The sequence below is a fragment of the Psychrobacter sp. NG254 genome (genome assembly GCF_015277735.1).
Taxonomy (GTDB): Bacteria; Pseudomonadota; Gammaproteobacteria; order Pseudomonadales; family Moraxellaceae; genus Psychrobacter.
This window is the reverse complement of sequence record NZ_JADHDA010000005.1, coordinates 1-115,343: the sequence shown is the minus strand read 5'-3', so window position 1 is coordinate 115,343 and position 115,343 is coordinate 1. Positions and strand designations below refer to the sequence as shown.

General features: G+C 44.2%; 89 protein-coding genes, 1 tRNA gene, 1 pseudogene and 1 riboswitch (1 of these 92 running past the window's edge). Of the genes and pseudogenes, 32 read left to right on the top strand and 59 right to left on the bottom strand.

Translation table 11 applies throughout. The annotated features are described in order from the left end of the window. The 6 genes and pseudogenes from IP510_RS09860 to pilG form a co-directional block, all read right to left on the bottom strand. Positions 1–452 carry the 5' portion of an Hpt domain-containing protein gene (locus tag IP510_RS09860; RefSeq protein WP_194364616.1) on the bottom strand. The gene continues 6,379 nt to the left of window position 1, outside the view, so only the first 452 of its 6,831 coding nucleotides appear in the window; the start codon lies at positions 450–452; its stop codon lies off the left edge, out of view. A gap of 30 nt (positions 453–482) precedes the next feature. After that, entirely contained in the window at positions 483–1,352 is an 870-nt protein-coding gene (locus tag IP510_RS09855) for a CheR family methyltransferase (protein ID WP_194364615.1), read from the bottom strand. A 153-nt stretch (positions 1,353–1,505) separates the two neighbouring features. After that, positions 1,506–2,579 (bottom strand): annotated as a pseudogene (locus IP510_RS09850) (methyl-accepting chemotaxis protein); the annotation flags it as partial. Between the two features lie 516 nt (positions 2,580–3,095). Then, the gene (locus IP510_RS09845; RefSeq protein WP_194364613.1) at positions 3,096–3,626 is read right to left on the bottom strand and encodes a chemotaxis protein CheW; all 531 of its coding nucleotides are present in this window, start codon (positions 3,624–3,626) and stop codon (positions 3,096–3,098) included. A gap of 3 nt (positions 3,627–3,629) precedes the next feature. Beyond that, positions 3,630–3,992 carry a response regulator gene (locus IP510_RS09840; RefSeq protein WP_194364612.1) on the bottom strand — a complete coding sequence of 121 codons (363 nt, stop codon included), beginning with the start codon at positions 3,990–3,992 and terminating at the stop codon, positions 3,630–3,632. Positions 3,993–4,165: 173 nt separating this feature from the next. After that, entirely contained in the window at positions 4,166–4,543 is a 378-nt protein-coding gene (gene pilG, locus IP510_RS09835; RefSeq protein ID WP_194364611.1) for a twitching motility response regulator PilG, read from the bottom strand. 637 nt (positions 4,544–5,180) lie between these two features. Between pilG and IP510_RS09830 the strand changes: the two genes are divergently transcribed. From IP510_RS09830 to IP510_RS09800, 7 genes are all read left to right on the top strand, one after another. Next, entirely contained in the window at positions 5,181–6,461 is a 1,281-nt protein-coding gene (locus IP510_RS09830; protein WP_194364610.1) for an HlyD family efflux transporter periplasmic adaptor subunit, read from the top strand. 313 nt (positions 6,462–6,774) lie between these two features. Further along, entirely contained in the window at positions 6,775–7,497 is a 723-nt protein-coding gene (locus IP510_RS09825) for a response regulator transcription factor (protein WP_194364609.1), read from the top strand. Between the two features lie 96 nt (positions 7,498–7,593). Continuing rightward, entirely contained in the window at positions 7,594–9,717 is a 2,124-nt protein-coding gene (locus IP510_RS09820) for a sensor histidine kinase (protein WP_194364608.1), read from the top strand. 564 nt (positions 9,718–10,281) lie between these two features. Continuing rightward, a complete protein-coding gene (locus IP510_RS09815; RefSeq protein ID WP_194364607.1) occupies positions 10,282–11,052 on the top strand; it encodes a methionine ABC transporter ATP-binding protein in 771 nt (256 codons plus the stop codon). Positions 11,053–11,070: 18 nt separating this feature from the next. Next, positions 11,071–11,757 carry a methionine ABC transporter permease gene (locus IP510_RS09810; protein WP_194364606.1) on the top strand — a complete coding sequence of 229 codons (687 nt, stop codon included), beginning with the start codon at positions 11,071–11,073 and terminating at the stop codon, positions 11,755–11,757. Positions 11,758–11,977: 220 nt separating this feature from the next. Then, positions 11,978–12,943, top strand: coding sequence for a MetQ/NlpA family ABC transporter substrate-binding protein (locus IP510_RS09805; RefSeq protein WP_194364605.1), 966 nt, complete (start codon positions 11,978–11,980; stop codon positions 12,941–12,943). 344 nt (positions 12,944–13,287) lie between these two features. Then, positions 13,288–14,136, top strand: coding sequence for an aldo/keto reductase (locus IP510_RS09800; protein WP_194364604.1), 849 nt, complete (start codon positions 13,288–13,290; stop codon positions 14,134–14,136). Positions 14,137–14,337: 201 nt separating this feature from the next. Here the strand turns inward: IP510_RS09800 and ccmE are convergent, their stop codons facing one another. From ccmE to ccmA, 5 genes are all read right to left on the bottom strand, one after another. Continuing rightward, positions 14,338–14,838, bottom strand: coding sequence for a cytochrome c maturation protein CcmE (ccmE, locus tag IP510_RS09795; RefSeq protein WP_194364603.1), 501 nt, complete (start codon positions 14,836–14,838; stop codon positions 14,338–14,340). Positions 14,839–15,127: 289 nt separating this feature from the next. Further along, complete coding sequence (gene ccmD, locus IP510_RS09790; RefSeq protein ID WP_194364602.1) at positions 15,128–15,349, bottom strand: heme exporter protein CcmD; 222 nt, start codon at positions 15,347–15,349, stop codon at positions 15,128–15,130. Positions 15,350–15,365: 16 nt separating this feature from the next. Continuing rightward, entirely contained in the window at positions 15,366–16,154 is a 789-nt protein-coding gene (gene ccmC, locus IP510_RS09785) for a heme ABC transporter permease CcmC (protein ID WP_194364601.1), read from the bottom strand. A 192-nt stretch (positions 16,155–16,346) separates the two neighbouring features. Next, entirely contained in the window at positions 16,347–17,024 is a 678-nt protein-coding gene (locus IP510_RS09780) for a heme exporter protein CcmB (RefSeq protein ID WP_194364928.1), read from the bottom strand. A 114-nt stretch (positions 17,025–17,138) separates the two neighbouring features. Then, positions 17,139–17,768: a heme ABC exporter ATP-binding protein CcmA gene (gene ccmA / locus IP510_RS09775; protein ID WP_194364927.1), complete on the bottom strand. Its 630-nt coding sequence runs from the start codon at positions 17,766–17,768 to the stop codon at positions 17,139–17,141. Between the two features lie 161 nt (positions 17,769–17,929). Between ccmA and IP510_RS09770 the strand changes: the two genes are divergently transcribed. The 3 genes from IP510_RS09770 (at position 17,930) to IP510_RS09760 (ending at position 20,935) form a co-directional block, all read left to right on the top strand. Continuing rightward, the gene (locus IP510_RS09770) at positions 17,930–19,009 is read left to right on the top strand and encodes a hypothetical protein (RefSeq protein WP_227669641.1); all 1,080 of its coding nucleotides are present in this window, start codon (positions 17,930–17,932) and stop codon (positions 19,007–19,009) included. Between the two features lie 30 nt (positions 19,010–19,039). Then, the gene (locus IP510_RS09765) at positions 19,040–19,882 is read left to right on the top strand and encodes a YbjN domain-containing protein (protein ID WP_194364600.1); all 843 of its coding nucleotides are present in this window, start codon (positions 19,040–19,042) and stop codon (positions 19,880–19,882) included. A 138-nt stretch (positions 19,883–20,020) separates the two neighbouring features. Beyond that, on the top strand, positions 20,021–20,935 hold the full coding sequence (locus tag IP510_RS09760; RefSeq protein ID WP_194364599.1) for a histone deacetylase: 915 nt from the start codon (positions 20,021–20,023) through the stop codon (positions 20,933–20,935). 14 nt (positions 20,936–20,949) lie between these two features. Here the strand turns inward: IP510_RS09760 and IP510_RS09755 are convergent, their stop codons facing one another. Both IP510_RS09755 and coaBC read right to left on the bottom strand, forming a co-directional pair. Then, complete coding sequence (locus IP510_RS09755; protein WP_194364598.1) at positions 20,950–21,732, bottom strand: sulfite exporter TauE/SafE family protein; 783 nt, start codon at positions 21,730–21,732, stop codon at positions 20,950–20,952. Positions 21,733–21,812: 80 nt separating this feature from the next. Beyond that, positions 21,813–23,198 (bottom strand): bifunctional phosphopantothenoylcysteine decarboxylase/phosphopantothenate--cysteine ligase CoaBC, encoded by a 1,386-nt coding sequence (coaBC, locus tag IP510_RS09750; RefSeq protein ID WP_194364597.1) that lies wholly within the window; start codon positions 23,196–23,198, stop codon positions 21,813–21,815. 127 nt (positions 23,199–23,325) lie between these two features. Here coaBC and radC point away from each other — a divergent pair, with 127 nt between their 5' ends. The 3 genes from radC (at position 23,326) to IP510_RS09735 (ending at position 29,176) form a co-directional block, all read left to right on the top strand. Next, positions 23,326–24,009: a RadC family protein gene (gene radC / locus IP510_RS09745; RefSeq protein ID WP_194364596.1), complete on the top strand. Its 684-nt coding sequence runs from the start codon at positions 23,326–23,328 to the stop codon at positions 24,007–24,009. A 376-nt stretch (positions 24,010–24,385) separates the two neighbouring features. Further along, positions 24,386–27,400: an acyl-CoA dehydrogenase gene (locus IP510_RS09740; RefSeq protein WP_194364595.1), complete on the top strand. Its 3,015-nt coding sequence runs from the start codon at positions 24,386–24,388 to the stop codon at positions 27,398–27,400. 399 nt (positions 27,401–27,799) lie between these two features. Continuing rightward, positions 27,800–29,176 (top strand): dicarboxylate/amino acid:cation symporter, encoded by a 1,377-nt coding sequence (locus IP510_RS09735; RefSeq protein WP_194364594.1) that lies wholly within the window; start codon positions 27,800–27,802, stop codon positions 29,174–29,176. Positions 29,177–29,271: 95 nt separating this feature from the next. On the opposite strand, the gene IP510_RS09730 is transcribed toward IP510_RS09735, so the two are convergent. Next, a complete protein-coding gene (locus tag IP510_RS09730) occupies positions 29,272–30,027 on the bottom strand; it encodes a TSUP family transporter (protein ID WP_194364593.1) in 756 nt (251 codons plus the stop codon). A gap of 590 nt (positions 30,028–30,617) precedes the next feature. Between IP510_RS09730 and nhaA the strand changes: the two genes are divergently transcribed. The 3 genes from nhaA to IP510_RS09715 all read left to right on the top strand — a co-directional run bounded on the left by nhaA (position 30,618) and on the right by IP510_RS09715 (position 34,007). After that, positions 30,618–31,820 (top strand): Na+/H+ antiporter NhaA, encoded by a 1,203-nt coding sequence (gene nhaA / locus IP510_RS09725; protein ID WP_194364592.1) that lies wholly within the window; start codon positions 30,618–30,620, stop codon positions 31,818–31,820. A 167-nt stretch (positions 31,821–31,987) separates the two neighbouring features. Beyond that, complete coding sequence (locus IP510_RS09720; protein ID WP_194364591.1) at positions 31,988–32,581, top strand: DUF2799 domain-containing protein; 594 nt, start codon at positions 31,988–31,990, stop codon at positions 32,579–32,581. An 82-nt stretch (positions 32,582–32,663) separates the two neighbouring features. Next, the gene (locus tag IP510_RS09715; RefSeq protein WP_194364590.1) at positions 32,664–34,007 is read left to right on the top strand and encodes an oxygenase MpaB family protein; all 1,344 of its coding nucleotides are present in this window, start codon (positions 32,664–32,666) and stop codon (positions 34,005–34,007) included. Positions 34,008–34,034: 27 nt separating this feature from the next. Here the strand turns inward: IP510_RS09715 and IP510_RS09710 are convergent, their stop codons facing one another. Then, positions 34,035–34,634: an NUDIX hydrolase gene (locus IP510_RS09710; protein ID WP_413786481.1), complete on the bottom strand. Its 600-nt coding sequence runs from the start codon at positions 34,632–34,634 to the stop codon at positions 34,035–34,037. A 1,089-nt stretch (positions 34,635–35,723) separates the two neighbouring features. Here IP510_RS09710 and IP510_RS09705 point away from each other — a divergent pair. Further along, positions 35,724–36,287 carry an NUDIX hydrolase gene (locus IP510_RS09705; protein WP_194364588.1) on the top strand — a complete coding sequence of 188 codons (564 nt, stop codon included), beginning with the start codon at positions 35,724–35,726 and terminating at the stop codon, positions 36,285–36,287. Between the two features lie 82 nt (positions 36,288–36,369). On the opposite strand, the gene IP510_RS09700 is transcribed toward IP510_RS09705, so the two are convergent. Next, entirely contained in the window at positions 36,370–39,450 is a 3,081-nt protein-coding gene (locus IP510_RS09700) for an insulinase family protein (RefSeq protein WP_194364587.1), read from the bottom strand. Between the two features lie 390 nt (positions 39,451–39,840). On the opposite strand from IP510_RS09700, the gene IP510_RS09695 reads away from it, so the two are divergent. Together IP510_RS09695 and IP510_RS09690 are read left to right on the top strand one after the other, a co-directional pair. Continuing rightward, a complete protein-coding gene (locus tag IP510_RS09695; protein ID WP_194364586.1) occupies positions 39,841–40,302 on the top strand; it encodes a universal stress protein in 462 nt (153 codons plus the stop codon). 99 nt (positions 40,303–40,401) lie between these two features. Beyond that, a complete protein-coding gene (locus tag IP510_RS09690; protein WP_057761630.1) occupies positions 40,402–40,863 on the top strand; it encodes a universal stress protein in 462 nt (153 codons plus the stop codon). A 110-nt stretch (positions 40,864–40,973) separates the two neighbouring features. Here the strand turns inward: IP510_RS09690 and IP510_RS09685 are convergent, their stop codons facing one another. Next, positions 40,974–41,909, bottom strand: coding sequence for a LysR substrate-binding domain-containing protein (locus IP510_RS09685; RefSeq protein ID WP_194364585.1), 936 nt, complete (start codon positions 41,907–41,909; stop codon positions 40,974–40,976). 221 nt (positions 41,910–42,130) lie between these two features. Between IP510_RS09685 and IP510_RS09680 the strand changes: the two genes are divergently transcribed. After that, positions 42,131–43,255: a YeiH family protein gene (locus tag IP510_RS09680; protein ID WP_194364584.1), complete on the top strand. Its 1,125-nt coding sequence runs from the start codon at positions 42,131–42,133 to the stop codon at positions 43,253–43,255. A 246-nt stretch (positions 43,256–43,501) separates the two neighbouring features. Here IP510_RS09680 and IP510_RS09675 read toward each other — a convergent pair whose 3' ends face one another. Both IP510_RS09675 and IP510_RS09670 read right to left on the bottom strand, forming a co-directional pair. Continuing rightward, on the bottom strand, positions 43,502–43,711 hold the full coding sequence (locus IP510_RS09675; RefSeq protein WP_010201661.1) for a cold-shock protein: 210 nt from the start codon (positions 43,709–43,711) through the stop codon (positions 43,502–43,504). A gap of 244 nt (positions 43,712–43,955) precedes the next feature. Then, positions 43,956–44,378, bottom strand: a complete 423-nt coding sequence (locus IP510_RS09670; RefSeq protein WP_194364583.1) for a YbaN family protein — start codon at positions 44,376–44,378, stop codon at positions 43,956–43,958. Between the two features lie 257 nt (positions 44,379–44,635). Further along, a riboswitch (TPP riboswitch) is annotated at positions 44,636–44,752 on the top strand. Between the two features lie 171 nt (positions 44,753–44,923). Between IP510_RS09670 and IP510_RS09665 the strand changes: the two genes are divergently transcribed. After that, positions 44,924–45,820: an ABC transporter substrate-binding protein gene (locus IP510_RS09665; RefSeq protein WP_194364582.1), complete on the top strand. Its 897-nt coding sequence runs from the start codon at positions 44,924–44,926 to the stop codon at positions 45,818–45,820. A gap of 108 nt (positions 45,821–45,928) precedes the next feature. Here IP510_RS09665 and IP510_RS09660 read toward each other — a convergent pair whose 3' ends face one another. The 4 genes from IP510_RS09660 to IP510_RS09645 all read right to left on the bottom strand — a co-directional run bounded on the left by IP510_RS09660 (position 45,929) and on the right by IP510_RS09645 (position 52,715). Continuing rightward, a complete protein-coding gene (locus IP510_RS09660) occupies positions 45,929–47,227 on the bottom strand; it encodes a VWA domain-containing protein (RefSeq protein WP_194364581.1) in 1,299 nt (432 codons plus the stop codon). A 56-nt stretch (positions 47,228–47,283) separates the two neighbouring features. Then, the gene (locus IP510_RS09655) at positions 47,284–49,179 is read right to left on the bottom strand and encodes a protein kinase domain-containing protein (protein ID WP_194364580.1); all 1,896 of its coding nucleotides are present in this window, start codon (positions 49,177–49,179) and stop codon (positions 47,284–47,286) included. An 86-nt stretch (positions 49,180–49,265) separates the two neighbouring features. Then, positions 49,266–49,544, bottom strand: a complete 279-nt coding sequence (locus tag IP510_RS09650; protein WP_058369221.1) for a hypothetical protein — start codon at positions 49,542–49,544, stop codon at positions 49,266–49,268. A gap of 237 nt (positions 49,545–49,781) precedes the next feature. Further along, on the bottom strand, positions 49,782–52,715 hold the full coding sequence (locus IP510_RS09645) for a valine--tRNA ligase (RefSeq protein WP_194364579.1): 2,934 nt from the start codon (positions 52,713–52,715) through the stop codon (positions 49,782–49,784). A 300-nt stretch (positions 52,716–53,015) separates the two neighbouring features. On the opposite strand from IP510_RS09645, the gene IP510_RS09640 reads away from it, so the two are divergent. Further along, complete coding sequence (locus tag IP510_RS09640) at positions 53,016–54,140, top strand: formate/nitrite transporter family protein (protein WP_320154194.1); 1,125 nt, start codon at positions 53,016–53,018, stop codon at positions 54,138–54,140. Positions 54,141–54,277: 137 nt separating this feature from the next. Here the strand turns inward: IP510_RS09640 and IP510_RS09635 are convergent, their stop codons facing one another. The 6 genes from IP510_RS09635 to IP510_RS09610 form a co-directional block, all read right to left on the bottom strand. Further along, positions 54,278–55,201, bottom strand: a complete 924-nt coding sequence (locus IP510_RS09635) for a bile acid:sodium symporter family protein (RefSeq protein WP_194364578.1) — start codon at positions 55,199–55,201, stop codon at positions 54,278–54,280. Between the two features lie 306 nt (positions 55,202–55,507). After that, complete coding sequence (locus IP510_RS09630; protein ID WP_194364577.1) at positions 55,508–56,014, bottom strand: YbjQ family protein; 507 nt, start codon at positions 56,012–56,014, stop codon at positions 55,508–55,510. A 63-nt stretch (positions 56,015–56,077) separates the two neighbouring features. Next, a complete protein-coding gene (locus tag IP510_RS09625; RefSeq protein WP_194364576.1) occupies positions 56,078–56,518 on the bottom strand; it encodes a YbjQ family protein in 441 nt (146 codons plus the stop codon). Positions 56,519–56,681: 163 nt separating this feature from the next. Beyond that, the gene (locus IP510_RS09620; protein ID WP_194364575.1) at positions 56,682–57,239 is read right to left on the bottom strand and encodes a UPF0149 family protein; all 558 of its coding nucleotides are present in this window, start codon (positions 57,237–57,239) and stop codon (positions 56,682–56,684) included. A gap of 268 nt (positions 57,240–57,507) precedes the next feature. Then, entirely contained in the window at positions 57,508–57,744 is a 237-nt protein-coding gene (locus tag IP510_RS09615; protein WP_057761656.1) for a PA3496 family putative envelope integrity protein, read from the bottom strand. A gap of 213 nt (positions 57,745–57,957) precedes the next feature. Continuing rightward, a complete protein-coding gene (locus IP510_RS09610; protein ID WP_194364574.1) occupies positions 57,958–59,388 on the bottom strand; it encodes a hypothetical protein in 1,431 nt (476 codons plus the stop codon). A gap of 370 nt (positions 59,389–59,758) precedes the next feature. Between IP510_RS09610 and serB the strand changes: the two genes are divergently transcribed. The 6 genes from serB to hemJ all read left to right on the top strand — a co-directional run bounded on the left by serB (position 59,759) and on the right by hemJ (position 65,576). Next, positions 59,759–60,997 carry a phosphoserine phosphatase SerB gene (gene serB / locus IP510_RS09605; protein ID WP_194364573.1) on the top strand — a complete coding sequence of 413 codons (1,239 nt, stop codon included), beginning with the start codon at positions 59,759–59,761 and terminating at the stop codon, positions 60,995–60,997. A gap of 191 nt (positions 60,998–61,188) precedes the next feature. Next, a complete protein-coding gene (locus IP510_RS09600; RefSeq protein ID WP_194364572.1) occupies positions 61,189–62,193 on the top strand; it encodes a DUF368 domain-containing protein in 1,005 nt (334 codons plus the stop codon). Between the two features lie 255 nt (positions 62,194–62,448). Next, entirely contained in the window at positions 62,449–62,850 is a 402-nt protein-coding gene (gene aciT / locus IP510_RS09595) for an AciT family ciprofloxacin tolerance protein (protein ID WP_227669640.1), read from the top strand. A 264-nt stretch (positions 62,851–63,114) separates the two neighbouring features. After that, on the top strand, positions 63,115–63,621 hold the full coding sequence (locus IP510_RS09590) for an SCP2 sterol-binding domain-containing protein (protein WP_194364571.1): 507 nt from the start codon (positions 63,115–63,117) through the stop codon (positions 63,619–63,621). 238 nt (positions 63,622–63,859) lie between these two features. Beyond that, positions 63,860–65,008, top strand: a complete 1,149-nt coding sequence (gene bioB, locus IP510_RS09585) for a biotin synthase BioB (protein WP_194364570.1) — start codon at positions 63,860–63,862, stop codon at positions 65,006–65,008. 133 nt (positions 65,009–65,141) lie between these two features. Continuing rightward, positions 65,142–65,576, top strand: coding sequence for a protoporphyrinogen oxidase HemJ (hemJ, locus tag IP510_RS09580; protein ID WP_194364569.1), 435 nt, complete (start codon positions 65,142–65,144; stop codon positions 65,574–65,576). Between the two features lie 109 nt (positions 65,577–65,685). Here the strand turns inward: hemJ and IP510_RS09575 are convergent, their stop codons facing one another. The 5 genes from IP510_RS09575 to IP510_RS09555 form a co-directional block, all read right to left on the bottom strand. Next, entirely contained in the window at positions 65,686–66,342 is a 657-nt protein-coding gene (locus IP510_RS09575; RefSeq protein WP_194364568.1) for a hypothetical protein, read from the bottom strand. A 279-nt stretch (positions 66,343–66,621) separates the two neighbouring features. Continuing rightward, positions 66,622–67,116, bottom strand: a complete 495-nt coding sequence (locus IP510_RS09570) for a hypothetical protein (RefSeq protein ID WP_194364567.1) — start codon at positions 67,114–67,116, stop codon at positions 66,622–66,624. A 115-nt stretch (positions 67,117–67,231) separates the two neighbouring features. Next, positions 67,232–67,948 (bottom strand): ribonuclease PH, encoded by a 717-nt coding sequence (rph, locus tag IP510_RS09565; protein WP_194364566.1) that lies wholly within the window; start codon positions 67,946–67,948, stop codon positions 67,232–67,234. A 180-nt stretch (positions 67,949–68,128) separates the two neighbouring features. Next, a complete protein-coding gene (locus IP510_RS09560) occupies positions 68,129–69,928 on the bottom strand; it encodes an AMP-binding protein (RefSeq protein WP_194364565.1) in 1,800 nt (599 codons plus the stop codon). A gap of 524 nt (positions 69,929–70,452) precedes the next feature. Then, on the bottom strand, positions 70,453–72,180 hold the full coding sequence (locus tag IP510_RS09555; protein WP_194364564.1) for an AMP-binding protein: 1,728 nt from the start codon (positions 72,178–72,180) through the stop codon (positions 70,453–70,455). 601 nt (positions 72,181–72,781) lie between these two features. Between IP510_RS09555 and parC the strand changes: the two genes are divergently transcribed. Beyond that, positions 72,782–75,088 carry a DNA topoisomerase IV subunit A gene (gene parC / locus IP510_RS09550; protein WP_194364563.1) on the top strand — a complete coding sequence of 769 codons (2,307 nt, stop codon included), beginning with the start codon at positions 72,782–72,784 and terminating at the stop codon, positions 75,086–75,088. 178 nt (positions 75,089–75,266) lie between these two features. On the opposite strand, the gene IP510_RS09545 is transcribed toward parC, so the two are convergent. The 3 genes from IP510_RS09545 to IP510_RS09535 all read right to left on the bottom strand — a co-directional run bounded on the left by IP510_RS09545 (position 75,267) and on the right by IP510_RS09535 (position 77,591). Continuing rightward, the gene (locus IP510_RS09545; RefSeq protein ID WP_194364562.1) at positions 75,267–75,746 is read right to left on the bottom strand and encodes a hypothetical protein; all 480 of its coding nucleotides are present in this window, start codon (positions 75,744–75,746) and stop codon (positions 75,267–75,269) included. Positions 75,747–76,163: 417 nt separating this feature from the next. Then, positions 76,164–76,643 carry a BLUF domain-containing protein gene (locus IP510_RS09540; protein WP_194364561.1) on the bottom strand — a complete coding sequence of 160 codons (480 nt, stop codon included), beginning with the start codon at positions 76,641–76,643 and terminating at the stop codon, positions 76,164–76,166. 441 nt (positions 76,644–77,084) lie between these two features. Continuing rightward, positions 77,085–77,591: a hypothetical protein gene (locus IP510_RS09535; RefSeq protein WP_194364560.1), complete on the bottom strand. Its 507-nt coding sequence runs from the start codon at positions 77,589–77,591 to the stop codon at positions 77,085–77,087. A gap of 263 nt (positions 77,592–77,854) precedes the next feature. Between IP510_RS09535 and IP510_RS09530 the strand changes: the two genes are divergently transcribed. After that, the gene (locus IP510_RS09530; protein ID WP_194364559.1) at positions 77,855–78,694 is read left to right on the top strand and encodes a Cof-type HAD-IIB family hydrolase; all 840 of its coding nucleotides are present in this window, start codon (positions 77,855–77,857) and stop codon (positions 78,692–78,694) included. 31 nt (positions 78,695–78,725) lie between these two features. Here IP510_RS09530 and IP510_RS09525 read toward each other — a convergent pair whose 3' ends face one another. After that, on the bottom strand, positions 78,726–79,523 hold the full coding sequence (locus tag IP510_RS09525; protein WP_194364558.1) for a 3-oxoacyl-ACP reductase: 798 nt from the start codon (positions 79,521–79,523) through the stop codon (positions 78,726–78,728). Positions 79,524–79,877: 354 nt separating this feature from the next. Between IP510_RS09525 and IP510_RS09520 the strand changes: the two genes are divergently transcribed. Continuing rightward, on the top strand, positions 79,878–81,011 hold the full coding sequence (locus tag IP510_RS09520; protein WP_194364557.1) for an ABC transporter substrate-binding protein: 1,134 nt from the start codon (positions 79,878–79,880) through the stop codon (positions 81,009–81,011). A gap of 83 nt (positions 81,012–81,094) precedes the next feature. Here IP510_RS09520 and IP510_RS09515 read toward each other — a convergent pair whose 3' ends face one another. From IP510_RS09515 to pilM, 11 genes are all read right to left on the bottom strand, one after another. Beyond that, positions 81,095–82,318 carry an FUSC family protein gene (locus tag IP510_RS09515; RefSeq protein WP_194364556.1) on the bottom strand — a complete coding sequence of 408 codons (1,224 nt, stop codon included), beginning with the start codon at positions 82,316–82,318 and terminating at the stop codon, positions 81,095–81,097. Positions 82,319–82,504: 186 nt separating this feature from the next. Next, positions 82,505–83,926 carry an FAD-dependent oxidoreductase gene (locus IP510_RS09510; RefSeq protein WP_194364555.1) on the bottom strand — a complete coding sequence of 474 codons (1,422 nt, stop codon included), beginning with the start codon at positions 83,924–83,926 and terminating at the stop codon, positions 82,505–82,507. A 244-nt stretch (positions 83,927–84,170) separates the two neighbouring features. Further along, a complete protein-coding gene (gene gltB, locus IP510_RS09505) occupies positions 84,171–88,634 on the bottom strand; it encodes a glutamate synthase large subunit (protein ID WP_194364554.1) in 4,464 nt (1,487 codons plus the stop codon). A 929-nt stretch (positions 88,635–89,563) separates the two neighbouring features. After that, positions 89,564–90,652, bottom strand: a complete 1,089-nt coding sequence (locus IP510_RS09500; RefSeq protein WP_194364553.1) for a hypothetical protein — start codon at positions 90,650–90,652, stop codon at positions 89,564–89,566. Positions 90,653–90,752: 100 nt separating this feature from the next. Further along, positions 90,753–91,862 carry a 3-dehydroquinate synthase gene (gene aroB / locus IP510_RS09495; RefSeq protein ID WP_194364552.1) on the bottom strand — a complete coding sequence of 370 codons (1,110 nt, stop codon included), beginning with the start codon at positions 91,860–91,862 and terminating at the stop codon, positions 90,753–90,755. Between the two features lie 69 nt (positions 91,863–91,931). Next, positions 91,932–92,501 (bottom strand): shikimate kinase AroK, encoded by a 570-nt coding sequence (gene aroK / locus IP510_RS09490; protein ID WP_194364551.1) that lies wholly within the window; start codon positions 92,499–92,501, stop codon positions 91,932–91,934. A 142-nt stretch (positions 92,502–92,643) separates the two neighbouring features. Beyond that, positions 92,644–94,998, bottom strand: a complete 2,355-nt coding sequence (gene pilQ / locus IP510_RS09485) for a type IV pilus secretin PilQ (RefSeq protein WP_194364550.1) — start codon at positions 94,996–94,998, stop codon at positions 92,644–92,646. 27 nt (positions 94,999–95,025) lie between these two features. Continuing rightward, positions 95,026–95,559, bottom strand: coding sequence for a pilus assembly protein PilP (locus IP510_RS09480; RefSeq protein ID WP_194364549.1), 534 nt, complete (start codon positions 95,557–95,559; stop codon positions 95,026–95,028). Continuing rightward, positions 95,559–96,287 carry a type 4a pilus biogenesis protein PilO gene (locus IP510_RS09475; RefSeq protein ID WP_194364548.1) on the bottom strand — a complete coding sequence of 243 codons (729 nt, stop codon included), beginning with the start codon at positions 96,285–96,287 and terminating at the stop codon, positions 95,559–95,561. Before IP510_RS09475 ends, IP510_RS09480 begins: the two co-directional genes overlap by 1 nt. Then, on the bottom strand, positions 96,284–96,931 hold the full coding sequence (locus IP510_RS09470; RefSeq protein ID WP_194364547.1) for a PilN domain-containing protein: 648 nt from the start codon (positions 96,929–96,931) through the stop codon (positions 96,284–96,286). Before IP510_RS09470 ends, IP510_RS09475 begins: the two co-directional genes overlap by 4 nt. Next, positions 96,931–97,986, bottom strand: coding sequence for a type IV pilus assembly protein PilM (gene pilM / locus IP510_RS09465; protein WP_194364546.1), 1,056 nt, complete (start codon positions 97,984–97,986; stop codon positions 96,931–96,933). Before pilM ends, IP510_RS09470 begins: the two co-directional genes overlap by 1 nt. A gap of 192 nt (positions 97,987–98,178) precedes the next feature. On the opposite strand from pilM, the gene IP510_RS09460 reads away from it, so the two are divergent. Next, on the top strand, positions 98,179–100,833 hold the full coding sequence (locus tag IP510_RS09460; protein ID WP_194364545.1) for a penicillin-binding protein 1A: 2,655 nt from the start codon (positions 98,179–98,181) through the stop codon (positions 100,831–100,833). Positions 100,834–101,105: 272 nt separating this feature from the next. On the opposite strand, the gene IP510_RS09455 is transcribed toward IP510_RS09460, so the two are convergent. The 10 genes from IP510_RS09455 to IP510_RS09410 form a co-directional block, all read right to left on the bottom strand. Continuing rightward, the gene (locus IP510_RS09455) at positions 101,106–101,630 is read right to left on the bottom strand and encodes a DUF6586 family protein (RefSeq protein ID WP_194364544.1); all 525 of its coding nucleotides are present in this window, start codon (positions 101,628–101,630) and stop codon (positions 101,106–101,108) included. A 167-nt stretch (positions 101,631–101,797) separates the two neighbouring features. Further along, positions 101,798–106,015, bottom strand: a complete 4,218-nt coding sequence (gene rpoC, locus IP510_RS09450) for a DNA-directed RNA polymerase subunit beta' (RefSeq protein WP_194364543.1) — start codon at positions 106,013–106,015, stop codon at positions 101,798–101,800. A gap of 187 nt (positions 106,016–106,202) precedes the next feature. Continuing rightward, positions 106,203–110,321 (bottom strand): DNA-directed RNA polymerase subunit beta, encoded by a 4,119-nt coding sequence (gene rpoB, locus IP510_RS09445; protein WP_194364542.1) that lies wholly within the window; start codon positions 110,319–110,321, stop codon positions 106,203–106,205. Between the two features lie 748 nt (positions 110,322–111,069). Then, a complete protein-coding gene (gene rplL, locus IP510_RS09440; protein WP_011514491.1) occupies positions 111,070–111,441 on the bottom strand; it encodes a 50S ribosomal protein L7/L12 in 372 nt (123 codons plus the stop codon). 132 nt (positions 111,442–111,573) lie between these two features. Then, positions 111,574–112,101, bottom strand: coding sequence for a 50S ribosomal protein L10 (rplJ, locus tag IP510_RS09435; RefSeq protein WP_194364541.1), 528 nt, complete (start codon positions 112,099–112,101; stop codon positions 111,574–111,576). A gap of 432 nt (positions 112,102–112,533) precedes the next feature. Continuing rightward, positions 112,534–113,235: a 50S ribosomal protein L1 gene (rplA, locus tag IP510_RS09430; RefSeq protein WP_194364540.1), complete on the bottom strand. Its 702-nt coding sequence runs from the start codon at positions 113,233–113,235 to the stop codon at positions 112,534–112,536. After that, on the bottom strand, positions 113,236–113,667 hold the full coding sequence (gene rplK, locus IP510_RS09425) for a 50S ribosomal protein L11 (RefSeq protein ID WP_194364539.1): 432 nt from the start codon (positions 113,665–113,667) through the stop codon (positions 113,236–113,238). It lies immediately after the preceding gene. A 90-nt stretch (positions 113,668–113,757) separates the two neighbouring features. Next, the gene (nusG, locus tag IP510_RS09420; protein WP_194364538.1) at positions 113,758–114,288 is read right to left on the bottom strand and encodes a transcription termination/antitermination protein NusG; all 531 of its coding nucleotides are present in this window, start codon (positions 114,286–114,288) and stop codon (positions 113,758–113,760) included. A 72-nt stretch (positions 114,289–114,360) separates the two neighbouring features. After that, on the bottom strand, positions 114,361–114,846 hold the full coding sequence (gene secE, locus IP510_RS09415) for a preprotein translocase subunit SecE (RefSeq protein WP_194364537.1): 486 nt from the start codon (positions 114,844–114,846) through the stop codon (positions 114,361–114,363). Between the two features lie 51 nt (positions 114,847–114,897). Then, a tRNA-Trp gene (locus IP510_RS09410) sits at positions 114,898–114,973 on the bottom strand. Between the last annotated feature and the right edge of the window lie 370 nt (positions 114,974–115,343).

Genomic DNA, 115,343 nt, shown 5'->3' with positions numbered 1-115,343 from the left:
TCATGACTGGTGTCAGTATATATATGTTCTTGTTGGGCATTACGTGTGCTAATAGACGACGCTACTGAAAGACCTCGTTTGGACAATGCTTGAACCAACTCATCCTCAGCGCTATCTACTGTTGCGATATAATGGCTACCAATGCGTGCATGTTGGTTGAGCTCATGCTGCAATACTCTATGAGAATGTTGCCCCATGCGGCGGTCTTTGACAGATAAATCGGTATCAGACGCCAATCCTGCTAACAAACTCAACTTGTTAGCAAGGCTCGCTAAAGAAGACAGTTTTATCATGGTCAGTGCACCACTGACTTGATGATAGTTCGCTGCCATCTGCTCATAATTGGCATTGACAGCATCTACTTGCCAGCCATTAGATACCTGTGATAATTGCTGATTGAACAATGGTAGTAGCCACTCAAGCGTCACTATGTCATTGGGCTGGTTTTTCATAGGGTCATCCTAACTCGTCTAAGCACTTATTTAGGCACTAATTTTTTGCCACACATTAACCTGTGGGTGCGCAATACGGCGCATATTTGAAGGACGCCAAAACAGCGCCTCACCTGGAGCCAATACAATATACCCCTCTAGCGCACACTGCTCTGATAGACGCGCCAAAATATCACGCTGATCAAATTTTCTAAAATACAACAACATATTTTGGCAGATAATCACGTTTTGCAGATACGCTGTGGGTGGTCGGTGTTCGATAATGTTATGCAAAGTAAAACTAACATGTGATTGTAAAGTAGAGGCAATTTGCCAATGCGGCTGCATATTATCCATCATTGACACAGTAGAGGAGTGATTGGTATTTGAACGCTCTATAGCACTCTCAACGGCTAACGGCTGGATAAATTGCTGACAATCTGCTGGAATTAAAAACTGCTGCCTTTTATCATACTGACCCAAGCGGGCGTTTCTAATGGCCTCTTCGCTGACATCCGTTCCTAATATTTCATAGTTTGGCAGCTGGACTGCTGCCAAACTCATGGCCACAGACCAAACCTCTTGACCACTTGCACAACCCACACTCCAAATACGAAATACGTCGTCAGTATCCTTGGCACTCGCTTGATGTTGCAAGGCGCATTTTTCGACAAAATCAATAGAAGGCTTGTGACGAAAAAAACGGCTTTCATGAATCAAAACTTTGTCTAGCAAATGTTGGCGCAGTTCATGGTTTTCTGGCAATTGGCACCACAGCTGCGCGGTCGTTAATGCATGCGATACTGCGGTATGCTCAATCGCATTTTTGAACCACTGCTGCTGTATATTTGGCAGGATAAAGCCGATCTCTCGCTCTATATAGCGTTGCCACTGTTTTACATTAAAACTGTCGTTTTCCATTACAGTATCATCCAAGGAAAGATCGACTGTCTTAATCAAGTGCCTATCTAATACCAAATATGACACTCATCATGACTTCAAGAACAAAAAACAGTACGATTCATCAAGATAGTTTCAAAATCAAAAATACTTGTTGGAGATTTTCTGTCTGTATTAAACACTTGCTGACATTGCACTCTCAGCTGCTAGCATATCATGCGCCAACATATCATCATCATTAGTTACTTTAAAACCAGTCACTGACTCTTGTAGTGCTGCAGCCATCTCACTCAGCTCACCGATAGAACGAGCGGTTGCCATCGTACCAGAGGATGTCTGTGAAGTAATATCTTGGATAATATTCATCGTATGAGAGATATGACCCGCAGACTCAGCCTGCTGCATTGCTGCGTTTGAGATGTTTTGAATCAAGTCTGCCAAAGTGTTAGAAACACTCTGTACTTCCTCTAGTGCTTCCCCTGCATCTTTTGCTAGACGGGCACCGCGTACTACCTCAGAAGTCGTTGACTCCATTGACATGACGGCTTCGTTGGTATCTGCTTGAATGGTTTTTACCAGTGTTTCAATCTGTTTGGTGGCGTTTGCTGAACGCTCAGCCAGACGCTGAACTTCATCAGCAACAACCGCAAAGCCTCGCCCTGCTTCACCTGCCATAGAGGCCTGAATCGCAGCGTTCAATGCCAAAACGTTGGTCTGATCAGCAATATCGTTAATCAAGCCGACGATGTCACCAATTTCTTGCGAAGACTCACCCAAGCGTTTAATACGTTTTGAGGTTTCTTGAATCTGGTCACGAATCACGTTCATACCTTCGATAGAACGCTGTACAACCTCAGCACCATTATGAGAGATCGCAACTGAACGCTGTGCGACCGTTGCAGACTCTGACGCATTGTTTGAAACTTGGTCAATTGATATCGTCATCTCATTGATCGCCGCTGACACACCAGCAATTTCTTGTGCTTGATGCTCAGAGGCTTCAGCCAACTCAACCGCATTCATCTGAGTCTGATCTGAGGACTGCGATACTTGGTTGGCCGTGCTGTTAATAACCAGTACCAATTGGCGCAATTGGTCAATGGCAAAGTTTACCGAGTCAGCGATCGCCCCTGTAAAGTCCTCTGATACGGTCGCATTAACCGTCAAATCACCTTCTGCCAAATCACCCAACTCATCAAGCAGACGTAAGATTGCAATCTGGTTACGTTCGTTTTCTTCTTGAATCTGACGAGCACGCTCAGACTCTGCTTCGGCTTCTTGACGGCGGCGTAAGGTTTCTTTTTCAATCAGTAAGCGCTCTGAGCCACCACGTTGTCTGAGCAACTGGTATGAGGCAAACAAAATACCCAACGCACTGACGGTAAAAATAGCAACTGGCAAAATAACCGATTGGCTAAAGTTGCCAAAATACTGACTCACTGATGATAACGAGTTAATCAGCCAAATCAGACAAGCCACACTCAATATGGCAAAAAGACCCAATAATAGCTTCCACGTATTATCAGAATTTTTGTTATCTGCCGCTGTGCTGGCCATGCCATTTACAGGTTTTCTTATAACATCACTCATCTTGCATATTCCTTTCAAACCATCATCAAAGTCTTATCGTGTCTGACTTTGACAATCTTATTGTTATCGAAACAATGATTAGCAAAGCCTGTATAAATGCTGACATGCCACTGCTTTATATCAGTCGCTATTATTCTGTCACTGCTCAGCAGACAAATATTCTATTGTCTATGATTATATTGCTGCATCTGCATACTGTAGATCTTGTGCGAGCAAGCTTGGCATAAAGACATACCACTCTTGTTCTGCTTTAAGAAATTTACCATGATTGTAAGGCGCAAACGGCGAATCGTAATCGATGGCCTCTGCACGGTATTGTTCACGAGTGAACTGTTCAATACCCAGCACTTGATCAACCAATAATCCTGACAAAACATTGTTATATTCAACAACAATCACTTTGCGTTGGCTCATTTGTGGCACTAGGCTCGGGACCTGCAAAAAATCGGCCAAATCCGTGAGTGGTAATAGACGACCTCGGATATTGGCAATACCGAGCATCCAGGACTTGACTAGAGGTAAGCTTGTATATTCTGGCATGCTCAAGACTTCTGATACTTGACCCATAGGCGCAACCAGTCGTTGTCCACCGATCTCAAACACCACGCCTTGCCAATCAAATGCTTGTCCACCGCGACGGCCGCCTTTGCGCGCGCGCGCCAAATCTGCTGAACGCAGAAGCTCAATAAACCCTCTAGAAGCCACGAATTACTCCATCACTGTACGAATCATATTGACCAATCTATTTTCATCAACTGGTTTGTTCATGTATTCTTTGGCACCTTGACGCTTGCCCCATACTCTATCTGTCTCTTGATTTTTAGTACTAATCATAATGACTGGAATATGAGCGGTAGTTTTGCCTCGGGTGATTTTTCGCGTTGCCTGAAAACCATTCATTTCAGGCATAACCACATCCATTAAGATAACATCTGGCAGGTGATCAACCGCCATCTGGCAGCCTTGCTCACCATTAGTGGCTTCCAATACTTTAAAATGATTCTTGGCAAGCATATCGCGAAATTTCGCCATTTCTGATGGCGAATCGTCAATGACTAAAACAGTAGTCATAGAAATTTCCTTTGTTTTCAGATATCCGTAAGGATATATTCATATATTATTGGGACAGTACAATTGAAAGTAGTATCTCAAAACTGACTGATACGATAAATCCCCTAACATTCGTTAGTTAGGACTCGTCATCAATTGTATGAATTAATCGACAGATTGCTATATATACTCGACTAACGGTACTGATTGATGGCATCAAAAAGCTCATCTTTACTAAATGGCTTGGTCAAGTACTCATCAGACCCGACAATCCGACCACGGGCTTTATCAAATAAACCGTCTTTTGACGACAACATGATCACTGGTTTGCCAGCATAATCAGGGTTATTCTTTATCAATGCACACGTCTGATAACCATCTAAACGTGGCATCATAATATCGACGAAAATAATATCTGGGTTATTATCGACAATTTTTGCTAACGCATCAAAACCATCTATGGCAGTGACTACCTCACAACCCGCTTTTTGTAATAAGGTTTCTGCAGTACGGCGAATGGTTTTTGAGTCATCGATAATCATTACTTTCAAACCAGCAAAATTATTTTCCATTATCATTGTCCTATTAACGACTATTTATTCGTAACACTATCTGTCAATACAAAGTTTTAACAGTCATCTTAGTTTGTGACATCACTTATTATTGGATCGATACGAACGGTTGAGTTTGTATTATAAAGTGTTATGACAGCGAATATCTTGTTTATCAGTAATTGCTGTCAAACGAATCACAAATATCAGCTATACCCCTACTTTGCCATCATTTAGCTCAATAAGAGAGCGTTCTATAGCTATTCATGCTCATTATTGGCGCTTACTATCTGCCATATTCGAACAAAGACTATTGCTTTCAGAGCATTAAACGTGATCAAGGCATACTGTTTTTATTGTTTTTACATTATATAGAGTCAATATATACCTTGCTGTATAATTTTCTTTTGTAATAAAAATGTAGTGGTATATTTCATTATGTTGTTTTAGCACAGTTATTGACTATTTTCCAGCTATTAGTAAATTAATGTTCAAACTCGTAAGTATCATAAATAACTGTCTTTATTGGAAAAACCACTATCTGTTTCAATTATTTGATATCAGCTTTTAGCTCTCTTGACTGTAGCAGTAGTGCATAAACATTTCGTCATACCTCAATTCACTATATAATAAAATGATGACTATAATGGTGACTGCGATGACAGCTTCTACACATATAAGAACTTATATAAATAAAAGAAAAAGCCTCTGCGTATTCATCGCTTTGCTGCTGGCAGCGTGTCAGCCGTCACCACCTAAAGACGTGCCCTCAACCATCGAAAACGAAGCCATCGTAGAGACGCCACTTGTGATTACGAGTGAGAGCGTCACGATGACATCAGAACAGATATTGAGTATCAAGCCTACCCGCTATCAGCCAAGTCTTGGATTGCAAGGCCATATCGAACCTATCAGGCAAACCAGCTTTGTTGCTGCACATCCGCTTAAAGTAGAAAAAGTGCTGGTCAAAAAAGAACAATGGGTAGAAAAAGGAACGCCCCTATTTATTGTCAAACGACTGAGTGCAGTGGACGAAACCACCAATGACAATTCGACCGTAAAAACGTCGACTCAGAACGATTTAGCGACTAATGATAGTAGTGACAGTAATGATATGACACCTAACAACTCGCAAAAGATTAGTGTCAGTCAAAACGCTGCTCCTGATAGCGAAATCACGGCGCACGCAAACGCAACTGCTGGCAGTAAAATCACATCAAAACCAAAGACAGCTGATGCTGATGGTAATAGCATCGATGTTGATGTTGACGATAGAGCTGCGAGCAGTATCGACGATACCAAAAAATCTTCCCCCTCATTTGACCTAATCACCGTTCGTGCCAGCTTCTCAGGCCGTATCGAAAATCTATATGTTAAAAAAGATGACCAGCTAGATCCTCGTACGACACTGCTGCAACTGAGTGACGAAACCAAATTGCATTTTATGGCGACGCTTCCTATTCAAGCAAAGCCGCAACTGTCGGTTGGTCAGACGGTCAATTTTACTACCGAAGGCTTGTCAGGTCAGTTCACTGGGCAAGTGAGCAAGCTGACAGCCACCCGTCAGCCAAAAAAGCTCTTAGTCTACGTCAATGTCATCGATAATGAGATGAGCCGTGATAAATTACAGCCCAATATGAAAGTGACAGGGCGAATCAATTATGGTCAGATAGAGGTGGGTACTATCGTGCCTAAGCACGCGTTGCATGATGTCGATTTGACAGAATTACAATCACCACCCTATATGCCCCTAAGTCCGCTTACCGCAAATGTATGGGTTATTGGACAAGATCAACTGTTGACACGCCAACCCATCGAAGTAGTCGAGTACGATCCTACAACGAAACAGTATTTGATCGCTGGTGTGAGCAATGATAGCTTAATTTGCTTGGCTGACTTACCCCTTGATTCTAAAGGTAAAAAAGTCATCGTCTCATAGCGATTGATGATGACAGTTACATTGCGTAGAAACATTAACAAAGCCTATCTTGTTTTGTAACAGCATAATTAGGCAATATGGCGGTATTATATATAACAATAACCGAGTATTTTAAACGGTTTATGTTTTTTCGAGCGGTTCCTATTGATGAGCCACTCGTGTTTGAGAGTTTCATATTTTATAGGTTTGAAAACATAGAGGCTTAAGGATTTAATGGCTAAAAGCATCCAATTCTTCGGTATATTTACCGATAATTAGATCTTATGGCACGTTCTATCTTTAGCAAACCATAACAACAACTAGAGGGTATCCCATGAGTAAGCAAATTTTATTGATTGAAGATGATCCGGATTTGGCAGAGTTGATCAGTGATTACCTCACGATGAACTACTATGATGTGCATCATGCAGGACTGGGTCAAGAAGGTCTTGAACTACTAGATACCAAAGAGCGTGGTATTGATTTGGTCGTGCTTGATCTGATGCTGCCTGACATGGATGGTATGCAAGTGTGCCAAAAAATTCGTGGCAACAAGAACAACATGACCAATAAAGTACCGATTATCATGCTGACAGCAAAAGGTGATACCACTGATCGCGTGCTCGGTCTAGAGATGGGTGCAGATGATTATATTTCTAAACCTTTTGAGCCACGTGAGCTATTGGCGCGTATTCGCGCTGTAATCCGTCGTCATGAGCAGCCAAATCAAGCGGATAGTCAGTCGGATAGCCTAACTTTTGGGCGTTTGAGCGTCTTCCCTGATAGCCATGAGGTCACCATCGATGATGAGGCTGTACGCCTGACGACGCATCAATTTCAGCTATTACATTATTTTGCGACCCATTCTGGCAAAGTGCTCAATCGCGAACAATTATGGCAAGCAATGCCAAATGACGACAGCTCAGACAATATTGACCGCGCTATCGATGTCCATATTTCACGTCTGCGCGCTTTGATTGAAGACAACCCACGTCAGCCAAAACGCATCATCACAGTACGCGGTGTGGGTTATCAGTTTGCCACTGACCAAGTCTAACCGTATTAAATGATGGAATAATGCGTAAAAACTACGTAAACTCCAATTGTATGCGTCGATATCAGCATTCAATAATAGGGTCATAGAGATTATTTAATGCAGCAATTGGGTTTTCGTTCCGTTTTTGCCAAGCTATTTGCCAGTGTCATGCTGGCACTTATCTTGTTTGCAGTTGCCATGGTGCTCCTGACTCAACTTGTCCATGACAAGGATGCGGGCATACGATCAGAGATACTTGCCACACAAATCTTGGGACAAATTGACCCATTTCTGCATGAGCTCAATATCTCTATTGGCAAAGACAACCGGTTACAGTCACGGTTTATGCTTGCTGTTGTCAAAAAGAGCTTTGACATCTTTGATGAGTCCCTACAGGCAAAAATGGGCTTGTACGACAGCGAAGGTCGGTTGCTCATGCAAACGGACAACAGTGATTTACCATTAGCCCTACCGCCTACCCCTTCTTTATTCTCACGCGTTTTCCCTTCTTTTGCAGAGACCTCACCGACCAAACAAGCTCAAGTGTCTAGCAGCACCGGTTATACCTTGCTGTACGAATCTCGTCTGACGCCCAAAAAACCGGTACTCTCTGCCGCGCTCAATCTGTTTACGGGTACGCTGCTATTACTCGTTATCATGGCAGGCGTCTTATGGCTGATCGCTCGCACGATGACCTGGCGTATCGATCAGATGAGTCAACAGATGGCACAGTTGGGTGATGGCGATTTTACGGTGCGAGTCAATGCTCGTGGTAATGACGAAATTGCCTCGCTCGCGCGTGGGTTTAACCAAGCGGCCCAAAAGATTGAGCACCTTGTTGATGCCAATAATTTACTGCTAGCTCACGCCTCTCATGAGCTACGTACGCCCATCACTCGTATTCGCTTGCAGATTGAAATGATGGATATGTTGGCTGCTGCGTTACCCTCTGATACTAAGGCAAAGTTCGACAAACGCGCGCACGCCATCACTCGAGACTTGTCAGGACTCAATGATTTGGTAGAGAGCATATTGTTGGTCAGCCGTATGGATGCAGGTCACGCGCTACAGCAAGTTGAAACCTTGGATATATATGACCTCGTCAATCAAGAGCGCCAACATTATCCTGAGGCCACCTTAATTGGGGAACACATCGTTATAGATGGACAGTCCTCGATGTTGACCCACCTCATTCGCAACTTGCTCACCAATGCGATGCTGCATGGTAAACCGCCTGTGACGGTCTTGCTATATGGGATTCAAACCCTTGATGAAGCAGAGGCTGTTCCTGACTATTTGTTGCAAACCGTGCTATCTAGCAGCTTTGCGGATTATAACAGCCTAGATTTTGATTCCTATGATGAGCAAACTGACATCAATATTAATAAAAATCCAGCCTCTCGCTCTGAACTACATACGTCTCAAGCACTGGCTGATCAAAACAAAGCGGAATCAATAGCGGCTGATCAAGAGCTATTAGCGCCATCGATTTACAAGAATGGCGAAAATATCCTTTTTAATACGGATATGGATGTTGAGACTGGCTTAGATAATGTTGGTAATTCTGAGTCAAATGAGGGTTTATTAGCAGTACCTCTGTCTGGTCATGATGCCAGCAATAATAACTCAGGTAATATCAAACACTCGACAGGCAACCACAGCCTATTGGACAGTACGCTCACAGATAAAGCAAAAGATGCTTCATTGTTTGCCAACTATCAAAACTATACCAGTGAGCTCGCTGACAAAATTAAAAAAGTCATGTGGCGTGTTGTTCCAGATGGTACAGCGACAGAATCATCAGACATTGCCGTTAATCAGGACATGCCTATCCCTACAGTCGATATGGCACAAAAATCGCCGAAACCAACGACTGACAATACTACTAGTAAAAACAATGGCACAGAAAGTGACAGCTCAGGTACATCACGCAAAGAAGGCTTATTTGCTAAGCACATGAAAAAAGCCAAAAACGATGCCACGCCACCGTTACCAAAATATGTCGTACTAGCAGTGATTGACGAAGGTACAGGTATTCCTGAGGGCAAGCGCGAAGAAGTATTTAGTCCATTTGTGCGCTTGCAACAGAAGAATAAAGGCTCAGGTTTGGGCTTGTCTTTGGTTTCTCAAATTGTCACTGCCCATCAAGGACGTATTATCACTGATACGCTCAATGGTCATACACGATTTTTGGTTACCATACCTGTCAAACACGACCCTCATTACAACTATCATGAATAGGGCATAACGATACTTTCAATGATGCTTGCAGCAACACTTATGATAAAACCTAGGTAAGATTTTTGGTGCTTTTTCCCGCTAGATGATAGTAAATAGTTTATGAGTCCTTAGACTAGGGCATGTCCTCAATTCAAACGATAGTTATCTAACTGGGCTAAAAATAGCTAAATTTTGCCAAACATCGTCAAATAGCTGACCAATATCTTGATATTATCTACACTATTTTTCTCGTTTGACGGCAATTTATCTTGTTTTTATCTCCATTTTTGAAATGAGGACACACCCTAACAGCACTGCATTTTTTACATTAAACCCGTCATACTCTACGATTGTTAATCCATCCGCGCAAGCCTCCCTCACTTAATCACGATTCATCATAAGCCCTTCACGTATGTGCATATCCAAAGTGCTGGATAATATGCTATATTACCGCCCCTTATAATAGGGTTATCGACGGTTGTGTTTAATAGGCCACTGACTATTGGTCGCAGTTTAACCACTAGTAGTAAGCGCTTAACAGCACGTTTATGACCATAAAAAAAATTATTGAATCTTGAGCCCTCCATGAATGACATGATTGTCTTAAACGATGTGACCAAAAGTTTTTTAAGCGACCGATCAATCAAAGACAAAAACGGCAAACCGCATTGGTTTACAGCTGTTGAACCCACGTCGCTCGCGATTAAGCAAGGCGAAATCTTTGGTCTGATGGGTTATTCAGGTGCGGGTAAATCTACCTTACTGCGCCTCATCAATATGCTTGAGCGCCCAGATTCGGGACAAGTAGTCATAGACGGTACGGATTTGACCACTTTATCAGCCAGTGAGCTACGTATTGCCCGTCATAATATCGGTATGATTTTTCAGCAATTCAATCTGATGTCCAATCAGACCGTTTTTGACAACGTGGCATTCAATCTCAAGGTCTCAGGGTATCCAAGTCGTGATATTCATAAACGGGTCATGGAGTGTCTAGAGATTGTCGATTTAACGGATCGCGTTGGTCACTATCCTGCCCAATTATCAGGGGGACAAAAACAGCGCGTCGGTATTGCCCGCGCAATTGCACCCAGTCCAAAAGTACTGTTGGCCGATGAGCCAACCAGTGCGCTTGATCCTGCAACCACGCGCAGCTTACTCACCTGTTTACGTGACATCAATGAAAAATTGGGCGTGACTATCGTTATCGTCACCCACGAAATGAGCGTTATTCGTAGACTCTGTGATCGCGCCGCATTGCTACATCAAGGACAACTATTAGAAGTTGCAGATGTCAAAGACGGTCTGATTCAGGCAACCACCCCTATTGGCCAAGGCTTAGTGCACGAAGACTAATGAGGCAGGAGAAAAAACATGTTAACTGGTAGTGAATTATCCGCCTCGATAGATAAATTGTTGGTACTGCGCAAAGAAATTATAAGTGCCTTTATTGATACGTTTATCATGCTCGGCATCTCAACGACAGTAGCCATCATCATCGGCGGGCTGTTTGGCGTGTTCTTATTTTTATCTAGTGATCGACAGTTTTTACAGAACAAGACCTTATACGGTGTACTTGGTGGCATTACCAACTTTATGCGCGCCTTCCCGTTTGTCATTTTGATGATTGCCATGAGCCCGTTTACCAAGGCCATCGTTGGTACAGGTATTGGCCCTATTGCCGCATCATTAGTACTCGCTATCGCGGGTTCGTTTTACTTTGCCCGTCTGGTCGAGCAAAACTTACGTGAAGTACCACGCGGTATCATTGAAGCGACTGAGTCGATGGGTGCACGGCCTTTTACGATTATCAAAGTCCTGCTGAACGAAGCACGCTCAGGGCTGGTGCTGTCTGTGACCATTCTCTGTATCAGCTTGCTTTCTTACTCGGCAGCCGCTGGTATGATTGGCGGCGGTGGTCTAGGTGACTTGGCCATTCGTTATGGCTATTACCGTTATCAAACTGAGGTCATGATTTTTATCGTGATTGTACTATCGATCATGGTCATCTCGATTCAAGCCTCTGGTAATTGGTTCGCCAACCGTTTGGACAAACGCTAAAAGTATCATGGTATGTCAAGCAGTCCGCTACTAATAGGATATGAATAATAGGTAGATCTTAGCGCCAATTCATCATAAGTAAAGTGCTTGACTTTGTTACTGAGACCCTTTAATTTTGACACCAAATAACCAACCGTTAACTTAGCAGCATTACTATCCCTAATGTTGCTTTTTTAATGGTCAAACATTTTCGTTCCATTACCCTTAATAAGGAAGTTCTATGAAATTAACAGATATCAGCCGTCAGTTAGCCACTGCATTTGCCGCAGTTGGAGTATCAGGCCTAGTTTTGGTAGGTTGCAGTAACTCATCAGCTCCAGAAGCGACCAAAGAGCCAGTTACCGAAGGCGCAACTGCAGAAACTGCCGCTAGCGATATCGATCCTGACCATACCAAAATCATTATCGGTACAACCGAAGGCGATTTCGCTGATATGGTTCGTAACCAAGTAAAGACTACACTTGAAGCCCAAGGCTATGAAGTTGAGCTGATTGCCTTTACCGATTATGTCCGTCCTAACCTTGCATTGGCTGAAGGCGACTTAGACATCAACATCTTCCAGCACAAGCCTTATCTTGATAATTTCAAAAAAGAAAACAATCTTGATCTAGTAGAAGCATTCCAAGTACCAACAGCTCCACTTGGTATCTACTCAGGTAAAAAGACCAGTCTTGATGCCGCTTTCAAAGGCATGAGTGTCTCTGCACCAAACGATCCAAGTAACTTTGCACGTGCTTTGGTTATGATGAATGATCTTGGTTGGATTACCCTAAAAGACAATATCGACCCATTGACAGCATCAAAAGCTGATATCGCTGATAACAGCAAATACGATATCGAAATCGTTGAGTTAGAAGCCGCTCAGTTACCACGCGCCCGTGATGAAGTTGACTTTGCTGTTATCAACGGTAACTACGCCACTGACGCTGGTATCGAATTGACTGATGCCTTGTTCCAAGAGCCTAGCTTTTCGTATGTGAACTGGTCAGCCATCAAATCTGCCGATGTTGGTAAAAAATGGGTTGAAGATGTGACCAATGCTTATAACTCAGAAGCGTTCAAAAAGTATGCTCACGAGACATTCCCTGGCTACAAATATCCAAAAATCTGGGGCGGTGATCACGGCGCGCATACAGATACCGCTGCTAAAGCTGAAACTGCAGAGCCTGTAGCAGCTGCTCAGTAAGACTTTATGTAAGTCATGAATATTTGATTATAAAGGTATTTTGATTATAGAGACGCCCATTACACTAGGTAATGGGCGTTTTTTATGGTCTCAGTTTTAGGGTAATTGATGCAATTTGAATATCGACTACCAACCTCTCTCATCTTCAAAATCACGTTACAGCCTGTTTGCCCTTTGTAGGAAACCGTCACTCCCCCTTCCTCTTAGCCTTCTTTTTTCTTATAGTAGACAAGCTCGATAGCGACTTATTAGTGAATTGATAGTGACTTACTAGCTAAATCTCGCTATTGATGACATTTAAAATGAATTAACAACTATAAGATACAAATAACAAGGATAATAATATGAGCGCTAAAAAATACAATATTCGTACTGCTGGACAAGCAAGTATCCCTATCTTAGGCTTGGGTACGTGGCAATCTACCGGACAAGACTGTGTAGATGTGGTCAAAAAAGCGTTGGAGATGGGTTATGAGCATATCGACACGGCTCAAGCTTATGGCAATGAAAAAGAAGTCGGTGAAGGTATCAGACAATCAGGTGTGGCTCGTGATAAATTCTTTTTGACTACCAAGATATTTCCTGATGATATGAAGTTTGAGCCAGAAAAACTGGTGGCAGCAGCCAAACGTTCTTTAGAAGATTTGGGTACAGATTATGTCGACCTGTTACTACTCCATTGGCCTGATGATCGTGTGCCATTGTCCGAGACTATCCCTGCGCTTTGTGAGCTACAGAAACAGGGCTTGACGCGTCATATCGGTGTGTCTAATTTTAATATCGCCAATATTATCGAAGCCGAAAAATACGCAGATGTGCCAATCGTGGTCAACCAAGTCGAGTTCCATCCGTTTATCAAGCAAAATACATTACAGACTTTTTTGAATAATCATCATATCTTGTTAGAAGCCTATTCGCCACTCGCGCGTGGTGATGTGTTTGATAATGACATTATTAAAGGCATTGCAGAAGCACATAACGTCACGCCAGCGCAGATTTCATTGGCATGGATTCTATCGGACAAGCATCGTGTCGCGATTCCAAAAACATCTAACCCTGATCACTTGCAAGGCAACTTAGATGCGATTGATGTAAAACTAAGTACGGATGAGCTAGAACAAATTGGTAAGCTAGCACGCTCAGATGGTCGCAAGATTGCACATCCTGACTATAGCCCTGTTTGGGATGACTAATATAGCCGGCGAACTATTAAACCGCTACGGTGTTACCCTCCCTAGAAGTACTATATGTACAATCTGCGGTCGGCTGCCTTGTAGCTGTTTTAGATTTCTTTGACTATAGCACTAACGATTAGTTGATTAGCTAAACGTAGCCCAATAAAAAAGCCACCGATAATCGGTGGCTTTTTTATATGGTATGAAAATTCATAGTTTTTACTGTTGTAAGGTTTCGGTCTCATGAACCTTTTGGGCAGGATTGTATTGCTCAGAAGAAGGAGTGGCACTATTACGATTGTTTTCTTTCATCGATTTGGCGACCTCTGGTGGCATGTAGTTTTCATCATGCTTTGCCAATACTTCACCAGCCACAAAAGTATCTCCCTGCATCTTACCTGTGGCGACGACACCAGAATTTTCGGCAAACAAATCTGGCAAGATACCTTGATAAGTCACTGGTACTGTCGATTGGAAGTCTGTAATCGCAAACTCTACATTTAAAGGATTGTCTGCAGCACGCTGCACACTGCCAGCGACGACCATACCACCGGCACGGATACGCTTATCTTGCGGCGCTTCACCTTTAGCGATGGCGGTTGCATCAAAGTAGTAATCAGTCTGCTGCCCAATTGCATAAAGAACCAACACCACGGCTATCGCAGCCCCTGCAAGCGTAAACATAACCCACATCAGCTTTTTGCGACGAACTGCATTCATACCACTACCTCATTGATGAGTCACTATTTTATAGACTCTAACCGCTCTTATATACATTATCGTAAACAGGCCATCACGCGCTATAAAATAGAAAATATTAAAGAAACTACCATTAGAAAAACGTTTTAAAAACATCGTTCTAATCGTACTCTTCTAATGTCTATATGATAGCATTTTTCGGATAAATCAATCTGTAAGCGCTTAGTGATAAAGACATGAAATGAAAACACTCATTTACCCTTAAATAAGTGTTATCTGATAAATCAAAATTTTGATGGTGGCATGGTCTTTAATCGAGGCGCTTGGTTGCGGGTGTCGTGGTTTTGGTCGTGCGCTGTGCCTGACGTGCTTGCTGAATAGTCAGCTGCTTGATCAAAGCTTGCCTTTGTCTACGACTATACACAACAAAAGCCAGCATCACGCCGACCGTAATCGCCCAACACGACCACACAAACACCCCATGCTTACCCATGGCGATGAACTCAGATACGCTATAAAAATAAGGCTGCATAATAGGTTCCTAGTCGTTATTTTTGTTGACCACGAATGTATTCTTTGACCCATGCTTTGCCTTGATCACGATACAGAATTAAGGTATTGGTACGATAAATTGCCAATGTTGCAACCAATAAATAACTGCCAATAATCATCAGTAACAATGGCAGCCACATGTCTGCTGACATCTTTGGTGCGGCTGTCAGACTAAAGGTCGAGCCTTGGTGCAAGGTATTCCACCATTGTACGGAGTACTTGATAATAGGTAAGTTCACCGCACCCACGATAGATAGAATAGCGGCCGCTTTGCCGCGATTGGCTGTGTGCTCAAATGCGGCAAACAATGCCATCACACCAGCGTACAAAAACGCCAAGATAAGCATGGAGGTGAGACGCGCATCCCACACCCAGTAAGTACCCCACGTCGGCTTTGCCCAAATAGACCCTGTCAACAAACTGATCACACACAGCAAAAACCCCATCGGAGCAAGTGCCTGTGCAACGAGGCTGGCTGTCTTGATTTTCCAGACCAAGTAAATCACCCCCAATACAGCAAGGGAGAAGTAAATAGAGATGGCTAGACTGGCTGCTGGCACATGGATGAAAATAATACGGTAGCTATTGCCCTGAAGATAGTCAGGCGGCGCAAAAGCAAGACCCCACACGCTACCGATGAGCAAGAAGATACTGGCCAATATCGCAAGCCACTTGACCCAAGGGCTAAAAATTCGAAAAAACTGCTTGGTACCCACAGTGGTCAAGAAGCCCTGCCAAATGCGCTGCCACAAGCTAGGAGATGATACGTTGTTCAGATTGGGCATGGGAATGAACCTATTACACAGCTTACTGGTGATAACCGACAGAGCATACAGCCGCTCTTAGATCAGCGTACCGACTGGCGTTAAACACTGGATAAAATTTACAATGCGCGGTTTACGTATTTGAGGGGCTATTATAGCAAAATTGCCAGTTTTCACCATGATGTTAATGCAATGGGTTTGGACGACCGCGTTTTAGTTCAACCATGACATTTTTAGGGTCAAGGCAATCACCCATGGCATCACTAAAACGGAGAGTATGCTCCCTGCTAGTAATAACGCCAAAATAGGCAAACCATTAAGTCCCGTCGCAAACAAATCAACTGCCCCAGTCGCAAATATCAATACAGGCAGCTGCATCGGCAAAGCAATCAATGGCACGAGCACAGCGCCGTTTTTTAGCGACAATGTCAAGCTACTAGCCACTGCCGATAGCATCAGTAACATTGGACTGCCTGTCACAATAGATGCCATCAATATCCATGCCTCAAACCAGCTAAGCTGAAATAAGGGCACAGCAAGTAAGCTAAGTGCTGCCACAATCCCACTACTGAATATCCAGTGAATGACTAGCCTAATCAGTACCCACAGTGGTAATGATGCCTTTGCAACGACCAGCTGTGCGAGCGTACCATTGTCAAGCGCAGGCTTAAACAAGCCATCGACACCCATCACCAGTGACAGCAATGCGGCAATCCACACCGCTGATACACCAAGACGCTGCAACAGTGCAGGCTCGCTACCCACAGCGAGTGGAAATAGCGTAATAATGACTAAGAACAATACCAATGGATAAAGCCATTGCACTGCCCCTTGCTGTTTCACTTGCCATTCGCGGCGCCACAGCTGCATAAACCCAATCGCCCGCGGCATCGTTGTGATAACGCGTGGTTTATTATCCGCAGCAGCTATTGGGCGGGTTTGCATCGGACTGTCTGTCATTATTGGTCCTTTCACCTATACCGATTGTATGAGCACCTATTAAACTTATATCATGTAATCTGACAAATCGAGTACTTGATTGGCCACGCCCACTGCCTGATGACTGGTCGTTAATATTGCACCGCCTGCATGAGCAAAGTCGTGTAAACGCCTTTCCATTCGTGCCACCATATCGACATCTAGCGCCGTAAAAGGCTCATCAAGTAGCCACAGCGGTGTCACATCAGGAGTAAGTAAGTACAATCGTGCCAGCGTGATACGCCGCGTCTGTCCAGCGGACAGATGACTTGAGCTGATTGTCTCAAATCCTTGTAGCCCTACCCAAGTGAGCGCATCATCGATATCGCTAGCGCTTGGGTTAATACCGTATAAATTTAATAAAAATATCAGGTTTTGTGCTACCGTTAGATCTGGATGAATACCTAACTGGTGTGAGACATACAAAGGCTGAATGGGCAAACCTGCCTGCCCTTGATATGAGACCGTGCCTGTCATGACAGGCAATAACCCTGCCAGCTGCATCAATAGCGTGGTCTTCCCCGTACCATTGGCACCAATCAGATGACAAATGCTACCGGCAGGTAGCTGCAAGCTGACCGCTTCGCACAGCGGTATCTCGCCGCGTTGAACCGTCAAGTCGGCAAGTTCAAGTATAGACGTCTCTAGAACCGTCATCACAACCTCTGGTTATTTATAAAGCGGCAGTCAATATTCATCACAAATACAGACAATGTTCGTGGCATAATACCTTATCTATGACACAACCGCACAGTATAACAAATTGTCGATTACTGTAATCTGAAAACTATAACTTCAAATATATGACCTCAAAATCTATGCAGACTTTAACAGATAGCCAAAACAACATGACCAATGACACAATTGATGCCAGCTTGTTAAAAGAGCCATCAACCCGTCGTTTCACGATAGATAGCTTGATCGATGCGCAAGTTGGTTTTATGCAGCGTTGGCTGCACGAGCAAGCTGAGCCACTAGCGATGGAAGCTTGGCAATGGTTTGGCGTACAGCCATTCAGCAAATACATCAGCCGTGAGCATTTACAGCATTTGATGAAAGACTGGCTGTTAAATCAGTCAATGACTGAGGTGATGCGCACCGATATCCGCGATATTTTGCATACCCTTATTTATCATCCCGTCAATGATAATGTACCGCTGTCTGAGCTGGTCGATGATACCCAAGTCAAGACGCTTGCCAATTATATCGGTAGTCATGAGCAGCAGCGCAATATCCTGATTCACACCCTCGTCGGCAACGAAACTTTTGCGGATTTATTGACCCAAACGCTCCATCACGCTATCAACGACTTTATGGAAAGTACGCTAGACAAGGCGGGTGGCGTTGGTAAATTGATGAAGCTGGGGCGTAGCTCTTTTGAAAAAGCCACCAACAGAAATCTTGATGAAAAACTGCAAACCTATTTGCACCGCAATATCAAAGATTTGACGCGCAAAGCCGAAGCCAATGCCCAAGCACATCTGTCTAATGAGGAAGTAGCGCGTCTGATGGTCATGGGCTGGGATCGCATCAAAGACCAGCCTATCAGCGAACTGCAGACGTATCTGAGCGATGAGCCAGGTAATAGCAGTATCGACCATATCGAAGCCAGTATTCAGCAAAGCTATAACCGTCTGCGCGTGTCACCTTATCTACACAGCTTGGTAGAAGCGAGCATTGACACTTGGTATGCCAATCATCAGTCTGACACGATGGCGACCATTGCCGCAAGCTTGCATATTGACGAAGCGGCCATGAAACAATGTAGTACTGCTCTACTGCCTATCGTGTACGATGTTATTGAGACGCCGTGGTTGACCGTTCATATTCGTGAGATGCTAGAGGCGTTTTATGCACAGCCGAGTATTCAAGAAGGTTTGGCGCTCAATCACGATTAACTTATAACCCTTACTTGTCAGCATAATATTATGAGTCAACGCAACAAACTCAGCTTATGGCAAAAAATAAAACGATTTCTGACTGCGTCAGCACCGCAGTCAGTGGTTGATCATAATGGGGTCAGTACACCAGTGCCCTCCTCATCTGTTGATGCCACTAATAGTGAATTTGATAGCTCTACAAATACTTCGACTCAGCTGCCTGACAGTCATCTCATTCATAATACACCTACCGATTCTGAGCGAAGTAGCAGTCATGATAGCAAGCAAGCGCAAACAGATTTGCTTGACCTAAATACGGACGTGCCAAACACAGAACCACAGAATCCTAGTGATACACCCATCGTTGATTGTTTAAAACAGTATTTTAATAATAAACAATGGCACTATACGCATTATCGGCCCAAAGCCAAAGATAGCACCAATGGCCAGCCGCAATCTCATCATTTGTCCTTAAGAATGCGGCATAAGCAAATAAACTGCGGATATCTGTTTAGAGTTCAAGAACAAAACAAATTACTGGCCATTTATGGCATTTTGCCATTTTTGATACCCGAGAGTCATCAGAGCGCCGCGATGCTACTCATCACCCAAATCAACTACGACATGCTGATTGGCAATCTAGAAATGGATGTCAATGATGGTGAGATACGCTACAAAAATGCGATCGATGTCGAAGCGGTCGGTATCGATAATGATATTATTAAGCATTTATTACAAAGCGTGGTATCAATGACCACGGTCGCCAACGAGCTGTTTGGTAATTTGATTAATAATCAAGATCCCGATGAAGATATGCAGTCGTTACTGGCAGACCTACGTCAACAATCGGATGCGCGCACGTTCTTTTTACCGACTCAGTTTGTTCAATAGCCAATTTTTATTCATTCGGCTTTTCGATAAGTCAGTTTATCCAGAAAGCGACGACTAGCGTTCGCTCTCACCGCGACCTTAGCTTGCTCTTCCACCACACCATCAATATGATGCTAAAAATACTAAGCTAGAATTCTTATGCTAAAAATTGCCTACTCTGACGTCTTTCGCTATTCCGTACCCGAAAAGCACCGCTTTCCTATGCAAAAATATATTTTGATTCCTGAGCGCTTACTAGCAGAAGGAACGATCAGCCAAGATAACTTCTTTGTGCCTAAATGCTTAAGCGAAGATGAGATTTTGACCACGCATACCGCAGAGTACTGGTATCAACTAAAAACCCAAACACTACCGCGCAAGGCGGCGCGCGCCATCGGGTTTGAGATGACGCCGCAGTTGGTTGAGCGTGGTCGTTATATTGCCCATGCAACGTATGAGTGCGCGCTGTATGCGCAGCAATATGGCGTGGCCATGAATGTTGCAGGTGGCACTCATCACTCGTTTGCCGATCACGGAGAAGGGTTTTGCGTGTTCAATGATGTCTGCATCGCTAGCAATCTATTGTTAAATCGCGGACAGGCAAACAAGGTTTTAATCATTGATTTAGACGTTCATCAAGGCAATGGTAATGCCAGTATCATGGCGGATGAGCCGCGCGTCTTTGTCTTTAGCATGCATGGTGCCAAGAATTATCCATTTCGTAAGCAAGTGTCTGACTTAGATATCGAGCTGGACAATGATACGGGTGATGCAGAATATCTACAGATATTAGAAGAGACGCTGCCACGTTTGATTGCAGATTTTGCACCAGATATGATTTTTTATCAGTCGGCGGTCGATGTGCTAGCGACGGATAAATTGGGTAAGCTTGGATTGACGCAAGCAGGTTGCAAGGCGCGAGATGAGTACGTGCTGCATCAAGCAAAAGCTGCCAATATACCGGTTGCCATTGTGATGGGGGGCGGCTATTCAGAAGACATCGACGATGTGGTCGAAGCACACTGCAATACCTTTCGCGTGGCACAGCAGATTTATTTCGGTGAAATAGCGTAAAGGGCGTCGCACGTTTACAATAACGCAGCAATGCCTTGCCAGCCAACGCGTATGCCAAGCACAGTTAATATCACTAAAATAAGCTGACGAAAACGTGATTGCGGTAAATAACGACGCAGACGAATCCCAATCAACAGCGTAACAACAGATATCACACTTAACCACGCAATCAGCTGCCACTCACTGCTACTGAGTGCCATAATCGGCTCACGTAGTACGACGATTTGGGCAATTTTACCCAAAAAATAGCACATGTTACCCACTTTGGCGATGGTGTTTTTATCGTCGCTAGCAGACAACAAATACATCATCAATACAGTCGACATGGCATTGGTCGAACCGCCAATAACCCCCGCGCCAAATCCAACTGCAATTAATACAGGCTTGGTATCTGGCAGACGAATCTGCTTGCCCAGTAAGCTACTGACAACATAAAAACCAATCACTGCCGCTAACAATAGCAAGATATAAGCGCTATCGACCCACAGTAGTAGCTTGGCACCCAAAATACTACCGAGCAGACTGGTCAGTGCCAGTAGCCAATAGCGTCTGCCGTAATAGATAAAATTTTGCCAAATGGTGCGCTCCCCACCTGCTAACCATGTCATAGCATTAACGACTAGCGAGGGGAAAATCACCAACACAATGGCATGTGGCAATGGATACATACTAGCAAGCGCGGTGGTCGTCACTAGCGTTGCGCCAAGCCCGCTAATACCATGCAGCAGTGATGCCAATGCAAAAACAGCCATCAGCACTAGCATCTGCGTGCTATCGTTATCCACTATATTCGTCATCGTTTACACACTTTTTTGTACACCATGCCCGATACCTAGTAACTAGCATATGCGCTGTTTTAACGTTAGCAATTTTGATATTAGAAACTTTGACGTTGACCAATGGTTTCGCCAATAATAGATGCAAGCTGTTCAGCAATTTTATCTTTGCTTGTTTTTTCGAGCGTGATCGCTTCACGCTGATGACGCTCAGAGAAAAACACTTGCATGGCATTGTCATCACTTGCAAACCCAATATCTGCACGTGAGACATCATTACAAGCGATGAGGTCTAGATCCTTAGCGACCAATTTTCCACGTGCATAGTGCTCAACGTCTTGCGTTTCAGCCGCGAAACCAACCACAAACAATTCTGGGTGAGCCAAAGAAATCGTTGCCAGAATATCAGGGTTTTTGACCAAACTGAGCGCCATGGCATCTTGGGTTTTTTTGATTTTTTGCGGAGCAGCTTCTTCCGTACGATAGTCCGCGACCGCTGCCGTAGCAATAAAGATATCAGCAACTCTCACGCTATTATCGGTGCTAGTCGTCACAACATCATGCTCGTCTCCACAATCGCAATCACTGTGGTCATGTGAGTGGTCATGGTCATGATGATGCTCGTGATCGTGGTCGTGGTGATGTTCATGCTCATCTTCCAAGACCCACTGAAGCGCGCTATGCGTACCCTCTACACATTGCTGCGCCGCAACGAGCATGTCTTTGGCTGAGAGGACATCAATCCGCGTGACATTGAGCGGTGTCGGCAGTGCTATTTTGCCACCAGCAATCAAAATCACCTCTGCACCAGCTGCCACACAAGCTCGTGCTAATGCAAAGCCCATCTTACCGGTAGAGTGATTGGACAGATATCGTACCGGATCAATTGCTTCTACGGTTGGACCTGCCGTAATGACCACTCTTTTGCCTGATAGCAGCTGCGGCGTTACATGCATCGCTTGAAACAATAGCACTTCATCTAGCAACTGCTCAGGCTCAGGCAATCGGCCTGCTCCTACATCACCGCACGCCTGCTCACCGCTGGCTGGTTGAATAATCTGATAGTTCATATCACGCAGTGTTTGCACGTTTAGGTTGACTGCTGGGTGCGCCCACATCTGCTGATTCATCGCTGGTGCAATGATGACGGGTGCCGTGGTGGCAAGACAGACGGTGGTCAGCAAATCATCGGCCATACCCATGGCAAGGCGCGCAAGCGTATTGGCAGAGGCTGGCGCGATAACAACTAAGTCTGCCCATTTCGCCAGTTCAATATGCCCCATCCCTGCTTCAGCACGCTCATCGAGTAATGAGATATGTACCTCATTACCCGTCAGCGCTTGCAGCGTCAGTGGCGTGATAAATGCTTGTGCGCCTGTCGTCATGATCACGCGCACATCAAAACCTGCTTTAATCAATAAGCGGGCAAATATAGCAGATTTATAAGCGGCGATACCGCCAGTAATAGCAAGCACAATATTGGACATAAGCGTATCATCAACAAAAAATTAAAAGATAAAATTGCGCTTATAGTAACAACTATGAGATAAATTGGGTAAGGTTTTCCGCATTTACCTCACACAACAGCTACCGATCCATTTTCAAGGAGTGATGATGGCGATCAAAGACTGGCACGAAGATGACCGACCACGAGAAAAACTATTGAAATTTGGCGCGTCTCATTTGTCTGATGCTGAGATATTGGCCATATTTTTGCGTACAGGCACCAAATCGCAGTCCGCTATTGAGTTGGCTCGCCATCTAATCGATGAATTTGGCAGCTTAGCAGAGTTACTCTCAGCCCCTCAACAGACCGTGCTTGCCTGTCATGGTATCGGCCCTGCCAAGTACGCACAGATATTGGCATCGCTTGAGATGGGTACTCGTTATCTGGACAGCAAACTTAAAATGGGTCAAGCCCTTGGGCGCTCACAGGTGGTCAAAGACTATATCAGTACCCAATTGCGTGGTGAACATCGAGAAGTATTTGCCGTACTGTGTTTAGACAATGCGCTGAATCTGTTGAACTTTGAGATACTATTTACTGGTGGACTCTCGTCCTGCTCCGTCTGTATCAAACACGTCCTCAGACATGCATTGAGCCATGCTGCTAGCCAGCTCATTATCACACACAATCACCCTCATACCGATGCGACACCATCAGGCGCAGACAATCTACTGACTCATGAGCTAAAAAAAGCGTGTGATTTGTTGGATATCTCGCTTGTTGATCATATCATCGTCGGACGTAACGATACCTTATCTTATGCCGAAAGTGGTCTTAGCCCTTTTGGCTAAGGTTATGTACATTAGTCAAATATATAAATTATCATAGGCTTAATAGCTAGTAATTACTCTATAACACCATTATTCATGCTATTTGATACATATTGTCGACACAGCGTAGCATTTTGGCTATTGATAGTTATCGACAATCGTTTCATATTAGTGGATGGCTTTGTCATTCATTTTGCAAGCCCATTGTGTCGCACATGCAGTCACTATTGATGCATTGATAGGGTATAACCGATCCCATCAAAGCCCTTAGAATGTACTGCTTGGTTGGTCATTAGATGTTTCACACACCTCCAAACAATATAATAATTATCGTTTTTAAACCGTTTTACTCACATATTTTTCATGCTTTTTATTGAGCGTCATAAAGGAGATAGTCATGGCAATTGGCTTGTTTATTCTGGCAGTCATCATTCAATTAGCCATGGTCTTGGCCATTTTTTTGCTGTCGCTGTCACGAGTCACTGGCAGTATCACTGTCCTCGTCACTGTGGTCATCACCGCAGTTATTAGCCCATGGTCATTGATCTTGGGCTTGCCAATGGCGTTGCTCTGCTTAGTATTACTCATCTCCTCTGTTCGCCAGTCATTAATTACCAAGCCTGTCTACAAAGCGCTAGGCGGTGCGATGCCAAGTATGAGTGATACTGAGCGCGAAGCATTAGATGCGGGCACTAGCTGGTGGGAAAAAGAGCTGTTTATGGGTGCGCCTAACTGGGACACTTTTGCCAATTATCCCTATCCACAGCTATCAGAAGAAGAACAGAGCTTTATCGACAATGAAGTAGAAGTGCTGTGCGGCATGCTCGATGAATGGAAAATACAGCATGAAGATAAAGACTTATCCCCTGAGGCGTGGCAATTTATTAAAGCCAATGGCTTTTTAGGTCTGATTATTCCAAAAGAGTTTGGTGGATTGGATTTTAGCTCATATGCCCAAAGCCGTATCATGAGCAAAATCGCCTCGCGCTCACCCACTGCTGCGGTGACCTGTATGGTGCCAAACTCACTCGGACCTGGTGAGCTACTGATGCACTATGGCACAGACGCGCAAAAACAGCGCTGGCTACCTGGTCTGGCCAAAGGCGATGAGGTGCCTTGCTTTGGTCTGACTGGACCAGAAGCAGGCTCTGATGCAGGCGCGATTCCTGATACAGGTGTGGTCTGCTACGGCATGCACGAAGGCGCGCAAGTACTTGGTCTGCGTATGAATTTCTCAAAGCGTTGGATTACCTTGGCACCTGTTGCTACTGTTGTTGGTTTGGCATTCAAGATGCATGACCCAGAAGGCTTATTAGGCGATCCTAAAAAAACCGATTATGGCATCACCTGTGCATTGGTTCCTGCCAATCATGAGGGTGTCGTGACAGGCCCACGCCACAATCCAATCGGCTCGCCATTCATGAATGGTACGGTCGATGGCAAAGATGTCTTTATTCCTTTAGATTACATCATCGGCGGGGTCGAAAACGCAGGCCGCGGTTGGCGCATGCTGATGGAATGCTTGGGTGTCGGTCGCGGTATCTCGCTACCAGCACTGTCCACGTCCGCCAGTGAGATGACGTATCTGTCTGTCGGAGCATTTGCCAAGGTTCGTGAACAGTTCAAAATCTCTGTTGGTAAGTTTGAAGGGGTACAAGACGCGACAAGTCGCATGGCCAGTAACACTTATATGCTAGAAGCATTTCGTCATCTCGTCACGTGTGGACTGAACCAAGGCGGCACGCCATCAGTAATGACCGCGATGGCAAAATACTATGCCACTGAGACCATGCGTAGTGTGATTAATGATGGTATGGATGTGGTTGGTGGTCGAGCGGTACAAATGGGGCCACGCAACTTTTTGGCAACGCCGTATCAAGCGATTCCTGTGTCTATCACGGTCGAGGGTGCAAACATACTGACCCGCTCGCTGATGATTTTTGGTCAAGGCGCGATGCGTTGCCATCCTTATCTATTTGATGAGCTACAGCTATTACAAAGCGAAGACAAGGAAGCAGCCACCAAAGAGTTTGATGTTCTGTTCTTTAAGCATCTAGGCTATACCTTTAATCGCGGTGCCAAAGCATTTATTGCAGGCTATGTCGGTGGCAGTAATAATGCACCAAGCTTTGCAGACAGCTTTACCCGTCCCTACTACAAACACATTAACCGCTTAAGTGCGGGCTTTGCCTTGACCGCCGATATGGCGCTAGGACTACTGGCAGGTGACTTAAAACGTAAAGAGATGCTTTCTGGTCGCTTATCAGATATTCATAGTCACTTGTTTATTGCGACGGCTATTTTGCAGTTTTATGAACATGGCAGTAAATCAGCGTCTGAGCGTTTACATGCCGAAGTCGCCCTACAGAACAGCTTGTACACCATTCAAGAAGCCTTTGTTTCCTTCTTTGCCAACTTCCCTAACCGTCTAGCAGCCAACGTCGTGAGCTTTGTGACTTTCCCAAGTGGTCGTATCTTTACGCCGCCAAGTGATGAGCTCAAACGCCAGTTGGGTGATACTTTTATGGATGATTTTGCAGCAAACCCATTCCGCGACTACCTTAAAACCATGGTCTACTACAATACCGATGCAGACGATGTGACTGGGCGTATGGAGCATGCGTATCAGACCTTGACCAGCATCGAACCGTTATGGCAGAAGTTTAAAAAGGCTGAGCATCAAGACAGTTTTGAAGGACTTACCTTTGAAGATCATGTCGTGCATGCCAGTCAAAATGAAGACATCACTGAAGAAGAAGCTGAAGTGCTTATTCAATATAATGCCATACGCTTTGACTCGTTATTGACTGATGTCTTCGATGAACATCTATCACAGGTTCAAGAACGCGCCAATCCACATAGCCTCGACAATGCTGTACAGCAGCTGACTGACTATGCTGAACTAAAAAGTGCGGCACAAGCTCGAAATGGTATTGCGACTGATAGCGATGCGCTAGATGATGACTTAAACACTTTTACTGATGCCGATGTTTCTACTAGTACCGATAAACCAACAGGTGATGCCAACCCTGATCATGGTTATGAGGTTGACGGTGATGTCGAAATGGTTGCTGAGCAGGATACTGTTGAAGAAGTACAGGCGCAGACTGACTTTGAAGACTCTGATCCTGAGACAGAAGCACTTGATCCTCGTTACCGTGATGCAGAATCGCATTTAAGCGAACGCATGAGTAATAACCATCGACTCAATAAATACAATGCTGAAAATTCTGATAGCGTGGATAGCGCTGACAAACCTGACCATTTTGACGTTGTGAATGACAGCGTACAAAAATCCAATAATCTGGATAGCATTGAAAACCCACAGGTAGAAGATAACGTAGAGAAACCATCTTCATCCGATAGCAAGTGGCGAGATGGTCTGCGTCGCGATGAAAGTGATAATGTGTAAATGCGGCAATATATAAATATAACCGTATTCAAGAGGTAAAATTCTCAAATTCTACATAACTATTGTTTAATTTAAAAAGACTGTCCAATTTGGGCAGTCTTTTTTTGGTTACAAACAAAAACTTTTGCTTATCATTAGTGGAAAAAAGCAGTATTATCTGCTCTCTTCAAATCGTGGGTAGCCTTATAAGCAGCTTTATTATTGGGTTTATCTCGGCTGAATCATAAAAAAATGTTGCAGTTACCTTAACAATTATTTTATATTGTTTGAGAACCTGACATAAAATGACCAATCAAAATTTATAGACGTAGCAAGATCGGGTGTAGAAACAACAATCATTTATGCATTGATTTATTGCCATACCTGCTATTGGACGTTGTACACAAAAGGATAGAGGTTATGTGGAAAAATATGGGACTGACGGGCAAGATCATGGTTGCCATGGCGCTCGGTATCATACTGGGTTTGTTTTTAAACTATTCCGGACTAAATGCTGAAGGCGGCTTTGTTAATACGTATATTACAAACGGCTTCCTCGCTATTATTGGCAAGCTGTTTGTTAACTCACTCAAAATGCTGGTCGTACCACTAGTACTTATCTCATTGATTTGCGGTGTTTGCGGTATTGGTGATATTCGTCTACTTGGTCGTATTGGTACCAAAACCTTTATGATCTATATGTTCACCACGGCATTGGCAATTGCTACAGCGATTGGACTTGGTGTTCTGTTTGGTATCGGTAAAGGTATGGACATCGGTACTGATGCTACCTTTGAAGCCGCGTCTGCGCCACCACTTCTTGACGTGTTTTCTAACATTATCCCATCGAACCCCATCAGTGCGATGGCCAATGGCGATATGTTATCCATCATTTTCTTTGCGATTTTGATTGGCGTTAGTATATTGATGGTTGGCAAGCCTGCTAAAGGCTTGGTTAAAAGTTTAGAGCTTATCAATGAAGTCATCTTAAAAATGGTGACAATCATTATGAACCTAGCTCCTTACGGTGTCTTTGCACTATTGACTAAAGCCATGGCAGAGCTTGGCTTAGATTTGATTTGGTCATTGCTGGGTTATGTGGCTGTATTGATCGGCTCATTGGCATTCCATTTCTTTGTCACCATGATGATTGTCCTAAAACTTGGTTCAGGCTTATCAATCAAAACCTTTTTGGCAAAAATGCGTGAAGTACAGATTTTTGCATTCAGCACTTCAAGCTCAAACGCGACGATTCCTATTACCTTACGTACCGTTACCAAGCGTATGGGTGTCAATAACTCTGTTGCCTCGTTCACCGTTCCTTTTGGTGCCACCATCAACATGGATGGTACGGCAATCATGCAAGGTACTGCGACCATCTTCATTGCCAATATTTATGGCATTGATTTGGGTATAACAGAATACCTAACCGTTATCTTGATGTCAGTATTGGCCTCTGTCGGTACCGCTGGTGTACCGGGTGTTGGCTTGATTATGCTATCGATGGTATTTGCACAAGTTGGTTTGCCAATCGAAGGTATTGGTCTGATCCTAGGTGTTGACCGTATCCTAGACATGCTACGCACTGCTGTGAACGTAGGTGGTGATGCTGCTGTAACAGCCATCGTGGCAAAATCAGAAGGTAAAATGGATTTGGCTATTTATAACGATCCTAATGCTGGTGCAAAGGATGTGTTCGATGGTCATATCGATGAAGACAACGAGCGTGAATTCTCTGAAGTCTTTAGTGATGGCATCATGGGTAGCGAGTATGATGATGTCGATCGTCGCAGCTAACCACGCTTGCTAAAGAGACGTCCATAAAATAAAAACCTCAGTCAAAATTGGCTGAGGTTTTTTTATAATCAATAACCAGTAAAACCAACAACTAATTAGCCAAATACGTATTTAGTAATCATCGCCAAACACACCACCACGATCATCGGACGAATCAGCTTACTACCGCCCTTGACTACCATATGGGAACCAAAGTATGCCCCTATCGTTTGTCCAACCATCATGGCCAGTCCTACTTTCCACAGTACATTGCCACCCAAAATAAAGAATATCAATGAACCAATATTGGTCGATAGATTCAATACTTTTGCAGCGCCTGTCGCTTCTATAATCTGTCGACCGCGCAATGCCACATTACCGAGCGCAAAAAACATGCCCGTGCCTGGCCCAATATAACCATCGTAAAAACCAATGATTGGTGCAACGACTTTTTGCCATTTACTTTCGGATATACGCGGTGCTGCTTCTACTTCACCAAGTCTAGGGGCAAACAACGTATAGATACCAATAGCGGCAATCAAAAACGGAATCAGCTTTTCGAGCAAATCTGGTGGCGACATCTGAACGGCAATCGTACCAATAACGGAACCAATAAAAGCAGCAATAATACCTACTCTTATACGTTGCGGCTTTACGACACCTTTTCGAATCATCGTAATGGATGCTGCTAATGCACCTGATGCCGCTTGTAGCTTATTGGTACCTAGCGTGAGTACTGGTGGGATATTGGCCAGTAGCATGGCTGGTATGGTCAGTAAACCGCCGCCGCCAGCGATCGCATCAATAAACCCTGCCAATGCCGCCACCGCAGTGAGCATTAAAATAACCTCTAACGAGAATGATAAATCCATGACCCTGACCTGCAAGATGTTGTGATAAAAAAAAGAATAAGAAAAAAGCTACGATGGTATTTTTGATTGGACTATAGGATGCTGCTCAGACCAGATTATAATTGTTGTAAACTCAAAAAATAGCACCCAGTACGTCCACTATAGTCAGCGAACTGCTAAACCGCTACGGCGTTACCCTCCTTAGATGTACTACTTGTACAATCTGCAGTCGGCTGCCTTGTACCAATTTTAGACTTCTTTGACTATGTAAGGGCATCAAGCCTCGGTCATTATAAAGACAAAAGCGCCAAAAACATCATAAAGTTTGCCAGATTTGTCGAGTAGGATACCAACACTTGTGCACAAAAAATATTTTTTTAAAAAGATTTAACGACTTACAACTGTATTGACCTTCATATCCCCTTTATAATATTGCTGTTATTGATATAAAAAAGCGAGCGGATGGTCTTCGCTCAACGTATTTTGTTGTTTATATTAATAAGAGTATGAGAAACTGTTAGGGTCTATCTGCTATCGTGAGACAAACAGCGAGACAGACATTTGAAGTTATTGAATGATTTAGTGAATTATATTTAGCAAACGGGGATGATATGGCAATACGAAGGATTAAGGCGTTTTTTGAGTTTGAAGCAGCGGGCGGTATCGTTTTAGCCTTGGCTGCCATTGCTGCAATGATCATTGCCAACTCCCCTCTCAACGTATGGTACGAAGGTTTTATTCACGCGCCTGTCTCCATTCAAATTGGTGAGTTCGCGATTGCCAAAGATGCTCACCACTGGATCAATGACGGTCTGATGGCCGTTTTCTTTTTCTTGGTCGGGCTAGAGCTCAAGCGCGAAGTGCTGATTGGCGAGCTGTCTAACGTCAAACAAATCATCTTGCCAGCCGGTGCAGCACTCGGCGGTATGATCATGCCAGCAGTTGTTTATCTACTGTTTAACTACAATGAGCCTGAGTTTTGGAAAGGGTGGGCCATCCCTGCCGCAACGGACATTGCTTTTGCCCTCGGCATCTTAAGCTTACTCGGTAATCGTGTACCCAATTCTCTAAAAGTATTTTTGGTCTCTATTGCGATTTTTGATGATATCGGCGCCATTTTGATCATCGCTTTGTTTTATACCAGTGAGCTGTCATTAGAGTCACTAGCTGTGGCTGGCCTATGTTTGCCGTTCTTATATGTTCTTAATCGCCGTAACGTCACCAATATCACACCTTATCTCTTGATTGGTCTGATTATGTGGATTGCCGTGCTCAAGTCAGGCATACATGCGACCTTAGCCGGTGTGGTGCTAGCGCTGTTTATACCGATGTTTGACCGTACCGATCCTGAGCACTCTCCGCTTGAGGAGCTAGAGCACGATTTACATAACTCGGTGGCGTTTGGTATTTTGCCTCTATTTGCCTTTGCCAACTCGGGTATATCGCTTGAAGGAGCAGGCATGGCTGAGCTATTCCACTCAGTACCGCTAGGTATCGCGGCAGGTCTGTTCATCGGTAAGCAGTTGGGTGTGATGTTCATGTGCTGGTTAATCTTTAAGCTTGGTATCTCAACCATGCCAAAAGGCATGGACTACAAGCAAATATATGGCGCAGCGCTATTGTGCGGGGTTGGTTTTACCATGAGCTTGTTCATTGGTGGCTTAGCGTTCGCTGGCGAGGCGACCATGTTTGATGAGCGCTTAGGCATCATCATGGGTTCAATTGTTTCAGGTATCGCAGGTTACATCATGCTCAAGGTGAGCTTGAAAGATAATGCCAGTGGCACATCCGTTGATTTGACCCGCTCTCATTAATATCAAAACGAGCGACTTATGAGCACGACGCTTGTAAGTCGCTTTTTATTATCTACAAAAATACTGCTGAGTTGCTTGGTAGGCAATATGGACTTAGCTTAATCAGAACAGACCATCAGCGTAAATTGATTGATATTCATTGATAATATTGGCTATAGGGAATCACTATGTACCGCTCTGTACATCATGTCATACGTCAGCTTGCCTTAGGACTGTCTATCATTAGCAGTGTCTACCTACTCTCAGGCTGTGCCACGCTCTCTAAACAAGAATGTGTGGTCGGTGACTGGCAAACCATTGGCTACAACGATGGTGTCGCAGGTTACCACTCAGACCGTCTGGCCTCTCATACCAAAGCTTGTGCCAAAGCCGGCGTAGCCCCTGATTATCAGTCATGGGAGCGTGGTCGTCAGAGTGGGCTTAAGCAGTACTGTACTGTCAATAATGCTTATAACGTTGGCAGGCGCGGCCGTCAGTTAAACACTGTCTGTCCTGTCACTAACGCCCGTGTGCTGCAACAAGCCAATCAGCAAGGTCTCGATTACTATAAGCTGGACAGTCAATTGGATGAAGACAAACGCCTGTTATACACTTATCAAGCAGAATTTGATAAGCTCGAAGGTGGTGCAATGTTAGACTTCGCTAATGAAAAAGAAGCCCGTGCAAGATTGCTCTCCCTCTCTGAGGAGATTCGTCAGACGAAGCGGCGCATCCAATCTACTCAAAAGCAATTGGATTCATCTATTCGCTCGTATCAGTAATTAGTATAAATCCCAGCCACAGTACAGATACTATCCTAGCGTTTAAGCATAAGGGTGTTTAATTAAAAAGGTACTTGATAACATGGATAAGAAAACCACCAATACAGCAAGTACCTCCACGGGCAATAACCATCCTCCATTACTGGCTTCTTATCAGCATCACGGACGCACTACGGCTATAGATGACCACAGTGATCTACAGGTTTTGAAGCGGATTAAAAGTTATCTGCTGCCAAAAGACTTTGCTATCTCACCTGCGCTGCTAGAAGAGATGGTGGCAGGCTACGATATCGGTGACCCGCTCGCAGATGCATTGGCCGCTGAAAATATCCGTTTTGCAAAGCCCTTACAGCAGAGCATTATTGCAGGCGACTCAGATAACGACCTTGCTAGCAACCCATCCTTTAGCGCACTAACCGAGCAATTTGGCAGTCATCCCGATTGGTTTGACCCCAGACTTGCTCAGATTGGTGCAGTCGCTTATCGGCGCTATCCACTCATGCTGATTTGGCTACTGCGTAATGTCGCGCTGATGGCCGGTTATAGCATCCCTGCCCTATCACTGCCACTCATTCAGACGGGTGCACTGATGCACGATGCACTACCACGGCTCATGCGTACTTATGCTTATATACTGGCGGTGTCTGAGCATCCACACTCGAATATGGGCACGCGTAGTCAGCGCAAATCTATCGATCAAGTATTGGCCATTGGCTCTGAAGGCTGGCGACAATCCATTAAAGTACGTCAGATACATACTCTAGTACGGCAGAATTTACTCAAAGGTAAAGGTAATGCAGCGACAGGCGTGATACCAAGCGCTGATCAGCATCATAATCCTGATGGCAGCTGGAATACTGACTATTGGGGCATCCCTATCAATCAAACCGATATGATTGCCACCCACTTACAGTTCTCCTTATTGATTATGCGCGGCTTACGACTTCTAGGCGCACGTATTAGCACAGAAGAAGCCGAAGGTATCTTGCATCTCTGGAATCTGGCCAGCTATTGGATGGGCGTTGATTTAAATCGTCTGCCAAAAGATGAAGCGGCATGCTGGGAGTGGCTATATACGTACCTATCCATTCAGCAGCTAGATTTTAAGATGGGACAGCCACTGGCAAAAGCCTTGCATGACTTACCACGCCAGTTAATGGGTGAAGATAATCGACGTGGACGTTTCGTCGAGATGGTCAACGCCAGTGTCACTCGCACCTTGGTCGGTGATGACATTGGTGATGGGTTGGATTTGCCAAAATCGAAGATACGATTTAGCGTGCTGTCTTCTGTGCCTATTTTATTTGCACTAGATACCGCACGGCAGCACAATAAAACTATTGCTGATAAGCTAGAAGCCTTTCGTGCTCAGCGCCAAGACAATATGAACTGGTGGCTAAAAAAGAACGATGACTATTATAAGTAGATGACTATTATAAGTAGACGACATCTATCAGCGTTTGTTTTCTACGCGGTAGTACCACTCTAGCTGTCGGTCAAACCCTGTTTCTAATAGGTTAGCAATCACACGTCCTGTTAGTCCCCACACTGTCTCACCATCGACTTGCCAGCTCGGTGTAAAGATAGTGGCTGCCTGCTCTTGCATTGTGTATTCAATTTCATACTCAACCGTTGGCTGCGTCACCAATGACTCAAAATCTGCCCAAAATATACGCGATATCTCTCCTGCCTCTGGAACTAATACCAGATCTGGGGCAATGAGTGCGACGATTGGTCGTACGCTCATGCCACTCTTAGAGGTTTGGATCGGCAGCTGCCCAAGAAGCTGAACTTTATTGGGTGGTAGTGCCGTCTCTTCACAGGCTTCACGTAACGCAGTGACGACGTTATTACCATCACCAACCTCATGTTTACCACCTGCACAAGATACTTCACTCGCATGGCTGTTCATGTGTGCCGCACGCCGCGTCAATAGAAGCTTAGGCTTTCGTTCATTGGTAATCGCGACCAGTATTGAGGCATCAGCAATCGGCGTCTGATACAGACTATCCAAGATACGCGTGCTGTACGAGGTGTCATTAGTCTCGTACATCGCAGGACTCGTCAGTGCATTTAAGGTTTCATGTTGCACTCGCTCAGCCAATTTTCTAAGCGTAGGATGGCGAATAAAAGTGGGTACAGCGACTGATAGGTTATCGAAGCTTACAGCCTCTGGAAGGAGTAACATTGTAATTGCCCTATATTTTTGTCATTATCAAGCGTTATCAAAAGTATTGTTTGCGGATCTAATTTTAGATGACAGCTTTTCCTTCATCCAATGTATGCACACTAAGCAAGATGGTTGGCCACCCTTTTCTCTTATTTGGGCTATTTTTTATGAGTATATAGTCAAGGAAGTCTAAAACTGTCAAAAGGCAGCCGACTGCAGATTATACAAGTAGTACATCTAGAGAGGCCAACACCATAGCCGTTTAGTCGCTCTCTAACCATATGGTATTGAGTGCTGCCACTGTCTCACTAGACTAGCGTAATCTCATGCCAGCTGCATGTTATTTATGTGACTGACTCACTACTTGGCCATGCTGGATAGTGTTATTTATAACAGACCACATTTAGTTTCCTAGTGCACTAGGGCATGTCCTCAATTCAATCGATAGTCATCTAAATGGGTTAAAAATGGCTAAATCTTGCCAAACGGCGTCAAATAGCTGACTAATATCTCGATATTATCTGCGCTACTTTCCTTATTTGACTGCAGTTTATCTCATTTTTATTACCATTTCTAAAATGAGGACACGCCCTAGTAAAATGATACGTTACTGTTATCCTGATTCTGTATGCCAATAATATGTGCTATCTTAAGACCACAGCTGTTTCTTAGAATAATCTCTTATAGATAGTTGAGTTCAAGTAATTGCGATACAAAGAAACTGAGTGCAAGCGATACATTAGTATGGCTTGCAAGGGTGGCGATGTAGCGGATTTATATGAATTTGATTATAGTCGGTTCAATATCATTTCGATACAAGGAAACCGAGTGCAAGTTATACATTAGTATGCTTAGCGAGGATGACGATGTAGCGGATTTATATGGATTTGACTATAGCAGCATCTCAAAGTATGGGCTTTATAGCCTACAAAAATTACCATGCATAATAACTTTTCTAATAAGGTAGTCGATATGAGCTATTGTCTCCAATGCGGTCATGAAGCAGAACGAAAAATCCCACCTACAGACAATATGCCGCGCTTGGTGTGCCCAAATTGCCACTATATCCACTACGAAAACCCGAAAGTTATCTGTGGTTCGTTAGTTGTACACGATGATAGAGTGTTACTGTGCCGACGAGCGATTGAGCCTCAATACGGTCTATGGACCATACCTGCAGGCTTTATGGAAAACGGCGAGACCATGGCTGAAGGTGCCGCACGCGAGAGCTACGAAGAAGCCGATGCTACCGTGATAAACCCTCACCTGTACTGCATTTATGACTTACCAGATATTGGGCAGATCTACTCTATTTATCTCGCCGATCTAAAAGATGGCGCCTATGGTACCGGCTCAGAAAGCCTCGAATGTGCCCTGTTTAGCGAAGAAGATATCCCATGGGATAAGCTGGCCTTTGAAGCCATTCGCCGTACTTTGAAAAGCTATTTTGCTGATCGTAAGCAGTTTGATGAATTGTCTGATTTCCCGATTCATCAGGATAAAATTGGTAAAGATTTGAGTATCAAGCGATATTAGCCAATTACTTAACCGCAAAAAGCCAAGCATAATGCTTGGCTTTTTTGTGCTCAACTTTTAATCTAGAACAAATCTAATGGTCTTAGCTCTTGATTCTACATACCTCAAAGCCAAGACCTTTTACTGCCTCTTCTTTATCGTAAGGCGCTAGTACCGCACGTACGTGATCCTGCCCTTGTAGATATTGCTTGGCAACACGCTGCAAGTCATCGATCGTCACGGCCAATATTGACGCACGCATTTTACGCTGCCAGTCGACACCGCGATGATGCAAGTTAGCAAAGCACGCTTTGATCGCCTCACCTGCAGGAGAGCCTGGCTTATCCATACCTGAGATGATACCTAGGATAGCTTCTTCTAATTGCTCATCGGTTTGTGGTTCGTTCAATATCCACTCGATACTGGCATCAAAGTGCGCAAAGGTCTCAGCACACTGGGGATCACGATAGCTAAAGAACTTAAAGGCACACGCATTGGCATCATAACCTGCGCCGCCACCATAGGCACCGCCGCGCTCACGAATAGCACTGTGCAAATAGCCGTTACGTAAGTAAGGCGCTAATACCATGAGTGCAGCGGTATCAGGATGGTCAGCAGCAGGGACAGTATAAGCACTGGCATTGTGATAGACGTTGGTCGGCACCAACCATGCTAAATCTGCAACCTCGAGCACGTCGTTTTTAACATCGTCGCCACTCTCTAACGCCTTAACTGCATCAGTCGCACCGTTTAACGCCGTATCTAATTGCAGATTGGCAAATTCACTTGGGACATTTGCTTCCGCGTTCGTTAAGTTACTAGCAGACTTTACTACTTGGCTGTCTTTCCAGCTATCAACGATTAAGCTGCTTAAGCGTTCGCTTTGCTCAGCTTCACAGATAATAACCGCATGCTTAGGCAAGCTGATTAAGCGTTGATGTAAATCCATCAAGCTCGTAGCCAATTGATCCCACTGCGCATCATCTGTACTGGCATGCGTTAAGAAGTCTTTTAGCGCATTCAATGCTGGCAGACCGCTGCGCACATATTCTAGCTGTGCTTGACGACTCATACCACGACTGGCAGTTTGCATGGCGTAAGAGTGACCAGACCCTGCAAGGTTTGACTGCCAACCTGCTTGACGCTGTTGCAAAATTTCTTTGATACGGTCATGCTCAGAGAAAATACTGTGTTCCATGACTTCTTTGAGCAAATCAATTGCTTCAGGCTTGCGGTTAAGTGCACGCGTTGCCACAACGAAATAACTGCTAATCGCTTGGCTATCATCGATATTGGTACGCTGGCTGATACGAGCAGTCACACCAGAAGAATGCGCCGCTTGCTTGGCTTGCATTTCATGGGCGCTGAGCGTGTCCGTCCCTAACTCTGACAACAGACTTAAATAGATAGGCAACAATGGATGGTTGATCACATCATTGACTGGTAGCGCATCTGCGTTCGCATTACCAATCGCATCGGTCAACGGGATGATGACTTGATAGTAATAGATGCCATTGGTGCCCGCTTCATACTCAAATAGCGTGCTGTCTTGCCCGCTCAAACGCACCTGCTTTTGCGTGCCTTCTTTAAAGCTAATATCGGTTGGGACGTCTTCTAGACCTACTTTTGGTAATAAGCTTAAATCATCTGGCGCAGCTTGGCGTGCTGCTAAATCTAAGGCTTGTTGCTTCAAAATAGCTTTATCATCAGCAGTCAAATCCATCGCGATAGTATCTAAACGAGTTTGCTCAGCTGCTGCCAAACAGGCTGTTTTTTCGCTATCAGGGGTCATCGTTACGCGTACGCGATGCTGATTGTCCAACAGATGCGTTTTAATCAAGTTCGGTAGCCACTGCGGATCGACGACTTGTTCACGTAGCCACTGTAGATGCTCATCAACTTCCCATACATCGATAGGGTTGCCATCATGAATGGCGGTACTAAAGCCCTCTAGCATGAGGTTTAGACCATAAGGAATGCTGTCGCCGCCAATGTGACGCTGATCTATCTCAATCTGATGCAGTATGGTCTCGATTGTCTCATCATCAACTGGTGAATTTGCCACGTCAGTCAGCAAGTCGATAATGCCTTGCTCGACCGCTTCGGCATGTTCAGGGTTGGAGCCGCGCAGTCCCGTATAAAAGACCATTTCATAATGACTGTCATCGAGTCCCAATAGCGGACTTGGCGCTTTACCTAGTGGATGGCTATCAAGATAAGCACGCAATGGCGAGCCTGCATGCTCGATCAATACGCCTTCTAGCAAACGCAATGCTAAGCGCTGCTTAGGATCGGTAATCGATGGCAATAACCAAGCAAGCACATGATGCGTCTGATCTGGGCCCGCTTCGTCAGCAGTATAAGTATCAACCGCGTTGACAGGCGCTGACAAACGCTGTTCTGGACGCGATACATGCTTCTTGCCTGCTTCAAACTGAATCAAGGCATCTTCATGAATTTTGACTTGCGTCTCAGCAACAGGAATATTACCGAAACTCATGATGACACTGTTTGACGGATGGTAATGGCTTTGATGGAACTCAGTCAGCTCAGTGTGCGTCAAGTCAGGGATATCGGCAGGATCACCACCTGAATTATAATGATAGGTCGTCGTTGGGAACAGATGATGAGCAACCGTATGATATAGCTGGTCAATCTCACCACTCATGGCGCCTTTCATTTCATTAAAAACAATACCCTTAAACTGCGGCTTATCATTTTCGTCAAGCTCAACACGAATGCCTTCTTGGGCAAAATCGAGCGGATGAATATTTGGGAAAAATGACGCATCTAGATACACAGCGAGCAAGTTAAAATAATCGTTTTTGTTTTGCGTCGCATACGGATAGGCAGTCCAATCGGCTGCAGTCATCGCATTCATAAACGTGTTTAATGACCGTTTAATCATCGAAAAGAACGGATCACGTACTGGAAACTTGTTCGAGCCACATAACGCCACGTGCTCTAAGACATGCGCCTCGCCTTTTGAATCCATTGGCTGGGTGCGGAAGCCGACTAAAAACGCATTTTCATCACTTGGGTGTGCCAGATGATAATGCATCGCTCCTGTTTTTACATGCTGACTGATCAGCACATCCATCGATAGCGCCTCAATATGGCGATGCTCAATCAGCTCAAATGCTGGATGCAGCGTTAAATCAGCAGTAAATGGCGTGTCCGTCATAGTTATCCTTATCGCTTATCATGCGTATAGTGCCCTGACTAGTAGGGAAAATAGAGTAATAAATTGGCTAAAAAAGAGTTGGCTTAGCGCTATTAGTGGGGCTGCGACATCGATAAGTCAAGTCAGCAACCATGTAATAATCCACCACACAGTAATCTACGCGGGTAGCCATTAAAGCCTTAAAGTTACAAATCCATAAATATCCACAATTTTATTATGGATTTATAACTTAACAAAGACGGCCTGCACTGCTATAGTTAATTCAGTTTAAAAGAATTACAAGGCAACCGAGTGCAGATGTATATGTGATACCTCAAGCGAGGTTAACGCCGTAACTCTTTTATAAAGGATTGACTATACTATAAAGTTAACTATTAATAGGAGTACCTTATGAGCTACCAACACGTTTTACTGGTCACTGACTTACTATCCGATGCGGACACAGTGGCGCTAAAAACCAAGCGTATCCTCGCAGGCTCCCCTGAAGCCAGACTGTCCGTCTTGCATATCGTTGAAGATGATATGGTACGCTTTGGTTATGAGCTCGTGCCTGCCTCTAGTCTCTCGGGGGATGTCGATAGTGAAAAGTGGCAAGAAGCACGGGCTAAGCTGGCGCAATTCCTCGCACGTAACGAGCTAGAAGCGATGAACTCTGAGGTAACCGCTGCCATCTCTAATAGCAAAGGTATCATTGACTACTGCCGTGAAAAAGACGTCGACTTACTTATCATTGGACGCCATGAGCGCCATGGCATTGCCGCGTGGTTGGTAGGAGCGACTGCCGATAGTATATTGCCAAATGCTCCTTGCGACAGCTTAGTGGTTAAGCTTGATCGGCCTGTATCAGAATAATTGGCATCGCTCTCATCCGCTGCTAAAGATGACAAGCTTTACTTAACAGCGCCCTAGAGTAGTGCTATAGTAAATACTATCTGACATGAGGAAGACGCTATGAGTTACGAACATATTTTACTGGTCACCGACTTACTCTCTGATGCAGATATAGTCGCGCAAAAGGCCAAGCGCATCGTCGAAAACCGTCCAGGCTCTAAGCTATCCGTTTTGCATATTGTCAAAGACACCATGGTTGGCTTTGGCTATGAGCTGGTACCAGCCTCTAGCCTTTATGATGAGATTGATGATGAGCGCTGCCAAGAAGCGCGCGCAAAGCTGGCGCAATTTCTTGAACGCAATCAGCTAAATGCAGCAACGTCAGAAGTCACAACTGCCATCTCCAGCAGTGAAGGTATCGTCAGCTACTGTCATAAACACGATGTCGATCTATTGGTCATCGGTCGTCATAAGCGTACTGGTATCGCTGCATGGATCAGTGGCGCAACTGCGGATAATATCCTGCCCAATGTACCTTGCGATAGCTTTGTAGTGAGACTGGACAAACCTGTTTCAGCATAAAAATATGCTTTGATTGTCTTATATTATCTAGAGCATGTCTTAAACAAAAAAGCGCAGCGTAAATTTCAACGCTGCGCTTTTTTGTGGCTAATAATTTTTAGACTTATCGTTTAACCTTGTTGAATAATATCTATAAAGATTTGCCAAATTGGGCTTTGGTGACGGGCTTTATGCCAGACCAGCCACCATGTACGCGATAGATCAATTCCCGCCACGTTCACTTGTACCAGCTCACCTGTCGTCAGTTCTGTCTCAATCACATGCTGTGATAGACAACCAAGACCAATATCTGCACTCACCATATGCTTAATGGCTTCGGACTGATGTATCGCCTTTACCACTTCTGCATTGGGTAGATACTTAAGCAATTGCTCATCGATAATCTGCCGTGTGCCTGACCCTGCCTCGCGCACTAGCAACGGCAACTGGGCTAGCTGATGAATGGTCAGCTGATAGCAGTCCTTATCTTGGCTATAGGTAGCCACATTCTTTAGCCACTTGCTATCACGCTTGGCAAATATCATCAGCGTATCAGTACGCCATTCACGCTGCTCAATGGCTTTCATATCTATCGGACGCGGCATCCCTTCTACCAGCGCGATATCGATATTGAGTTGCTCAACCTCGCTTACCACTTCTTGAGTATTGGCAATATACATATCGACATTGGCATCGGGTAGCGCCTCATATAGCTTGCCAAGTAATGATGGCAGCACGTAGTTGCCGATAGTGGTACTGGCACCGATATGAATCTGTCCTGCTTGATACTGATGATAATGCTCAAGCGTGAGCGACTGACCCAAGATAGCCTGTGCCTGTATATAAATCGGATGAGCATTGGGATGCTGATTGAGCCGACGACCGACGCGCTCAAATAACGGCATCTGTAGTCTGGACTCTAACTCTGTCAATGCGCTACTGACTGCTGATTGTGATAAATGCAACTCTTTACTGGCACGGCTGGTGCTACCCGTCTGGTAAATACTCACAAATACCGCCAATTGCTTTAGCGTAATCTTTGGCACTGTCTGCACAGATTTTTTCATGTTATTGATGATGCCTTATGTCAGTTTTCAGCCTGTCTTATTCGCTCTACCTGTCTTTTTTCGCTGCTTATGCGCAGTATGTTGACTTATATCATAAATATTAACCTAAAAAATCGATAGTTTATATCTTATTAATCTGTTTTTATTATAAATGCAGCGGGCATATACTGTCTATTCATAAGCTTATGCTTATCTTAATATAAGTAATAGGATGCCGTATCATGCACACACTCGTCCAATCAGTCAGCAACTCCGTGCATAACTATACCCCTAATCACCGTCACCTAGCGGGATTAGCGATAGTTCTGATCGGTAGTTTGTTTTGCTTATGGTTGGATAGCAGTTTAGATGTATGGTCAAACGGACGTATCGTCGGCTTATCCTCTTTAACGCTAGCGATTTTGCTGGGCATGATCTTGGGTAATACCATTTATCCCAAATTCGCTGAACGTTTAAACGGCGGTGTTTGCTTTGCAAAGGGTCAAATCTTGCGACTTGCGATTATGTTTTATGGGTTTAAGATGACCATGACGCAAGTTGCTAGCGTCGGTATGCCAGCGATTATGACTGACGCACTGGTACTGACTTCGACCTTTCTGCTAACCTATTGGTTGGGTACTAGATGGTTAAAAGTCGATAAAGAAACGGTTATATTGATTGGCTCAGGCGCAAGTATTTGCGGTGCTGCTGCCGTCATCGCCGCAGAGCCAGTCGTCAATGCCGACGCTCACAAAGTCACTATTGCAGTGGCAACTGTGGTGGTTTTTGGCACTATCGCGATGCTGCTATATCCTTTTCTCTATCATCTCGGTTGGTTACAGCCTTGGCTCAGCGCCCAGCAGTACGGCATGTATACTGGCTCAACCGTTCATGAAGTGGCGCAAGTCGTGGTCGCAGGTAATGCAATCAATACTGAGATTGGCGATACCGCTGTCGTGACCAAGATGATACGCGTCATGATGCTCGCGCCTTTCCTGCTCGTGTTATCTTTTGCGCTAACCAAAGATCGCACCGTAAATAATGCCGCTATAGAAGACGAGAGCAATAAGAGCGATGTAGCCTCATTTATGACCCGCGTCAAACAAGTCAAAGTGCCATGGTTCGCGTTTATATTCATCGGCATTGTGTTGATACATACTTGGGTGCCGATGTCTGAGAGTATCGTACGCAGTATGGTGATGCTGGATGATGTGTTACTGACGATGGCCATGTTTGCGCTAGGTCTGACCACTCATCTAAGCGCGATCAAACAAGCTGGTGTTAGACCGCTTATCTTGGGTGCTATTATGTTTGGTTGGTTGATACTGGGCGGCGGTCTGATCAATATTGGCATTAGCTTTATATAATAAACCGACTGTCCCTTTTTAGCTGCTTACATCACTACTTAATAAAAAAAACACCTCCGGCTATACAAATAGTCGGAGGTGTTTTTTTATCTGTCATTTTGACTAGTATGATTGGCTTAAGCCTTTTATATAAGGCTGTCACTAATTCTAATACCAATGTCTTAAATACTAAATCGCAGACGAAAAAAAACGAACCCGAAGGTTCGCTTTTTTACATCTATTCATCTATCTGTCTATAAAGACAAATTAGATAGCAACGATGTTATGTGCTTGTGGGCCTTTTTGGCCTTGAGTTACAGTGAACTCAACTTCTTGGCCTTCAGCCAAAGTTTTGAAACCTGAACCAGTGATTTCGCTGTAATGAGCAAAAACGTCTGCGCCAGTTTCTGGAGCGATAAAACCAAAGCCTTTAGCTTCGTTGAACCACTTAACTGTACCTTTTTGAGTATCTGACATATTGATAATCCTACTTTTAAATTTATTAATGGCCTAGTGACCGGTAACGCTTGCAAATAGCTACTGAACGATAAATATTAAAACGAAGGATTATAACTAATACTACGAGGTAATGATTTGGTGCAGAACTGCTCTTAAGCTTGGGCGTATTATAAGGGGTACATCCTAGTATCGCAAGTCTTATCTGACTTTTCGTGTAACAGAAGCCATTTATTGACCGATTTTGGCGCAAATTGCAACGATTTTAGGCATTCGGTAAACGGAACAAATACACCGCTACCCCACTACAGACAGCGGCTACCAGCCATGCCACCCACATCGTATCGGCAGGCAAACGATAAAACAACATAATTGTCGATGCGGCCATCATTATGGTTGCCAAACACTTGGCATATAGCGGAACGGCATGATTGTTTTCCCAATCACGGACGAATTTGCCGAAGTATTTATGATTGATCAGCCAAAAATGAAAGCGCCGAGAGCTACGCGCCCAGCAACCTGCTGCCAATAGGATGAAAGGCGCCGTAGGCATCACGGGTAATAATATACCGATAATTCCTAAGATAAAAAATATCCAGCCAAGCGTCAAAAACGTCCAACGCAGCATTGGGCTTTTGGATTGATTGGTCTTGGGTCTGTGATAAAACGCTTTTTTATTATGAGTCATATAAGTGATGTCGTTGGACGATACAGTGGTTGAGGTAAGTAGCATTAAACGCTGTATACAACAGCTACCTGTTTAAGTAGCTAAGCATGCAATATCATTAAAAATTGTACAAGACTATTTATATGAGGTTTTTGCTATTGATAGGTATGTTTGGTTAGTCATTGGGTAAATGTTGGCGCTTACTATCAACAGACTTGCGTCATGACTTATATGTCATCTATGATGGCGAGTATCAATCAAAAATAATGCAGTACCTATCAATCTTGTCGGGGTGCTTTGATTTAATGCTGTAAATACAGCCCACATCATCGCTGAGACACACCCGTGAACCTGAAGCAGTTAGCACTGACGTAGGAAACAAGCGTGACACGCCTTAAGAGGTCTATAAATAAGAGCAGTCTATAGAGGATGTACTGGTGATAACCATATCAAACGCCAAGCATCTGAAAGTTAGTATCGAGACCTCGCCTTTCTTATTTGGCCTTTCTTGTTTTACCTTAATAGTATCAGTCTGATTGTTTTCTATAATCAAAAAGGAGACAACAATGCAGCCGACTACCAAACTTACTCTGACCCTCGAATGGTTTTTGAACCCTGATCACCTGCCCTTTATCGCTGGTGTGAACACGGGCGCATATGAGCAGGCAGGGCTTGATATCACTATTATCGAGCCGGACGACCACTATGATGGCTTTGCCGAATTACAGAACCAGAGCATCGATCTGCATGTCAATGAGCCTATCCATTTGTTCGAACATTACGCGCCTAATCTACGTGCGCTAGGCTGCTTTTTTGAGACCGATGGCGGCATATTGATGCAGCAGTCCAGCATAGATAAGCTAAAAAACAATCAGCCTATCCGCATCTGTACCCCTGCTGCTGAAGAAAAAACCAATCGTATTGGCTTTGAGATATTGGCTCGCTATGCCAAAAAAAATGGCTTTAGTATCAGCCGTGATAATGTGAGCTTTGTGCAAAAGGACTTTTATCATATAAAAAATCTGCAAGAAGACCCAAGCCTCGATGGCGCATGGCTATGCTTTTATAACTTTGAAGGCGTTGAGGCAACTCATGAAGGGTTGGACTTTACGTTTATCGATCAGCATCTGTCACCTTATCCGAACTTTTCAGCGTTAGAGATTCTGACAACAGATGAGATCTATAGCGCGAAAAAGGATGCGATAGATACCTTTATTCAAGTGACCAACCAAATGACGGAACTGTGCAAAAACGAGCCAGCCACCGCTCACCGTATGTATTATGACTATAGTAAAACCGAAGCCGATACGCTGATGAATGCCATTATTGATAATACGCTGGGCAGATTGATCACGCCGATCACGCCTGATGCAAATAAATGGCAAGAGCTGCGTGAGATGCTAGCCGATATCGATATTGTGACCTTGACTGATGAGCAATATCAATCGCTGTGGGCGTTGTAGATATTTTAGAAAAAAATTATTTTGAATAATAAAAAACCGCCATCGTATTTGCTGTGGCGGTTTTTTATTTAGCTGCAATCGAATAGTGAGGTTAGCGCAGTAATACTTTTATAGTGAATTGACTATGCCTAGTTGCTTGGCTTCTTTTAGCCACATTGGGAACTCTTCTAGCATATTTTCATACAAGGCTTCTTCGCTGATGTCATCCAAATCATCGAGTTCAAAAAAGTCGCAATTATCAATCACGCGGCCTGTCATGTCGTCTAGTTTTTTTAGGATGCCATAACCACGTCCACCCAAGCCCACGAACTGCCAAAATATCGGCAGTTTCGCGGCTTCCGTCATGACTCTCGTGATACCGCGATTGTCATTCACCCCGCCATCACTGATAAATAGCACGTAGATAGGCACATCCAAGCCGTCTTTTTGATAAAACTCCGTCACGGCTTTCATGACTTCTGCTTCATTGTTGATGCGCGGGCCAAGTGCCCATTTGCGCCAGCCGCCATGAGCGTTGTCAATGAAACCGTCATAGTTGCTCAGCCCAATCTCGCCCAAATACTGTGGATCTCGGGCAAATGCCCAGCAGTCTAGCGCTTGGTCATCATCGAAGCTCACTGCCAATGGCAATATACGGTTGACCACCTCTTGCACGCGGCCTTTTTTATACTGTCTGTTCATTGAGCCTGAGGCGTCTAACACCAATGCTACCTTTGCGGTTAATTGCTGCAACTGGCGTTTCTCAAGCGATATCGTGGCTTTTTTGGCCAGATTGACCAGTTTTGGCGCTTTGTCTAGCATGACCTTCTCTAATGAAGGTTTTGCTTGAACTGGCGTGGCGGTCGCCTCGAGTACTTGCGGGCTGCCCTCTTCTACATCGCCACCGAAATGCTGCACGATGGCGGCAAGTCCACCATTAAAGCCTTGCGCGACGTTAGATACCCGCCACACGCCACTCTTACGATAAAGCTGCATCAGCATACTGGCTTGCTGCTGGGCAAAGTCAGCTACTTGATACTCTGCCTGCGCTTTTTGTGATTGCTGCCAAATGCCAATCTCTAACGATTGAATTTGATTCAGCGGCGTGTCGGCTGATAACACAAAAAACAAGCTGTCTATATTCGCATCCAGTTTGGATAAACTAACTTCAAACTCGGCTTGGATGCCTTTACTCGCTGTTGGCTGCGACTCGTAATGGGTGAGCTTGATTTGCCCGCACGGTGAGGTTGGCTGATTATAAAACACCATGTAATCATCATTGACCAGTTTGCCCGCTGCGTCTAACGCAAAGCAGCTGATGTCCATCTCTATCGGGCTTTGGCGAGTGAACTTAAGCGTGATCGGTACAGTATCGTCAATAGCAAGATTGCTTAAAGGCGCGCGTTGTCCGACGGTGAGATGGTTCATGGTGTTCCTCTTATTCATACAAAAGCTCTTCAGAAGCCTAAATTTTATCGTTATTTTTAATAGTCAGCTTGCTCAGCTCCTAAAGCTTTCAAACCCTGACTAATATACTCTTTGGTAGCAGAAGGCATTTTATCTTTGATAATTCTTCTCAACTCTTCATCTGATTCGTTTTTCACATGTTTTAGATAGAAAGTCCATATATCTCGGTTGGTTCTCTTTCCATATGTCTCTCTCCCTAGATACATGATAGAAACTAACTCTAATAGCTCTTTGCGATTCAACTCTTCTAGAAAGCTAAAATCTGCAGATAAATGATCTATAGCAAATTTAAACAAACTCCCTGAGCCTATAACTCCCCATTCGTTATCGTCACTCTTCTCATCAGCAGGCCATTTTTCTAATAACGATAATACCCTCGGTACATCTAATGAATTCAAATATATGTAAAATTCTGGGTCATTCTCCCAACTATTATCATTCTCTATAAACTGTGGCGGTCTAGGTGTAATTTGCAGGCTACAGTAAGGTCTAGGATAGTAGATCTTGAACTTCTCAAACCCCATTTTCGAATGTCTAGCATCATAGGCGGGTCCATATGAATTATATAAAGAGTGTCTAGAGACGAAAAGAAAACTGCCTTCGTATACCCTAGTAACACTTTTAGTATCATTAGGAATATATCTACCTTTCCAAATATCATCTTTATACAACTCAGCAGAGGTTAAGTCACCGTTTGCAAACTCTGCATAGCTCACTATTTCGTTATTTTTCTCATATAATCCTGAGTTAATAGGCTTTGCAATTGGTTGCGTTTCGAGAAAAAAATAGCTTTCTGATGGTTTATATTGATAATTGACGTAATGTAACGCTTTTGGTAGGCAATCATAATAAGAACTACCACTCATTAACAACCTAACTTCTCCGTTCTCTTTAACCTCAGCTCTAGTTAAATCTAATCCACCTACTCTAGGTAAGAAGCAATGATTAGCCGTTTCATCGTTCCGAACAATTTGATTTAAGATAGAAACAATAACATCTATATCGCTGAACTCTAAGTAATGAGCATTGTATGGGTTTATTTCCTTTTGAAGATTTATCCATTTTGAAGATATAAGAACCGCAAAGTCTTTAGTCGCTTCAATCCACTTTATTAGTTTTTCTTCAAACTCTTCAATACTTGGTCTTAGCTTAGGGTCATATTCTGTAGCTTTCTCAAGTAAGTCGTGCAAACTCCTCAGCTCTAACTTTTCACCTTCTAGAGCTATCTCCAACATACTTTTAGCTGCAATAGCATACTGCCCATCAAACCCATTTTCATTCCTATTTAGTAGCATCCATAGCGTCACACCTAAGGAATAGACATCTGCTGGCCTAAAATCAGCATCAATATCTTCAACATATCTTAATTCAGGAGCAATGGTTGCAAAATTACCAAGTTTACTTCCAACTTTAGTAATACGCCTATCTTCAGAGGATAAAGAGGTTACTAAACCAAAATCAGCTAAAACGAGGTTTCCATCTAGGTTTAATATGTTGTCAGGCTTAATATCTCTATGAGCCATACCTTCATTATGGATATACTTTACAGCAGAAACAATATTTCGATATTCATCACATATTTCCGTCGCACTTCTATCGATTAGTAGGCTAGAAGCAGAGCTACAAATAGGCATTGTGAACCAGCGAGTAGTTCCAAATGTACTATAGTCATAAATACGAACAATTGACTTATGATCAAAACTTGACTGTATAGTGACCTCTCTATCAAATCTTGTTTTTTTAGTAGAACTTGCACATTTAACAAACTTAATAGCTATTTTTTCAGATTTTGAGTCTTCTTTTGAAGCTGACCAAACTACGCCGTTACCCCCTTCTCCTATTTTCTCTTCTAAAATCCAGTCGATATCATTTATCTTCATTATATTGCCAGTTTCTACATCTTCAAAATTCATTATTGAGGCTCTTATATAATTAGATATCCATTAGTACATTTAGAATTCATCGTTTATGTTACCTATTTTTTCAATACTCCTACTGATTAGAACAAAGTATCTAAATCATCTGGAACAGCTTTATTTCTATCTTCTTTATAGTTCTCAATATCTGTATCCATCCTTTCCTTCCAAGACCTGCCTCGCTTAATATCTTCTACTTTTTTATTCCAACCAAGAACATAATATGTGTTCCAACTTTCCTCAGCAACTTGTGTTTTGACCACATTCAATAGCACCCACTCGCACTCAAGATATTCGTTAGCTTCCACACTATCGCTTGTCTCATGCAGTCTTATAAATTTGTTGTAGTATGACTCATCCATAGTAAAGCTCCTTTTTGAATTACATCTGACTAATAGTACAACTATACAGATAATTGTAGACTTATTTTTAGAAATAAAAAACCACCATAAAATGGTGGCTTATCTATTATGCTTGCTTTTTGCGCGAGGGACGAGCGCCGAGCTAAACTGTTAAAGAATACCGCCCCATGCATCGCATATTTCTATGGTTTAAAAAACTCCAATGCTGAGGCCATGCTCTTTAAGCTTTTGCTTTTTTTACAAAGCCTTCAACTGCTCCATCTGCGCCGTCATCGCAGTCAACTGCCCTTCTAGCTCAGCCAGTTTCGCTTTCTCAGCATCGACCACTTCCGCAGGCGCTTTACTGACAAAGCCTTCATTACCTAGCTTACGCGCGATACCGTCGGCTTGCTTTTGTAGCTTCTCATGCGCTTTGTCCAGACGTGCCAGCTCAGCCGTAGGATCAATCAGACCTTTCATCGGTACGAGTACCCGTAGCTGACCGACCATGCTTGATGATGACAGTGGCACTTCATCACCTTCTTTGACGATCTCTAAGCTCTCGACTTTGGCAAGCGCTTTGAACTGGTTTTTGATACGGGAGAGACGCGCTTCTTCATCATGAGAGACGTTTTGTAGGAGCACTGGCAGACGTACCGCATTGCCCAGTTTCATCTCACCACGGATGTTACGGACGCTAGCGATTAGCTCTTGTAGCCACGCCATATCCGCCTCAACTTGCTCACTGATTTGTGCGGCATCCGTTTTTGGATAGTCAGCGACCACGATGCTGTCAGTGTTTTTACGACCCAGTAGCGGTGCCACCGTCTGCCAGATTTGCTCAGTCAGATACGGCATGATTGGATGACTAAAGCGTAGCGCCGTCTCTAGTACATGCAGCAGTACATAGCGGATTTGCGCTTTACGCTCGTCAGACACTGAGTCATCATTTAGACTGGCTTTGGCAAGCTCAACATACCAATCACAGTACTCATTCCAGATGAACTCATAGATATCTTGGCTGACCATATCGAGACGATACTGAGCGAAATGCTGATGGATATCGGCAATGGTAGAGTTCAGACGACTCATGATCCATTTTTCTGGCAATTCCCATACGTCAGGGTTTGCCGCTTGGTCGATAGGCTTGGCAGCACCTTCGCTATCGACACAGTTCATGAGTACAAAACGACTGGCGTTCCAGATTTTGTTACAGAAGTTGCGATAGCCCTCGACACGCTTTAGATCAAAGTTGATATCGCGACCGGTACTGGCTAATGAGGTAAAGGTAAAGCGCAGTGCATCCGTACCAAAGGCTGGGATGCCTTCTGGGAACTCTTTACGCGTTTGCTTTTCGATTTTGGCCGCGTCTTTTGGATTCATCATATTGCTGGTGCGTTTTTCTACCAGCGCTTCTAGATCAATACCATCGATTAGGTCAATCGGATCTAAGACGTTACCTTTAGATTTTGACATTTTTTGACCATTGCCATCACGTACCAGACCATGCACATAGACAGTCTTAAACGGTACTTGCGGCGTGCCATCTTCGTTTTTCACGAAGTGCATGGTCATCATGATCATGCGAGCTACCCAAAAGAAGATAATGTCAAAACCTGTCACCAACACGCTGGTTGGGTGAAAGGTATCCATCACGCGTGGATCGGCGTTGACGTCTGCCCAGTCAAGCGTACTGAACGTCCATAGACCAGAGCTGAACCACGTATCGAGCACGTCATTATCTTGGCGCAATACGATATCATCGCTGAGATTGTATTTACTACGCACTTCCGCTTCGTCACGGGCGACATAGATTTCACCCGTCGCATCGTCATACCATGCAGGGATACGGTGTCCCCACCACAACTGACGACTGATGCACCAGTCTTGCAGATCGGTCATCCACGACATATACATGTTTTTGTACTGCGCAGGGACGAACTCGATGCTGCCGTCTTCTACCGCGTCAATCGCAGGCTTGGCCAGCTCTTTAACCGCGACATACCACTGATCGGTCAACCACGGCTCAACGATCGTACCGCCACGCTCAGCACGTGGTGCTTTTAGTGCGTAGTCTTCGATATCTTCTAGCCAGCCCTGCTCGCCTGCTTGCGCCACGAGGAACTTACGAGCGGCAAAACGCTCAAGTCCTGCGTACTCGCTTGGCGTGGTTTCTAATTCTGGCTCACGCGTTTGCAAGTCAGGATAAACTTCCATCGCTGGCAAAATATTGGCGCGCTCATCAAGAATGTTAATCAATGGCAGGCTATGACGACGACCCAATTCATAATCATTAAAGTCATGCGCTGGGGTGATTTTGACACAGCCTGTACCGAAGTCTTTTTCAACATAATCATCAGCGACGATAGGCACAACACGACCAGTGATTGGCAAGGTAATGGTTTTGCCGACCAAGTGCGCATAACGCTCATCGCTCGGATTGACGGCGACAGCGGTATCACCAAGGAGCGTTTCAGGACGCGTAGTTGCTACGACCAGATAGTTTTTACCATCTTGAGTGGTTAAGTCTTTATCGGTGAAATGATAGCGGAAATGCCACAAGCTACCTTTTTCATCGTGGTTTTCGACTTCTAAATCAGATAATGCGGTTTGGAACTTTGGATCCCAGTTCACTAGACGTTTACCACGATAAATCAAACCATCATCGAAAAGACGAACGAACACTTCTTTTACTGCGTTAGACAGACCATCATCCATGGTAAAGCGCTCACGCGACCAGTCAACCGAGCTGCCCAAACGGCGAATTTGGCTAGTGATATTGCCGCCCGACTCTTCTTTCCATTCCCACACTTTATCGATGAAGTCTTCACGAGTCATATCACGGCGCTTGATACCTTGCGCCTCCAAACGACGCTCAACGACCATTTGGGTGGCGATACCAGCATGATCTGTACCTGGCTGCCACAGCGTATTGTCACCATCCATGCGGTGATAACGCGTGAGCGCATCCATGATTGCATTGTTAAAACCATGACCCATGTGCAGCGAGCCAGTGACGTTCGGTGGTGGTAGTGCGATAGAAAATGACTCGTCTTTGTCAAAAGTCGGCTGAAAATAGCCGCTTTCTTCCCAGCCCTGATACATGCCTGCTTCGACTTCTGCAGGATTATAGGCGTTTTCAAGTTGGCTTAAGGCCGCTTGGATAGAGGCGGTTAGGTTGTGGTTACTCATAATGGCATTATCTTTTATTGATTGAATGTGATCAAAGTTAATTGAATTAAAGCGAATATAAAAATTAGGAAAATCATGAATAGAGTGATTTTAACGCAGATAGGCAGATTTTGTTAGATGGTAAGGCAATTTATAAAGCCTGAAGGCAATTTTTAATCAAATTGTTAATCAATTAACAACAGCAATTAGCTCGATGCTAAACATAATCAGCGATCGTCATGCGATAGAATATAGCTTCTGTCTCTACGTTAGACATATCCTATATAGCAAAACTATTATCTCTTAACCAGTGAGCTTACCGTGCCCCAAGATATTGATAGTCAGACTAATCATCAAAAAGACCCGCAAGCCTCATTTACAGATGATGAGCATTTGGCGGATGACAGTCATAAACAAGGCCAGCAAGAAAGCAGTTCTAATAACAACGTTGATGACGATGCTAATGACAACTCTAATGACAACGTCGGTGACAATGCTAATAACAACACCAATGAGACAAAAGCCACTGAAGACCTAAAAGATAATGATCTGCCAGAAGAAATCAGTGATGAAGACAAAGAAACCATCAAAAAAGTCGCCAATGATGACAATTTGAGTCATGCAAAAAGCTATGCCAGCATTTTAGTCGAACAAGTCATGGATGCCAAAGAAACGTTTGAGCGCTCGCTTGGCTCACTATTCACTAGTGCCTTTACCGCTGGGCTTGAGATTGGTATTAGCTTCTTTATGATTTTATCGGCGTTTGCGCTTCTAAATGAGGTAATACCAAGTCACTATGCCATGGTGCTGTCATCCCTGCTGTATCCGATCGGCTTTATTATCGTGGTCATTGGTCAGTCGCTACTATTCACAGAGCAGACTTCCCTCTTGAGCTTGCCAGTCTTAAATAAAATTGAACCGTTGCACAAATTGCTGCGTCTATGGGGCATTGTGATTGCGGGCAATATCGTTGGCGGCTGTCTATTTGCCGCGTTGATGGTGGGTTTAGGGCTACATATGCATCTGTTTACAGACCATGCCATCGATGTCTATGCCGAGCATATTTTGGGTTTTGAGTGGTGGGTGATATTTGGTAGCGCCGTACTGGCAGGTTGGATGATGGGTGTGACCGCATGGCTGGTGACCTCGGCACGCGATACACTGAGCCGCATTGTCTTAGTTACCATCATTACAGGCAGTATCGGATTTTTAGGTTTACACCACAGTATCGTAGGCAACATCGAGGTGTTTTCAGCCTTACTGTATGGCAATACTGTCAGCCTCTGGCGTTATCTGGTGTTTTTAGTCGTGGTATTAGTGGGTAATACGGTCGGCGGCGTGGTGTTTGTCGCGGTACTGAAGAACCGCACGTTCTTGTTTGAAATTGAAAAAGTAAAAGAACAAGCTGCCGAGGCAAGAGCGGAATTGGATAGGCGTCGATTCTAGGGCGTGTCTTCAATTCAATCGATGCTAATCTAAAGGGATTGAAAACAGCGCTAAACGCAAAAGCCCACAACAACCTTCATTAGACAAAGGGTATTGTGGGCTTTTTTTAGCAACGAACTACTCATATATCGAGTGTATTACATTCTACGCGCTGCCAACACGCTGCTTTCAACTTCGGTTCTTTTGGCTTTATTGTGCATAGCGGTAAATACTCTGACCATAATACCGGCGGTTAAGAACATGATGAGCGTATAAATAGCAGGGGTCATCGACATTTTATAGTTGGCCAATAGCGTCAATGCCATAAACATCGACAGTGTACTGTTTTGCAGGCCCACTTCCATGGTAATAGATCTTCTTTGAGCTGGGTTTAGGCCGAACCATTTACTGGTGTAATAACCAAGTGCCATCGTCGATACGTTCAAGATCAAAGAGACAGGGCCAGTCGCTATCAAGGCTTCGACGATAATATCTCGTTGCACATAGCTTAAGAAAAGTACCAAGAAGCTCAAAAATATCACGCCAAAACGAGACACCATAACCTGCGCCTTATCTGCAAAATTGGCGGCATAGCGCTTGATTAGCATACCAATACTAACGGGCAGAATAGTCAGAGCAATCAAGCTAACCATAGTCTTGACCACTGGCAACTGAAACTCACTACCAGCACCCATGAAGTACACGAGCGAAAAGCTGAGGACGATAGGAATGGTAAAGACAGTAATGACACTGGCAATAGCAGTCATCGTGACTGAAAGTGCGACGTCGCCTTTGGCCAAATAAGTAAATAGATTTGATGTCGTGCCACCAGGGCACAATACCAGTAACATAACCCCAACGGCATACTCAGGCTCTAGGGACATGGAGGTTGCCAAGAAAAAGCCTACCAGTGGCAAGAATATCAGCTGATTGGTTAGTCCTATGGCGACTGCTTTAGGGTATTTGATGACTCTCTTAAAATCATTGGTGACTAAGGACAGACCCATTCCCATCATAATCAAAAAGATACTAATAGGAATGACTTTTGAATTTACAAACGTGACTAACTCCACACCTTCCATAACTACATCCTTGTAGATAGCGCCCTTACATGGGCAAGTTTATAACAACTTCGTAATGCTCAATCAGCCAATCCTGCTGATATCTTGGGTAAAAGCCACCGACGTTGTCAGCCTTTTATATGATACGTCTTTCGCACAATCGTGTTTTAGAACGACAATTTTTTGATAATACTGGTTTATACGAACCAAAATAATAACGGAACGGCAAAATTTAGTATATCGCTGTAAAAGTGTATGTATTTGATTTTTTTGACTACTCGTCAGTCAACTATGAATTTTTATACTTGAAGACAATCTCAAAACAATTTAAAGAGAGGTTTGATGATTGATAGCAGAGGTAGTGTGAGGGTGGTCAATACTGATGACGGCAGTACCGTAAGCGATGGCTTCTACCATGCTGCCTAATTGATTGATATTGGTCACTTCAAGGCGTAACCCATAAATATGCGTGTAGCCTTTGGCTTTTGCATCAGCGCGCATACGTACGATGGCCTCACGGCGCGCGCGATCTAGCAGTGTCTCGTAGGTGGTTAGGTTTTTGCCAAAGATACTAAGTACACGAGCGATAATCATCTTAAAGTAGTCTTGAGCAATCACCACGCTACCAAGTACCAGCTCACCTTCACTACCAGCTGCCAACTTAGGACGGTATAAACGTTCGCTGGAGACTGTAATATCCCTCAGATCTTGCTCTGCCACACGCAGCTGCGTTAAGTGCTGGCGCTCATGGCGCGACCCAAAAAACCAACCAACGACAAATAAGAAAACAAATGGCCCATAATTGATGAGCACTTGCGTGAGTGAGTCATTCATAGCACGTTTCTCATCGTAAAAAGCATCGGTGCTTTTAGAATTATAGTTTTTAGTATTGTAGGATTAACCAAAAGGATTGAAACGCGGTAAATCATCGGGTGTGACTTGGGTTTGAGGATTTGTGTTTTGACTGGAGTGATCGTAACCACCACTCGGTGGGGCTTGATACTGCTGCTGAGATATCGGTGCGACCTTGACCGCAGTCCCATAAACAAAAAGCTCAGAGGCACCTTGGGCGATACTCGAGGTCGAAAAACGCAGACCGACAACGGCATCAGCGCCGAGCGCTTCAGCTTTGACAATCATGCGATCTATCGCTTCTTGGCGCGACTCTTCTAGCAGCTCGGTATACGCGGTCAGCTCACCACCGACGATGTTTTTTAGCCCAGCAAACAAGTCTTTGCCGACATGTTTTGAGCGTACTGTACTGCCATAAACCACATCTAAGCGCTCAGTAATTTGATAATTAGGCAGGTGTTCAAGATTAGAGAGTTGCACAGTCATGGTATGACCTTATCGGTGACTTATAGAGTAGCTGATAGAATGAGTAAAGCTGTGTGACGCCGCTCAAACAAAAGACAGTACTGGCAGCACTGTCTTTTAGAATCACGAGTGTTGAGCGTGGCCAGTCATTGGTACGAAGTTACTAATTATTGGTACGAAACAATTAGTCGTTGGTATGAAATAGCAAAAATAGCTCAGTCAAATTGCCTTCGATGCTATTGGCCATCTGTACCATTTTGTCTTCGTCAGCACGCATCTGAGCAAGCTCTGGATCTTCATCATCAATACCGCTCAAGACGATCATCGGTAGCGTCAATACAGCGACATCTTCTGCTGTATCTTCATCTTCAAACCAATCGCTTGCTTCATCGCCATACATGGCATCCACAAAGCCAATCGACCAAGCGACGATATCTGATTCGTCAGAGAAATCAACAGCGACCTCTTCGTCTCCTGCATCTTCGCTAAATGGCAGCTCAATAGGCGTCTCGTTTTTTAGCTCTGCCATGATAGAGTCGCGCCAGCGCTTGATGCCATCGATGACGTTTTCTGGAATCTCGCTCACGTGACCTTCAAACAGGGCGTCGAGCCAGTTAGGCAAGGGACGACCGATGACTGTCGCAGTCAAAAACCCATGAGCGGCGACGCTATCGAGCACAAACTGGCTCTCTTGATTGTCCAAATAGTCTAGTAATTCATCAAAACTTAGTTGATTACTCATGGTTCGGTTATCCTTGAAGTATAGAGTATGTCAATCGTCAAAAACGATCGGTTAATGCACGATAGCAGATCATCTGAGCATAAAGGCTGCTTGAATAACCAAAACCAAACAAGCTATTAGATCCAGTGTCATCGAAGCGATGAGCTTTTAACGCTCGCTCGTATCGTAACCGCTCAAAACAACTGTCAAAAGCCAGTCTATCCGATTGGGTAGATGAGCACCGATGATTAAAGCACTTTAGTCAGCTTAAACGAATGATGTCTAGAAATTAGAAATCGTCGTCATCCCAATCATCGCCATCTTCATCGAAGTTGTCGATATCATCCAAATCGTCTTTCAACTCTTTGGCCAGACGCTTTTCTTCTAACAAATTATCAATCAGTCGGCGCTTTTCGAGACTGCTTAGACGTGTGCGTACACTCGTCTCGGCTTCTTCGACCATCTTTGCATCATCATCGTCGACAAAATCATCATCAAAATCGTCGTCAATATCAGCGTCACTCATGACAAACTCCTATCATTTTTAGGCAAGGGTATTAAACATACAGTAATATATATATGCCTTATAAAGTCTCTACTGAATGTTGTCAATCCTTTTTCTCAATATGACCCATCTCATTTTTCAGACTGGGTCTGCTATATGACTCATATAGCAGACAATTGTACTGTAAATAAGCGAGTGCAAAATACGGCTAAGCATCAGTATATATTTAGTCTGCTACTCATCTTCTTCGATCATCAGTACCGCATTGCGAACGTCTGCCAAACGCTGAATCATCGAATCATTACCACCATCAAATATCGCACACTCACGCTCATAGACGGTGGTAGGTCGCATGATACTGTGTACTTGGATATGATTACTGATCTGTTTGAGGCCATTGTTTGGCAATAGAATCAATAATTGCTCTTTTTTACCAATGCTCTGTAATAAGTGAGTCATGGCCTCTGACTGCGCGTCATCACTCACACCTGCTTTTGCAGGTAAAGCAAAGCGCGACAACTCGATATGCTTATCATGAATAATTTTATTAAGCATCAAGTACAACTTGGCAAGCATCACCCCTGCCAGCGCAACTTTAGCATGGCTATTGTCAGCTTTTAGCACCACACTAGCGCCATTGTCTGCAAACTGCGCCTCATTCATGGCACTAACACCGAGCAGCAACGGTTGTTTGAGCAATTCTGTCACCGCTTGATTAAAGAGCTGTGTGCATAGCGCCAAATATGGCAAACGCTGGGCAGGTGCAAGGCGCTCAAGCATATTGAACTCATCATGAAAGACAATCTGTACTCTCACCTTATCTACGGAGCGTGTCGCAGATAGCTTGGATGATTGGTGGCCAGTCCCTGCACTATCGGTCTCAGTGGTATTACCCTCACCTGATAGACTATCTGCATCAGTATCTACCGAGCCGCCAGTCGCATCTGTGGTCTCTGGGTTTTGCTGCGTTCTTAGGTAGTCGTTTACCTCGTTTTGTACATTGAACTTACGCGCATTGGCGACCATGTCATCGATATCGCTTTCACCAGTAGCAGATGGATGACTGTCTACTGCGTCATCAGATGAGCGTTCAATATCTCGATTGTAGCCACGCTGATCGACTTGTGTATATTGCTCAATATATAACTCCTGGATATCATGGCTCAGCGCATTGATCTGCTCTTTGGTCGGGCGTGCCAAGTAGCCATACAGCAGCCAAAGCAATAAATGCAGCAGCATGGTGCCGATGACAAACGGCCATTGCATAGCGATAATCTCGCCTTTACTGATATCTTTCAATGTCAATGCCACGCTACCGATTACCGCATCGCCATTGGTCGCGATTTGACTAATGGTATCGCCTTGCTGCATCGGTGCATTACCGACGGGCACCAATATCTCATCGTTATTGTCTTTAATCAGTATCCGTGTCACGTCTTGCTCACTGGTATAGCGATTGGCAATGACACTGAGACTGACACGATCTTTGTTTTCTAACGATAGCCTTGCTTCATCAATCAGCTGGGCGACCATCTGCTCGCCTTTCAACGCACGACTGTTGCTCAACTGCTGGTCGGTACTGATGACCAATAGCAGCGTCTGCAAACAAAAACTAACCAAAATAATGATGGCAAACAACCCTTGCCGCGGCGCTAAATACGTCATGATATAGTAAACTTTTTTGGAGAGAAGAAATTAAAAAACGAGGCATTCGCTCATTTTTTGGCTGGTTTGATAAAGCTAATTTGCATAGATCAGATATCTATAAAGCGAGGTCAACGCAATCATTTTTCTATAGTACAAGGGATATAGAAGCGTGACTTTTTATCTTGTCCACTATATCACCATAACAAGCCTGATGGCGTGAGTCACTTTATAAATTTATCACAATGACGCGATGGTTTTTTTCTGATCATTTGCGCCATGATTGTGGTTTTTTTACGCCATTGATACTTTGCGTGTCATCTATAGGCGCTGCCCAGTAAAACTGTTATTATTCCCAATCTTATACGAGCATACAAGGGACAATTGAGCCATGCCAAAAAATACATCTTATTCGTTACCAAAAGACAGCAAAGCATGGCAGCAAGCCGTCGACTCTATTGCGGCATTATTACCTGAAGATACCAATTTGCAAGATTTTGATGCGCTACAGTCGCTGCCTGTTTTTGCGCTCATCGTTGTATTGCCGACTCACGTATCTACGCTAGATATTCATCAATATGTTCAGTCATGGGTTGATGAACAGCCGAACTGGCATTTGGTAACGGTCGCTGAAGACACAGACGCCAGTTTTGTCAATATCACAGTCTCTGATACAGAGCCAACGGCCGACGGTGCACAGCGCCTACCCTTTACCCATACTCAAGTATTCCGTTACCTGCTAGTCCCTGTCAATGACACGCTGATGCATCCTGGCAAAAAGACCGCTGCCGCGCACATCATTGATGATCAGCTAACCACACGCTTGCGTCGTGATTTGACGGAAGAGTACAACAATACGCGCAGTGCAGATAGTACTGGCAACATAAACGTCGTTGACTGTCATATCCTATCTGTCGGCCATATGCTACGTACTCATAAGCTTGCCTGCTTTGATATGGATTCAACTTTAATTGAACAAGAAGTGATCGTAGAGCTGGCAAAAACTGCTGGCATTGGTGACGAAGTCGAAGCCATCACTGAGGCCGCCATGCGCGGTGAGATTGATTTTGATGAGTCATTTGCTCAGCGTGTGGCATTATTAAAAGGCACACCAATTGACGTACTGGATGACATTTGTAGCCGCTTGACCGTCTCTGTAGGTGCGCGCACTACCATCAGTGCGCTAAAGGCGTTGGGATATCATACTGTGCTGGTATCGGGCGGTTTTACATACTTTGCCCGTTATATCGCTGAGCAGTTAGGCATTGATGAAGTACATGCCAATGCCCTAGATATCGACGAAGGTGAAGTCACCGGTCATGTACAGTGGCCTATCGTCAATGGTGACAAAAAAGCCGCTATCGTCAAGCACACCGCTGAGCGCTTGGGTATCGAGATGTCACAAGTGGTCTGCATTGGTGATGGCGCCAATGACTTGCCAATGATGGCCATTGCCGATCTAGGTGTCGCTTATCATGCCAAGCCCATCGTGCAAGCACGTGCCGATGCTGCTATCAATGTGACAGGACTTGAAGGCACGCTCTATGCACTTGGCTATCCTGCGCTGTCTGATACCCAATCTAATACTGGGTCTAATACTGAGTCTGACATAAAGCCTGATGCTGAGTAATTGCTAAACATATGAAACGATCTCATAAGCTGGATTAGTGCTTTGTCATTGATCTGGCTTTTGTGCTTTATGTGGTTTTATATTACTTTTGTATGGCAGTCTTACCATAGTGAGACTGCTTTGATGTTTTACCATGATGCATAAAACCCAATTTTAGATAACACTGATTCTTAAACGATAAAGGAATGTTTATGACGGCACCACAATCTCCACGGCCAAACCAGCCGTCAGTTCCGCAACCATCACAGCCATCAGACGTGAGCACTACTCCGACTCGTACTGACAGTCCAAAACAGCTCTTGGGGATCTATGTCAGAGGGATGGCCATGGGCGCTGCTGATATCGTGCCTGGCGTCTCTGGTGGTACCATTGCCCTGATTGCTGGTATCTATGAGCGTCTGATTAATGCGCTTGGTAGTATCGGTCCCAATCTTTGGCAGATATTTCAACAAGAAGGTGGCATCAAAGGTTTGCTCGCCGTTTGGCGACAGGTTGATGCGACTTTTTTATTGTGTTTGGTATTGGGTATTGCCACCAGCTTCGCTACGCTAGCCGGCATCATTAAGCACTTACTGGACAATGAGCCACTGCTCATTTGGTCGTTCTTTTTTGGATTGGTGGTTGCCACAGTATTTATTTTACTCAGTGAGATTGAGCGCTGGAATATAGGCCGTGCAGTACTGTTTGCTACTGGATTGGGCGCTGCAATGGTCATTAGCAGTTTGCCATTACTCACGACCACACCCAGCTTACCCTACTTGTTTTTTGCAGGGGCGATTGCCATTTGTGCGATGATTCTACCCGGTATATCAGGCTCATTTATTCTATTGTTGCTCGGCGCTTATGATACGGTGCTAGAAGCTGTCCATACCATGAATTTGAGTATTGTTCTTACCGTTATGGCAGGGATGATCACTGGGTTACTGTTATTCACACGCGCCCTAAAGTGGTTGCTATCGCGTTACTATCAAGCCACTTTGGCCTTACTGACAGGCTTTATCGCAGGCTCCTTGATAAAAGTATGGCCATGGAAAGTAGATGCCTTAGGTGCTCTAGATAATGAGGCCGTCAATAATGTCATGCCATGGCAGTATCCTACTGGTGCACACTGGCTAACGACCATCGGACTGATGCTACTCGGGGCGATTTTAGTATCGTTATTATCTTGGTGGGGCAATCGTGCCAATCGAGTTTAACTCTTCAGCAAACCTGTCGCCTCTGCCTGTTAGTTGACACTATCTTGTCAAACCCAATCAAACTCCTTCTACGCTCTAAAATAAGCGCCGTTCTTTACGGCGCTTAGCCTATCCTCTCGCCATCAAAAATTGCAAAAACCATCCAAAAAACTAAACGTCAACGGTTGTCGTAAAGTCGCCTCTCCCCTCTTTAGCTTTGTCCAACAACCTCTCATAATAACTTTATTGGAATTCACCTTATGAATAGCGAGATGAATGATGTTATTAACTATATTTTCTTTTGTTGGTGTTGAGGCGTGGGGCGTTATGGCATGGCTCGGCTATGGATTGCTGGCAGGACTGGTCGTGGCCCTTGCTCTATCCTCGCAGCGTTGGCTATTGCTCTATCTGTTTGGCGGTATGGCCTACTGGTTGGCTGTCGAAGTCGTTCAAAACGTTTTGTCAGGTAGCCCTATGTTCTCTGAGCTGTCAGAGTGGCATCGCTATGTCATCGCGATGGGTGTGAGCTGGCTGCCGCTAGCGGGCTGGGTACTGTACCGAGCGTTACGCTATGATGATGTCAGTCAGTCCGTGCAGCAGCAGCGTGCGCTAGAGGCCGCACGCTATATTGAGCATACGCCCGTTTATGACGATGATTACAAACCGCGATTTCATTAATCCTGCCTGACCCTTCTTTCGATATTGCTTTTATCACCATATTATCTTTATGGCTGCTATCACTATAATATCGTTGCTGAGATATCAGGCTTAGCAACGAGTCATGTCATAACGATATCAAATGTTACAAGATGCTTAACACTCTCTACTTAACTCCTAAAGAGTTCAGGTTACTGCATGGTTTATAATTGGGTTATATATTTGTCATAAGAATTGGTATAAAGTACGCCTTATTTTTATGCGTCATTTTTTAGGAGTTTTACTATGTTCACAGTTCCTGTGTTAGACATCAAATCTGATCCATTAGACGCTTTGTTGGCAGTCGTTGGCTATCGTTTATCAATGCTAGCTGATAGCAACGATGAAGCTGTTCAAAAGCTATTCGCTGATCGTGCGGTCACGATCGAATTTGCCAGCACTGAATCTGAGATTGCTCGTCATTTTATTTTTGATAATGGTCAGTTTAGTCAGCAAAGCGGTCATGCGAAAACAGCAGACCTTACGATTACCTTTAAAGACTCTATGACTGGCGTCAAACTTTTGACCAAAGGCAGCTTGCCAGCATTTATGACTGCAGTACAAGAAGGCAAATTAAGCATTGAGGGTGATTATAGCCTCATGATGTGGTTCAATAAATTGGCCAAGCATATCGTGCCGACTATTCCAGAAGAGTGCAAACCGTATCTGGACAAAGCCAAGCCTTATGCATATAAAGCACAGAAATTCGCTGAGCATTGGGTTGGTGTTGCTAAGCACAAACTGGGTAAATAATTCGCTATAGATGAGAGATGTATTAAATGGAATCAAGAGGTGCGTTAATCAGTAGTCATTGATACAATAGATGGATAGTTACTACTTATATACGCCACTGTGATATTTATACATACTCTCCAGCAGTGTTCTGATTTTCTAAAAAGGTTACGGTATACTATATCGCAGCCTTTTTTATTATTTTAAAAACACAAAAACATTTAGATGTACCCAATACCGTTATAAAAGGATTTATCTCATGGCAGGATTACTTAACATCTCAGAACCCAATGCCGATAGCCACGCTCAGACACTCAATCATCAAAACAGTAGCGATGATTTTTTGGCCAGTTTAACCGATGCCAGCCAACCAACTCCGCACAAGCATAGCCGCGAAGAAATCGCCGCACTGTTTGATTTGCCATTGATGGATTTGTTGTTGCAAGCACAGACTGTTCACCGTGAGCATTTCACAGCCAATGAAGTACAGATTAGTACGTTGTTGTCGATTAAAACAGGTAACTGCCCTGAAGATTGTGGCTATTGCTCACAGTCAGGTCATCACCGCGACACCACCAAACTACAAGCAGAAAAACGCATCGAAGTAGACAAAGTCATTGCCGCTGCCAAACGTGCCAAGAATAGTGGCTCGTCACGCTTCTGCATGGGTGCGGCATGGAAACATCCAAGCGCAAAGGACATGCCTTACGTGGTTGAGCTGATCAAAGAAGTCAAGGCATTAGGGCTTGAAACTTGTATGACGCTCGGTATGTTAGATACCAATCAAGCAACGCAGTTGGCGGATGCCGGATTGGACTATTATAATCATAATCTAGATACCTCGCGCAGCTATTATGAGCAAGTCGTCAGCACGCGCAGCTATGATGAGCGCTTGGATACGATAGACAATGTGCGCAACTCAGGCATCAATGTCTGTAGCGGTAATATCGTTGGTATGGGCGAAAGCCGTGATGACCGTATCGATTGGGTACATGAACTGCTAAAAATGCCAAAAGCCCCAGAGTCTATCCCAGTCAATCTACTCGTACCGATTAAAGGCACACCGATTGGTGACAAAGTATTGGCCGAAGGTCAACTGTCTGTACTTGAATGGATTCGCACCATTGCCGTGTCGCGTATCTGCTGCCCAACCAGTTATGTGCGTCTGTCTGCTGGTCGCGAGAGCCTATCAGACTCTGAGCAAGCATTGGCCTTTATGGCAGGTGCCAACTCGTTCTTTTATGGTGATAAGCTACTGACAACCGGAAACTCCAGTCAATCGGGCGATGACAGACTCATGCGTGAGCTTGGCTTAACCAAACAGTTTGCTGCCCCAAGAGCGCCAAAAGTATTGCCTGTACTAGATGCGATGAGTGGTCATCAAACACAAGTGGTATTGGCAGACTAGTTTGACGATGTGCAGCGCCTGTTTATCAATAATCTGCATGTAACTTGTCAACATTTAGCCCCTATAAAAAGCATATGAAAATAAGCCTATGGTGTTTCCTCATTCCAAAGGGCTAATAACAAGAGATTGAGTCATGGCAGATTATTTTAACTGGATTAAAGCAGCACACATCATCTCGATGGTCTGCTGGTTTGCGGCGATATTTTATTTGCCGCGTCTGTTTGTTTATCATGCGATGAGTGATGATACCATCAGCCAAGAGCGCTTTACCATTATGGAGCGTAAGCTATATCGCGGTATCATGACGCCAGCAATGATAGCGACATGGATATTTGGTCTATGGATGGTTGGGCTAGGTTGGGATGTGTACAAAACCCAAGGCTGGCTACACATTAAGCTTTTACTAGTGATATTGCTATCCGGCTATCATGGCGCTTGCGGACTGTATCGCAAAAAACTGATAGATAATCCACACTATAAATCGCATAAGTTTTGGCGTTGGTTCAATGAAGTGCCAGTCTTTGCCTTGGTGATTATTGTCATTTTAGTCGTGGTAAAACCTTTCTAAAATTAGCGCCAAAACTAGCAGAATAATTGATACTGACAAATCAAAAGCGTCCGTCACTTTTATCAGTGACGGACGCTTTTTTTATCACATTATGTGGTGCTGGGGATGCTTAGACACTAGGACGCATAATCTGATAGACATTGCTCACATCATACACGCGATAACGGGCCGGTTCGCGGCGGTTTTCGCCAGCATAACTGAGTATCAGTGCTTGTTTGGCACGCTCATCGACCCAGCCCACAAACAGCCCACTGTGCTCGACGCCATTGTAACCATGATTGATATAATAGAGCCAATCCCCAACTTCAATCTCGCCACTATTAGCATAAGGGCCTTGACCATAGGTGCCTTTATGGATGGTATCGCGCGATACCCCCGCCCGATTGAACACTGCATTTAGATAGTCCCAACAGCCACCTTTGATGATGGTGCGCTCGTTGAGCGCCATTTTACGCGCCATACTCACCACTTCACGTGCAGCCTGACTACTTTGTGTCTCCGCACTGCTCAGTAGCGGCAGATATTCACTATCAACGTTGTCATAATTCCCTGATAAAAACGCAGGCAATACTGATGGATACTGACGTTGTACCTCAGGATAGCGATAAGTAATACTGGTCGTAGATTGAGCCGACTTCTGAGCAATGAGTGCGCTCATGCTGTCTGCATGGACTTGGCTTACCGCGCTACAAGTGAGCAATAATAAACTGCAGGATGTGGCAATTGATGGCATAAATTTAGACATAGAGATAGGCAAACGCGACATGACTGACTCCCGGTCAATGAACGTTCACTGACGGTATGAATAATAATGAGGATGAAGTGTTGCACTGTTACTTATAAACCATTTAGGCACAAATCTGCAAGTATTATTCACCCAACATAGGCGATAACTGGCATCAGAATACTGATGAATGGTAAAAGCAGATAGAGGATGTGGGAGATTTGGAGGAAAAATATTTGAGATATTAGAGCAGGTTAATAAATTGGTTAATGTAATTTTTCATAGCACTAACTGTTGGATGTTAACCTGTGAATGAGTAACTTACTGACCGCTATTCATTTTAATATTGACATGACGTTTGCTAAGCGCTTGCCCTTCTAGGATCGCTTTGGCGGCTTTTGCTTCTTGAACACTCTCAAAACCATTTATATGATATTTATGTACATTACTGCTATCGGTAATCTGTAATTGATCGCCTATCAGCACTATCTTGTCACCATCAGCCAAATGAATATGATCTCGTTTGCCCAGATTGTCATGCACCAGCTCACCTGCACGTACCCACAATGTACCACTACAGATCATACCGCTCATGGCTTTTTTGTGTTTCTGGCGCTGTTTATTAAAAATAAAGCTGCCAATAATAAGCAGTGCAAGGGCACCAATGGCCAAACGTTCAGACAATAGACTCATTGCCATCGCAACTGCCACCGCCCCTATCAATAAGGCAGACCCAAACCAAAACATCCCGTTATCACCAGCGTTTGGCTGACCCTGTAAGGTGATTTTTGCGCCATCATCAGTCAGCTTGAGCATGCATTCTTACCTATTACGAGATGTGAGGATAATTGTCTGTGAAAAAACTGCCTATCAGGAACCAACAGGCAGTTATTAAATCTAAAGATAAAGTACAGTATGCAGTGAAAACTGACTACCAGCCAAGCGCAGTCTGTTGCATCTTAATGAGTTCAGCAATGCCTTTTTCGGCCATTGACAGCATGGCATCTGCTTGAGCGCGCGTAAATGGCTTTTCTTCAGCAGTACCTTGTAGCTCAATGAACTCACCTTTTTGGGTCATGACGACGTTCAAATCTGTATCACAGCTAGAGTCTTCTTCATAGTTCAAATCTAGATACGCCTCGCCATCTTTCATACCGACAGAAACCGCAGCTACCAATCCAATGAGAGGATCGGCTTTGAGCTTTTTGCTCTTTTGAATCGTCTCTAATGCATCAATCAGCGCAATTGCCGCACCAGTGATACTCGCAGTACGAGTACCGCCATCCGCTTGCAAGACATCGCAATCAAGATAGATAGTGTTTTCGCCAAGCTTACTCAAGTCAATCATGGCACGCAGACTACGACCGATCAGACGCTGAATTTCTTGGGTACGACCAGACTGCTTGCCGCGGGCCGCTTCACGTTGGTTACGGGTATTGGTCGCACGTGGCAACATACCATATTCGGCAGTGATCCAACCTTTACCTTTGCCCTTGAGCCAGCGCGGTACACCCGACTCGACACTGGCCGTACATAGCACTTTGGTGTCGCCAAAACTGACCAATACTGACCCTTCAGCATGCTTGGTATAATGGCGCTCAAAGCTGATCGAGCGAAGTTGGTCAAGCTCACGATTGTCAATACGCATAAAAATTCCTAGTACGGTGTTATAAAAGCCATGTCAAAAAATACGCTATTCTTGATCCGAGGATTAACCAATAGGCATTTAGTAGACTAAAATCTTAAGATATCCTAACGTGACAGCGGCGCAATAGCAAGATTCACTCACGCTATTACGCCGCTGCGTTGGTCAAGTTTGATACTAAATTTATTCTAACCCTTCCATCTTACGCAATTCTTTACGCAAGATTTTACCCACGTTCGATTTTGGTAATTCGTCAACGAACTGTATGTGGCGCGGGCGTTTATAGCCAGTCAATTGTTTTTTGCCATAATCAAGCAGCTCTTGTTCTGTGACGTCGCCCTTTTTGACCACAAACAATTTTGGCTCTTCACCGCGATCATCATTAGGAATACCAATCGCACCGCACTCAACGACTGCTGGATGCTCGCTCATCGCTTCTTCAATCTCATTTGGATACACATTGAACCCAGAAACTAAAATCATGTCTTTTTTGCGATCGACAATTTTGATAAAGCCTTTTTCGTCCATAATACCGATGTCACCGGTTTTTAGATAACCGCTAGCTGTAAAAGACTCAGCTGTTTCTTCTGGACGGTTTTGGTAACCAATCATGACCTGTGGACCTTTTACGCAGATCTCACCACGATCGCCCATCGCCACTACATTTTCGTCTTCATCGATGAGCACAATGTCAGTACTAGGCGCAGGAATACCGATTTTTCCAGTAAACTCTGCAATGGTCATTGGGTTAAAGGTCACAACAGGTGAAGTTTCAGATAAACCATAGCCTTCAACGATTGGCAGACCAGTGATTTTATGCCACTCTTTTGCCACGCTAGGTAGCACTGACATACCACCGCCGATAGAAGCTTTTAGATTAGAGAAATCCAAATCGGCAAAACTGTCTTTGTGCACCAAACCATTGAACAAGGTATTCACGGCAGGAATAAAAGCAGGTTTGTATTTGCCCATTTCTTTGATAAGCCCATCAAGATCGCGCGGGTTTGGAATGAGCAACCCTGCATAGCCTTGATACATGCTGCACATACCACACACCATAAACGAGAAAACATGATATAGCGGCAATGCAGTCAAAATAACGTCTCTGCCATCGATATCATCATCGAAGGCACTGTTCATCAACGCGCTGACCTGTAGCATGTTGGCGACTAGATTACCATGAGACAGCATCGCGCCTTTAGCCACGCCTGTCGTACCGCCTGTGTATTGTAGCAATGCCACGTCACTTAGATTCAGCTCAGGGCGCTGGTATTTGCTGGCTGAGGCTTCGTTTAATGCGTCTTTAAAACTCACACTGTTTGGTAAGCGATAAGCAGGAATCATTTTTTTGACATGACGAGCAACGAGGTTGACCACGGCTCCCTTGATCGTTCCTAGCATGTCGCCAATTTTACAGACGATGACATGCTCAACTTGACCTTTGTCTTCCGCATCTTGATACGTTTTTGCAAAGTTCTCAACGATGAACAATGCCTTGGCACCACTGTCATGCAATTGATGTGACAACTCGCGACTGGTATATAACGGATTGACGTTGACCAGTATCATACCGGCACGAATGACCCCCAATGCTACTATCGGATACTGCAAAAGGTTGGGCATCATAACCCCAACTTTATCGCCTTTGACCAACCCTGATGACTGCAGATAGCTGGCAATCTGACGACTGTACAGATCTAGTTGCTTAAAGCTAATAGACGCGCCCATGCAGATATAAGCTGTTTTTTGTCCATAACGACTAAAGTTACGCTCGAACACATCAAGTAAAGACGTACTATCCTCGGGCATCTCAATAGTAGCATCGATGTCATAACGCTCATAAGCACTCAGCCACGGACTGTCGCTTGCGATGGTTGGCATCGTGGGAAATGCACTGCTTTGATAAGCATTGCTGGCTGCATCAGCTTTGCCATCAGTCGCTGCATTATTTTCTGTCGTCTCTTTATTGATATTGTCCGTCATAATTTTCCCTAAACGTTACCGTTAAAAACATAGAATACTTTAATAAAAACACCATTATTTTTTATGATTCATCAATGATGGCAACATCTTGTGAATGAGAAGCCGTTGAATAAAACCGGCGTATCATTCACAGATTTTTAATCAAAGAGGTGTGTGAGATTCATATCAGATAGGCCGCCCTACATAAAACCAAATCACAGATTAGATATATCACAATAATGTGTCAGCCATACAGACCAAAATCATCAATTTTTCAGGTATATACAAAAATACATCGATGGGCACTATAGCAGTTTTGCTAAACATTCTCTATTAATAGTCGCTGTGTCATATCCGCCTTAAGACTGCCCAAAACCATCAAGACAAAAAAATGATAAGACAGCATAGTTGCAGTCTTATCATTTTGGATCATCACAGCCTACTTTGACTCATGTTTCAGCTGTGCTTATCCTTCATCAGTACACTCATAGAGCTCGAGCATTCGACCTTAGCTCACCTTGAGCGTACCTATATCAAACACCGTATCAACCGTGATTTTTCTCTTCGAGTACACGTAGATCTTTACGCAGGATTTTACCCACATTAGACTTTGGTAGCTCATCAATGAACTCAACACGGCGAGGACGCTTGTAGCCTGTTAGATGCTCTTTACCGTACTCAAGAACTTCTTCGGTGGTCAGACTCGGATCGTTGCGTACGACATAAATCTTAGGGATCTCACCGCTTTTCTCGTCTTCGATACCGATAACACCGCACTCCAAAATCTTAGGATGACCGGCCATGACCTCTTCGACTTCGTTAGGATAAACGTTAAATCCAGACACCAAAATCATGTCTTTTTTGCGATCAACGATCGTCACGTAGCCATTGTCAGCCATGATACCGATATCGCCCGTACGGAAGAAACCGTCCGCTGTCATAACTTCAGCAGTCGCTTCTTCACGGTTCCAGTAGCCTTTCATGACCTGTGGTCCACGAACACTAATCTCACCGCGCTCACCAAGTGCCACTTCGTTACCATCATCATCTAAGATGGCCACATCAGTCGCTGGCATCGGTACACCAATGGTGCCCGTGAATGTTTTACTATTGCTAGGGTTCGAGGTTGCAACCGGTGCAGTTTCTGACAAGCCATACCCTTGGATAATGATATTGCCTGTTACTTGACGCCATTTTTCAGCGGTCGGGCTCAGTACTGCCATGCCACCACCCATTGATTGACGCAGCTTGCTATGATCCATCGCGATAAATTCTTCGTTATTGGCAAGCGCATTGAACAACGTATTAACCGCTGGGAAGAATGCTGGTGGATTGGCTTTATATGCTTTTAACAAGCTATCAAGATCGCGTGGGTTTGGTACCAGTAGCACCACACAACCGCGATATAGACCAAACATACCGCAGACGGTAAATGAGAAAATATGATACATCGGCAATGCTGTCATAATGACAGGCTGCTCACCTCTTTGATCAAAATCATCAAAGGCGGTGCCCAAAAAGGTATTAGATTGAATTAAGTTTGCGACCAAGTTTTTGTGTGTCAGCATCGCGCCTTTTGCCACACCTGTCGTACCGCCTGTATATTGTAGGACAGCGATATCGTCGAGTGTGATATCGGTTGGGCGCTTATATTTGCTAGCAGCCACTTGCTTTAGTGCACTCTTAAAAGGAATGCTGTTGCTAATACTGTAATCTGGTACCATTTTTTTGACATGGCGCACGACCGTATTGACCATAAAGCCTTTGAGCGTACCCATCAAATCGCCCATACCTGTAATCACGACCTTATCGACCACATTGCGACCAATATCTTGATAGGTCTTGGCAAAGTTTTCGACCATGATCAATACTTTGGCTTGTGAATCAGTCAGTTGATGCTCAAGCTCTCTGGTGGTATATAATGGATTGACGTTAACTAAGGTATATCCTGCCCGCAGGACTGCAATGACCGAGATTGGCAATTGCAAAATATTAGGCATCATGACCGCAACTTTGTCACCTTTGACCAGTCCTAATGACTGTAGGTAAGCGGCCATTTGGCGACTGTATAGATCTACTTCTTGGAAACTCAACGATGAACCCATGCAAATATAGGCCGTCTTATCACTGTTTTTGGCAAAGCTTTGCTCAAAAATATCAATGAGTGAGGTGTCATTAGCCGGTAGTTCAATGTCGTATTCTAGTCCGAGCTCTTCGTACGTTTTTAGCCAAACCTTATCATCACGACGGGTTAAGTTTACTTGATTTTCCATAATCTTTGTTCTCCTAGTAATAGTACATTATCGCCAACCCAAGCAAACCACAGTGTGATAAACATACCAAAATCCGAGATTGCTTGCCACATAACGGTAGCAAACAAGTCTATGACTGAATCGTATGGTGCTGAGTGAACGATATAGCAGTAAATAGCCCTTTGTTCATTAACATACACACTTTGTACAAACTACTCAATATAAAAGATTGCTGCATGAGTTCTCAAATCACCTTGACGCTAAAAAAATCATTAAATATCAAAATGTTATATTGTATTTTCCATTCAGTCATCGATATTCATCGAGGTTGATTTTGAATATTCTGTAACAATGTTGACACAGTTAATGACTCTTCAGCGCTGCTTTTTATATTGGTTTTCTGCTTTATGATATTTATCACTGTATAAAGAGGCTTCATTGAGGGATTTGACTTCAAATCATACAATCGTCAGTCTCCCTTTACCAAGCACGTCATGCACTGTCGTTTATACTGACTTATGCCTTTTTAATTACCTAAATTTCCTTTACGATAGCACTATCCTATTTATACGCTTGAACCAATTATCTACACCTATTAAAACTGATAAGTGAATCCTATTTTATGTCTGATGTTATTGATCATACGATCGCCCCAATCATTCCCAATGAACCGATGGATACTCGCTCAGTCGCAGAGTTCACTGAGCAGGCCTATCTCAACTATGCCATGTACGTCATCATGGATCGGGCGCTGCCAAATATCGCTGATGGTCTAAAACCAGTACAGCGCCGCATCGTCTATGCCATGAGCGAGCTGGGGCTAAAATCGACTGCCAAGGCTAAAAAGTCTGCACGTACGGTCGGTGATGTGTTGGGTAAATACCATCCGCATGGTGACAGCGCTTGTTACGAAGCTATGGTACTGATGGCACAGCCGTTCAGCTATCGCTATCCACTCATCACAGGTCAAGGTAACTGGGGTAGCCCAGATGATCCAAAATCATTTGCGGCGATGCGTTATACCGAAGCCAAAATGTCTGCTTATGCCAATACATTGCTCGCAGAACTCGGACAAGGTACAGTCGATTGGCAAGACAATTTCGATGGCACCATGCAAGAGCCAACCACCTTACCTGCCCGCCTGCCTAATATCCTATTAAATGGTACAACAGGTATCGCAGTCGGTATGGCAACAGACATTCCGCCGCATAATCTTAATGAAGTAGTACGCGCGGCTATTCGATTGCTTAAAAATCCAGAGCTATCGGTCAAGCAGCTTACCCAATCGATACCAGCACCTGATCTGCCAACGCCAGCTGAAATCATCACCAGTAAAAAAGATTTGCAAGCGATGTATGAGACTGGTCGTGGCAGCTATAAAATGCGTGCGACGTTCCATGTTGACCCTAAAGAGAAAAACCTCGTCATCATCGATGCGCTACCTTACCAAGTATCAGGTAATAAAATCCAAGAGCAAATCGCCAAGCTCATGACCGATAAAAAGCTGCCTTGGATTACCGATATCCATGATGAGTCAGATCATGAAAATGCCTGCCGTATCGTGCTTGAGCTAAAATCAACCCGAGTCGATGTCGCTCGTGTCATGAGCCATCTGTTTGCTAGTACTGAGCTTGAGAGCAATTACCGCGTCAACATGAATATGATCGGCCTAAACGGTAAGCCTCAGGTCAAAAACCTAAAAGAAATATTGGAAGAATGGCTAGTCTGTCGCCGCTCGGTGGTCACGCGCCGTCTGCAATATCGCCTTGATAAAATAGACAAGCGCTTGCATATCTTGGCAGGTTTACTGATTGCTTATCTAAATATTGATGAAGTGATTCGCATCATTCGTGAAGAGGAAGATCCGAAAGCAACATTGATGCAGGACTATGACCTGACTGACATTCAGGCCAATGCCATCTTGGATATTCGCCTGCGCCAATTAGCAAAGTTAGAAGAGATTGAGCTACGCCGCGAGCAGGATGAACTGGCTGCCGAACGTGCCATCATTCAAGAGTATTTGGACAACCCAGACAGTCTGACCAATCTGATGATCGATGAGCTGACAGCCGATATGAAAGAACATGGCAATGAACGCGTATCACCATTGGCAGAACGCGAAGAAGCACAAGCATTAAAAGAGTCTGACCTCGTCCCGAGCGAGCCTGTCACCGCTATTCTATCAAAAGCGGGCTGGATTCGTGCTGCTAAAGGTCATGATGTCGATGCTGCTGGTATGAGTTACCGCTCAGGTGATAGCTATCAAGCACACGTGCGCGGTAAATCCAATGAAAAAATCTACGTGCTCGACAGCACTGGTCGCAGCTACAGTATCGATGCGCATAACCTTGCTTCGGCGCGTGGCCAAGGCGATCCACTGACCAGTGTATTAAAACCACCAGCAGGGGCTAGCTTTGAGCAGTTATTAACGGGTGCTGACGATCAACGCATCATACTCGCCAGCTCAGCAGGTTATGGTTTTATCAATACCATTGGTAATCTAGATAGCAATCAAAAAGCGGGGAAAAACATCATTAACCTAGCGGCTGATAGTCGCTTGCTCCCTGTTGCGCGTATCGATGCGCCAGTAGATTCGACCGCTAATACTGATGGTGAAAATACCAATACGAAGGTAGCGCCTGACCATGTCGCCGTCGCGACCAATGCAGGATATTTACTGATATTTGCTCTCGATGATTTGCCTGAACAGGCACGCGGTAAGGGCAACAAGCTGATTAAATTAAAAGACGGTGAAGAAGTGCTGACTATTACGCCTCTCAGTCAGCAAGACAGCCTTGTCATTACCGCTGGCAAACGTCATGTGACACTCAAGCCAAATGATTTGGCTAACTATACGGGTGTACGCGGCAATCGCGGTGGTCAATTGCCACGAGGCTTTCAGAATGTGACGAGTGTTGAGGTAGGCTGAGCAGTTGGTTATAGCTATGCTTTGTGCACTAATCGCTCAAGCTCACAACGTTTTTAATAAAAAGCCGCTTATACACAATGTATAGGCGGCGTTTTTACGTTGGCTAAACCAACCAATATGAATAATCGCTTTTGAAAATTGAAGCAAGCATCCATCATAGTGAATAGACAATACCAATTTAAGATTCGTTGTAATCAGCACCTTCAAATATCGCTGTCAAAAAGCTTTCAATCTGAGTGCTTTTCATTAAATAAGGATTGAAATCAAAACCTGCTGAGAAACTTTTCAAAGCATATTCCTCATCTTCAGCACTTTCCGTCAGGTGTTTGGTTACGAACCCATCCCATCGAAGCGCTCCTATTTCTTCCACCTTGACAACATTAGGGATAATCTTAAAATGCTCATCAATTATCTTCGTTAGAGCAGCATTGACAGCTGGTCTTGAGCCTTGAATGTTTTGAACAAAGTAACCGTCATTGATCACAAGCGCTGCGACCAACCCACTTTCCTCAAAGTATCTTCGCCACTGTTCAAGAGCACGGGTTAATTCTATACCTGTTTTTAATTCAATGTTTTTACCGATATACGTTAGGCTAATCAGAAGATGCTCGCCATGTCTTTTCCTATTTTCTGAAATTTGACCTGCCGTTGTATGCATAAGAAAATCCATTTATATAATAGGTATATAAATTAATATACACTTTATCATAAAGTATAATCAATTAAACTCTTGGAAATTGACCAAGTTCTTATCATTTACTACCTTAAAATAACACAACGAAAAGTAGCTCAGTCATTGTGACAGCATCATTCTAATCGTTAGAGATTCTCATCTGTATGTGCCGATATACCAATTTTCAATCCACAAACAGGAATCACTAAGGCGTTTTTAATAGTCAAAGATTGTGAGAGTTACTTATGAACATCAACCAATATTTTGTCCAATTGCTAAGAATACACACTCTACCGATACTGGTAACTTGCTTTCATCAAAAAGCCGCCTATACAAACGTATAGACGGCTTTTTTACGCGAGTTAGAATAGACACCCATTATAGAGAGCGGATACTACCCTTTTAAGATTTACTAGATTCGACTTCTTCAAAAATTGCTGCCAAAAAGCTTTCAATCTGAGCACTTGTCATTAGGTAAGGATTATAGTCAGAACCTGCCGAAAAGTTTTTTAGGGCATACTCTTCATCTTCAACGCTTGAGGTTAGATGTTTGATTAAAAACCCATTCCATTGACGCGATTCTATTTCTCCTATGTTGACAATATTGGGGAAAATGGTCGAATGCTCGTCAAGTATCTTTGCCAAGGCAGTACTGATAGCAGGCCTTGTTCCTTGAAAACTTTGAACGAAATAGCCTTCACTAATCACTAACGCTGAAACGATATCGTTTTCTTCAAAATATCTGCGCCAGTACTCAAGTGCACGAGTCAGCTCAATTCCAGAGTCCAAATCGACATTTTTGGCGATATATGTCATGTTGATCAGAATATGCTCGCCATGCCTTTTTCTATCTTCTGAAGGTTGGCTTGTCATTGTAGTCATAAGAAACCTTATTTGTGAGAACCTAATCTAATTTAAGATACACTTTAAGATAAAGTATAATCAATAACATTTTGTTTCTTAATGATTTTTTGTTATCTAGCATCATTGTATTTCTAAAAATACGCTTTAGAATTTTGATGAGATAGGATGCCAATACTTCTCAGAGTACAATTGTACTATAAAAATTGGCATAATTACTGTGATATCATTATTCTAATAATTAACAAGTCTAATCTGTATTTTCCTATAGCACTGTCTCAATTATACCATACGATTTACCCGTGTTTACTCAGTGCTCAAGGGTTACAAACATCAATCAAAACATTGCCTATTCACTAAGCTAGCATGTTTTATAGAGAGGTGAACCTAACTCACGCTCACTAAAAAGCCGCCTATATACTGCATAGACGGCCGTTTACACTGTCTGAAATGCTTGATTGATTAATACCGACCCATCTCAACCGTGGTTTCAGCAAGTACTATATCGCCCTGCCATGCCTGTACATCTACCGTATATAAATGATTTTTACCACCTGAACAAGGCGGCTTATACGCACCGCCTACTTCACCTTTGCGGCTACGGTATTCTGCGACCATCTCAATACCGACTGGTACTTCATAAGTATGCCCAAACACGCGTGGAATCTTAGCACTCGTAGCACCCTGTGGCAGCGCAAACTCTACCATGCCATGTCCCCCATGTTGCATACGTTTGTTACTCACATCGTTATAAACGAATACCAAGCTCTCCGCACCGGCTGGAATGTTTGAGACCGTCATGCTTGGCGTGGCTGGGCTTTTTCCCTCATAGTTTAGACACTGCTGCCCTTCAGGGATTTTTTTACCATTCCAAGCTGCATCGTCAAATGTAACATCCATGGCAAAAGCATTGGCAGATAACACTAAGGCGGTCAAAGCGGTCACTGATTTTAGGGTAAATATTTTCATCATGGTTCCTTTAGATGGCGGATTGGTGAAGGCAAAAATCGATTTGATCTTATTGACTGATCTGAATAATTAGTCATAACTTTATAGTAAATAACCCATACTTGGTTACTCCTATCGTTTAGGATTTTTGTTACTTCTTTGGCTGAGTAGCTAAGGAGAGGTTTGTAGAGACACAGGTTACGCGATAGGTATTTATCTGATTGGCTGTGTTGTAGTAGTATCGAAGTCATCAGTATTGAAATGACTAAAATAATAGGATCATCATGTTTATCGAAGATAAAATCGCTAAAGAAAGTCTGGCTACCAAAATGTCTGTCCCAAAAATCATTTTTTTTGACATCGATGATACCTTGAGCCGTAACGGTATTATTGCTGAGCACAACAAAGCAATGCTTGAACAGCTGGCAGGTACTGATATCAAACTGGTCATTTCGACCGGACGCTCAAAAGCCATACTGCCCGAAGATATTCTAGCGTTGTTAGAAGCAAATGTGCTCGATGCCATTATTTGTATGAATGGACAGTATAGCTTTGATAATAGCGGTCAAATCAGCCACTATCCACTGACCGCTGAGCAAACGGACAAGATCGTAAAGCTGTGCCAACAGAGCGAGCTGATTCATAAATTCGACTCAGCCACTCATATCGCATGGTCTGGTGAAAACGAGCGTCTGCGCGAGTTTAATGCCATCACACCCAACTCTATCGTTGACCCTGACTACTACCAGTCAAACACCGTTTATCAATGCTCGGTGTTTTTTAATAATCAACAAGAAAAAATGCAGGACATCGACTTTGCTCAGCACGATTTAAAGCTGGTACATTGGCATCGAATTGGTGCAGATATATTGCCAGCCGATGCGTCTAAAGCCCGTGGTATCAAAGATGTGTGCGAGTATTATGCCGTAGATGCAAGCGAGTGCATGGCGTTTGGTGATGGTATGAATGATTTAGAGATGTTTGACTTGGTTGGGTTTGCTGTGGCAATGGGAGACGCTCAGCCCGCGCTGATTGCACGTGCTGATTTCGTCACTGGGACGATTGAAGAGTGTGGCATACAAGCAGTGCTTGAACCGTTCTATGCCACCTCGTCCGTAAAGTAATATCTAAACTTGCGTGTGTTTTAGATATTCATTAAGGCATCGTCAAACCACCATCCACAGCAATGGACTGACCAGTAATAGCCATGCTCAAATCAGAGGCCATGAGCAGCACTGAATTGGCAAAGTCAGCGACTGATGTTGCTTGGCGCAGCGGTGTTGTAGTCGCGATATAATCGAATACCTCTTCAGTAGTTAAGCTACTTGCATCGGTGGTCTTTAATAATCCGCCTGCCAGCAAATTAACCCGAATGCCATATTGACCAAGCTCGCTCGCGAGATTGCGTGTCAGCCCTATCAAGGCCGATTTAGCCGTGGTGTAATCATAATAGGTAACCACTGGATTGTAGACAAGATTGGTTGAGATATTGATGATTTTGCCCATCTGCTGCGCTTTCATCTGCGGCAATACGGCCTGTACAGTGTTGACCGCTCCTTTAACAATACCATCCATCTGCTGCGAAAAATGTGCCCACTTGACCGTCTCGATACTGGTGTACTCCGCACTTGGGTTGAATTGATAGCACGGTAAAGCATTATTGACCAAGATACCGATACGGCCGTAACGGCTGACGACTTCAGTGGCCATTGCCTTTACTTGCTCAAGATCGGTGACATCTGCCTGATATGCAAATGCTTGTCCGTTTGCAGCGATGATATCTGCAACCACCGTATCAGCTGCCTCTTTACTATTGAGGTAGTTGACGCAGACGATCGCACCTGCTGCTGCCATTTGCTTAGCAATCTCTGCACCCAGTCCACGACTGGCGCCGGTGACGATGGCGACTTTGTTGGTCAGCAGTGCTGGGATAGTTGAGGTGCTTTGATTCATTGTGTTGCATCCTTTATTATTATGGTATGGTTAATTAACATTTTAGAGGCCAAAGGCTTGTCGCTATTTGGCGCTTGAGCCTGCGCTAATCATAGCATGGTTATATATTATCTTTTCTCGAGCCAATGTCACTCACTGACAGTTCTACCCAAAATCACCTGCCTTTAAGTTATTTTCGCTATTCATTTGATTAGCCAAGCCAGCTCCTTTTATTAGTATTAATAAGCATTGCCTTGATAACAACCCTTTAAATTGCACAAAGTAATAACCATAATAGTTTTATTGGCCATGTCAGGCTTTTGGCTTTTTATTGAATTTTTCTGATTTGCACTATCTTTATTTAGGAGAGATATTTTGACCCACTTATCATCGTCCCATCCAACTACTCACACCTCGGCTAGTGTCGGTCGTATAGTGCCAAAAGCATTATTAGCAGCGGCTGTCGGCTTGGTGCTTGCCAGCTGTAGCAACTCTGACAATGCGGCTGACGGTAGTGCGGCGGCGAGCAATGTGACACTGAACCTGTATAACTGGTCAGAATATATGCCGCAGGAGATTTTAGATGGCTTTGAAGAAGAGACTGGTATCTCGGTTAATTACACCACGTTTGACTCTAACGAAGCCATGTACGCCAAGCTGAAACTGCTCGATGACTCTAGCCAATATGATTTAGCCATTCCATCGACTTATTATGTCGAAAAGATGGCGAAAGAAGGGCTACTGCAAGAGTTAGATAAGTCGAAATTGAGCAATTTTAAAAACCTTGATACCTCATTTACCAATACCAAAGTCGACCCTGAAAACAAATACTCTATTCCTTATATGTGGGGCAGCACCGGTCTAGCCATTAACGGTGACAGTGTCGATCCGAAAACTGTCAATAGTTGGAATGACCTATGGGATCCTAAATATAAAGGTCAGGTAATGCTCACCAATGATGTGCGTGAAGTATTTGGTATGGCACTACTGACCCTTGGCTACTCAGGTAATAGTAACAATCCTGACGAAATCAAAGCCGCTTACGATAAGCTCACCACGTTGATGCCAAACGTCAAAACCTTTAATTCTGATGCCACACGTATGCCGTACATTGAAGGCGAAACGTCGCTCGGCATGACATGGAATGGCGAGGCAGTCATGGCCAATGACGAAGGTCTGACCAGCTTGGTTTATAAATATCCAAGCGAAGGCGCTATCTTATGGATGGACAACTTTGTCATTCCAAAAAACGCCAAGCAAGTTGATGCAGCACACAAATTTATTGATTACTTATTGCGTCCTGAAAATGCAAAAATCGTGAGTGAAGAGATTGGCTACGCGTCACCAAATATAGCAGCACGTGAGCTGATGGACGAAAGCGTCCGCAACAACCCAACAATTTATCCTGCCAAAGACGTACTGGCAAAAGCTGAATTCCAAGAAGATGTCGGCGATGAGGCCTTGCAAGTGTATCAGCAGTACTGGGATAAGTTAAAGACTGGTCGTTAATAGTTCTGATTTAGCACTTTAAAAATAAAGTAGTCTTTCAAAATAAAAACGCTGATCCTAAATGGTCAGCGTTTTTTTGTGCGTTATAGATGTAAATCCGTCTCGCCGCCCTGCTCTTTTATGCGGCGCTGCTCACGGCGCTGATAGCCCAGACCAGAAGCAGCAAACCAATGCGGTTTGGAGATTTGCAATAAGTCACTCAATTGCTGTAACTGGGTTTGCAGCGTTTGTGTCAACCAAAAATACCCTTGCCACTCAAAGGCTAAGTGCTGCACGCTTGGATAGTCTGAAACCGCGATACGAGTAATGGGCCGAAATACCTCATCACTTGGACTGCGCAACACTGCGGCCATGTGCTGCATCGCTTGGGTTAGCTCATTTTGATAATGTATCAACAGTACATGATTTTCTTCATCGATGTCGATATTCGCCAGACGCGGGGCCGCACTTAACAACAAATCAATCGTGCCAATAATATTACGGTGTGTGCGCTGAATCGTCTCTAGCGTCTCTTTTTTTATGCCTGATTCACTTGCTGTCGCCGCCAGATGTGGACGCACGGCAAGCAAGCGTTTATTAATCTGCTGCAATGCTGTGACCAATGTTCTATTAACAGGCACCTCATTAACCGCAAAAGCCACTGTGTTTAACTGCTTGACAGTGTCATCGGTCATCCCATCTGCTCCGCCATCCGTTGCATCAATATGATGACCCACGCCAGCATAGAGACTACTACAAGCATCGAGATTACTACTCAATAAAAATCGCCACATTAGGGTCGATTTCAGCGGTAAAATCAGCGTTACTGCTACCGCGACTCCAGTACCTAACAAAATATTTAGCACACGATAAATACCGTCCTGACCGATGCTGTTATTGCCCAAATCAGAGACAATCATCAACATGGTGATGCCCGTCAGTAGCCCTGTGTAGCCAAGATTTCTCACCGCCAAATAGCCAATGATGCCACTGAGCAAGCCAATGAGGGCATAATCGACCCACAGCCATGCACCTGCATTTTGGTTGAACCATAATACCCCAAGGGCAATCCCAATGCCTAATAGTGTACCAAGCACGCGCTCTTTTGCCTTGGTATAAATAGCCCCTTGATACTGTAATAAGCCCAAAATAATAAATACAGTGATGGTCGTCCATTCGCCATGTGGAAAATTGGTGACCCCGTTGAGTAACAAAGCGAGTATCACCGCCACACCCAAACGTATGGCATGCAAGATATCCGCGTGTTGATAGCGAACATAAGGCTCAATAAATGGCGCAGTAACACGTTGGTAAAGGGTTGGTTTCACGCAAGACTACTCTTTTTAGTTGATAAGTGAGATAGATAATAAAAAGCACAGGTTACTCATAAACAGGCTATCAGTCGAGCCTCTATTTACAAAGTAACCATCAAAAAAACGCCTTTTGCCCATAAAAGGACAAAAGACGTTTGAGGTAAAACCTGCGTATCAATCGCTGGGTTTAGACGAATCTCATTATACTTCCAAGAAATCCAATATACCTTCAGCGGCTTCACGACCTTCCCAAATAGCAGTTACGACCAAATCAGAGCCGCGAACCATATCACCACCAGCAAATATCTTAGGGTTTTTGGTCTGGAATTTAAAGGTCTGCTTCTCTGCTGCCAACACGCGGCCAGAGCTGTCCATCGCCACTTGCTGAGACTCAAACCAGTCAGCAGGACTCGGTCTAAAACCAAAGGCCATAATCACTGCATCACAGGGGATGATCTCTTCTGAATTAGGAATCGGCTCAGGACGCTGACGACCACGGTTGTCCGGTGCACCTAAGTGAGTGGTGACGACTTTTACCCCATTCACTTTGCCATTTAAGCCAATAATCTCAGTAGGCTGGCGATTGAATAAAAACTCAACGCCTTCCTCACGAGCATTGACCACTTCGCGGCGTGAGCCTGGCATATTTTCTTCATCACGGCGGTAAGCACAGACCACTTGTTCAGCACCTTGACGAATACTGGTACGATTACAGTCCATCGCTGTATCGCCGCCACCTAGTACGACCACTCTTTTGCCTTTAAAGTCGATATATTCTTCGGGATTCTTTTCCCAATCATTACAACGGTTCACGTTGGCAATTAGGTAATCTAGTGCATCATAGACGCCTGTCAGCTCTTCACCAGCAAACCCGCCGCGCATATAGGTGTATGTGCCCATACCCATGAACACGGCATCATATTCAGCCAATAGCTCATCAATAGTGACGTCTGTACCAATCTCTGTTTCTAGACGGAACTCCATACCCATGTCTTCAAAAATCACGCGGCGATTGCGCATTACGTCTTTTTCCATTTTGAACTCAGGGATACCGAAAGTCAGTAAGCCGCCAATCTCAGGGCGTTTGTCAAAGACGACCGGTTTGACGCCATTTCTAACCAAAATATCTGCACAGCCAAGACCCGCTGGCCCTGCACCGATAATTGCGACTTTTTTGTCTGTCCAAACAACTTCAGACATGTCTGGACGCCAGCCTAGAGCAAAAGCGGTATCGTTGATGTATTTTTCGACATTGCCGATAGTCACTGCGCCAAAACCATCATTCAATGTACAAGCGCCTTCACACAGACGATCTTGTGGACACACTCGGCCGCAGACTTCAGGCAAAGTATTGGTACGATGACACAATTCAGCTGCTTGAAATATTTGTCCTTCAGTGGCCATTTTTAGCCAGTTAGGAATATAGTTATGTACGGGACATTTCCACTCGCAGTAAGGATTACCGCACTCAAGACAGCGATGCGCTTGTTGTGCGACGGCTTCATTTTCAAATGGCTTATAAATTTCAACAAACTCAGTTGAGCGTGTGGCAATGTCTTTTTTGCTTGGGTCAAAACGAGGTACATCTAAAAACTGAAAATTATTTTCTAAGCGTTTTGCCATGATGCTATCTCTTTTATCTAAGGTTTTTTTGTAGTGGGTGGTGACAGTCAGCGAGTCTCACTTATTTGATACCCAATTTGGGTCAATGCTGAGCGCTATAACTTGCTGCTGTCACTTACCTGCTAAAAACCTGTGAGTTAAAACGTCTCTAAAAACGGAACGCTGGCTACTCTAATTCAATGGTCATCAATCAACACCGACTCAATCGCTCGCTATAAAGCGATGAGTCAGCGTTGTGGATCGGCTATTGTGGATCGGCCATGGTTGTTTTAAGAAGGCTTGCAATGTTTGCCGCTTTTGGCTTCACCAAATAGAACTTACGAACATAGTGTTCAAAGTCATCCAGTATCGTCTGGCCCCATGCGCTGCCTGTTTTCTCTACATGAGTCTCAATCACTTGTTGCAAATGAATACGGTGCTCTTCTGTTTGCTCGCTTGAGATACGGTTAAGATCGATTAGCTCATGGTTGCAACGATCAAAGAAGTCACCTTCCATATCGAGTACATAAGCGAAGCCGCCAGTCATACCCGCGCCAAAGTTGAGACCCGTACGTCCAAGGATCGTGACGATACCACCTGTCATATACTCACAGCAATGATCGCCTGTGCCTTCGATGACGGCATGTGTACCGGAGTTACGCACCCCAAAACGCTCACCTGCTGTACCAGCAGCATATAACTTGCCACCCGTTGCGCCATATAGGCAAGTGTTACCGATAATGGCGGTCTCTTGTGCTATAAAGTTTGAGCCTTTTGGCGGATAAATCACAATCTCACCGCCTGCCATGCCTTTGCCTACATAGTCATTGGCATCGCCTTCAAGCTCAATGTTTAAGCCGCCGGCATTCCAAACACCCAAGCTCTGCCCTGCCGTACCCGTTAGACGCAGTTTAATTGGCATGTCACTCATGCCAAGGTTGCCCCATACTTGCGCAATCTCACCTGAGATACGAGCACCGATAGACCGGTCACAGTTACCAACGAAATAGCTATAATCACCGCCTGAGCCTTGACGAATATTCACCAGCATATCACTAATCATTTGCTCAGCAAGCAAGCCTTTATCAAACGGTTCATTGCGCTCTACCTGACACGTTTGTGCTTTGCCAACGCTGGCCGGGTGACTAAATAACAATGGCGTTAGATCAAGATGACGCTGCTTATCAGTATTGCCTTCTAAGATATTAAGCAAGTCCGTACGACCGACCAGCTCTTCCATACTACGAACGCCAAGTGCCGCTAACCATTCGCGCGTTTCAGTCGCCACAAACTTAAAGAAGTTAATCAACATCTCTGCTTCGCCAATGAAATGCTCATCACGTAGCTTGGCTTTTTGAGTCGCAACCCCTGTTGGACAGTTGTTTAAATGGCAGATACGTAGATATTTACACCCAACCGCAATCATCGGCGTGGTACCAAAGCCAAAGCTTTCTGCACCAAGAATGGCTGCCTTGACTACATCTAGCCCTGTCTTCAAACCACCATCGGTCTGAACACGTACCTTATCACGTAATCCGTTCACTCGTAGAGACTGATGGGTTTCAGCCAGACCTAGCTCCCATGGCGAGCCTGCATGATGGATAGACGATAGCGGAGACGCTGCTGTACCACCATCATAACCTGAAATAGTAATCAAATCGGCATAGGCTTTTGCGACGCCTGTTGCGATCGTTCCAACACCTGGACGCGAGACCAATTTAACGGATACTAGGGCATCTGGATTGACTTGTTTCAAATCAAAAATCAGCTGTGCCAAATCTTCGATAGAATAAATATCATGATGCGGCGGCGGTGAAATCAAAGTCACACCCGGTACTGAATAACGCAAGCGTGCAATCAGTGCATTGACCTTACCACCTGGTAGCTGTCCACCCTCACCTGGCTTAGCACCTTGAGCCACTTTAATCTGCATGACTTCCGCTGAGCGCAGATAGGCAGGTGTCACCCCAAAACGACCAGAGGCAACTTGCTTGATCTTTGAGTTACGTAGTGTACCGTAGCGCGCAGGATCTTCACCGCCCTCACCAGAGTTTGAGCGACCACCGATGGTATTCATCGCCATGGCGATTGATTCGTGTGCTTCAGGAGACAGCGCACCTAGGGACATACCAGCTGAGTCAAAACGCGTTAAGATCTCAGAGATGTCTTCGACCTCATTGACGTCGATGCTGTTGTCTGTTTTTAGCTGTAACAAGTCGCGTAAAGTCGCGACTGGACGACTATTTACTAGGTTGGCATAATTAAGATAGTTATCATAATCGCCTGTACGTACAGCTGTATGCAGGCTATTGATCACGTCAGGGTTAAAGGCATGGTATTCTTTATTGAAGACGAACTTCAGCAGACCACCTTGATCTAACGGGGCACGACGCTTAAATGCATTGGCAGCCAACTGCGCTTGATCAGCGGCAAGATCTGCAAAGGTAGCGCCTTTAATACGGCTTTGTACGCCTTTGAAACACAGGCTCACGACTTCTTCTGAGAGGCCCACTGCTTCAAACAACTGCGCGCCGCGATACGACACAATGGTAGAGATACCCATCTTTGATAGGATCTTTAGCAACCCTTTATCCAAGCCTTTACGGAAATTGACGCGGGCTTGAATCGGGTCACCTAGCAGTTCACCAGTCGCCACCAAATCATCGATGACATCATATGCCAAGTACGGATAGACACAGGTCGCACCAAAGCCAATCAATACCGCTATTTGATGTGAGTCGCGAGCCAGACCCGTTTCAACCACTAGATTGGCATCGGTACGAATACCTTGCTCGATAAGATAATGATGCACCGCACCCGTCACCATGATGGCATTGGCTGGTACTTTGTCTGCATCGATGTCTTTATCAGACAAGACAATCAGTGTATTACCCGAGCGGATGTTATCTGCCACTTGCTCACAGATAGCAACGATAGCATCGGATAGCTCTAGAGTACGGTCATAGTTTAAATCAATGCGAGCTATCTTGAACGCAGGATCATCTAAAGTTTCAAGCTGCTGCATTTTGCTCGCTGACAAGACAGGCGATGATAAGATAATGCGATGAGCATCTCTCGCTGACGGCGCAAATACGTTCGTTTCAGCACCTAGGCAGGTCTGTAATGACATCACAATCGATTCACGTAGTGGATCGATTGGCGGATTGGTTACCTGTGCGAACTGCTGACGGAAAAAGTCACCCACATGACGAATTTGCTGTGACAGCACTGCCATTGGCGTGTCATCACCCATCGAGCCGACTGGCTCTTGACCATTCTCCGCATTGGGACGAATGATTTCTGTACGCTCTTCATTGGTGATGTGATACATCTTTTGTAGGGTTTTTAGCTTATCGCCGCGGCAAGCTTGCGTTGCTAAGGTTTCCTCTAAACGCTCATCATCACGTATACGTGTCGCTTCTTCACGCAGCCATTTACGGTATGGGTGCGCCGTTTTAAGTAATGTTGCGATAGCAGTGGTATCTAAAACCTTACCCGTCAACGTATCAATGACCAGCATTTGACCTGGGCCAACGCGGCCTTTTGCCAATACGTCGGTTGGTTCATAATCCCAAACACCAACCTCTGATGCAACGGTGATATAACCGTTCTTAGTCGTCACCCAACGCGACGGGCGCAGACCGTTTCTATCGAGCATACAGACTGCATAGCGTCCATCTTGAATCACGAGACCGGCAGGGCCGTCCCACGCTTCCATATGCTGCGAGTAAAATTCATAAAACGCACGCAGATCCATGTCCATACTATCGACATTCTGCCAGGCAGGTGGCACCAAAATCGACATCGCATGGAACAGGTTCATACCGCCTGACATCAGTACTTCCAGCATGTTATCTAGGCTTGATGAGTCAGAGCCGGTACTGTTTACTAATGGCGTCAATTCATTCAAGTTTGGCAACTTGTCTGACTTGAGTTTTGGCGTACGCGCCTTAGACCAGTTACGGTTACCTGTGATGGTGTTCAGCTCGCCATTGTGGGCCAGATAACGAAACGGCTGTGCCAAGGGCCAGCGAGGTAATGTATTGGTGGAGAAACGCTGATGGAACACCACGATATGTGAGGCCAAGCGCTCATCTTGCAGGTCTAAAAAGAATGCCGGCAAGTCTGATGGCATGACCAGACCTTTATAAATAATGGTCTGGCAACTGAGTGAGCACACATAAAACAGCTCATCATCTGTCAGGCGCTGCTCTGCTTTTTTGCGTGCGACAAACAACTTACGATTAAAATCATCTGCAGCCAACTCATCTGGTGCATTGACGAATATCTGCTTAAAGTCCGGTAATGTCTCACGGCCAATCTCACCGACGATACTCAAATCAAGCGGCACATCACGCCAGCCTGCGACTTCTAACCCTTGCGCTTTAATCTCATCGCTGAGCACTTGCTGACTATGCTTAGACTTGTCATTATCCAAATTGACAAACACCATACCGACCGCAAAGTTGTCGGTCAGTACCAATTGTTGCTCAGTGGCAATCTGTTTAAAAAATTCAGTAGGCGTCGCTAATAATAAACCACACCCGTCACCAGTTCTACCATCAGCAGCAACGCCGCCGCGGTGAGTCATACAACTCAAACTATGAATGGCAGTTCTTACCAAGTCATGGCTGGCTTGACCCTCAATGTGAGCAATCAGACCAAAACCGCAATTATCAGAAAAATCATCTGGCGTGGCCAGGTTTGTTTGCGAGGAAATCATCGACATAGCTTGTCCTTTTAAGTAGACGGGCAGCTTATATCTCCAATGCGGAGTGTAAGCTGGTACCCGTAGGCAGAACGGGCTGATAAAGGATATTCGGGTCTTAGAATTAGTCAATGGTGCAAGGCTTGGACGTCATACCCTAAAACACAGAAAAACCGTGGTTTTCTTAATCGTTAGGTGAAGTCTCGACATGTGATTCGTATATCAATAGCTTGTGAGTATCGGCCCTTGGTAATGGGTTAAAACCTCTCCCAAAATACCAGTCACGCGCTTATTGATATCTTATGTCTTTTGCTTAAGCATCAATTGTTATGTTGGTTGTCATATTTCAGTTGTAAACGTTTATCTATGACAGATTAATAACAATGCATTTGATTCATCTTGAATATCTGACGCTCTGTATTCAAGTGCTGTACTCACTCTAAAAAAGTGACAATGAGAGAAATTGTGGCACTTACCATCACTTCCTAGTAAACAATTAGTGCCACGCTTGAGACAACAATGTCTGGCAAAGCGCCAAAAAAACAGTATATATACTATTAAGTCATTGTTAAATAAACATTTTTACGATAACTGTACAGAACGTCGCCCACAGTTATATTAGTTAATGATTGACAAAAAATCTAGTCTTTTCTATCGATTCATCAGCCATAATTTGTAATAGTATTTATTACTATTGGTTATAGGACAATCAATAATCATATTAAAATTCGAATATGAGTGACTCATCTGTGACATGGTTAGGTAGGCTTATGATAATCGACTGTTTTTGACCGCTATCTTCTCCTTATCTTTTTAACCAAAAAATACTTGAGCCATAAAAAACCCACTAATGAGTTCATTAGTGGGTTTGATTAAGTCGTATTAAGTATTTACAAAGCGGTCGTTAGTGCCACCATAAACTTCAGGCAAGCGAGGCTATCTGCAAAAAACTAATTACTCTTATCTTCTATCAGCGTTTTTATGCTATCACTATTTTCTTTTGGCGCACTGGTGTTAGCACTCTTAGCATTGGCATTCTTGTTATTGGTGTTCGAAGTAGTGCTCGGCGGTTTAGGCGCTGGCACCACTGGTGGCTTTTTGGTGGTGGTTTTATCCGCTTCTGATGATGCAGGCTTTTTAGTCTCAGACACCGGTTTGCTTGTACTTTCTTCATTTTTGGGTGAAGTTTCAGATGAAGGTACGTCATTACCAATTGTGCGTTCTTCACTCACAGAGAGGGTTTCAGACGTATCAGCTGATTGGCGAATACTTGGCTCAGACTTACTACTAGCAGTATCTTGAGCATTACGGTTACTGTTGTCCGTAGCTGCTTGATCGCTCGCCACCGCCTCCGCTTTTTGGCGAACAGGTATTTCACGTTTGGTTGGTTTCAAGCTAACAGCACGGGTACGCTTTGTACTCAAGTCTTTTACTGGGTCAGGGCGCTCGTAATTGTCAATAATACCAACGTATCGATTGATCTCTTCTGGCAATACACGAACATCCGTAGGCAATTTAAAATCGATCAGTTTGGCAGCCCCTACCGCTTCTTGTGGACTACTCATCAGCCCATAGGTCAACATATAACGAACCTGATTTTCGTCGTCAAGATATCGAAAATAAGCAAATTTCTCGCGATCTTTGCGGCTTTCTAAGTAGCTAACGATCACATCGTTTTCGGCCACATTCATCACTTGCACAGTCCACTTGCCTTTATTGGCCAGTAGATAACGCTTGTCTTTGAATTCATCAGGATAATCACGCAAATCACGAACCGTGGCATCAAAGTTAATGGGTTGCACATCCGTATCAAGCTCATGCAACGACTCTATCTTTAATGGCTGTTCAAACTCATCAGCCAGCATTTGCGGTGCGGATACTGGTGCGTTTTCGATCTTGGCACCCATTGCTGGTGTTTGACTCAGCATCCATACCAATGCGGTGACAATGCCCAACAGCAATGTCACTACTAGCCAAATCAAGGCCTGACGACTGTATGATTGGCTAGCCGTACGTGTCGTCGGTTTTGATGCTGCCATGAGAGTGTCCTTGGTAAAAACATATTTGAGTGCACTAAAGCGTATAGGCATCCCTATACATTTACTAAAACTTTGATAAGTTGCACACGATCTTAATGAGCTACGCGCTGTATTGTGACAATACTTCAGACAACAACTCGTGATCAAAGTCATTGGTCAACACAGCATCGCCTATTGATTTTAACAAAATCAGGCGGATTTGTCCGTGTTTCACTTTTTTATCATGCCCCATCAGGTTCAAAGCAGTCTCTACCTCGATAACCGGCGGTGTGATAGGTAGATTACCTAGGATTAAGACACGCTTGATACGCGCAACCTCATCATGAGTTAGCCAGCCAATCTTTTGGGAAAGCTCAGCTGCTTGTACCATGCCAGCTGCAACTGCCTCACCATGCAACCAATTGCCATAGCCTTCATTTGTCTCAATCACATGACCAAAGGTATGACCGAAGTTGAGTAGTGCACGCACACCTGACTCTCTTTCATCTTGTGCCACGACATCAGCCTTGTACTGACAGCAGCGCTTCACAGCTTCCCCAAGTACTGCCAAATCCAATGCCATCATCGCAGGCAGATTGGTCTCAAGCCATGTCAAAAATGTTTCGTCCATGATGAGGGCGTATTTAATAATTTCAGCGATACCAGCTGATAGCTCGCGTGTCGGTAATGTTTTGAGAGTACTCATATCAGCAAGAACCATTTGCGGTTGCCAAAACGCCCCAATCATATTTTTGCCTTGTGTATGATTGATGCCTGTTTTGCCACCCACGCTTGAATCCACTTGCGATAACAACGTTGTTGGAATTTGGATAAAATTCACCCCACGCATAAAGCTTGCTGCGGCAAACCCTGTCATGTCACCAACCACGCCGCCACCGAGCGCGATGAGCGTGACATCACGATTAAAGTGCTCCGCCATTAGGGCATCATAGATTTGATCGATACTGGTTTGGTTTTTATATTGCTCGCCATCTGGCAACACACAAATCCTTACCGTAAATTGTACGGACAGCTCGTCTTCCAAGGGTTTCAAGTACAAAGGCGCGACCGTCTCATTAGTGACAATCAATACCTGCTGACCACCAATATAAGGCGCTACTTGCTGTGCCATACTGCTCTTTTCTATCGCAGCGTTTTCAGTAATGACGATTGGATAATCATGACTTTGCGTGTGAACCGTTAGAGCATCATAAAACACTGGCATTGTCATGAAAGAGTCCTTAAAGATTGATAATAAGATAAAAAGCAGATCTGAACAGCAACCGTGCTACTCGATCTGCTATTGGTCGTTTTTAGGGGCTGAAGCTGGCGCCATCGTGGTAGCGTCAGAAAAGGTTTCTAATTGCTGTAGCAGTTGGTTGACCATATGCCGCGGATACGTATGGCCCGTCGGCATGATGATATGTGCCACCTGCCGATACAAAGGATCTCGAGCACTGTACAAATCCTGAAGTATTTTTCTAGGATTTGGCTGCTGTAATAATGGTCGAGACTTATCCTTAGCAGTACGAGCCATTTGCACATCTACGGGAGCATTGAGGTAAACGACGATACCACGCTGATGTAAAAACTCACGGTTTTCAGCACACATCACTGCACCGCCGCCCGTTGCCAGTACGATTTGAGGGTTTTGGGTCAACTCATCGATAGCACGCGTTTCACGCTCACGAAAGCCCGCTTCGCCTTCTTTTGCGAAGATCCAAGCAATATCGGCACCGGTTTGCGATTCGACATACCAATCACTATCTACAAAAGTGCGGCCCAATTGTTTGGCCAGTAGTTTACCGATTGTCGTCTTCCCTGCTCCCATCGGTCCCACTAAAAACACCGACGGCAATTCCTGCACCATAGTACTTACTCAGCTAAATTAGGTATGATACAACGTCATTGATATTCTGGCTAGTAATGAGCCATGATTATTGTGAGTAAAATTCAGCACATAAAAAAGCAAGCACGGTGGCTTGCTTTTTTTAATAAAAACCAACTGCCCATTAATTCAAACGGCTTGTACCATCATTGATCAGTTTTGGCGTGACAAAAATAAGTAACTCTTCCTTAGTATTGCTACGTACATCTCGGCGGAATGCACGGCCAATATAAGGCAGGTCTCCTAAGAAAGGTACTTTATCTACGCCGTTACTAGTACGGTTTTTAAACACACCGCCTAGTACAACTGTCTGCCCATCTTCGATAATAACATTGGTCGAGATCGAGTCCTCAGAAATAGCTACCTGATTGTTGATGATAGTCGGTGTACCATTGGTAATGACCAATTTTAGACCAATCTTACCATCAGGTGTGATATTCGGCGTGGCTTCTAAGCTCAGTGCTGCTTCTTTAAAACTGGTCGTTGTAGCACCACTGGCTGATGCTTCTTGATACGGAATCTGCGTACCGGACGAGACTTTTGCTGTTTGCTTGTCTGCTGTCAAAATCTTGGGTGTTGAGATAACTTCACCGCGATTGTCGGCTTGCAGTGCTGACAGCTCAAGATCAAGCATCACATCAGACATACTGAGTAAGCCAAAGGCAATACTACCCGCTGGGTTAGAAACGCCTAAATCAACGTTTAAATTATCAGGACTGGTAATGTCATACGACGGATACGAGACCGTTTGACCATTGACTGTGGTGGTCTCTATGTCAAAGTCTTTGAGATCTGCCAATGTCTGATTACTACCACCAACCAACAAGCTACGGTTGTTTGCTGCGCCATTTGACAGGATGCCCCAGCGAACGCCGATTTCTTTACTAAAGCTATCCGTGGCGCTAACGATACGCGCTTCAATCATGACCTGACGAACGGGGATATCAATTTTGCTGATTAATTTGTGAATATTTTCGATACTCTCAGCCACGTCTTTAATGATCAAAGTATTGGTACGATCATCAACGGTCACTGTGCCACGATTAGACAACAACGTATTGTTTTCATCGGCTCGGCTTGAGGTGCCACTACCACCAGATGAACCACTACCTTGAGAGATCAGCGTCAATACATCTTGCGCTATAGCATAGCTCAAACGGATATACTCAGTCCGCAATGGTGCATAAGACTTCACGGCTTGCTGTGCTTCAAGCTCCTTTGCTTCTTGCTCAGCAAGCTCTGTAGCAGGCGCGACCAAAATAATATTGCCGTTTTCACGCTTGTCTAGATTTTTGCTCTTTAAGATAATATCGAGCGCCTGATCCCAAGGCACATTGATCAGACGCAAAGTGATGTTACCAGCGACTGAGTCGTTAGCAACGATGTTCATCTCGGTAAACTGGGCCAAAATGTCTAATACACTACGAATCTCGACGTCTTGAAACTCCATAGACAGTGGTTCGCCACTATAGACTCTTTCTTCAAGCGTTGGCTCACGTAGTAGTTCAGGTTTTTTGATACCGATATTCAACTGGTTGCCAGACTGATATGCTTGATACTCATAATCATCTGTCATGTTTATGGTGATGACACCATTTTGACCTTGGTTTTTGGTATCTATACTGCTGACAAGACCGCTATTAATATTCAATCGACGTAGCAAGTTTCTTGGCACTGTACTACCAGTCAAACGCACCACTAACTGATTGCCTTGACGCTGTACATCTACTGGAATGGCTTCATTGGCCAGTACAACGCTGATATTACCACCACCATCATTGCCTGCCGAAAAATTCACTGCACTGAGACCGTCGTAACTATACTGTTTACTCACTTGTGAGGCAGCAAGTTGAGGGTTGAGCAGTGGATTGACTCTGACCACCATCGTATCTGCTGGGACTTCTTTTTTCAAAGAAGGCGTGTTCGTACGAACAGCGGCAACCGGAACGGTACTGGTCTCAATAATTGGCGTAACAATTGTCGTCGTCGTGATATTGTTATTACTATTGTTATTGAGCACATCCTGTACCGGATCACTGGTAATCACAGGACGACTCGGATCAGTGATGGTCAGCAATAGCTCGTTGCCCTCAATCGCGGTCGTATAATTGCCCGACTCTTTTAGGCCAACAATAAGACGCGTGGTACTGTCGCTACTCAGTGTAGTGACATCATTGACGACACCAATATTGTATTCATTGAAGCGACTGGCAAGACCGTTTTGTACTTGCTCAAAATCTAACACCAAGCGACTAGGGTCATCCAGTTGATATGCTGCTGGTAATACTGGCGTTCCTGTGAACCCCAAGCGCATTTGAGTCACGGCTGGTGCCGTTTGTACTACAGAGACATTGTTGATGCGCTGTGCAGCATATGCGCTATTGCTCACGGCTATCATGCTGACGGCCAATGCTGAAATGGCAAAAGCGGAAGACACACGATTGCTCATTATCATCACCTTGTTGTTGCGTACTGTCATTATTTATTCCTCAAAAAATCTGCCAACTTAGCTTATAGGGGATACCAGTGACTGGGGTTTTTCAACGAACCCGGCACGACTGTCTGGCACAATTTCAATCAAGTTAACCTGAGTCGGCGTGATTTCAACGATACGGCCGTCATTTAATCCAAGATAATTACCTACTTTCACACTAGCAACCGAGCCATCCGGACGTTGTATCAATGCATACTGCTGGCCTTCCGGAGCAACCACAACACCTCTAAAAATCAGCTGCGTCAGCTCATACTGCTCAAGCGGTTCTTTCGTTCTTGTAATGTCAGGTCGCACACCATCGATTGAGGTTGTAGGGCCCTGTACATTGACCAAACTTGGCGGCAAAAACGGACTGCGCTGGGCACTGGCACTATAGACGAAGTCCTCTACCAGCTCAGCCTTAGGCGGTGGTTCGATAGGTTGGGCTGGCTGATTACGTATGTCAGCCATTGATTGCTCTGCCATACCAATACGATCTGTACAACCTGTCATCAATAGCGTTGCCATGCTCAAAACAAGTAATATCGGCAGTCTCTGAATAGTCATTAGTTGCCTCCTGCTGTAGCTGCAGCGTCAGTTGAGGCAACCGCTTCATCACCTTCAGGAGCCGCTTCTTTAGATCGATACGTTTTGGTCTGTAAAACCAAATTAAGCTCTGGTAACACATCCAAAGTAGGCTGTGGATTACTGACTTCAAAATCGTGCATCGTGATGATTCTAGGTAGTGCTGCCAGACCGCTAATAAAGCTACCAAACTGATGGTAATCACCCAAAGCAGCAATACGGATAGGCTGCTCAATGAAGAATTCATTTTCGATTTCAGGTTCTACTGAGATATCTTGGAAACGTATGTTACTACCTACACCTGTCATATTGATGCCTTCTACCAGCTCTGAGACACGTGTGTCTTTTGGCAATTGGTCTAGCAAAGTATTGAACTCCGTCTCCATTTGGACGACTTGTTCTTGATAGGCTTTTAGGTGACGCGCACGTGATTCTTTTTCACGGTAACTATCTAGCAGCGTTTGTTGCTGACTTTCAGCCGCATTGATCTCATCGATTTTACTACTGATTGGCAGTGCCCATGATAGCGCAGCGATAAAAGTAATAATAAGACCAATCACGGTTACCTTTACTGGCAATGGCCAGCTACCATAGTTATCAGAATCTAATGATTCAAAACTGCGGCGAAACTCGTTTAGATCAAACTGTTTTTTGGGTTTTAAGTTATTCTTTTTGGTCTTGATTAGGCTTTTTTTGCGGACAAGTTTCATAACTCACCTCCCAAAACATCATCCGTAGCGGCAGGCGTCTCTGATTGCACTTTTGTCGTTACCACAAACTGTACATAACTGTCTTCTGGATAAACAGGGCGAGGCTGCTCGCCTGTCGTAACCGTGTTGTTAAGAGCAGGTGCCGTCTCATAAGCGGTGATATTCTGTTGAATATTACTCACTGCTGAATTACCCATCCACTTACTGCTGTCTAGATTACGAATCAAACTCGACACAATGTTTGGATTATCAGCCAGACCGGTTAAGGTTAGGACATCCCCTTCACGTTTGAGATTGTTTAAATAAAGCGCTGGCGGAATGGCTTTAGCCAAATCATCCCACAAACGTACAGGCACCGGACGGCGACCCTGCAAGTCTTGAATCACTTGCATACGCGATATAATATCTTCACGGCGCTGCTCTAAACTATCAATTTCGGTCAATGCAATATCTAAACGTTTATTTTCTTGTTCGATCAACGAATTGGCATCGAGCTGGTCAGCAAGCTCATTATTGAAATAGCTCCATGAGGCAAATGCAGCCAGTAGCGTCAGCAAAGTGACGGCAACCACCAATGTTAAGAATTCTTTATTGCGACGTTCGCGCTCTTCTTGGCGCCAAGGTAAAAGGTTAATACGAGCCATCAGTCAAAGCTCCTTAACGCAAGACCGCATGCAGCCATTAAGCTTGGTGCATCAACAGCCAATTGCTCATTGTCAATATTTGGTGCGATAGTCATATTAGCAAACGGGTTGGCCACACTAACCGGGACACCCAGTTTTTGTTGTGCCATACCAGAGAGACCCGCAATCGAGCTGCTACCACCTGCCAACACCACGTGGTCTATACTGCTATACTGGCTAGATGAGAAGTAAAACTGCAGAGAGCGCGTGATTTGCTGAATGGTGTTTTCTATGAAGGGCGTCAATATCTCAGGATAATAGTCATCAGGTAAGGTACGCTCACGTTTGCTCAATGTGGCCTCTTCTGCTGATAACCCGTAACGATTTTGTATCGCCTCGGTCAACTGCACACCGCCAAACAATTGCTCACGACTATAAATGAACTCACCATTTTTAGCGATATATAAAGTGGTTTGATTGTGACCAATATCCACTAAAGCGACCAATTCTGGCATATTTGGCAGATAATCGACCATCAGTTTAAAAGCACGCTCAATGGCATGTGATTCAATATCCATGACTTTGGTTTGCATGCCACCGAAGGCTAACGCATCGACGCGTTGGTCGACATTTTCCGAGCGAGAAGCCGCCAGCAATACCTGCACCATATTATCGCTAGCCAAAGAGGGACCCAAAACTTCAAAGTCTAAATTGACATCTTCTAACGGGTAAGGCACATACTGATCCGCATCTAAACGAATTTGGGCTTCACGCTCAACGTCATTTAACGCCATATCCATGTCAATAATTTTGGTTATAACAGCAGAGCCCGAAACTGCTGTAGCGACATTGCTGCCCGATACTTGGCAGCGTCTGGCGAGGCTGGTTATGATAGTACCTACTGTTTCTGTATCTACCAAGAGTTTGTCGACGACTACACCTTCCGGAAGTCTTTCGATACCATAAGATTTTAGGTGAAACATGCCATGTTGGCGCTGTATGTCAACCAACTTTACTGAGGTGGCACAAATATCCACACCAATCAAATGTCGACTTTTAGAAGTAAATAGCCTCACAAACTCTATACCTTATATTGAATGTACAATTTGATAGTTATTTGTAATAATTAGATACAATACTTTACTTAATTGATAGTTTCAAGCATTTAAAAATATATTAAAGCACACTTACACATTTATTATGACCTGCCGATTTTGTTCGAGGTATAATATATTGTTCGCTACAAATTCTAACTAATAAGTCTTCTTATGGCCAAAAAAAATGCTACTGCTCGCCTCATTCATTTTTTAGTGGGTGTTTTTATCGCATGCCTAGCATTGGCGGTTGTTTTAGCGCTTGCTGTACCGATTGGTTTTTATGGTATGGCAATGTATTTATCGCCGACCTTACCAAGCACTCAAGAAATTAAGACTGCTAGTTTAGAGATGCCATTACAGATTTATAGTAGCGATGACAAACTGATTGGCCAATATGGCAATCGTTTATCTTTACCAGTCAGTTTTGAAGACATTCCTGAAGATTTAACCCATGCCTTTTTAGCAGCAGAAGATGCCTCATTTTTTCAGCATAGTGGTATCAGTATTAAAGGACTTGGTCGAGCCGTTACTGAGGCTGTGACCGATGATGACGGCCAGACAGGTGGGTCGACCATCACTATGCAGGTTGCCAAAAACTATTTCTTGAGCTCAGAGAGAACGCTAAACCGCAAACTGACAGAGTTATTTTTAGCACGTAAAATCGAAGATGAACTCAGCAAAAACGATATTCTAACACTTTATGTCAACAAGATTTATCTGGGTGAAGGCGCTTACGGTATCCGTGCTGCTGCCAAAAAATATTATAGTAAGTCGCTAGACAGCTTAAGCATCGCTGAGATGGCAATGCTAGCAGGCTTACCAAAAGCTCCCTCTAAATACAATCCTGTCGCCAACCCTGAGCGTGCATTGACCCGTCGTAACTGGATTATTGGGCGCATGCATGAGCTAGGTTATATCACCAAAGCGCAAAAAGACGAAGCCATTGCCGCACCAGTAGGCATCAACCTTTATAAAGAAAAGCTGGATGTCAATATGCCTTATTTGGCAGAAATGACTCGTGCTACCTTAGTGGAGCGCTATGGTGAGCAGGTCATGCATGGTGGTTGGCGCGTACGCCTGACAGTAGACAGTCAGGCACAGATAGATGCAGAAGCGGCCATACTGACGGGTTTGGTTGCCTATGAGCATCGTCACGGTTGGCGCGGTGCTGAAGCAAATGATGAACCGCTAGAGAACTTTCAACGTTATAGCAGTATGTCTCCTGCCAAAATTACCAAAGTCAATTCGCGTAGTTTTGAGGCCACCTTACAGTCTGGTGAGAGCATAACCGTTAACTGGTCTGGCATGAGCTGGGCGCGCAAATACATTTCTGCCGATCGTATCGGTTACTATCCAAGTAATGCCAGCCAAATTGTCAAAAAGAATGATATTGTCCGTGTTATGCCAACGGCGAATGGCAATTGGCAACTGGGTCAAATACCCAAAATACAAGGAAGCTTGGTTTCCTTAAATCCAGAAACTGGCGCGGTTAATGCCTTGGTCGGTGGGTTTGATTTTAACCACAGCAAATTCAACCGTGCATTACAGGGCTGGCGCCAACCAGGCTCAACGATTAAACCGCTTGTTTATACAGCAGCGCTAGAAAAAGGCTATCGTCCAGACACCATCGTCTCCGATAGACCAATACAAGTAGGCGACTGGAAACCCAAAAACTCTGATGAGCGCTTCTTAGGTGATATCACCTTGCGCCGCGGGCTTTACTTGTCTAGAAACTTGGTTTCTATTCGTTTACTACAAGCCATTGGGATTTCTAGTACACGCAATCTATTAGATGAGTTCGGTTTAGACAAAGAAAAGCTCCCCACCACGTTATCGTTAGCACTTGGCGCAGGACAAGCCACGCCACTACAAATGGCAACAGCATATTCAACCTTTGCCAATGGTGGTCATCGCGTACAACCTTACTTTATTGAACAAATATACAATTATAAAAACGATCTATTGTTCCAAGCAAATCCACGTCAAGCTTGTGCGCTATGCTTTAACAAACAACTTGAGCAACGTAATAAGCAATCAATCGAGGCATATAATAAGTCACTCGAAGACGATAGCAATAGTATTGATGAAACAGATACTGATAAAACAGACACTGATGCATCGGCGCTAAAAGCTGATGAAAGCACCGAACAAAGCACTGATTTGACTGTTTATAATGCTGGCCCTCAGTCAGATCGCTTGAAAGCACCTCCTGTACAATACGCAGTGGCCAAACAGGCACCACGAATATTGCAACCTAGAGTGGCATTTGAGATGGCAGATATTTTGCGTGATGTGGTACAGCATGGTACGGCTATACGAGCAAAAGCATTAGGTCGTAACGATATCGGTGGTAAAACAGGCACAACCAACCAGGCTAAAGATGCTTGGTTCGCAGGATTTCATCCTACCAATGCGACCGTCGTATGGATGGGTTTTGATCAACCAGCCACCATGGGTCGCCGTGAGTATGGCGGTGTGGCCGCCCTACCCGTTTGGATGGACTTTATGAAAGCACAGCTCAAAGATACGCCGAGTCAGTGGGTGTCGATTAACAACCGCTCAAAATCTAAGAAACAGCAGCAAGAAATAATCGAAATGACTGATGATGGACTTATCGCTGGTGATGACGATGTTGCTGACAATAGCAAAGCGGCAAAGCCAGTCAAAACCCAAACTCAGCAGCGTCAGGCTCCCACTCCTAAGCCCCCTGAAAATGTGAAAAACTCAGAGCCTCAGACATCTAGCAATAAACGCAGTGATGATAGCGTACCGCAAAACCCATTATCCGTCACACCTGTTGAGCGTATGCCTCCGTTGCCAGAGTAATCTGCTTATCATGGCATACCTGATTCATCGCCATAATCAATATCTGATAAAAAAGGCTTATTCAGCAATCACTGAATAAGCCTTTTTTTTGCTTTGATTAAAGCACCATAACTATCACTACCTTGTCTTCTACTTCTCAGACAATGAACATGCCCCTTATATATAGTCAAAGAAATCTAAAACAGCTACAAGGCAGCCTACCACAGATTGTACATATCGTACCTCTAAGGAGGGTAACACCGTAGCGATTTAGTAGTTCGCTGACTATATATCTAAAACTCGACCATTCCAGCACGGAGTTGCTCAATCAGCTCCAAAAGCTGCTGACGCCATTCACGTATAGTGGCCTCATCAGGCAACCATTGATTCGATAAAGTGACGACATTCACAATGAGATCTGGCGAGGCGGACGAACTACTTGGCGTCTCGTCTACGACGATATCTGGTGGCACAGCATAGAGACAGCGTTGATAAGCGCGATCTATATTGGCAACAAAACCTTGCTGCTGCAATTGCTGCAAGCGTTGGATTTCAGGAGATACCTGTGTGCGCTCTGTCAATGCTTGTTCGATATCTAGCAACGTGGGTGACGTCATATTTAAACTATAAAAATGTCCCAGTTCTTGGATAAATGCCAGCAATGCACCATGCAAATGAAAGATAGCCGTTTCGCAATGGGCTTGGTATAACTGCTTATCGTTGGCACTTCCCGCTGCTTGGCAGGATAAACGACAAAAATACAGCTTTTGGTTGGTTCGATCTGCTTGATACTTGGCGACACGTGTTTTACCTGCCATCTGCTAATTATCCTTTTATGAATAGTGAATTTGAGCGTATTTTCCAGTGTACTATTTTTTCTGATAGTAGCACCATGCCTTTCTCAGTTTTTTACACACACAAAAAAGCCAGCAACGGAGGCTGGCTTTTTATCAAGTTAAAAATGAATCAAAGACGCTGACTGCTCTTAGTTGTCTTGATTTAACTCTTGAGCAAAGGCTTCATCAAAGCTTGCAAAGTCTTTACTATCAGTGCTCGCTGTCATATCAAACGCTGCATTAAGATCTTTATCTTGTAGCTTCTTATCTGCTTTGTCTTTACGTGCTTTATGATAAGCAAGACCCGTACCTGCAGGAATCAAGCGACCAACGACCACGTTTTCTTTCAGGCCACGTAACTCATCCACTTTACCAGTAACGGCAGCAGCAGTTAGTACGCGGGTTGTTTCCTGGAAAGAAGCCGCTGAGATAAAGCTTTCTGTTGCCAGACTTGCTTTGGTGATACCTAACAACTGACGCTCAAACTGTACTGGGAACTTGTCTTCCGCTTCTAGCTTAGCATTCAATGCTTTGATATCAGCATACTCGACCTGATCACCTTTAAAGTGATTTGAATCGCCACCATCGGTGATTTCAACTTTACGCAGCATCTGACGAATAATTACTTCGATGTGCTTATCGTTGATTTTCACGCCCTGCAGACGATAAACGTCCTGTACTTCGTTGACGATATAATCAGCAAGTGCAGTCTGACCTTTCAAACGCAAGATATCATGTGGGTTCTGTGGACCATCAGCGATCACTTCACCACGAGCTACCGTCTCGTTTTCAAAGACGTTGATTTGACGCCATTTCGGGATTAGCTCTTCATGGATCTCACCATCTTCATTGGTAATAATGAAGCGGTTCTTACCTTTGGTCTCTTTACCAAAGCTAACCACACCAGACATTTCTGCCATGATGGCGTGATCTTTCGGACGACGTGCTTCGAATAGATCAGCAACACGTGGTAGACCACCGGTGATATCTTTAGTACCAGAAGATGCTTGTGGTACGCGGCCTAGGATCGAACCGGCTGCTACTTTTTCACCATCGCTGACGCGAATGATGGTTTCAGCTGGTAAGAAGTAAACCACTTCTTTACCTTCGTCCGTGTTCAAGATAATTGCAGGACGTAAGTCTTTCGCTGAGCTTGAACGGTCACGAGTAGCAAGAATCTCAAATGAGCTCATACCAGTCGCGTCATCAACCTTCACAGTAGCCGTCAAGCCATCAGTGATGTCACTGAAGCGTGCAGTACCAGCGAATTCTGTGATGATAGGATGCGTGTGCGGATCCCATTTAGCGATGGTCTGGCCGCCTTCAACATAATCTTCGCTCTTCACAAGAACGCTAGAACCATAAGGTACTTTATAACGCTCACGCTCACGGCCAAGTTCATCGGTTAATGCGATTTCAGCTGAACGCGATACGATGACTAAGTGACCATCAGTATGTTGAACGGTTTTCATGTTTTCGAAATGCGCTTGACCAGCATTACGTACAGAGATGCTATTGTCTACAGAGGCTGAGCTTGCTGCCCCGCCCACGTGGAACGTACGCATGGTTAACTGAGTACCTGGCTCACCGATAGACTGTGCAGCCATGACACCGACTGACTCGCCGATATTCACTTTATGACCACGAGCAAGGTCACGACCATAACACTGTGAACACACGCCATGCTCAACATTACAAGTAATAACTGAACGTACCCAGATATCATCAATCGCGTTGCTGTCAAGGACGTTAACCCAGTACTCATCGATCAAAGTACCAGCTGGAACCAATACTTTATCAGCATCATCATTATAAGTAACATCACGTGCAGTCACACGACCAAGTACTAGCTCACCTAGCTTCTCAATGATTTCGCCACCTTGGATATGTGGTTTCATGAGTAGGCCTTCTTCAGTACCACAATCATCACTAGTGATAACCAAATCTTGTGCCACATCAACCAGACGACGAGTCAGATAACCTGAGTTAGCTGTTTTCAGTGCCGTATCCGCTAGACCTTTACGGGCACCGTGAGTTGAGATAAAGTACTGTAGTACCGTCAAACCTTCACGGAAGTTAGCTTTAATCGGGGTTTCAATGATTGAGCCATCTGGCTTGGCCATCAAACCACGCATACCAGCCAACTGACGAATCTGTGCCGCGCTACCACGAGCACCAGAATCTGACATGATAAAGATAGAGTTGAATGATTTCTGCTCTTCTTCCTCACCTTTGGCATTCAAGATCTTATCCGTTGCCAAGTTATCCATCATCGCCTTAGCGACTTTGTCATTGGTACGTGACCAGATATCAACCACTTTGTTATAACGCTCACCAGCCGTTACAAAGCCTTGCTCGAATTGATCTTCGATTTCGCGAACTTCGCCTTCTGCCACTTCGATGATTTGCTTTTTCAGTGGTGGAATGACCATGTCATCGATACCGATAGACACACCAGACAAGGTTGCTTGAGCAAAACCAAGATACATCAATTGGTCAGCAAACATAACACTCTCTTTTACGCCTACTTTACGGTAGCAAGAGTTGATTAAACGAGAGATGTTTTTCTTCGTCATTTCTTGGTTACATTCATCAAACGTCATACCTTTAGGCATGATGTTCCAGATAAGCAAACGACCAGCAACCGTATCTTTGATACTGATTTCTTTGGTTTCGTTACCCTCTTCATCAATATGCGTCTCTGTAACACGCACTTTGATTTTAGCGTTAACATGTAGATCGTTCGAACCAATAGCACGCAATGCTTCATTGACGGTAGCAAAAACCATGCTCTCGCCTTTAGCATTGATAGACGAGCGACTGATGTAGTACAAGCCCAATACAACATCCTGTGATGGTACGATGATTGGATCACCGTTCGCAGGTGACAAGATGTTGTTGGTAGACATCATTAGCGCACGTGATTCAAGCTGAGCTTCTAGCGTCAATGGCACGTGAACGGCCATTTGGTCACCATCAAAATCGGCGTTGAATGCGGTACAAACGAGCGGATGCAATTGGATCGCTTTACCTTCGATTAGTACTGGCTCAAATGCTTGCAAGCCCAAACGGTGAAGCGTTGGTGCACGGTTAAGAAGCACTGGATGCTCACGGATAACCATGGCTAGCATATCCCACACTTGTGGCTCTTCACGCTCTACCATCTTTTTGGCAGCTTTAATTGTCGTCGCCAAACCATGAGACAATAGCTTGTTATAAGTAAATGGCTTGAATAATTCTAGTGCCATTTTCTTAGGTAGACCACACTGATGTAGACGTAGTGTTGGGCCTACCACGATAACCGAACGACCAGAGTAATCGACACGCTTACCAAGTAAGTTTTGACGGAAACGACCTTGCTTACCTTTGATCATATCAGCCAAAGATTTTAATGGACGCTTGTTACTACCAGTAATAGCACGACCGCGGCGACCATTATCAAGCAACGCATCCACTGATTCTTGCAACATACGTTTTTCGTTACGTACGATGATATCAGGGGCGCTCAGCTCAAGCAGACGCTTAAGACGGTTGTTACGGTTGATCACGCGGCGATATAAATCGTTTAGATCTGACGTCGCAAAACGACCGCCTTCTAGTGGTACTAGCGGACGTAAATCTGGTGGTAGTACTGGTAAGATGTTCATTACCATCCACTCAGGCTTATTATTAGAATCACGGAATGCTTCTAACAATTTAAGACGCTTAGACATCTTTTTAAGCTTAGTCTCAGAACCTGTTTGCGGAATCGCTTCACGCAACTCATCAACTTCAAGATCGATATCGATATCTTTCAATAAGTCTTGAACCGCCTCAGCACCCATTTTGGCTGTGAATTCATCACCAAATTCTTCAAGGGCTTTGAAGTAATCTTCATCATCAAGCAATTGGTACTTCTCTAAAGAAGTCAGACCTGGCTCGGTAACGATGTAGCTTTCGAAATATAGAACGCGTTCGATATCACGTAGCGTCATGTCTAGCAATAGACCGATGCGGCTTGGTAATGATTTTAGGAACCAAATATGCGCAACTGGACTGGCTAAGTCGATGTGACCCATGCGATCACGACGAACTTTAGCGGTCGTCACTTCTACGCCACATTTTTCACAGATAACGCCTTGGAACTTACGGCGCTTGTACTTACCACATAAGCACTCAAAATCTTTTACTGGGCCAAAAATTTTGGCACAAAATAGACCATCACGCTCAGGCTTAAACGTACGATAGTTAATGGTTTCAGGTTTTTTTACTTCGCCATGTGACCATGACTTGATGACGTCAGGTGAGGCTAAGGTAATTTGGATGCTATCAAACTCTTGGTTACCGTTGCCGGTAGGGCTTTGCATGATATCGAGTAAATCTTTCAAGTTGCTTCTCCGTTATCTTTATAATCATCTGATAGCGTATTATTGACGCAAATAAGATGAATGAAGGCAATGAATAGGGTTGAGACAAATCACTAAAAGCAGCAGCGATGCGCGTACTGCTTTTAGGTTGACCACTAAGGATAATAATAGACTGAAGCCATATTTAAGTGGCTTCAGTCCGCCGTGCTTAATGGGTTTGTTTTAACTCAATATTAATACCCAATGATTTGATTTCTTTGGTCAGTACGTTAAACGATTCAGGCATACCTGGATCCATATACTGCTCACCATCAACGATGTTTTTGTACATACGCGTACGACCTTCAACGTCATCCGACTTCACAGTCAGCATTTCCTGCAACGTGTAAGTCGCGCCATAAGCTTCTAGTGCCCAGACTTCCATCTCACCAAAGCGCTGACCACCGAACTGAGCTTTACCGCCGAGTGGCTGCTGCGTCACTAGTGAATAAGAACCGGTAGAACGTGCATGCATTTTATCATCAACCAAATGGTTAAGTTTGAGCATGTACATATAACCGACCGTTACTTTACGGTCAAACTTCTGACCAGTACGACCATCATACAATGTCTGCTGACCATCACGGTCCATACCAGCAAGCTCTAACAAGTCTTTGACTTGGCTCTCTCTTGCACCATCAAACACTGCGGTACCCATCGGTACACCGCCACGTAAGTTGTCTGATAATGCCATGATGTCATCATCACTCAAGCTATCAAGATCAACTTGCTCACCGCCTACTTGGTTATAGATTTTGTCTAAGAAACCACGTAGCTCTTTGATCGCTGCTTGAGATTTGAGCATACCATCAATCTTCTCACCCAAACCTTTGGCTGCCATACCCAAATGCGTCTCTAGAACCTGACCGATGTTCATACGAGATGGTACACCAAGCGGGTTCAGTACGATGTCAACGGTATTACCATTCTCATCATAAGGCATGTCTTCGACAGGCATGATGCGTGATACCACACCTTTGTTACCATGACGACCAGCCATTTTATCACCAGGCTGAATACGACGCTTAACCGCTAGATATACTTTAACGATTTTTTGTACGCCGTGCTGTAAGTCATCACCAGCAGTCAATTTGCGTTTTTTCTCAGCAAATTTCACGTCGATGTCTTTTTGCTTATCAACTAAGTATTCAGCGATTTGCGTCAGACGCTCAGAGATTTCTTCTTCAACTGGCTGGATATCAAGCAATGTCTCAAGGCTCATATCTTTCATATCAGCCAATGCCATAACCGTACCAGCTTTCAGACCAGAACCACCACTGACTTTTTGGCCATCTAATAGATTACCAATACGACCACGTGCTGCGTCTTCAAAGATACGTAGCTCTTCTTTTAAATCTTTACGATAGCTGTCAAGTTGCGACTTTTCGATGGCACGTGCACGGGCATCTTTTTCAACGCCATCACGGGTAAATACTTGTACGTCAATAACCGTACCTTTGCTTGATGTTGGAACACGTAGTGACGTGTCTTTTACATCAGCCGCTTTTTCACCAAAAATAGCCCGGAGTAGTTTCTCTTCTGGCGTTAGTTGCGTCTCACCTTTTGGTGTGACTTTACCAACTAAGATATCACCAGCATCAACTTCAGCACCGATATAAACGATACCTGCTTCATCAAGACTTGATAATGCGGCTTCACCAACGTTTGGAATATCAGCAGTAATCTCTTCTGTACCCAATTTGGTATCACGAGCCACGCAAGTCAATTCTTGAATATGAATAGTAGTGAAACGATCTTCTTTAACCACTTTCTCAGACAACAAGATTGAATCTTCGAAGTTGTAACCATTCCACGGCATAAATGCAATGCGAATGTTTTGACCTAGTGCAAGCTCACCAAGATCCGTTGATGGACCATCAGCCAAGATATCACCCAAAGCAATCTCGTCACCTTGGTTAACAATGATGCGTTGGTTGATACAAGTGTTTTGGTTAGAGCGCGTGTATTTGACCAAGTTATAGATATCAATACCCGCTTCACCAGCGACCATTTCTTCTTCGTTTACACGAACAACGATGCGTGAGGCATCTACATCTTCAATCACACCGCCACGCTTAGCGATTACACAAACACCAGAGTCACGAGCAACATGACGCTCCATACCAGTACCTACTAACGGCTTATCAGCACGTAGTGTAGGAACAGCCTGACGCTGCATGTTCGAGCCCATCAAGGCACGGTTAGCATCATCATGCTCTAGGAACGGAATTAGGCCGGCTGCAACTGATACTACCTGACTTGGCGACACATCCATATGCGTCACTTTCTCTGGCGGCATACGAACGAATTCACCATAGCTACGCACACTGACCATCTCATCAGATAACGCGCCTTCTGCGGTTACTGGTGAATCAGCCTGAGCAATAACTGTACCGACTTCTTCGATCGCTGATAGATACTCAATAACATCTGTCACTTTACCATCAACCACACGGCGATATGGCGTCTCTAGGAAACCAAAGCTGTTGGTTTTAGCAAAGGTCGCTAGTGAGTTAATCAGACCAATGTTTGGACCTTCAGGAGTCTCAATCGGGCATACACGGCCATAATGGGTGTCATGTACGTCACGTACTTCAAAGCCTGCACGTTCACGAGTCAGACCACCAGGTCCTAACGCTGATACACGGCGTTTGTGAGTCACTTCAGACAACGGGTTGTTCTGATCCATAAACTGTGACAACTGGCTTGAACCAAAGAATTCTTTAACCGCAGCCGCTACTGGCTTTGAGTTAATCAAATCTTGTGGTGACAAGTTATCAGATTCCGCTGAGCTCAAACGCTCTTTGACCGCACGCTCAACACGTACTAGGCCAACACGGAATTGGTTTTCTGCCATCTCGCCTACTGAACGAATACGGCGGTTACCTAGGTGATCGATATCATCAACTTCACCGCGACCGTTACGAATCTCGATAAGCTCTTTTAGAACGTTAACGATATCATCATTGGTCAATACGCTGCGTTCACGTTGGATATCTGGATCATCAGTGTTGTCAAATTCAAGACCAAGACGACGGTTAAATTTCATACGACCGACGTTCGATAAGTCATAACGATCTGCGTTGAAGAACATGCTCTCAAACAGTTTTTCAGCAGTCTCAACCGTTGGTGGCTCACCTGGACGCATGACTTTATAAATTTCGATCAATGCTTCTTCACGGCTTGAGGTGCTATCAGCACGTAGCGTGTCAGCAATATAACTACCCTGATCGATATCGTTGGTGAACAAGATACTGAATTCTTTAATCGATTCACTGGCTTCAAACGCGCTCAATTTAACCAATAATTCATGATCAATTGGCGTGTTAGCACGAGCGATGACTTCATCATTAACAATGATGTCTTCGGCTAGAATGCGCTCATATAAGTACTCATCAGGCACAGCAATCTTCGTCATACCTGCTTCTTCAAGCTGACGGATGCGGCGTGCGTTGATGCGTTTGCCCTGCTCTACGATCACATCACCTTCAGGTGATACGATATCGAACTGAGCCATCTCGCCACGTAGACGATCAGCAACCAGATCAATCTCAAACGTCTCTTCGGCTTTATATACGGCGACTTTATCAAAGAATAAATCTAAGATTTCAGAAGTCGTTAGACCAAGTGCACGTAGAATGATAGAAGCCAATAGCTTACGGCGACGGTCAATACGAGCAAAGACTAAGTCTTTTGCATCAAATTCAAAGTCTAACCAAGAACCACGGTAAGGAATGATACGGGCGTTATAAAGTACTTTACCACTTGAATGTGACTTACCTTTATCATGGTCAAAGAACACACCAGGTGAACGATGTAACTGAGATACGATAACACGCTCAGTACCATTGATAATGAAAGTACCGTTAGCCGTCATCAAAGGCATCTCGCCCATGTAAACGCTTTGCTCACGGATATCTTTGATAGCAGCTTTGCTGTCTTTGTCTTTGCTGTCTTTGTCTTTGATGATCAAACGGATTTTGACACGCATAGGCGCAGCAAAAGTTGAACCACGTAAGATACACTCACGCTCATCAAATTCAGGCGTACCTAAATAGTACTCAACAAATTGTAGCTCTGCATTACCAGAGTGACTCTCAATTGGGAAAATAGAGGAATACGCAGCTTGCAAACCAGTATTCTCACGAGCTTTTGGCTTTTTGTGCTCTTGCAAAAATTGCTCATAAGAATCTACTTGAATAGACAGTAAATAGGGAATGTCCATTACAGTGGGCAATTCAGCAAAACTTTTGCGAATACGCTTTTTTTCAGTATAAGAATATGCCATCGAGAGTCCTTACAGTAAACGTGGAAACAAATTAAAAGCGTGGCCAGTATGCATAAATACGATGCAAACGTGGCGACGTAAACGATAATATAAAACGGGTCTTCGTGTTCAGTTCTGTCTTTTCTGTCACTTACTACTTTACTCACCAGTGCTTGCTTAGCACACTTCACTTAATCTTGTCGGTAATGCCAGAGTTTATGGTTGGTGAATCAGTCTATATGACTGTTGCAACCACAAAATTCAATATCACATTGATCTATAATTCATGGCCTATCAGGCCTACTTTATAAATACGCTAATAAAAAATAACGTCTATTAGGATTGCATCTAGGCTACTTGCCATCTAAACTATTTACTATCAAACCAAAGCCGCTACAAATACGTACTGTCTATCAATCCAATCACTGACAGTAAATTTACATTCAGCGAGCAACCTAAGGTCAAAAGCTTTTCAGAATTAATAATAATCGGGGTAACTATAACTTCTAGAATCAGTATAAACTATAGTGTTAATAGGAAAGCATGCAGACACAAAGAAATGCCAAACATCTACGGACGTTTAGCTCATATTAACTGATTTCAAAAACTGGTATGTGTACTTGCATGTATATCGTGTGTCCTTTTGATGGGTATCCACCGTGTTGTTGCATACGACTGTTGGCAGACACAAAAGGTCAAGCTACGAATTATAATAAAAAAAAGCTGGCAATGCAAGGCATTACCAGCTTTTTTTAGTACAGCGTTAAACTTATTTCAGTTCAACAGTTGCACCAGCTTCTTCAAGTTTCTTTTTCAACTCTTCAGCTTCAGCTTTGTTAACGCCTTCTTTGATTGGAGCTGGAGCGCTTTCAACCAAATCTTTCGCTTCTTTCAAGCCAAGACCAGTAGCTTCACGTACGGCTTTGATTACGCCAACTTTCTTCTCGCCAAAGCTGGCAAGAACTACGTCAAACTCGTCTTTTTCTTCAGCAGCAGCAGCAGCAGGGCCAGCAGCAGCAGGTGCAGCAGCAACAGCAGCTGTTACGCCGAATTTTTCTTCCATAGCGCTGATTAATTCAACGATATCCATTACTGACATTTCAGCAATTGCGTTTAACACGTCATCTTTAGATAGTGCCATGAGAACTCTCCGTTATCTGATAAAAATTAATTGATTCTAATATCGCTTTGATTGCTTGCCACAGTTTTAAGTAGTGTTGGCAATGAATTGCAACCAAGAATAGCGATGTTAAAGTTACGTTAAAACAAGCAATTAAGCAGCTTCTTTTGCGTCTTTGATTGCCGCTACAGTGCGAACTAACTTGCCAGGAACAGCGTTCATAGTCTGGACAAGCTTGGTCACTGGTGCATTCATAGTAGCCATCAAGATAGAGAGTGCTTCGTCGCGAGTTGGTAGCTTCGATACGCGCTCTAGCTCTTCTGGACCATAAACAACACCACCGACTGATACTAATTTGGTCTCTAAAGCTTTGTTATCTTTGCTAAAGTCGAAAACGACTCTTGCTGCAGATCCCAAGTCTTCCATAGAGAAAGCCAAAAGTAGTGGACCAGTCATACGGTCTGACATGCTCTCAAACTTAGTGCCTTCAAAAGCGCGTTTTGCTAGTGTGTTTTTTACCACTTTCAAAACAACGCCTTTTTCACGGGCTTGTTCGCGCAGCTTAGTAAGCTTTGCAACACCAATACCGTGATATTCGGCAGCTACTGCTGAGTAAGCATTAGCAGCAACTTCAGACACTTCAGCCACAACTTGTTGTTTTTGCTCTAGCGTTAATGCCATAAGTTGACTCCTTTAATCTTATCAATCTGCTCAGTGTCTTAATGACTAAAAACCGAAGTTCTCAATGATCAAGCGACTGACTTAGATTGACTTGATACGACACGTTACTTCTAAACTCTATAGCAATAGATTTTATTAGTAACGACTGATTACGGCACCGTTATCAGAATGACATCAAGTGATAGATTGAACTATCGGCTCTTATCAACAACTGGGTGGATCACCGTCTGCGTAGGACAACTAAGATTTTCATCTGTCGTCGATTAACAAGAATAACTCGTTCTCATAATTAACCATTCTAAGATCGTTATTTATGATTCTGAACCACTCTCTACCTACGGTCTTAGACAGCGTAGTAAATACTACGCTGACCTAATTTGTTAAATATAGTTTGTACTCATCATTCAAAATATTTGAAGAGTGGGTACTTAATTATTTTGCAGTACGATAAGGAACTGCATCGATCGTTAGACCTGGGCCCATCGTGCTAGACAAGGTAATTTTCTTGATGAAAGTACCTTTAGACGTAGCAGGCTTAGCACGCTTTAGATCTGTGATTAGTGCTTGAGCATTTTGCATAACTTGCTCAGCAGTGAAACCAACTTGACCGATAGTCGCATGGATGATACCAGCTTTATCAACACGGTACTGTGCTTGACCAGCTTTAGCATTAGTCACAGCTTCAGCAACGTTTGGTGTAACTGTACCAACCTTTGGGTTAGGCATTAGGCCACGTGGACCTAGGATAGTACCCAACTGACCAACAACACGCATAGCATCAGGAGCTGCGATCACAACATCAAAGTCCATGTTACCGGCTTTGATTGATTCTGCTAGGTCTTCAAAACCAACGATGTCTGCACCAGCTTCTTTAGCGGCTTCAGCAGCAGCGCCTTGAGCGAATACAGCAACGCGTTTGGTTTTACCAGTACCAGCAGGTAGGTTGGTTGCGCCACGAACTACTTGATCAGATTTACGTGGGTCAACGCCCAAGTTTACTGCGATATCAATAGACTCTTTGAATTTAAGCGCTGGCAAATCGTTAAGGATTTGAACCGCTTCTTCAAGAGTGTATTGCTTTTCGTTATCAATACGGCTTTGAATCTCTTTTTGACGTTTGGTTAGCTTGCTCATTTACACACCCTCCACGGTAATACCCATTGAACGTGCAGTACCAGCGATGGTACGGACAGCAGCATCAAGATCAGCAGCAGTTAAATCTGCAGTTTTGGTCTTAACGATATCTTCTAGTTGTGCACGGTCAACTTTACCGACTTTAGCAGTGTTCGGCGTACCAGAACCTTTAGCAATGCCAGCAGCTTTACGTAGTAAATATGCAGCTGGTGGTGATTTCATGATGAAGGTAAAAGACTTATCGCTATATACAGTGATCTCAGTAGGAATCGGTAGACCCGGCTCTTGGTTTGAGGTCGCAGCGTTAAATTCTTTACAGAACGCCATGATGTTCACGCCTTTTTGACCCAAAGCTGGACCAATAGGTGGTGAAGGATTTGCTTTGCCTGCAGGCACTTGCAGTTTGATGTAACCATCAATCTTCTTAGCCATGATACTCTCCTAAATGGGTAATAACGCTGAATCAAACCGATATATATCCGATTGACTAACAGCTCCCCGGTTGATGAATTCGTTGTGGGTTTAGTCTAGCTTCTCAACTTTACTAAACTCAAGCTCAACCTGAGTTGGCCTGTTAAATACGTTTACAGTCAAATGTAGTTTAGATTTCTCGTAATCGACTTTTTCAACCATTCCCTTAAAGTCAGTGAATGGACCGTCGATAACCAATAACTCTTCGCCTGGCTCAAATAGAGTCTTAGGACGAGGGTCAGTTTCAGTCTGATTCAAACGGTTAAGAATACGGTCAGCTTCTACTTGCGTAATCGGTGCAGGCATCTCAGGCGTACCACCGATAAAGCCCATAATACGTGGACACTCTTTAACGATGTGCCAAGTATTGTCATTCATTTCCATTTGGATCAATACGTATCCTGGAAAGAATTTACGCTCACTCTTACGCTTTTTGCCGTCTCTCATTTCGACGACTTCTTCAGTAGGGACCAATACATCACCAAATGACTCAGTGAAATCACTACGATTGATACGGTCAGTTAATGAACGTTGTACTTGTTTTTCATATCCTGAAAACGCTTGGACAATATACCAACGCATATCACGCTCCTGATCGTTATAAATTAAATTGTTGTCGGAAAATATCAAATTACTAGTCACTAATACGTGCTATTAACCGATAAAGATACCAACAAACCAATTAAAAAAGTTATCTAACAACCAAACAAAAAACCCAGCAATCGCAATCACAACAATAACTTGCCATGTGTATTGAAAGGTTTCGTCTTTACTTGGCCATGTCACTCGGCGTAACTCAACAGTGGCGTCTTTTAGCAAAATCTTAAAAGCACGACCTTGATGCGTTAATGCCAAGCATACTAATGCAAATACAATAAATGCGACAATAATACCAATACGTACCCAAACATCGTTGGCAGGTTGCCAATAGCCTGGTAGGTATTGATTAACTAGAGTCGCACCGATTAAAACAGCTGCAGCAAGTAGCCACAAAATCACATCTTTTATTGAGCCAGTCTTAGCAACTTCAACAGCAGAAGTACCGCTCGCTGAGATATGCTTATCTTTAGACAGCATTCCACCAGCAACTGCCTTGGCATCAGATAACTTAGTCTCGAGGCTATCCTGATTATTGCTCATAAAGAACTCGCTTCGGAGATGGTGGGGTACAACAAAGATGAGATAAGAAGATGGCAGGCGATGTAGGACTCGAACCTACAACCCTCGGTTTTGGAGACCGATGCTCTACCAATTGAGCCAATCGCCTATGGGTGTAAAGGACAGCATTATACAATATTCAGCATAAATTGCAAGCCTTTGACGGTAAAATTATCATTTTTACCTGATTTTACACTTATTTAGAAAGGTTGTAGTGTTTACAACTCCCCTACTATCGCTGAGGTTAGCGACTCGCAATAAGTGCAGCGCCAATATATCAAGCTATGCCACAGATTACAATACGATATATCATAAATAAATTCTGATTTTATCAATTAAAGCTATGAGGGACTATTGATGTTTGAAACAGCACTTTCTTTACTCAGTTGTAGCCTTAAACAAAAAAAAGCCACCCAAAACAGGGTGGCCTTTTTATGACTAACTTAGCAGCTCATTACTGAGACTAATAGATTAGTTTA

What these genes read in the sequence shown, in the direction of transcription:
- IP510_RS09670 (WP_194364583.1), bottom strand. Translation starts at nt 44,378, where the DNA reads ATGACTCATAATAAAAAAGCGTTTTATCACAGACCCAAGACCAATCAA.
- ccmE (WP_194364603.1), bottom strand. Translation starts at nt 14,838, where the DNA reads ATGAATGCAGTTCGTCGCAAAAAGCTGATGTGGGTTATGTTTACGCTT.
- IP510_RS09510 (WP_194364555.1), bottom strand. Translation starts at nt 83,926, where the DNA reads ATGGCAAAACGCTTAGAAAATAATTTTCAGTTTTTAGATGTACCTCGT.
- IP510_RS09480 (WP_194364549.1), bottom strand. Translation starts at nt 95,559, where the DNA reads ATGACTATTCAGAGACTGCCGATATTACTTGTTTTGAGCATGGCAACG.
- IP510_RS09730 (WP_194364593.1), bottom strand. Translation starts at nt 30,027, where the DNA reads ATGGATTTATCATTCTCGTTAGAGGTTATTTTAATGCTCACTGCGGTG.
- rplA (WP_194364540.1), bottom strand. Translation starts at nt 113,235, where the DNA reads ATGAGCAAGCTAACCAAACGTCAAAAAGAGATTCAAAGCCGTATTGAT.
- IP510_RS09820 (WP_194364608.1), top strand. Translation starts at nt 7,594, where the DNA reads ATGCAGCAATTGGGTTTTCGTTCCGTTTTTGCCAAGCTATTTGCCAGT.
- aroK (WP_194364551.1), bottom strand. Translation starts at nt 92,501, where the DNA reads ATGGTGCAGGAATTGCCGTCGGTGTTTTTAGTGGGACCGATGGGAGCA.
- IP510_RS09760 (WP_194364599.1), top strand. Translation starts at nt 20,021, where the DNA reads ATGCTAAAAATTGCCTACTCTGACGTCTTTCGCTATTCCGTACCCGAA.
- IP510_RS09475 (WP_194364548.1), bottom strand. Translation starts at nt 96,287, where the DNA reads ATGAAACTTGTCCGCAAAAAAAGCCTAATCAAGACCAAAAAGAATAAC.
- aroB (WP_194364552.1), bottom strand. Translation starts at nt 91,862, where the DNA reads ATGACAATGCCAGTGTTTTATGATGCTCTAACGGTTCACACGCAAAGT.
- ccmC (WP_194364601.1), bottom strand. Translation starts at nt 16,154, where the DNA reads ATGCCCAATCTGAACAACGTATCATCTCCTAGCTTGTGGCAGCGCATT.
- IP510_RS09615 (WP_057761656.1), bottom strand. Translation starts at nt 57,744, where the DNA reads ATGAGTGACGCTGATATTGACGACGATTTTGATGATGATTTTGTCGAC.
- IP510_RS09660 (WP_194364581.1), bottom strand. Translation starts at nt 47,227, where the DNA reads ATGAACCATCTCACCGTCGGACAACGCGCGCCTTTAAGCAATCTTGCT.
- ccmA (WP_194364927.1), bottom strand. Translation starts at nt 17,768, where the DNA reads ATGACGGTTCTAGAGACGTCTATACTTGAACTTGCCGACTTGACGGTT.
- IP510_RS09855 (WP_194364615.1), bottom strand. Translation starts at nt 1,352, where the DNA reads ATGGAAAACGACAGTTTTAATGTAAAACAGTGGCAACGCTATATAGAG.
- IP510_RS09665 (WP_194364582.1), top strand. Translation starts at nt 44,924, where the DNA reads ATGCAGCCGACTACCAAACTTACTCTGACCCTCGAATGGTTTTTGAAC.
- pilQ (WP_194364550.1), bottom strand. Translation starts at nt 94,998, where the DNA reads ATGACAGTACGCAACAACAAGGTGATGATAATGAGCAATCGTGTGTCT.
- IP510_RS09560 (WP_194364565.1), bottom strand. Translation starts at nt 69,928, where the DNA reads ATGACGGACAATATCAATAAAGAGACGACAGAAAATAATGCAGCGACT.
- IP510_RS09735 (WP_194364594.1), top strand. Translation starts at nt 27,800, where the DNA reads ATGTGGAAAAATATGGGACTGACGGGCAAGATCATGGTTGCCATGGCG.
- IP510_RS09645 (WP_194364579.1), bottom strand. Translation starts at nt 52,715, where the DNA reads ATGAGTAACCACAACCTAACCGCCTCTATCCAAGCGGCCTTAAGCCAA.
- IP510_RS09805 (WP_194364605.1), top strand. Translation starts at nt 11,978, where the DNA reads ATGAAATTAACAGATATCAGCCGTCAGTTAGCCACTGCATTTGCCGCA.
- IP510_RS09525 (WP_194364558.1), bottom strand. Translation starts at nt 79,523, where the DNA reads ATGAATCAAAGCACCTCAACTATCCCAGCACTGCTGACCAACAAAGTC.
- IP510_RS09540 (WP_194364561.1), bottom strand. Translation starts at nt 76,643, where the DNA reads ATGACTACAATGACAAGCCAACCTTCAGAAGATAGAAAAAGGCATGGC.
- pilG (WP_194364611.1), bottom strand. Translation starts at nt 4,543, where the DNA reads ATGGAAAATAATTTTGCTGGTTTGAAAGTAATGATTATCGATGACTCA.
- IP510_RS09715 (WP_194364590.1), top strand. Translation starts at nt 32,664, where the DNA reads ATGGATAAGAAAACCACCAATACAGCAAGTACCTCCACGGGCAATAAC.
- IP510_RS09695 (WP_194364586.1), top strand. Translation starts at nt 39,841, where the DNA reads ATGAGCTACCAACACGTTTTACTGGTCACTGACTTACTATCCGATGCG.
- hemJ (WP_194364569.1), top strand. Translation starts at nt 65,142, where the DNA reads ATGGCAGATTATTTTAACTGGATTAAAGCAGCACACATCATCTCGATG.
- IP510_RS09530 (WP_194364559.1), top strand. Translation starts at nt 77,855, where the DNA reads ATGTTTATCGAAGATAAAATCGCTAAAGAAAGTCTGGCTACCAAAATG.
- IP510_RS09545 (WP_194364562.1), bottom strand. Translation starts at nt 75,746, where the DNA reads ATGCATACAACGGCAGGTCAAATTTCAGAAAATAGGAAAAGACATGGC.
- ccmD (WP_194364602.1), bottom strand. Translation starts at nt 15,349, where the DNA reads ATGCAGCCTTATTTTTATAGCGTATCTGAGTTCATCGCCATGGGTAAG.
- IP510_RS09800 (WP_194364604.1), top strand. Translation starts at nt 13,288, where the DNA reads ATGAGCGCTAAAAAATACAATATTCGTACTGCTGGACAAGCAAGTATC.
- aciT (WP_227669640.1), top strand. Translation starts at nt 62,449, where the DNA reads ATGATGTTATTAACTATATTTTCTTTTGTTGGTGTTGAGGCGTGGGGC.
- IP510_RS09710 (WP_413786481.1), bottom strand. Translation starts at nt 34,634, where the DNA reads ATGTACGAGACTAATGACACCTCGTACAGCACGCGTATCTTGGATAGT.
- IP510_RS09620 (WP_194364575.1), bottom strand. Translation starts at nt 57,239, where the DNA reads ATGAGTAATCAACTAAGTTTTGATGAATTACTAGACTATTTGGACAAT.
- IP510_RS09765 (WP_194364600.1), top strand. Translation starts at nt 19,040, where the DNA reads ATGAGTCAACGCAACAAACTCAGCTTATGGCAAAAAATAAAACGATTT.
- gltB (WP_194364554.1), bottom strand. Translation starts at nt 88,634, where the DNA reads ATGTCGATGATTTCCTCGCAAACAAACCTGGCCACGCCAGATGATTTT.
- radC (WP_194364596.1), top strand. Translation starts at nt 23,326, where the DNA reads ATGGCGATCAAAGACTGGCACGAAGATGACCGACCACGAGAAAAACTA.
- IP510_RS09825 (WP_194364609.1), top strand. Translation starts at nt 6,775, where the DNA reads ATGAGTAAGCAAATTTTATTGATTGAAGATGATCCGGATTTGGCAGAG.
- IP510_RS09770 (WP_227669641.1), top strand. Translation starts at nt 17,930, where the DNA reads ATGCAGACTTTAACAGATAGCCAAAACAACATGACCAATGACACAATT.
- secE (WP_194364537.1), bottom strand. Translation starts at nt 114,846, where the DNA reads ATGAGCAATAATCAGGATAGCCTCGAGACTAAGTTATCTGATGCCAAG.
- IP510_RS09630 (WP_194364577.1), bottom strand. Translation starts at nt 56,014, where the DNA reads ATGAATGACTCACTCACGCAAGTGCTCATCAATTATGGGCCATTTGTT.
- IP510_RS09455 (WP_194364544.1), bottom strand. Translation starts at nt 101,630, where the DNA reads ATGGCAGGTAAAACACGTGTCGCCAAGTATCAAGCAGATCGAACCAAC.
- IP510_RS09610 (WP_194364574.1), bottom strand. Translation starts at nt 59,388, where the DNA reads ATGACGTATTTAGCGCCGCGGCAAGGGTTGTTTGCCATCATTATTTTG.
- IP510_RS09470 (WP_194364547.1), bottom strand. Translation starts at nt 96,931, where the DNA reads ATGGCTCGTATTAACCTTTTACCTTGGCGCCAAGAAGAGCGCGAACGT.
- rplL (WP_011514491.1), bottom strand. Translation starts at nt 111,441, where the DNA reads ATGGCACTATCTAAAGATGACGTGTTAAACGCAATTGCTGAAATGTCA.
- IP510_RS09570 (WP_194364567.1), bottom strand. Translation starts at nt 67,116, where the DNA reads ATGCTCAAGCTGACTGATGATGGCGCAAAAATCACCTTACAGGGTCAG.
- IP510_RS09500 (WP_194364553.1), bottom strand. Translation starts at nt 90,652, where the DNA reads ATGGCAGCATCAAAACCGACGACACGTACGGCTAGCCAATCATACAGT.
- IP510_RS09720 (WP_194364591.1), top strand. Translation starts at nt 31,988, where the DNA reads ATGTACCGCTCTGTACATCATGTCATACGTCAGCTTGCCTTAGGACTG.
- IP510_RS09705 (WP_194364588.1), top strand. Translation starts at nt 35,724, where the DNA reads ATGAGCTATTGTCTCCAATGCGGTCATGAAGCAGAACGAAAAATCCCA.
- rplJ (WP_194364541.1), bottom strand. Translation starts at nt 112,101, where the DNA reads ATGGCATTAACGCTAGAGCAAAAACAACAAGTTGTGGCTGAAGTGTCT.
- IP510_RS09600 (WP_194364572.1), top strand. Translation starts at nt 61,189, where the DNA reads ATGACGGCACCACAATCTCCACGGCCAAACCAGCCGTCAGTTCCGCAA.
- rph (WP_194364566.1), bottom strand. Translation starts at nt 67,948, where the DNA reads ATGCGTATTGACAATCGTGAGCTTGACCAACTTCGCTCGATCAGCTTT.
- coaBC (WP_194364597.1), bottom strand. Translation starts at nt 23,198, where the DNA reads ATGTCCAATATTGTGCTTGCTATTACTGGCGGTATCGCCGCTTATAAA.
- IP510_RS09650 (WP_058369221.1), bottom strand. Translation starts at nt 49,544, where the DNA reads ATGGATGAGTCATACTACAACAAATTTATAAGACTGCATGAGACAAGC.
- IP510_RS09535 (WP_194364560.1), bottom strand. Translation starts at nt 77,591, where the DNA reads ATGAAAATATTTACCCTAAAATCAGTGACCGCTTTGACCGCCTTAGTG.
- IP510_RS09830 (WP_194364610.1), top strand. Translation starts at nt 5,181, where the DNA reads ATGACAGCTTCTACACATATAAGAACTTATATAAATAAAAGAAAAAGC.
- nusG (WP_194364538.1), bottom strand. Translation starts at nt 114,288, where the DNA reads ATGCGTTGGTATATTGTCCAAGCGTTTTCAGGATATGAAAAACAAGTA.
- IP510_RS09700 (WP_194364587.1), bottom strand. Translation starts at nt 39,450, where the DNA reads ATGACGGACACGCCATTTACTGCTGATTTAACGCTGCATCCAGCATTT.
- IP510_RS09575 (WP_194364568.1), bottom strand. Translation starts at nt 66,342, where the DNA reads ATGTCGCGTTTGCCTATCTCTATGTCTAAATTTATGCCATCAATTGCC.
- IP510_RS09810 (WP_194364606.1), top strand. Translation starts at nt 11,071, where the DNA reads ATGTTAACTGGTAGTGAATTATCCGCCTCGATAGATAAATTGTTGGTA.
- IP510_RS09685 (WP_194364585.1), bottom strand. Translation starts at nt 41,909, where the DNA reads ATGAAAAAATCTGTGCAGACAGTGCCAAAGATTACGCTAAAGCAATTG.
- IP510_RS09780 (WP_194364928.1), bottom strand. Translation starts at nt 17,024, where the DNA reads ATGCCGCGGGCGATTGGGTTTATGCAGCTGTGGCGCCGCGAATGGCAA.
- IP510_RS09625 (WP_194364576.1), bottom strand. Translation starts at nt 56,518, where the DNA reads ATGACTGTGCAACTCTCTAATCTTGAACACCTGCCTAATTATCAAATT.
- IP510_RS09655 (WP_194364580.1), bottom strand. Translation starts at nt 49,179, where the DNA reads ATGAATTTTGAAGATGTAGAAACTGGCAATATAATGAAGATAAATGAT.
- IP510_RS09590 (WP_194364571.1), top strand. Translation starts at nt 63,115, where the DNA reads ATGTTCACAGTTCCTGTGTTAGACATCAAATCTGATCCATTAGACGCT.
- IP510_RS09755 (WP_194364598.1), bottom strand. Translation starts at nt 21,732, where the DNA reads ATGACGAATATAGTGGATAACGATAGCACGCAGATGCTAGTGCTGATG.
- IP510_RS09690 (WP_057761630.1), top strand. Translation starts at nt 40,402, where the DNA reads ATGAGTTACGAACATATTTTACTGGTCACCGACTTACTCTCTGATGCA.
- rplK (WP_194364539.1), bottom strand. Translation starts at nt 113,667, where the DNA reads ATGGCTAAGAAGATTGATGGTTACATCAAACTGCAAGTGCCTGCAGGC.
- bioB (WP_194364570.1), top strand. Translation starts at nt 63,860, where the DNA reads ATGGCAGGATTACTTAACATCTCAGAACCCAATGCCGATAGCCACGCT.
- parC (WP_194364563.1), top strand. Translation starts at nt 72,782, where the DNA reads ATGTCTGATGTTATTGATCATACGATCGCCCCAATCATTCCCAATGAA.
- IP510_RS09555 (WP_194364564.1), bottom strand. Translation starts at nt 72,180, where the DNA reads ATGGAAAATCAAGTAAACTTAACCCGTCGTGATGATAAGGTTTGGCTA.
- IP510_RS09680 (WP_194364584.1), top strand. Translation starts at nt 42,131, where the DNA reads ATGCACACACTCGTCCAATCAGTCAGCAACTCCGTGCATAACTATACC.
- nhaA (WP_194364592.1), top strand. Translation starts at nt 30,618, where the DNA reads ATGGCAATACGAAGGATTAAGGCGTTTTTTGAGTTTGAAGCAGCGGGC.
- IP510_RS09460 (WP_194364545.1), top strand. Translation starts at nt 98,179, where the DNA reads ATGGCCAAAAAAAATGCTACTGCTCGCCTCATTCATTTTTTAGTGGGT.
- serB (WP_194364573.1), top strand. Translation starts at nt 59,759, where the DNA reads ATGCCAAAAAATACATCTTATTCGTTACCAAAAGACAGCAAAGCATGG.
- rpoB (WP_194364542.1), bottom strand. Translation starts at nt 110,321, where the DNA reads ATGGCATATTCTTATACTGAAAAAAAGCGTATTCGCAAAAGTTTTGCT.
- IP510_RS09740 (WP_194364595.1), top strand. Translation starts at nt 24,386, where the DNA reads ATGGCAATTGGCTTGTTTATTCTGGCAGTCATCATTCAATTAGCCATG.
- IP510_RS09635 (WP_194364578.1), bottom strand. Translation starts at nt 55,201, where the DNA reads ATGGAAGGTGTGGAGTTAGTCACGTTTGTAAATTCAAAAGTCATTCCT.
- IP510_RS09815 (WP_194364607.1), top strand. Translation starts at nt 10,282, where the DNA reads ATGAATGACATGATTGTCTTAAACGATGTGACCAAAAGTTTTTTAAGC.
- IP510_RS09675 (WP_010201661.1), bottom strand. Translation starts at nt 43,711, where the DNA reads ATGTCAGATACTCAAAAAGGTACAGTTAAGTGGTTCAACGAAGCTAAA.
- IP510_RS09840 (WP_194364612.1), bottom strand. Translation starts at nt 3,992, where the DNA reads ATGACTACTGTTTTAGTCATTGACGATTCGCCATCAGAAATGGCGAAA.